Annotated in this window: 91 protein-coding genes; 29 read left to right on the top strand and 62 right to left on the bottom strand. The window is 72.2% G+C overall.

What is annotated here, in order from left to right:
• Positions 1-54: 54 nt before the first annotated feature.
• The 3 genes from MUU72_RS21525 to thyX form a co-directional block, all read right to left on the bottom strand.
• A complete protein-coding gene (locus MUU72_RS21525) occupies positions 55-1,740 on the bottom strand; it encodes a ribonuclease J (protein ID WP_248014978.1) in 1,686 nt (561 codons plus the stop codon).
• 113 nt (positions 1,741-1,853) lie between these two features.
• The gene (gene dapA, locus MUU72_RS21520; RefSeq protein WP_248014977.1) at positions 1,854-2,753 is read right to left on the bottom strand and encodes a 4-hydroxy-tetrahydrodipicolinate synthase; all 900 of its coding nucleotides are present in this window, start codon (positions 2,751-2,753) and stop codon (positions 1,854-1,856) included.
• A 190-nt stretch (positions 2,754-2,943) separates the two neighbouring features.
• Entirely contained in the window at positions 2,944-3,690 is a 747-nt protein-coding gene (gene thyX / locus MUU72_RS21515; RefSeq protein ID WP_248014976.1) for an FAD-dependent thymidylate synthase, read from the bottom strand.
• Positions 3,691-3,920: 230 nt separating this feature from the next.
• Between thyX and MUU72_RS21510 the strand changes: the two genes are divergently transcribed.
• Entirely contained in the window at positions 3,921-4,160 is a 240-nt protein-coding gene (locus MUU72_RS21510; protein WP_248014975.1) for a hypothetical protein, read from the top strand.
• Between the two features lie 116 nt (positions 4,161-4,276).
• Entirely contained in the window at positions 4,277-4,831 is a 555-nt protein-coding gene (locus tag MUU72_RS21505) for an SCO5741 family PH domain-containing membrane protein (protein ID WP_248014974.1), read from the top strand.
• Positions 4,832-4,908: 77 nt separating this feature from the next.
• Here MUU72_RS21505 and MUU72_RS21500 read toward each other — a convergent pair whose 3' ends face one another.
• From MUU72_RS21500 to eccD, 6 genes are all read right to left on the bottom strand, one after another.
• Positions 4,909-5,385: a tetratricopeptide repeat protein gene (locus MUU72_RS21500; RefSeq protein WP_248014973.1), complete on the bottom strand. Its 477-nt coding sequence runs from the start codon at positions 5,383-5,385 to the stop codon at positions 4,909-4,911.
• A gap of 5 nt (positions 5,386-5,390) precedes the next feature.
• The gene (gene dapB, locus MUU72_RS21495; RefSeq protein ID WP_248014972.1) at positions 5,391-6,143 is read right to left on the bottom strand and encodes a 4-hydroxy-tetrahydrodipicolinate reductase; all 753 of its coding nucleotides are present in this window, start codon (positions 6,141-6,143) and stop codon (positions 5,391-5,393) included.
• A 51-nt stretch (positions 6,144-6,194) separates the two neighbouring features.
• Positions 6,195-7,574 (bottom strand): M16 family metallopeptidase, encoded by a 1,380-nt coding sequence (locus MUU72_RS21490; protein WP_248014971.1) that lies wholly within the window; start codon positions 7,572-7,574, stop codon positions 6,195-6,197.
• Positions 7,571-9,790 (bottom strand): polyribonucleotide nucleotidyltransferase, encoded by a 2,220-nt coding sequence (locus tag MUU72_RS21485; protein WP_248014970.1) that lies wholly within the window; start codon positions 9,788-9,790, stop codon positions 7,571-7,573. The genes MUU72_RS21490 and MUU72_RS21485 overlap by 4 nt, the downstream gene beginning before the upstream one ends.
• Positions 9,791-10,085: 295 nt before the next feature.
• Positions 10,086-10,373 (bottom strand): 30S ribosomal protein S15, encoded by a 288-nt coding sequence (gene rpsO / locus MUU72_RS21480; protein WP_030624900.1) that lies wholly within the window; start codon positions 10,371-10,373, stop codon positions 10,086-10,088.
• Between the two features lie 162 nt (positions 10,374-10,535).
• A complete protein-coding gene (gene eccD / locus MUU72_RS21475; RefSeq protein ID WP_248014969.1) occupies positions 10,536-12,002 on the bottom strand; it encodes a type VII secretion integral membrane protein EccD in 1,467 nt (488 codons plus the stop codon).
• A gap of 254 nt (positions 12,003-12,256) precedes the next feature.
• Between eccD and eccCa the strand changes: the two genes are divergently transcribed.
• On the top strand, positions 12,257-16,216 hold the full coding sequence (gene eccCa, locus MUU72_RS21470; protein ID WP_248014968.1) for a type VII secretion protein EccCa: 3,960 nt from the start codon (positions 12,257-12,259) through the stop codon (positions 16,214-16,216).
• Between the two features lie 110 nt (positions 16,217-16,326).
• On the opposite strand, the gene MUU72_RS21465 is transcribed toward eccCa, so the two are convergent.
• Together MUU72_RS21465 and MUU72_RS21460 are read right to left on the bottom strand one after the other, a co-directional pair.
• Positions 16,327-17,187, bottom strand: a complete 861-nt coding sequence (locus MUU72_RS21465; RefSeq protein WP_248014967.1) for a WXG100 family type VII secretion target — start codon at positions 17,185-17,187, stop codon at positions 16,327-16,329.
• The gene (locus tag MUU72_RS21460) at positions 17,184-17,492 is read right to left on the bottom strand and encodes a hypothetical protein (RefSeq protein WP_248014966.1); all 309 of its coding nucleotides are present in this window, start codon (positions 17,490-17,492) and stop codon (positions 17,184-17,186) included. The genes MUU72_RS21465 and MUU72_RS21460 overlap by 4 nt, the downstream gene beginning before the upstream one ends.
• A 239-nt stretch (positions 17,493-17,731) precedes the next feature.
• Here MUU72_RS21460 and MUU72_RS21455 point away from each other — a divergent pair, with 239 nt between their 5' ends.
• The 3 genes from MUU72_RS21455 (at position 17,732) to MUU72_RS35640 (ending at position 22,042) form a co-directional block, all read left to right on the top strand.
• On the top strand, positions 17,732-18,133 hold the full coding sequence (locus tag MUU72_RS21455) for a hypothetical protein (RefSeq protein ID WP_248014965.1): 402 nt from the start codon (positions 17,732-17,734) through the stop codon (positions 18,131-18,133).
• A gap of 667 nt (positions 18,134-18,800) precedes the next feature.
• The gene (locus MUU72_RS21450) at positions 18,801-20,993 is read left to right on the top strand and encodes an ATP-binding protein (protein ID WP_248014964.1); all 2,193 of its coding nucleotides are present in this window, start codon (positions 18,801-18,803) and stop codon (positions 20,991-20,993) included.
• A complete protein-coding gene (locus MUU72_RS35640) occupies positions 20,990-22,042 on the top strand; it encodes an SUKH-4 family immunity protein (RefSeq protein WP_248014963.1) in 1,053 nt (350 codons plus the stop codon). The genes MUU72_RS21450 and MUU72_RS35640 overlap by 4 nt, the downstream gene beginning before the upstream one ends.
• Positions 22,043-22,336: 294 nt before the next feature.
• On the opposite strand, the gene MUU72_RS21440 is transcribed toward MUU72_RS35640, so the two are convergent.
• Entirely contained in the window at positions 22,337-22,726 is a 390-nt protein-coding gene (locus MUU72_RS21440) for a hypothetical protein (protein ID WP_248014962.1), read from the bottom strand.
• Between the two features lie 430 nt (positions 22,727-23,156).
• On the opposite strand from MUU72_RS21440, the gene MUU72_RS21435 reads away from it, so the two are divergent.
• Complete coding sequence (locus MUU72_RS21435) at positions 23,157-23,486, top strand: WXG100 family type VII secretion target (protein ID WP_248014961.1); 330 nt, start codon at positions 23,157-23,159, stop codon at positions 23,484-23,486.
• Positions 23,487-23,631: 145 nt separating this feature from the next.
• Positions 23,632-24,639, top strand: a complete 1,008-nt coding sequence (locus MUU72_RS21430) for a WXG100-like domain-containing protein (protein WP_248014960.1) — start codon at positions 23,632-23,634, stop codon at positions 24,637-24,639.
• 95 nt (positions 24,640-24,734) lie between these two features.
• Here the strand turns inward: MUU72_RS21430 and MUU72_RS21425 are convergent, their stop codons facing one another.
• The 3 genes from MUU72_RS21425 to MUU72_RS21415 all read right to left on the bottom strand — a co-directional run bounded on the left by MUU72_RS21425 (position 24,735) and on the right by MUU72_RS21415 (position 26,602).
• On the bottom strand, positions 24,735-25,094 hold the full coding sequence (locus MUU72_RS21425; RefSeq protein ID WP_248014959.1) for a hypothetical protein: 360 nt from the start codon (positions 25,092-25,094) through the stop codon (positions 24,735-24,737).
• Between the two features lie 13 nt (positions 25,095-25,107).
• Positions 25,108-26,178 (bottom strand): WXG100-like domain-containing protein, encoded by a 1,071-nt coding sequence (locus MUU72_RS21420; RefSeq protein ID WP_443743064.1) that lies wholly within the window; start codon positions 26,176-26,178, stop codon positions 25,108-25,110.
• 79 nt (positions 26,179-26,257) lie between these two features.
• Entirely contained in the window at positions 26,258-26,602 is a 345-nt protein-coding gene (locus tag MUU72_RS21415) for a WXG100 family type VII secretion target (RefSeq protein WP_248014957.1), read from the bottom strand.
• Positions 26,603-26,927: 325 nt separating this feature from the next.
• Here MUU72_RS21415 and MUU72_RS21410 point away from each other — a divergent pair, with 325 nt between their 5' ends.
• Positions 26,928-27,554 carry an RDD family protein gene (locus MUU72_RS21410; protein WP_248014956.1) on the top strand — a complete coding sequence of 209 codons (627 nt, stop codon included), beginning with the start codon at positions 26,928-26,930 and terminating at the stop codon, positions 27,552-27,554.
• Positions 27,555-28,077: 523 nt separating this feature from the next.
• On the opposite strand, the gene MUU72_RS21405 is transcribed toward MUU72_RS21410, so the two are convergent.
• From MUU72_RS21405 to MUU72_RS21375, 7 genes are all read right to left on the bottom strand, one after another.
• Positions 28,078-29,442, bottom strand: coding sequence for a S8 family serine peptidase (locus MUU72_RS21405; protein ID WP_248014955.1), 1,365 nt, complete (start codon positions 29,440-29,442; stop codon positions 28,078-28,080).
• An 88-nt stretch (positions 29,443-29,530) separates the two neighbouring features.
• On the bottom strand, positions 29,531-31,084 hold the full coding sequence (locus MUU72_RS35360) for a hypothetical protein (protein WP_282504393.1): 1,554 nt from the start codon (positions 31,082-31,084) through the stop codon (positions 29,531-29,533).
• A gap of 50 nt (positions 31,085-31,134) precedes the next feature.
• Positions 31,135-31,443 carry a hypothetical protein gene (locus MUU72_RS21395; protein ID WP_248014954.1) on the bottom strand — a complete coding sequence of 103 codons (309 nt, stop codon included), beginning with the start codon at positions 31,441-31,443 and terminating at the stop codon, positions 31,135-31,137.
• Complete coding sequence (locus MUU72_RS21390; protein ID WP_248014953.1) at positions 31,436-32,713, bottom strand: S8 family serine peptidase; 1,278 nt, start codon at positions 32,711-32,713, stop codon at positions 31,436-31,438. Before MUU72_RS21390 ends, MUU72_RS21395 begins: the two co-directional genes overlap by 8 nt.
• Positions 32,714-32,974: 261 nt before the next feature.
• The gene (locus tag MUU72_RS21385; protein ID WP_066982170.1) at positions 32,975-33,268 is read right to left on the bottom strand and encodes a WXG100 family type VII secretion target; all 294 of its coding nucleotides are present in this window, start codon (positions 33,266-33,268) and stop codon (positions 32,975-32,977) included.
• Positions 33,269-33,397: 129 nt separating this feature from the next.
• Complete coding sequence (locus tag MUU72_RS21380) at positions 33,398-33,718, bottom strand: WXG100 family type VII secretion target (protein WP_066982168.1); 321 nt, start codon at positions 33,716-33,718, stop codon at positions 33,398-33,400.
• Between the two features lie 374 nt (positions 33,719-34,092).
• A complete protein-coding gene (locus tag MUU72_RS21375; protein ID WP_248014952.1) occupies positions 34,093-35,757 on the bottom strand; it encodes a type VII secretion protein EccB in 1,665 nt (554 codons plus the stop codon).
• A gap of 331 nt (positions 35,758-36,088) precedes the next feature.
• Between MUU72_RS21375 and eccE the strand changes: the two genes are divergently transcribed.
• The 3 genes from eccE to MUU72_RS21360 all read left to right on the top strand — a co-directional run bounded on the left by eccE (position 36,089) and on the right by MUU72_RS21360 (position 40,958).
• Positions 36,089-37,315 (top strand): type VII secretion protein EccE, encoded by a 1,227-nt coding sequence (gene eccE, locus MUU72_RS21370; RefSeq protein WP_248014951.1) that lies wholly within the window; start codon positions 36,089-36,091, stop codon positions 37,313-37,315.
• The gene (locus tag MUU72_RS21365) at positions 37,315-38,157 is read left to right on the top strand and encodes a hypothetical protein (protein ID WP_248014950.1); all 843 of its coding nucleotides are present in this window, start codon (positions 37,315-37,317) and stop codon (positions 38,155-38,157) included. The genes eccE and MUU72_RS21365 overlap by 1 nt, the downstream gene beginning before the upstream one ends.
• A gap of 311 nt (positions 38,158-38,468) precedes the next feature.
• Positions 38,469-40,958: an SCO5717 family growth-regulating ATPase gene (locus MUU72_RS21360; RefSeq protein ID WP_248014949.1), complete on the top strand. Its 2,490-nt coding sequence runs from the start codon at positions 38,469-38,471 to the stop codon at positions 40,956-40,958.
• Between the two features lie 74 nt (positions 40,959-41,032).
• On the opposite strand, the gene MUU72_RS21355 is transcribed toward MUU72_RS21360, so the two are convergent.
• From MUU72_RS21355 to rimP, 8 genes are all read right to left on the bottom strand, one after another.
• Complete coding sequence (locus MUU72_RS21355) at positions 41,033-41,986, bottom strand: bifunctional riboflavin kinase/FAD synthetase (RefSeq protein WP_248014948.1); 954 nt, start codon at positions 41,984-41,986, stop codon at positions 41,033-41,035.
• Between the two features lie 557 nt (positions 41,987-42,543).
• Positions 42,544-43,470: a tRNA pseudouridine(55) synthase TruB gene (gene truB / locus MUU72_RS21350; RefSeq protein ID WP_248014947.1), complete on the bottom strand. Its 927-nt coding sequence runs from the start codon at positions 43,468-43,470 to the stop codon at positions 42,544-42,546.
• Positions 43,467-43,919: a 30S ribosome-binding factor RbfA gene (rbfA, locus tag MUU72_RS21345; protein WP_248014946.1), complete on the bottom strand. Its 453-nt coding sequence runs from the start codon at positions 43,917-43,919 to the stop codon at positions 43,467-43,469. The genes truB and rbfA overlap by 4 nt, the downstream gene beginning before the upstream one ends.
• A gap of 65 nt (positions 43,920-43,984) precedes the next feature.
• Positions 43,985-44,278 carry a DUF503 domain-containing protein gene (locus MUU72_RS21340; protein WP_248014945.1) on the bottom strand — a complete coding sequence of 98 codons (294 nt, stop codon included), beginning with the start codon at positions 44,276-44,278 and terminating at the stop codon, positions 43,985-43,987.
• A gap of 124 nt (positions 44,279-44,402) precedes the next feature.
• Positions 44,403-47,477 (bottom strand): translation initiation factor IF-2, encoded by a 3,075-nt coding sequence (gene infB, locus MUU72_RS21335; RefSeq protein WP_248014944.1) that lies wholly within the window; start codon positions 47,475-47,477, stop codon positions 44,403-44,405.
• 179 nt (positions 47,478-47,656) lie between these two features.
• On the bottom strand, positions 47,657-47,935 hold the full coding sequence (locus tag MUU72_RS21330) for a YlxR family protein (RefSeq protein ID WP_248014943.1): 279 nt from the start codon (positions 47,933-47,935) through the stop codon (positions 47,657-47,659).
• 128 nt (positions 47,936-48,063) lie between these two features.
• A complete protein-coding gene (gene nusA / locus MUU72_RS21325; RefSeq protein ID WP_248014942.1) occupies positions 48,064-49,056 on the bottom strand; it encodes a transcription termination factor NusA in 993 nt (330 codons plus the stop codon).
• Between the two features lie 2 nt (positions 49,057-49,058).
• A complete protein-coding gene (gene rimP / locus MUU72_RS21320; RefSeq protein WP_248014941.1) occupies positions 49,059-49,592 on the bottom strand; it encodes a ribosome maturation factor RimP in 534 nt (177 codons plus the stop codon).
• 160 nt (positions 49,593-49,752) lie between these two features.
• Between rimP and MUU72_RS21315 the strand changes: the two genes are divergently transcribed.
• The 3 genes from MUU72_RS21315 (at position 49,753) to MUU72_RS21305 (ending at position 51,864) form a co-directional block, all read left to right on the top strand.
• Positions 49,753-50,250, top strand: a complete 498-nt coding sequence (locus tag MUU72_RS21315; RefSeq protein ID WP_248014982.1) for a hypothetical protein — start codon at positions 49,753-49,755, stop codon at positions 50,248-50,250.
• A gap of 160 nt (positions 50,251-50,410) precedes the next feature.
• A complete protein-coding gene (locus MUU72_RS21310) occupies positions 50,411-50,905 on the top strand; it encodes a ferritin-like domain-containing protein (protein WP_248014940.1) in 495 nt (164 codons plus the stop codon).
• Between the two features lie 50 nt (positions 50,906-50,955).
• Complete coding sequence (locus tag MUU72_RS21305) at positions 50,956-51,864, top strand: aminoglycoside phosphotransferase family protein (RefSeq protein WP_248014939.1); 909 nt, start codon at positions 50,956-50,958, stop codon at positions 51,862-51,864.
• Positions 51,865-52,007: 143 nt separating this feature from the next.
• On the opposite strand, the gene MUU72_RS21300 is transcribed toward MUU72_RS21305, so the two are convergent.
• From MUU72_RS21300 to MUU72_RS21255, 10 genes are all read right to left on the bottom strand, one after another.
• Positions 52,008-53,711 carry a proline--tRNA ligase gene (locus tag MUU72_RS21300; RefSeq protein ID WP_248014938.1) on the bottom strand — a complete coding sequence of 568 codons (1,704 nt, stop codon included), beginning with the start codon at positions 53,709-53,711 and terminating at the stop codon, positions 52,008-52,010.
• A gap of 245 nt (positions 53,712-53,956) precedes the next feature.
• Positions 53,957-54,493, bottom strand: coding sequence for a GNAT family N-acetyltransferase (locus MUU72_RS21295; RefSeq protein ID WP_248014937.1), 537 nt, complete (start codon positions 54,491-54,493; stop codon positions 53,957-53,959).
• Between the two features lie 24 nt (positions 54,494-54,517).
• Positions 54,518-55,363 carry a GNAT family N-acetyltransferase gene (locus tag MUU72_RS21290; RefSeq protein WP_248014936.1) on the bottom strand — a complete coding sequence of 282 codons (846 nt, stop codon included), beginning with the start codon at positions 55,361-55,363 and terminating at the stop codon, positions 54,518-54,520.
• A gap of 259 nt (positions 55,364-55,622) precedes the next feature.
• On the bottom strand, positions 55,623-56,780 hold the full coding sequence (gene ispG, locus MUU72_RS21285; protein WP_248014935.1) for a flavodoxin-dependent (E)-4-hydroxy-3-methylbut-2-enyl-diphosphate synthase: 1,158 nt from the start codon (positions 56,778-56,780) through the stop codon (positions 55,623-55,625).
• Positions 56,781-56,949: 169 nt separating this feature from the next.
• A complete protein-coding gene (locus tag MUU72_RS21280) occupies positions 56,950-58,251 on the bottom strand; it encodes a M50 family metallopeptidase (RefSeq protein ID WP_248014934.1) in 1,302 nt (433 codons plus the stop codon).
• On the bottom strand, positions 58,248-59,567 hold the full coding sequence (gene dxr, locus MUU72_RS21275) for a 1-deoxy-D-xylulose-5-phosphate reductoisomerase (protein ID WP_248014933.1): 1,320 nt from the start codon (positions 59,565-59,567) through the stop codon (positions 58,248-58,250). Before dxr ends, MUU72_RS21280 begins: the two co-directional genes overlap by 4 nt.
• A gap of 111 nt (positions 59,568-59,678) precedes the next feature.
• Positions 59,679-61,598 (bottom strand): acyl-CoA dehydrogenase family protein, encoded by a 1,920-nt coding sequence (locus tag MUU72_RS21270; protein ID WP_248014932.1) that lies wholly within the window; start codon positions 61,596-61,598, stop codon positions 59,679-59,681.
• 514 nt (positions 61,599-62,112) lie between these two features.
• Positions 62,113-63,570, bottom strand: a complete 1,458-nt coding sequence (locus MUU72_RS21265; RefSeq protein WP_248014931.1) for an aldehyde dehydrogenase family protein — start codon at positions 63,568-63,570, stop codon at positions 62,113-62,115.
• Positions 63,571-63,749: 179 nt separating this feature from the next.
• On the bottom strand, positions 63,750-65,393 hold the full coding sequence (locus tag MUU72_RS21260) for a PucR family transcriptional regulator (RefSeq protein WP_248014930.1): 1,644 nt from the start codon (positions 65,391-65,393) through the stop codon (positions 63,750-63,752).
• 237 nt (positions 65,394-65,630) lie between these two features.
• Entirely contained in the window at positions 65,631-67,805 is a 2,175-nt protein-coding gene (locus MUU72_RS21255; protein ID WP_248014929.1) for a type IV secretory system conjugative DNA transfer family protein, read from the bottom strand.
• A gap of 254 nt (positions 67,806-68,059) precedes the next feature.
• Here MUU72_RS21255 and gabT point away from each other — a divergent pair, with 254 nt between their 5' ends.
• Positions 68,060-69,409 (top strand): 4-aminobutyrate--2-oxoglutarate transaminase, encoded by a 1,350-nt coding sequence (gabT, locus tag MUU72_RS21250; RefSeq protein ID WP_248014928.1) that lies wholly within the window; start codon positions 68,060-68,062, stop codon positions 69,407-69,409.
• 655 nt (positions 69,410-70,064) lie between these two features.
• The gene (locus MUU72_RS21245) at positions 70,065-70,778 is read left to right on the top strand and encodes a phosphatase PAP2 family protein (protein ID WP_248014927.1); all 714 of its coding nucleotides are present in this window, start codon (positions 70,065-70,067) and stop codon (positions 70,776-70,778) included.
• Between the two features lie 127 nt (positions 70,779-70,905).
• On the opposite strand, the gene MUU72_RS21240 is transcribed toward MUU72_RS21245, so the two are convergent.
• The 7 genes from MUU72_RS21240 to MUU72_RS21210 all read right to left on the bottom strand — a co-directional run bounded on the left by MUU72_RS21240 (position 70,906) and on the right by MUU72_RS21210 (position 78,936).
• Entirely contained in the window at positions 70,906-71,370 is a 465-nt protein-coding gene (locus tag MUU72_RS21240; RefSeq protein ID WP_248014926.1) for a hypothetical protein, read from the bottom strand.
• A 175-nt stretch (positions 71,371-71,545) separates the two neighbouring features.
• Positions 71,546-72,973: an NAD(P)/FAD-dependent oxidoreductase gene (locus tag MUU72_RS21235; RefSeq protein WP_248014925.1), complete on the bottom strand. Its 1,428-nt coding sequence runs from the start codon at positions 72,971-72,973 to the stop codon at positions 71,546-71,548.
• Positions 72,974-72,988: 15 nt separating this feature from the next.
• Positions 72,989-73,876 (bottom strand): ABC transporter permease, encoded by an 888-nt coding sequence (locus tag MUU72_RS21230; protein WP_248014924.1) that lies wholly within the window; start codon positions 73,874-73,876, stop codon positions 72,989-72,991.
• Complete coding sequence (locus MUU72_RS21225; protein WP_248014923.1) at positions 73,876-74,820, bottom strand: ABC transporter permease; 945 nt, start codon at positions 74,818-74,820, stop codon at positions 73,876-73,878. Before MUU72_RS21225 ends, MUU72_RS21230 begins: the two co-directional genes overlap by 1 nt.
• Positions 74,817-75,980, bottom strand: a complete 1,164-nt coding sequence (locus MUU72_RS21220; RefSeq protein WP_248014922.1) for an ABC transporter ATP-binding protein — start codon at positions 75,978-75,980, stop codon at positions 74,817-74,819. Before MUU72_RS21220 ends, MUU72_RS21225 begins: the two co-directional genes overlap by 4 nt.
• A 77-nt stretch (positions 75,981-76,057) precedes the next feature.
• Positions 76,058-77,305: a polyamine ABC transporter substrate-binding protein gene (locus MUU72_RS21215; RefSeq protein ID WP_248014921.1), complete on the bottom strand. Its 1,248-nt coding sequence runs from the start codon at positions 77,303-77,305 to the stop codon at positions 76,058-76,060.
• A gap of 113 nt (positions 77,306-77,418) precedes the next feature.
• On the bottom strand, positions 77,419-78,936 hold the full coding sequence (locus tag MUU72_RS21210) for a gamma-aminobutyraldehyde dehydrogenase (protein ID WP_248014920.1): 1,518 nt from the start codon (positions 78,934-78,936) through the stop codon (positions 77,419-77,421).
• 201 nt (positions 78,937-79,137) lie between these two features.
• Between MUU72_RS21210 and ybiA the strand changes: the two genes are divergently transcribed.
• Both ybiA and MUU72_RS21200 read left to right on the top strand, forming a co-directional pair.
• Positions 79,138-79,800 (top strand): riboflavin biosynthesis intermediates N-glycosidase, encoded by a 663-nt coding sequence (ybiA, locus tag MUU72_RS21205; protein ID WP_248014919.1) that lies wholly within the window; start codon positions 79,138-79,140, stop codon positions 79,798-79,800.
• Positions 79,801-79,854: 54 nt separating this feature from the next.
• Positions 79,855-80,877, top strand: a complete 1,023-nt coding sequence (locus tag MUU72_RS21200) for an adenosine deaminase (protein WP_248014918.1) — start codon at positions 79,855-79,857, stop codon at positions 80,875-80,877.
• 56 nt (positions 80,878-80,933) lie between these two features.
• Here the strand turns inward: MUU72_RS21200 and MUU72_RS21195 are convergent, their stop codons facing one another.
• The 3 genes from MUU72_RS21195 to MUU72_RS21185 form a co-directional block, all read right to left on the bottom strand.
• Positions 80,934-81,497, bottom strand: a complete 564-nt coding sequence (locus tag MUU72_RS21195) for an HXXEE domain-containing protein (protein ID WP_248014917.1) — start codon at positions 81,495-81,497, stop codon at positions 80,934-80,936.
• Between the two features lie 54 nt (positions 81,498-81,551).
• A complete protein-coding gene (locus MUU72_RS21190) occupies positions 81,552-82,733 on the bottom strand; it encodes a polyamine ABC transporter substrate-binding protein (protein ID WP_248014916.1) in 1,182 nt (393 codons plus the stop codon).
• Between the two features lie 133 nt (positions 82,734-82,866).
• A complete protein-coding gene (locus MUU72_RS21185) occupies positions 82,867-84,321 on the bottom strand; it encodes a gamma-aminobutyraldehyde dehydrogenase (protein ID WP_248014915.1) in 1,455 nt (484 codons plus the stop codon).
• 181 nt (positions 84,322-84,502) lie between these two features.
• Here MUU72_RS21185 and MUU72_RS21180 point away from each other — a divergent pair, with 181 nt between their 5' ends.
• From MUU72_RS21180 to MUU72_RS21165, 4 genes are all read left to right on the top strand, one after another.
• Positions 84,503-84,976, top strand: coding sequence for an Lrp/AsnC family transcriptional regulator (locus MUU72_RS21180; RefSeq protein ID WP_016572225.1), 474 nt, complete (start codon positions 84,503-84,505; stop codon positions 84,974-84,976).
• Positions 84,977-84,978: 2 nt separating this feature from the next.
• Positions 84,979-86,340, top strand: a complete 1,362-nt coding sequence (locus MUU72_RS21175; RefSeq protein ID WP_248014914.1) for an aspartate aminotransferase family protein — start codon at positions 84,979-84,981, stop codon at positions 86,338-86,340.
• Positions 86,341-86,558: 218 nt separating this feature from the next.
• Positions 86,559-87,299 carry an ABC transporter ATP-binding protein gene (locus MUU72_RS21170; protein ID WP_248014913.1) on the top strand — a complete coding sequence of 247 codons (741 nt, stop codon included), beginning with the start codon at positions 86,559-86,561 and terminating at the stop codon, positions 87,297-87,299.
• Positions 87,281-88,456: a hypothetical protein gene (locus MUU72_RS21165; RefSeq protein ID WP_248014912.1), complete on the top strand. Its 1,176-nt coding sequence runs from the start codon at positions 87,281-87,283 to the stop codon at positions 88,454-88,456. Before MUU72_RS21170 ends, MUU72_RS21165 begins: the two co-directional genes overlap by 19 nt.
• Positions 88,457-89,311: 855 nt before the next feature.
• Here the strand turns inward: MUU72_RS21165 and MUU72_RS21160 are convergent.
• The gene (locus MUU72_RS21160) at positions 89,312-89,749 is read right to left on the bottom strand and encodes a RidA family protein (RefSeq protein ID WP_248014981.1); all 438 of its coding nucleotides are present in this window, start codon (positions 89,747-89,749) and stop codon (positions 89,312-89,314) included.
• Positions 89,750-89,921: 172 nt separating this feature from the next.
• Between MUU72_RS21160 and MUU72_RS21155 the strand changes: the two genes are divergently transcribed.
• The 3 genes from MUU72_RS21155 (at position 89,922) to MUU72_RS21145 (ending at position 92,978) form a co-directional block, all read left to right on the top strand.
• On the top strand, positions 89,922-90,329 hold the full coding sequence (locus tag MUU72_RS21155) for a MarR family winged helix-turn-helix transcriptional regulator (RefSeq protein WP_248014911.1): 408 nt from the start codon (positions 89,922-89,924) through the stop codon (positions 90,327-90,329).
• A gap of 40 nt (positions 90,330-90,369) precedes the next feature.
• Positions 90,370-91,527 (top strand): LOG family protein, encoded by a 1,158-nt coding sequence (locus tag MUU72_RS21150; RefSeq protein WP_248014980.1) that lies wholly within the window; start codon positions 90,370-90,372, stop codon positions 91,525-91,527.
• A gap of 377 nt (positions 91,528-91,904) precedes the next feature.
• The gene (locus tag MUU72_RS21145) at positions 91,905-92,978 is read left to right on the top strand and encodes a DMT family protein (RefSeq protein ID WP_248014910.1); all 1,074 of its coding nucleotides are present in this window, start codon (positions 91,905-91,907) and stop codon (positions 92,976-92,978) included.
• A gap of 99 nt (positions 92,979-93,077) precedes the next feature.
• On the opposite strand, the gene MUU72_RS21140 is transcribed toward MUU72_RS21145, so the two are convergent.
• Both MUU72_RS21140 and MUU72_RS21135 read right to left on the bottom strand, forming a co-directional pair.
• Positions 93,078-94,226: a glycosyltransferase family 4 protein gene (locus tag MUU72_RS21140; protein WP_248014909.1), complete on the bottom strand. Its 1,149-nt coding sequence runs from the start codon at positions 94,224-94,226 to the stop codon at positions 93,078-93,080.
• A gap of 175 nt (positions 94,227-94,401) precedes the next feature.
• On the bottom strand, positions 94,402-95,715 hold the full coding sequence (locus MUU72_RS21135) for a glycosyltransferase 87 family protein (protein ID WP_248014908.1): 1,314 nt from the start codon (positions 95,713-95,715) through the stop codon (positions 94,402-94,404).
• Between the two features lie 194 nt (positions 95,716-95,909).
• On the opposite strand from MUU72_RS21135, the gene MUU72_RS21130 reads away from it, so the two are divergent.
• Both MUU72_RS21130 and MUU72_RS21125 read left to right on the top strand, forming a co-directional pair.
• Complete coding sequence (locus MUU72_RS21130; RefSeq protein ID WP_248014907.1) at positions 95,910-97,064, top strand: sensor histidine kinase; 1,155 nt, start codon at positions 95,910-95,912, stop codon at positions 97,062-97,064.
• Positions 97,058-97,744, top strand: coding sequence for a response regulator (locus MUU72_RS21125; protein ID WP_248014906.1), 687 nt, complete (start codon positions 97,058-97,060; stop codon positions 97,742-97,744). The genes MUU72_RS21130 and MUU72_RS21125 overlap by 7 nt, the downstream gene beginning before the upstream one ends.
• Positions 97,745-97,796: 52 nt before the next feature.
• On the opposite strand, the gene MUU72_RS21120 is transcribed toward MUU72_RS21125, so the two are convergent.
• The 9 genes from MUU72_RS21120 to rpsB all read right to left on the bottom strand — a co-directional run bounded on the left by MUU72_RS21120 (position 97,797) and on the right by rpsB (position 107,814).
• Positions 97,797-98,867 (bottom strand): ABC transporter ATP-binding protein, encoded by a 1,071-nt coding sequence (locus MUU72_RS21120; RefSeq protein WP_248014905.1) that lies wholly within the window; start codon positions 98,865-98,867, stop codon positions 97,797-97,799.
• Positions 98,868-100,517: an ABC transporter permease gene (locus MUU72_RS21115; RefSeq protein WP_248014979.1), complete on the bottom strand. Its 1,650-nt coding sequence runs from the start codon at positions 100,515-100,517 to the stop codon at positions 98,868-98,870. It abuts the gene before it with no gap.
• Positions 100,518-100,573: 56 nt separating this feature from the next.
• Positions 100,574-101,653, bottom strand: a complete 1,080-nt coding sequence (locus tag MUU72_RS21110; RefSeq protein ID WP_248014904.1) for a thiamine ABC transporter substrate-binding protein — start codon at positions 101,651-101,653, stop codon at positions 100,574-100,576.
• A gap of 257 nt (positions 101,654-101,910) precedes the next feature.
• A complete protein-coding gene (gene rlmN, locus MUU72_RS21105; RefSeq protein ID WP_248014903.1) occupies positions 101,911-103,023 on the bottom strand; it encodes a dual-specificity RNA methyltransferase RlmN in 1,113 nt (370 codons plus the stop codon).
• 168 nt (positions 103,024-103,191) lie between these two features.
• On the bottom strand, positions 103,192-104,343 hold the full coding sequence (locus MUU72_RS21100; protein ID WP_248014902.1) for a phosphatidate cytidylyltransferase: 1,152 nt from the start codon (positions 104,341-104,343) through the stop codon (positions 103,192-103,194).
• A complete protein-coding gene (frr, locus tag MUU72_RS21095) occupies positions 104,343-104,900 on the bottom strand; it encodes a ribosome recycling factor (protein WP_159507848.1) in 558 nt (185 codons plus the stop codon). The genes MUU72_RS21100 and frr overlap by 1 nt, the downstream gene beginning before the upstream one ends.
• A 175-nt stretch (positions 104,901-105,075) precedes the next feature.
• Positions 105,076-105,843, bottom strand: a complete 768-nt coding sequence (gene pyrH / locus MUU72_RS21090) for a UMP kinase (protein ID WP_248014901.1) — start codon at positions 105,841-105,843, stop codon at positions 105,076-105,078.
• 160 nt (positions 105,844-106,003) lie between these two features.
• A complete protein-coding gene (gene tsf, locus MUU72_RS21085) occupies positions 106,004-106,840 on the bottom strand; it encodes a translation elongation factor Ts (protein ID WP_248014900.1) in 837 nt (278 codons plus the stop codon).
• A gap of 107 nt (positions 106,841-106,947) precedes the next feature.
• Positions 106,948-107,814 (bottom strand): 30S ribosomal protein S2, encoded by an 867-nt coding sequence (gene rpsB, locus MUU72_RS21080; protein WP_248014899.1) that lies wholly within the window; start codon positions 107,812-107,814, stop codon positions 106,948-106,950.
• Positions 107,815-108,152: 338 nt separating this feature from the next.
• On the opposite strand from rpsB, the gene MUU72_RS35635 reads away from it, so the two are divergent.
• The gene (locus MUU72_RS35635) at positions 108,153-109,367 is read left to right on the top strand and encodes a murein hydrolase activator EnvC family protein (RefSeq protein ID WP_308403843.1); all 1,215 of its coding nucleotides are present in this window, start codon (positions 108,153-108,155) and stop codon (positions 109,365-109,367) included.
• Positions 109,368-109,449: the final 82 nt, after the last annotated feature.

The following is a 109,449-nucleotide window of genomic DNA, read 5'->3' as shown; positions in this document are numbered from 1 at the left end:
GATGCAAATCCTGGCCCCCCGCTCCTACTTGAGGACCGTCCTACGACCCGTCCGTCAGACCTCGACGACCACGGGCAGGATCATCGGGCGGCGGCGGTAGTTGTCCGACACCCACTTGCCGACCGCGCGGCGGATCAGCTGCTGGAGCTGGTGCGGCTCGGCGATGCCGTCCTGGGCCGCCTTGGCCAGGGCCTCGTCGATCTTCGGGGCGACGCCCACGAACGCCTCGTCGTCGATACCGGAACCGCGGGCGTGGATGTTGGGCCCGCCGACGGTCTTGCCGGTGCTGCTGTCCACGACCACGAAGACCGAGATGATCCCCTCGTCGCCGAGGATGCGGCGGTCCTTGAGGTGGGTCTCGGTGACATCGCCGACCGAGAGGCCGTCGACGTAGACGTAGCCGGCCTGGACCTTGCCGCTGATCCTGGCGATGCCGTCGACCAGGTCGACGACCACGCCGTCCTCGGCGATGACGATGCGATCCTTGGGGATGCCCGTCAAGGCGCCCAGCTCGGCGTTGGCGCGCAGGTGGCGCCATTCGCCGTGCACCGGCATGAGGTTCCGCGGCTTGCAGATGTTGTAGAAGTACAGCAGCTCGCCGGCCGAGGCGTGGCCCGAGACGTGGACCTTGGCGTTGCCCTTGTGGACCACGTTGGCGCCCCAGCGGCTGAGGCCGTTGATCACGCGGTAGACCGCGTTCTCGTTCCCGGGGATGAGGGACGAGGCCAGGATGACCGTGTCGCCCTGGACGATGCGGATCTGGTGGTCGCGGTTGGCCATCCGGGAGAGGGCGGCCATCGGCTCACCCTGCGAGCCGGTGCAGACCAGCACGACCTCGTCGTCCGGGAGGTCGTCGAGGGTCTTGACGTCGACGACCAGGCCAGCGGGGACGTTGAGGTAGCCCAGTTCGCGGGCGATGCCCATGTTGCGGACCATCGAGCGGCCGACGAAGGCGACCCGGCGGCCGTACTCGTGGGCGGCGTCCAGGATCTGCTGGATGCGGTGCACGTGGCTGGCGAAGCTGGCCACGATGATCCGCTTGCGGGCGCTCGCGAAGACCTGCCGGAGCACGTTGGAGATGTCGCGCTCGGGCGGGACGAAGCCCGGGACCTCGGCGTTCGTGGAGTCGGTGAGGAGGAGGTCGATGCCCTCCTCGCCGAGCTTGGCGAACGTCGGGAGGTCGGTCAGCCGGCGGTCCAGCGGGAGCTGGTCCATCTTGAAGTCGCCGGTGTGGACGACCATGCCCGCGGGGGTGCGGACGGCCACCGCGAGGGCGTCCGGGATGGAGTGGTTGACGGCGACGAACTGGCAGTCGAAGGGCCCGAGCCGCTCGCGGTCGCCCTCGGCGACCTCAAGGGTGTACGGGCGGATCCGGTGCTCCTGGAGCTTGGCCTCGATGAGGGCGAGGGTCAGCTTGGAGCCGATCAGCGGGATGTCCGGCTTCTCCCGGAGGAGGAAGGGGACACCTCCGATGTGGTCCTCGTGGCCGTGCGTGAGCACGATGCCGTCGATGTCGTCGAGGCGGTCCCTGATGGACGTGAAGTCCGGGAGGATCAGGTCGATTCCGGGCTGCTCCTCCTCGGGGAAGAGCACTCCGCAGTCGACGATCAGCAACCGGCCGCCGTACTCGAAGACCGTCATGTTGCGGCCGATCTCGCCCAGGCCGCCGAGCGGGGTGACCCGGAGGCCGCCCTCGGGAAGCTTCGGCGGAGCGCCGAGCTCGGGGTGCGGATGACTCAAAAGACTCTCCTCACCATGCGCGCCACGCTGCCGTCGGGGCACGTGGCGCGCATGACATTCGTGCACTTGCTGTGTGGCGGTTGTTGGTCCGTATGCAGTTATGAAGTCTGTGTCTAGAGCTGTACCCCGCCGGCGGCGAGATCGCGCTTGAGCTGCTCGGTCTCCTCGGGGGAGAGCTCGACCAGCGGGAGCCGCAGCGGTCCGGCGGGCAGGCCCTGGAGGCCGAGGGCGGCCTTGGTGGTGATCACGCCCTGGGTGCGGAACATGCCGGTGAAGACCGGCAGCAGCTTCTGGTGGATCTCCGCCGCCTTGGTGACGTCACCGGTGAGGTGGGCGTCGAGCAGGGCGCGCAGCTCGGGGGTGACGACATGGGCGACGACCGAGACGAAGCCGACCGCGCCGACCGAGAGCAGCGGGAGGTTGAGCATGTCATCGCCGCTGTACCAGGCCAGGCCGGAGCGCGCGATGGCCCAGCTGGCGCGGCCGAGGTCGCCCTTGGCGTCCTTGTTGGCCACGATCCGCGGGTGCTCGGCGAGCCGGACCATGGTCTCGGTGTTGATCGGGACGCCGCTGCGGCCGGGGATGTCGTAGAGCATCACGGGCAGGTCGGTGGCGTCCGCGATCGCCGTGAAGTGGCGCAGCAGGCCCTCCTGCGGGGGCTTGCTGTAGTACGGCGTGACGGCGAGCAGGCCGTGCGCGCCGGCGTCCTGGGCGGCGCGGGACAGCTCGACGCTGTGCCGGGTGTCGTTGGTGCCGGCTCCGGCGACGACGAAGGCGCGGTCGCCGACGGCTTCGACCACGGCGCGGACCAGCTGGGCTTTCTCGGCGTCACTGGTGGTCGGGGACTCACCGGTGGTGCCGTTGACGACGATGCCGTCGTTGCCGGCGTCCACCAGGTGGGCGGCGAGCCGCTGCGCGCCGTCGAGGTCGAGAGCGCCATCCGCCGTGAACGGCGTGACCATGGCGGTCAGCACCCGCCCGAAGGGGGTCTGCGGTGTGGAAGTCGGAGCCATGGGTCCCACGCTACTCGTAGGGCGCCGCGGGGTGTGCCTCTGGGGAGCCAAGGATGTGGACTCCGGCACTGCCTGCTCGGGGGTTCAAGCAGTGCCGGGTCCGTTTGTTCAGCGTAGATGAACTTCTCAAAATGCCGCAATCCGGACACTTCGGACGGGTATCCCGGTGTTCCGGGGTCCCTCCGGCGCGCTACGGGGCGATGCGGCCGTTCGCGTTGAAGGCCGCGTAGGTCAGCGGCATGAGCGCGGCCCAGTGGGCCTCCATCTGCTCGCCGACCATCTCGATCTCGCGCTGCGGGAAGGACGGCACCTTCGCCTGCTCGTGCTGGGTGCGCAGGCCGAGGAAGTGCATCAGGGAGCGGGCGTTGCAGGTGGCGTACATCGAGGAGTACAGACCGACGGGGAGGACCGAACGGGCGACCTCGCGGGCCACGCCGGCGGCGAGCATCTCCTGGTACGCGGCGTACGCCTGGCGGTAGGAGTCGGTCATGGCGCGGCCGGTGAGGTCGTGCTGCTCCGGGGTGCCCTCGACGAACTCGTACTTGCCGGGGCGGCCCTGCTGGACCAGCTTGCGGGACGCGCCGGGGACGTAGAAGACCGGGTCCAGCCGGCGGTACCGGCCGGACTCCTCGTTGTACGACCAGCCGACGCGGTGGCGCATGAACTCGCGGAAGACGAAGATCGGCGCACTGATGAAGAAGGTCATGGAGTTGTGCTCGAACGGGCTGCCGTGCCGGTCGCGCATCAGGAAGTTGATCAGGCCCTTCGAGCGCTCCGGGTCCTTCTGGAGCTCTTCCAGGGACTGCTCGCCGGCCGTGGAGACCCGGGCCGCCCACAGCACGTCGCTGTCCGCGGCGCTGTGCTTGACCAGCTCGACCGTCACCTCGCTGCGGAAGCTGACGGGTGCGCTCTCGGCGCTGTCGGGGGTGTGGGTCACCGGCGGTTCCTTCCGTTCGATCCTCGTGCGCGTCCAGCCTACGGCCCGCCACTGACAGGCCGGGAAATGCCAGCTGATGCCGCGTTAGCGACAAAACGGACCCCGGATGCCGCCGCGCGGACGGCGGTTGATATTTTTCACAGAAGTAACGGGAAACGGGCACCAAACGGACGCCTCAACCGTCTCTACCTGTGACAGTGCCCACTTCGAGGTTCCAAGGAGAGCCCCTCATGTTCCGCCGGCGAGAGCCCGTCCCGTTCGCCTTCGTTGCCGAAGCAGACCGGTTCCGCAGCAATGTCACACCCCCGCCGCGCCCGCGTCCCTCGCGCGCGCAGTTCCTCGGCCAGTCCCTGATCACCCTCACCGTGGTGGGCGGCCTGACCGGCGCCCTGCTGTTCGGGCTCCCCGCCCTCCAGCAGGACACCTCCGGCGCGACCGGGGTGCACCAGTCCGAGGCCGCGCACCACTGAGCCGGCGGGCGGAGCGGGCCACCGGGTGGTTCCGCTCCGCCGCTCCCGATAGCCTCACCGCTCACGCTCCCGCCGGCACGCCTTGTGTGCCGGCCAGCCCCGAGTGAGGACCAGCCGTGCCCCTGCCTTTCCTGACGGCCGACCGCGCCCTCCGGGCCGACGGCCGCGCGGATCCGGTGCCCCCGCCCTACGACGGCCCCGACCACTGGCGCCGCCCCTACCGCCCCGGACCGTGGCGCGTGGGGGCGGCGGCGGTGTTTCTGCTGCTCGCGTCGTTCGTGCTGCTCTCGGCGCTGATCATCGCCCTGGCCGGCGCGCCGGCCGGGGCGGCGGTCTGCGCCGCGGCCGGACTGCTGGTGATCGCACTGGCCCTGCGGCTGGTACGGGCCGGGGTGTGGGTCAGCTCCCAGGGGCTGCGCCAGGTGCACCTGCTGCGCACCACCACCCTGCCGTGGTCCGCGGTCGCCGCGGTCCGCACCGTCCAGCAGCCGGTGCGCTGGCTCGGGCTGCCGCGGACGGTGCAGGGCCAGGCGCTGCGCGTCGAGCGGCTGCGGGGCGAGCCGCTGCGGGCCCTGCTGACCGACCACGGCGCGGACTTCCTGGGCCGCCCGGAGGGATTCGAGCGGGCCGCGGACGTCCTGGAGGCGTGGGCGGACGAGTACCGCCCCTGACCCCGCACAACGGCCGCCCGGGCCCGTACGGCTGCTGCTGTACGGGCCCGGGCGGCCGTGTGCTGTTGCGGGGGCGCTCAGCCGGTCCGGGCGGGCCGGCGGTCGCCGGGGACCGGCCGGCCGTCGTGCAGGGCGATGGCGCGCTGCATCGCCTTGCGGGCGCGCGGGGTGTCCCGGGCGTCCCGGTAGGCCACGGCGAGCCGGAACCACGTGCGCCAGTCGCCGGGCGCCTCCTCGGTCTCGGCCTGCCGCCGGGCGAAGACCGCGTCGGCCGCGTCCCGGTCGATCCGGCCGCCGGGGGTGCGGGCGAGGTCGTCGGCCGGCAGGCCGCCCTCCGCCGCCAGTTCGCCGGCGAGCCGGTTCGCGTCGCGGGCGAAGCGGGTGTTGGCCCACAGGAACCAGGCGCCCAGGCACGGCAGGACGAAGGCCACTGCGCCCATGCCCATGGCCGCCGGTTCGCCCGTCAGCAGCAGCAGGACGCCCTCCATCGCCACCACGCCGAAGACCAGCACCAGCACGGTGGCGAGGAAGATGTAGGTGATCTTTCCGCCCATGTCCGTCAGTCCAGATCGAGGAAGTTCTCCAGGCCCACCGTCAGGCCCGGGGTGTCCACCACGCGGCGCACGCCGAGCAGGATGCCCGGCATGAAGCTGCTGTGGTGCAGCGAGTCGTGGCGGATGGTGAGGGTCTCCCCCACCCCGCCGAGCAGCACCTCCTGGTGCGCCAGCAGGCCGCGCAGCCGCACCGAGTGCACCGGGACGCCGGAGACGTCCGCGCCGCGGGCGCCGTCCAGCGCGGTGGTGGTGGCGTCCGGCTGGGGCGGGCAGCCGGCCTGCGCGCGCGCCTGCGCGATCAGCTCGGCGGTGCGGGCGGCGGTGCCGGACGGGGCGTCCGCCTTGTTCGGGTGGTGCAGCTCGACGATCTCGGCGGACTCGAAGAAGCGGGCCGCGGCCTGCGCGAACTTCGTGGTCAGCACCGCGCCGATGGAGAAGTTCGGGGCGATCAGCACACCCGTGCCGGGGGCGTCGTCCAGCCAGGTGCGCAGCTGCGCGAGGCGCTCGTCGGTCCAGCCGGTGGTGCCGACCACGCCGTGGATGCCGTGCCGGAGGCAGAAGCCGAGGTTGTCCATCACCGCGTCGGGCGTGGTGAGTTCGACCGCGACCTGGGCGCCGGACTCCACCAGCGCCTCCAGGGAATCACCCCGGCCCAGGGCCGCGACCAGCTCCATGTCGTCGGCGGCCTCGACGGCCCGTACGGCCTCGGAGCCGATGCGGCCCTTGGCGCCCAGGACGGCCACGCGCAGCTTGCTCATCGTTTTCCGTTCTCTCTCGGTGGTGGGCGGCAGCCCGCTGACGCCGCCGCCTTACGCGACGGCGTCGTCCAGGCGGGCCGCCTGCCGGTCCTTCAGGGGGCCGATGACGGACAGCGAGGGGCGTGCGCCCAGGACATCACGGGCCACCTCGCGGACCTCGTCCGGGGTCACCGCCGATATCCGGGCCAGCATCTCGTCGACCGACATGTGCTCGCCCCAGCACAGCTCGCTCTTGCCGAGCCGGTGCATCAGGGCGCCGGTGTCCTCCAGGCCGAGGACGGTGGAGCCGCGCAGCTGGCCGATGGCCCGGCGGATCTCGTCGTCGGTCAGGCCCTCGGCGGCGACCGTGTCGAGCTCGTCGCGGCAGATCTTCAGGACGTCGTGGACCTGGTTGGGGCGGCAGCCGGCGTAGACGCCGAACAGCCCGCAGTCGGCGAAGCCCGAGGTGAAGGAGTACACGCTGTAGGCCAGGCCGCGCTTCTCGCGGACCTCCTGGAAGAGCCGGGAGCTCATCCCGCCGCCCAGGGCGGTGTTCAGCACGCCCATCGCCCAGCGCCGGTCGTCGGTGCGGGACATCCCCGGGACGCCGAGGACCACGTGGGCCTGCTCGGTCTTGCGGCCGAGCAGATCGACCCGGCCGGCGGTGCGGATGGCGCGGCTGCCGGTGCGCGGGGCGACCGGGACGGCGTCGGACCGGTCCAGTGCGCCGGCCCGCTCGAAGGCCCGGCGGACCAGGCGGACGACCTTGGCGTGGTCGACGTTGCCGGCGGCGGTGACGACCAGGTGGGTGGGGTCGTAGTGCTTCTTGTAGAAGCGGCGGATCCGGGGTGCGGTGAGCGCGTTGACGGTGTCGACGGTGCCCAGGACGGGGCGGCCCAGCGGGGTGTCGCCGAGCATGGTCTGGGCGAACAGGTCGTGCACGCAGTCGCCCGGGTCGTCCTCGGTCATCGCGATCTCTTCGAGGATCACCCCCCGCTCGGCGTCCACGTCCTCGGTGTCGATCAGCGAGCCGGTGAGCATGTCGCAGACCACGTCGATGGCCAGCGGCAGGTCGGCGTCGAGCACCCGCGCGTAGTAGCAGGTGTACTCCTTGGCCGTGAAGGCGTTCATCTCGCCGCCGACGGCGTCGACCGCGGCGGAGATGTCCAGCGCGGAGCGGCGGTCGGTGCCCTTGAAGAGCAGGTGCTCCAGGTAGTGGGTGGCGCCGTTCAGGGATGGGGTCTCGTCGCGGGAGCCCACGTGCGCCCAGATCCCGAAGGTGACGGAGCGGACGGTGGGCAGCGTCTCGGTGACCACGCGCAGTCCGCCGGGGAGCGTGGTGCGGCGGACCGTGCCGGCGCCCGCGGCGCCCTTCAGAAGCGTTTGGGTACGGGCGACGGCCCGCCCCTCCGAGGAGGGGCGGGCCGTCGTCGTGAACGTACGGGACGTCACTTGTCGGAGTCGTCCTTCGTGTCGGCTGCCGTGTCTTCTTCCTCGATGACCGGGATCAGCGAGAGCTTGCCGCGCTGGTCGATCTCGGCGATCTCGACCTGGACCTTGGCGCCGACGCCGAGCACGTCCTCGACGTTCTCCACGCGCTTGCCGCCGGCGAGCTTGCGGATCTGCGAGATGTGCAGCAGGCCGTCCTTGCCCGGGAGCAGGGAGACGAACGCACCGAAGGTGGTGGTCTTGACGACCGTGCCGAGGTAGCGCTCGCCGACCTCGGGCATGGTCGGGTTGGCGATGCCGTTGATCGTGGCGCGGGCGGCCTCGGCGGCCGGGCCGTCGGCGGCACCGATGTAGATGGTGCCGTCGTCCTCGATCGTGATGTCGGCGCCGGTGTCCTCCTGGATCTGGTTGATCATCTTGCCCTTGGGGCCGATGACCTCGCCGATCTTGTCCACCGGGATCTTGACGGTGATGATCCGCGGCGCGTTCGGGGACATCTCGTCGGGGACGTCGATGGCCTCGTTCATCACGTCGAGGATGTGCAGGCGGGCGTCGCGGGCCTGCTTCAGCGCGGCGGCCAGGACCGAGGCGGGGATGCCGTCGAGCTTGGTGTCGAGCTGGAGCGCGGTGACGAACTCCTTGGTGCCGGCGACCTTGAAGTCCATGTCGCCGAAGGCGTCCTCGGCACCGAGGATGTCGGTGAGGGTGACGTAGTGCGTCTCACCGTCGATCTCCTGGGAGATCAGGCCCATCGCGATGCCGGCGACCGGGGCCTTGAGCGGCACACCGGCGTTCATCAGCGACATCGTGGAGGCGCAGACCGAGCCCATGGACGTCGAGCCGTTGGAGCCCAGCGCCTCGGAGACCTGGCGGATCGCGTAGGGGAACTCCTCGCGGGTGGGCAGCACCGGCACGAGCGCACGCTCGGCGAGGGCACCGTGGCCGATCTCGCGGCGCTTGGGGGAGCCGACGCGGCCGGTCTCACCGGTGGAGTACGGCGGGAAGTTGTAGTTGTGCATGTAGCGCTTGCGGGTCACCGGGGAGAGGGTGTCCAGCTGCTGCTCCATGCGGAGCATGTTGAGGGTGGTGACGCCCAGGATCTGGGTCTCGCCGCGCTCGAAGAGCGCCGAGCCGTGGACCCGCGGGATCGCCTCGACCTCGGCGGCGAGCGTGCGGATGTCCGTCACGCCGCGGCCGTCGATGCGCTTCTTCTCCTTGATGACGCGCTCCCGGACCAGGGTCTTGGTCAGCGAGCGGTACGCGGCGGAGATCTCCTTCTCGCGGCCCTCGAACTCCGGCAGGAGCTTCTCGGCGGCCAGCGCCTTGACGCGGTCCAGCTCGGTCTCGCGCTCCTGCTTGCCGGCGATGGTCAGCGCCTGGCCGAGCTCGTCCTTGACGGCCTTGGTGAGGGCCTCCAGGACGTCGTCCTGGTAGTCGAGGAAGATCGGGAACTCACCGGTCGGCTTGGCGGCCTTGGCGGCGAGGTCGGCCTGGGCCTTGCACAGGACCTTGATGAAGGGCTTGGCGGCCTCCAGACCGGCGGCCACGACCTCCTCGGTGGGGGCCTCGGCGCCGCCCTTGACCAGCTGGACGGTCTTCTCGGTGGCCTCGGCCTCGACCATCATGATCGCGACGTCGCCGTCGGGCAGCACCCGGCCGGCCACGACCATGTCGAAGACCGCGTCCTCCAGCTCGGTGTGGGTGGGGAACGCCACCCACTGGCCGTTGATCAGGGCGACGCGGGTGCCGCCGATCGGGCCGGAGAAGGGCAGGCCGGCCAGCTGCGTGGAGCAGGAGGCGGCGTTGATGGCGACCACGTCGTAGAGGTGGTCGGGGTTGAGCGCCATGATCGTCTCGACGATCTGGATCTCGTTCCGCAGGCCCTTCTTGAAGGACGGGCGCAGCGGGCGGTCGATGAGGCGGCAGGTGAGGATGGCGTCCTCGGAGGGGCGGCCCTCACGGCGGAAGAAGGAGCCGGGGATCTTGCCGGCTGCGTACATCCGCTCCTCGACGTCGACGGTCAGCGGGAAGAAGTCCAGCTGGTCCTTCGGCTGCTTGGAGGCGGTGGTGGCCGACAGCACCATGGTGTCGTCGTCCAGGTAGGCCACGGCGGAGCCGGCGGCCTGCTTGGCCAGGCGGCCCGTCTCGAAGCGGATGGTGCGGGTGCCGAAGGAACCGTTGTCGATCACGGCTTCGGCGTAGTGGGTCTCGTTCTCCACCAGGAATATCTCCTCGTCTGCGTCCGCTGCCCGTGTGGCAGGGGACCGTCTTCGGTGGAGCGCCGGTGCGGGCCGGTCTTCGATCGAAGCACCCGGGGTACTGCCGCATGGTGGGGACCATGGGCCGTCCGGGGGCCACTACCGAGGACCGGCGGCCAAAGGGCGCTCTACCGCGTTCGCTTTTGCGATATGGCACCAGACTACAAAGCTTCCGTCCACCGCGCGGCGGTACCGGTGTCCGGTGCGTACGGCAAAGGGAGCGGCCCCCGGTGGGAACCGCTCCCTTTACGCCGTCTTACTTGGCGCCCGCCGCGCCGCGGCGGATGCCCAGCCGCTCCACCAGCTGGCGGAAGCGGGTGATGTCCTTCTTCGCCAGGTACTGCAGCAGGCGGCGGCGCTGGCCGACCAGCAGCAGCAGACCACGGCGGGAGTGGTGGTCGTGCTTGTGGGTCTTGAGGTGCTCGGTCAGGTCCGAGATGCGGCGGGAGAGCAGCGCAACCTGGACCTCGGGGGAGCCGGTGTCACCCTCCTTGGTGGCGAACTCGGCCATGATCTGCTTCTTCGTTGCGGCGTCGAGCGACACGCGTACTCCTCGATGGTTGCGGTCCATGAGCGCCCCTGGTCTGCTTCACAGGGAATCGTCGGATGACTCGAATGGACCGTCACACAGCGTACCAGCTGGCACGGCGGCCCCCGACCGGGTGGTCGGGGGCCGCTCGCCGACGGGCGGGTGCCGGTGGCGCCGTCAGCTGCTGGTCAGGCCGCGCACGGTGCTGTAGACGTCGAGGACCGCCAGGCACAGCGGCACCAGGGACAGCAGGACCAGGCCGTCGAAGATGTCGAAGATCCGGCCCCAGAAGGGGGTGACGCCCTTCTTCGGGACGACCAGGCCGACGCCGACCAGCAGGGCGGCGCCCACCGCGATGCTGCTGGAGAACCAGACGGTGCGGACGTTGAGCGGGCCGGCGTCCTGGAAGCGCTCCAGGGTGACGAAGATGTCCGTCGGCGGGTGCAGCGCGATGCCCAGGATGAGCAGCACGATGGTGAGGATGCCGGCCACGGTCAGGCAGGCGACCTGGGCGGTGTAGTCGAAGAGCCGGGCGCGCAGCATGATCGTGATGCCCGCGGCCATCGCCAGGACCTGGGCCCAGACGTTGTCGGAGAAGCCCAGGACGACACCGGCGGAGCCGACGACCAGGGCGGAGCAGCCGGCGACCAGGCCGAGCAGGAGTTCGTGGCCGCGCTTGGCCTGGTTGCCGATCTTGACGAAGTCGACGGACTCGGTCTCGGAGGAGCCGGACTCCAGGGCGCCCTTGGCGATCTGGTCGGGCGAGCGGTAGCCGATGGGCAGGCGGGCGAAGCGGGCGGAGAGGCCGGGCAGCCAGGCGACCATGGCGATGGAGACCACGGCGGTGACCGCGGCGACCTCGCTCGGCGCGGCGTCGGTGAGGATCGCGGCGAAGACCGCGAGGGTGCCGATGGCGGACAGGAAGGCGGCCGCGACGAAGGGGGCGTCACCGCGCGGCAGCAGGACCACCAGCAGCACCGAGGCGATCAGGACCGTCACGCAGCCGACGAGCAGGTGGAGCCGGCCCGGGCCCGCGCCCGGGTCGACGGGGAAGATGCCGGAGCCCGCGATGAGCAGGTGCGGCAGGGACGCCAGGCCCAGCGCGATGGAGGAGGCGTGGTCGTCGTAGACCCGGGCGCGGACGCCGGCCAGGGCGACCAGCACCACGCCGACGACGCCGGCGATGATGCCGGGGAGGCGGTGCATGTCGCGGTCGACGGGGTTCGAGAACCACAGGGCGAACGCCATCATCACCAGCAGCAGCACACCGGCGCTCAGGCCGACGACGCGCATCAGGTCGTCGCTCCAGCGGCTGCGGTTCTGCTTGACCGCGGAGGCGATGGCGTCCGAGACGTCGTCGAAGACCGGCAGCGGCAGCGATTCGGCGAACGGCTTGAGCAGCAGCAGGTCGCCGTCGAGGATCTGCTGCTGGGCGAGCGACTGGCCGGCGTCGAGGACCGTGCCGTCGCGGCGTACGAGGTGATAACCGGTCGGGGCGCCCTCGGCCTGGGACTGCCCGGAGAGCCGCAGGATCTCCGGGTAGATATCGACGAGTGCCACGTCCTCCGGCAGCGCCACGTCGATCCGTGCATCCGGCGCGGCGACCGTGACCCGGCAGAAGCCGGTGCCAGTGCTCGTGCTCACCTGGCGGTTCCCCCTATCCGTTGGGCGTTTTGTCGCGGCGCGCTCCCTATATAGAGGGCAGTCCTCACCGGGCTGTGGCGCGCTCGCGGGGCGTCAGCGTACCGTCCGATCGGGGCCCTGCCCCACCCACCCCTTGACTTGACGCGTAACAGTAGGATCAACGCCTGCGTCGGGCCAAGGACTTGGCTCGGGGGACCGTCGAATCCAACGGGGGCGGTCCGAGACTGCGAGATGCATGAAGGACTGATGCCTCGGTGAGCGTTGTCATCGTCAAGCGCCCGCCCCGCGCGCTACCACCTGAAGTCCCCTCGGAGGAGGTGGTACTTGAGGCGCCTCCGGAGCTGCCCCGCGAGGGCGAGCCGGAGAACCTGCTGATGACCTTCATGCCCATGATGGGCATGGCCTCGTCGGCAGGCTTCCTCTTCATGGGGAACCAGCCGTTCATGAAGATCATGGGCGGTTTCATGGTGGCCTCCACACTGGCGATGGCGATCATGCAGATCGTCAAGGCCCGCCAGGGTCCGTCCGGACAGATGGTGCAGGAGCGCCAGGACTACCTCAAGTACCTTGCGCAGAAGCGGAAAGAGGTGCGGCGCACCGCCCGGCGGCAGCGTGACGCGCAACTGTTCACCCATCCCGACCCCAGCCAGCTGTGGTCCATCGTGGCCGAGGGCAAACGGGTGTGGGAACGCCGGGCGAACGACCCGGACTTCGCCCAGGTGCGCCTGGGGCTGGGCCCCCAGCAGCTGGCCACCCCGCTGCGGGCGCCGGAGACCGCTCCGGTCGACGAGCTGGAGCCGCTGACCGCGCACGCGATGAAGGAGTTCCTCGACAAGCACGGCCACCTGGAGAACCTCCCGCTGGCGGTGTCGCTGCGCGCCTTCTACCACCTGACGGTCTCCGGCGACCCGGACACCGTCTACGGCACCTCGCGGTCCATCCTCGCCCAGCTGTGCACCCTGCACTCCCCCGAGGACCTGGTCGTGGCGGTCGTCGCCGCGCCGGGTGCGCAGGCCGAGTGGGAGTGGACCAAGTGGCTGCCGCAGGTCCAGGACAAGACCACCGACGGCGCCGGCACCCGCCGGCTGGTGGTCGGCGACCTCGGTGAGATCGAGGAGCTGCTCGCCGACGAGCTGGAGGGGCGCGGGCGGTTCAACCCGCAGGGCCCGCCGGTGACCGACACCCCGCACGTGGTCATCGTGCTGGACGGCGGCGAGGTCCCGATGGACTCGGTGATCGCCGGCGCCGAGGGCCTCCAGGGCGTCACCATCCTGGAGATCGTGCCGGGCGACCTGGACGAGATCCGCGGCGGGCTGGCCGTGCAGGTGTGGCCGGGCAAGCTGGTGCTGGAGTCGGCGAGCGGCGCGGTCTACCACGGGGTGTGCGACACCCTGTCGATCGCCGAGGCGGAGGCGCTGGCCCGTCAGCTGGCCCCGCTGCGCGCCGGTTCGGGTGCCGACGGTGAGGAACCGCTGCTGTCCGCGCTGGACTTCACCGACCTGCTCAACATCGGCGACGCCGGCACGCTGGACGTCTCCAAGACCTGGCGGCCCCGGACGCTGGCCGAGCGGCTGCGGGTGCCGATCGGTGTCGACCGCGACGGCCAGCCGGTCATGCTGGACATCAAGGAAGCCTCGCAGCAGGGCATGGGCCCGCACGGCCTGTGTGTCGGTGCGACCGGTTCCGGTAAGTCCGAGGTGCTGCGCACCCTGGTGCTCGCGCTCGCGGTGACCCACTCCTCGGAGACCCTCAACTTCATCCTCGCCGACTTCAAGGGTGGCGCCACCTTCACGGGTATGGCGGACATGCCGCACGTCGCGGCGGTCATCACCAACCTCGGTGAGGACGTCACGCTGATCGACCGCATGCGCGACTCGATCACCGGTGAACTCCAGCGCCGCCAGGAGCTGCTGCGCTCGGCGGGCAACTACGCCAACATCACCGACTACGAGAAGGCGCGGGCCGCCGGCGCTCCGCTGGACCCGCTGCCGTCGCTGGTGATGATCATCGACGAGTTCTCCGAGCTGCTCGCCGCCAAGCCCGACTTCATCGAGATGTTCATCCAGATCGGCCGTATCGGCCGTTCGATGGGTGTGCACATGCTCCTCGCCTCGCAGCGTCTGGAAGAGGGCAAGCTGCGCGGTCTGGACACCTTCCTCTCCTACCGGCTCGGTCTGCGGACCTTCTCCGCCGCCGAGTCGCGGACCGCGATCGGTGTGCCCGACGCCTACCACCTGCCCAACGTCCCCGGTTCCGGCATCCTGAAGTACGACACCGAGACGATGGTGCAGTTCAAGGCCGCGTACGTGTCCGGCACCTACCGCGGTCCGGGCGGCGGCGGCCGCGCCGGCGGCGGGGGCGGCCGGGCCAACCGGCTCCCGGTGCCGTTCACCGCCGCCCCGGTCATCGAGCAGATCATCGAGGACCCGACGCCGCTGGAGCCGGACGCGCCGGAGATCGACGACGCGCTGGCCGACACCGTCCTGGACGTGATGGTCCAGCGGATGCAGGGCCAGGGCCCGCCGGCGCACCAGGTGTGGCTGCCGCCGCTGGAGGAGCCGCCCACGGTCAACCAGCTGCTGCCGGCCCTGGCGGTCACCCCCGAGCGGGGCGTGCACGCGCCGGAGTACACCGCGCTGGGCAAGCTCGTGGTGCCGGTCGCGCTGGTGGACAAGCCGTTCGAGCAGCGGCGCGACGTGATGTACCTGGACTTCTCCGCCGGTGCCGGTCACGGTCTGGTCGTCGGTGGTCCGCAGACCGGTAAGTCCACGCTGATGCGGTCGATGATGGCGGCGTTCGCGCTCACCCACACCCCGGCCGAGGTGCAGTTCTACTGCCTCGACTTCGGTGGCGGCGGCATGCTGACCATGGAGGGCCTGCCGCACGTCGGCGGGGTCGCCTCGCGTCTGGACGCGGAGAAGGTCCGCCGTACGGTCGCCGAGGTCGTCGGCATCCTCAACCAGCGCGAGGAGTTCTTCCGCGCCAACAACATCGACTCCATCTCGACGTACCGCCAGCGGCGGGCGGCGGGCACCTTCCCCGACGAGAAGTGGGGCGACGTCTTCCTGATCATCGATGGCTGGGCGACGTTCAAGACCGACTACGAGCAGCTCGACCCGGTGATCCTGGACATCGCCGCCCGGGGTCTGGGCTTCGGTGTCCACCTGGTCATCGGCGCGGCCCGCTACACCGAGGTCCGGCCGGCCCTGCGCGACCAGCTCCTCAACCGCGTGGAGCTGCGCCTGGGCGACCCGATGGAGTCGGAGTTCGACCGCAAGCGCGCGGAGAACGTCCCGATGGGCAAGCCGGGCCGCGGTCTGTCCCCGGAGAAGCTCGACTTCCTGGCGGCGCTGCCGCGCGTGGACGGGATGAGCGACCCGGAGACCCTCAGCGACGGCATCGCCAACCTGGTGCAGACGGTCAGCGAGCACTGGCAGGGCGAGCCCGCCCCCAAGGTGCGGATGCTGCCGACCATGCTGCACGCCTCGGACCTGCCGCGGGGCGGCGACTACCCCGAGCACGGCATCGCGATCGGTGTCGACGAGACCACGCTGTCCCCGGCGTTCATCGACTTCGAGACCGACCCGCTGCTGGTCATCTACGGTGAGAGCGAGTCCGGCAAGTCGTCGCTGCTGCGCCTGCTGGCCAAGCAGATCGCCGAGCGGTACCCGTCCGACAAGGCGCTGATGGTGGTCTCCGACTACCGGCGCGCGCTGCTCGGCGAGATCCCCGAGTCGCACATGTACAAGTACTGTGCCGCGGGGCCGCAGCTCCAGGAGGTCATCAGCGGGCTGGCCGGTTCGCTGGGCCGGCGCATGCCGGGGCCGGACGTCACGCCGGAGCAGCTGCGCAACCGCAGCTGGTACGACCTGCCGGACGCGTTCGTGATCGTCGACGACTACGACCTGGTGGCGACCAGCAGCGGCAACCCGCTCCAGCCGCTGCTGGAGTACCTGCCGTTCGCCCGCGACCTGGGTCTGCGCCTGATCCTGGCGCGCAGCTCCTCGGGTGCCGGCCGGTCGTCGTTCGAGCCGGTGATGCAGCGCGCCAAGGAACTCGGCGCGCAGGGCCTGATCCTCTCCGCGGACCCGGCCGAGGGTCCGCTGATGGGCAACATCAAGGGCCAGCAGCTGACGCCCGGACGTGGCATGTTCATCACCCGCAAGCGCGGTGCGCAGCTCGTCCAGACGGGCTTCCTGCCGCTGGGCGGGTAGCGGCCGCGGACAGCGCAACGGCGGTGGGGCGTCCCTCCTGGGAGGGGCGCCCCACCGCCGTCGTGTCCGGGCGCCGGGTGCGGCCGCGTACGGCCGGGCGCCGGGCGGGGTCAGCCGAAGGCGCCGTGCTGGGTGACGTCCGGGCCCGCCGGGGCGGTGCCGGACTGCTCGTCGGTGCCGGGCCGCGCCGCGTTCCGGCCGGGGCCCTGGCCCGCGCCCTTGGCGGCGTCCTTGCCCGCGCCCTTGCCGGCTTCCTCGGCCGCGGACCGCTCGCCGGCCTTGGCACCGGCCGGCTCCGCGGCCGGCTCGGGGCCGTCCGCCGTCCCGGACGCCCCCTTCCGCTCGGCGGCCTTCTGCCCGGCGGCGGCCTTCGCCTCCCGCTCGTCCGCCGCGCGCTGCGCCTCGGCCGGGTTCGTCCGGACGCCCTTGGCGATGCCCGCGCCACCGGGCGTCGCGGCCTCGCCGTCCCGGGGCGGTCCGAACGGGTCGGGCCCGTGCGCGGCCGTGGAGGACTCCCACTGGTGCCGCAGCTGCGGCACCTGGCTCTGGCCGCCCCCGCCGCCGCGCCCGCGCCGGCCGAACGAGCCGCCGAGGGCGTTGGCGAGCTGCCCCAGCGCCATGAAGCCGTAGGCCATCTCGGGGCCGGACGAGGTCTGCTGCGCGGGCGGCGCGGCGTGCCCGGAGGAGGATTCGTGGTCCCCGCCGCCGGTGCCCGGGTGTGCCGCGCCGGCCGCGCCGTCCAGGTCGGCCGCGGCCAGCTCGAAGGCCGGCAGGGATTCGTCCACCGTCCGCTTCAGCTGGTGCCACTCGGCGGCGAACGCCTCGCCGGCCGGACCGTGCCAGTCGGCCGCTGCGGCGGTGCCGACGTGCCGGTCCAGGTCGCGGACCATGCCGTCCAGATGCTTGCCCATCTCCCGCCAGCCGGCCGCCGCCTCGTGCAGCGCGTGGGGATTGCGCCGTGGTTCGGTCACTTGACGCTCCGCATCATCTCGGCGAGCTCGTCCTCGGCCGCCTGGGTGTTGGCGACGGTCTCCTTGATGCCGCCGCCGACCTCGGCGAGCCGCTGCTGGAGCTGGGTGAGCGCGCGCTCGGCCTGCTCGAACAGCTCGCGGTAGGGCCGGGCCGCCTCGTCGCTGCCGAAACCGTCCCTGAGCGCGTCGGCGTCCGCGCGCCGTCTGAATGCGCTCAGCTGCCGGCTCAGTTCTTCCGCTCGTATCTCGAAGGTCGTACCGAGCTTGTGCAGCGCCTCGGTACTGAGCCGGACTTCATCGGACATCATTTCTCCCCGAATTGAATGACAGCGACCTGCTGAACATCGCCTCAGGTCTAGCACACCCGCAATAGCCCCGAAGCCCCCCGCGAAGCGGCTTCCGCGCGGAGCGGAGAAGGGACGCGGAGCAATATGCAGCAATACCGACAACCCCGCCTTGACGACCCGTTCGCACTCGTCATTAGACTCAAGGACGCCGGTGCAGCACGCGCGGTTGCTGTGCCACCACGTACAAGGGGGCAGACATGAGCGATGAGCGGCAGATCCAGGACGAGGACCTGATGGACGTCGCCCAGGATCACGAGCAGGCGCACCGCCTGCGCAAGGCACTGAAGGTGCTCGCGGACAACCCCAATGTGGGCGGCAAGCTCCAGGAGATGGCCAAGGAGGTGCTCTCCGGCCGGATGGGCATGAAGGAGGCCATCGAGACGCCCGGTTACCTGGACGCCCTCGGCGACCGGATCTCCCAGATCCGGCGGGCGGCCGAGGACCAGACGATGGCCGAGCGCGAGGAGTCCCGCGCGAAGTTCGCCGAGTGGCAGAAGAAGCAGGAGGAAGAGGCGGACCGCGAGCGCGCCGAGCGCGACGGCCCGAGCCTCAACCTCGTCACCGGCCCGCGCCGCGGCGGCAACCGCGGCCACCGCTGACCCGCCGGCGGGCGCCCGTCCGCCACGGCGACCGATCCGCTCTCCCCAGGCCGTACGGCCGGTCCGGGAGGGCGGATCGTCGCGTTTCCGGCTCCGGCGGCGGCCCCCGCACGGCCGGAACCACCCGGCCCGGCCCGGCATATGGCCATTCCTGATCTTTCACCGTCCGCCTCCGGTCGGCATCCTGTGAAGAATCCGGAGAAAGGTCGGGGAGGCCGGGCGCCGGAGAAGTACGGCGAAGTACGGGTATCTGCGGGGAAGCGCTGAGAAAATGCGCGGAAGTACCCGGAAATACCAGGAAAATACCGGGGCATGGCGCGGGAGCGGGGATCGGCGGCAGAACGGCCGTGGGGGCCATAAGGGCCGCGAGCCCCGGCCGCACGGTGATGACGCCACCACAGTGACTCCCGTGAAGGGGGATAAAGCAGAGAAAGCGGGATGTGCCGCCGCGTGCGCAGACCGGCAACCCGACCCGGCAAGGGTGGAATCGGGTCATGCGGTACGGCCCGGACTGCGCCCGCCCCCGCCCGGGGCCGCCGTGTGTGCCAGTTCCGGAACAGCCGCCCCTCGGCCATCCCGTGCACTGCGCCCGGAACATAGGATCTACCCCGTACAGGCACGATCCACGGGAGTGGAGGGCGGGTTTGATGTGGGGGACGACGAAGTCATGAGCGCCGCGGACGAAGCAGCCGGCGCGGCGCCCGGATACGCGCCGCATCCGTACATCGGCGGCCGCACCGCCGTCCTCAGCGCACTCGCCGCCTGGCGCATGCGGTGGCCCGGCGCACCCCGCGTCATCGTGGTCACCGGCAGCCCGGGCAGCGGCCGTTCGCGGCTGGTCGCGGGCTTCCTGATGCTGTGCGACCCGGATTACCGCAAGCGCCTGCCGCTGGACGACCTGGACCCGGCGACGGTCCCGCCGGACCTCCCGGCCCCGGCCGTCCCGGACCCCCGGGGCCGGACGGCCGCGCAGGTGCTGTGGATGCTCGCCGACCACCTCGGGCTGGCCGCCGGGCGCGCCTCGGACGTCTTCCCCGCGCTCGCCGCGCTGGACGAGCCGGTGGCGGTCGTCGTCCCGGACGTCGACCTGGCCGGCCCGGTACGGGCCACGAACGAGCCGGCGCGCCTGGTCCGCGAGGTGCTGGTGCCGCTGGCCGCGACCCCGACGGTCCACCTGCTGGCCGAGGCCCCCCGGGAGCTCGCCGCCGAACTGGCCGGTGCGCTGCCGCGCGGCCAGGTCCAGGTGATCGACCTCGACGCGCCCGAGTGGGCCGACCCGGAGGGCCTGGTCCTCCAGGCCGAGACGGCGCTCACCCCGGAGGCGGGCGCCCCCGACCTCCCGTTCACCACCGACCCGGCCGCCCGCCGGGCGCTCGCGCAGGCCCTGGCCCGCCGCGCGAACGGCAGCCGGCTCACCGTCCGGCTGGCCGTCCAGTCGCTGTTCACGCACCCGGAGGGCTTCGACCCGGCGGACGAGGACCGGCTGCCGGCCACCGTCGGCGACGTCCTCGACCTGCACGCGCACCGCCTGGGCGCCGATCCGCAGACGCTGCGGCAGCTGCTGGCTCCGCTGGCGTTCGCGGAGGGCGACGGTCTCCCGGTGCAGCTCTGGCGCCCGCTGGCCGACGCCGTCGCGGGCCGCGACATGAGCCAGGTCCTGGCCGAGGGCATGCTGCTCGCCGCTCCCTTCATCGAGCCGGTGGAGACCTCCGAGGACGAGGGCGGGGGCGGCCGCGGGGACGGCTCCGGTGACCCGGCCGGCGCCGGGACCGCCCGCACCCTGATCCGCCTGGCGCACCCGGCGCTGGCCGCCGAGATCCGCGCCGCCGTGCCGGACGCCCGGAACGTCCAGACCCGGATCGCCATGGCGCTGCTGGAGGCGGTCCCGCAGCAGGACTGGTCCCGCGCCGACCCCTACGTCCGCGACCACCTCGCCGGGCACACCCTCGACGCCGGGCTGCTCCCCCAACTCCTCACCGACCCGGGCCTGTTCATCCACGCCGACCCGGTCGCGCTGCGCACCGCCGTCGAGGCCGTGCCGCTCGACCAGCTGGGCGCGCCGGCCCGGACGTACCTGCGCACCGCGCCCCTGTTCACCCGCTCCGAGGCCCCGGCCGAGGTCCGGGCCGCGCTCCTGGAGGCCGCGTTCGTCGAGGACGGGCTCCAGCCGTACGCGGAGGCGGTGCACGGGCTGGGCCTGGACCTGCCGTGGCGCACCCTGTGGAGCCTGCCGCTGCCGGGGGTGCTCTCGGTGACGACGGGCCTCCTGGCGGCCCCGGACGCCGCTGATCCGGCCCAGGCCCAGCCCGCGGGCCCCACCGGCCCGGCGCCGTCCGGCGGCGCCCCCCGCCCGGTCGCCGCCCTGATCGTCCCGGCCGGAACGCCCGGCTCCCGCCCCCTCCCCCCGGTGGAGCCGACCCCGCCCCCCGGGGCGGACGGCGCACCGGCGGACGGGACGGAGCCCCGGGCCGGCCGGCCCGCCCCCGCCTTCCTCCTGCACGACCTGCTCCGCCCCGGGTACGTCGACGCCGACCCGGCGCACGTGCGGCGCCCGTCGGAGGAGGAGCGGGCGGCCTCCCCGTACGCGTTCAGCCGGGGCGCCGACTACCTGCGGGTGTGGGCCCGGGAGAGCGGTGAGGTGGTGACCGCGCTGATCTCGGACTCCCCGTTCCGCGACGCGGACCTCTCCCCCGAGGGCATCCTCCTCACCGCCACCGAACGCGGTGTGACGGCCCGTCAGATCCTGGCGCCGGCCCCCGCGCCCGCCCCGTCACCGGCCGCCGAGGCCGCCGTTCCCGCCCAGTCCACCGGCCCCGCGCCCGCCACCGCCGCCCACGGCCCCGAAGGAGACCACTCGTGAACACCCAGGCGCAGGCCGGCCCCGCCGCCGCCCAGCAGCCGGTCGCCGGCCCCGGCAACACCGCCGTGGCGACGTACGCGGATCCGTCCACCGGCGAGGACACCAGCCTCGCCAAGGTGTCCCGACCCGGTTTCCCGCCCGCCGAGTACCAGCTCTACGAGGAGCTGCGGCGGCTGGGCGTGGACGGCGCCGCGGTGCGCGCGGTCCACACCGACCTGCGGCCGGCGATGCTGCCCGGCGGCTACACCGGCGACTTCGTCCTGCGGGCGTTCCCCAACGCCGCGTTCTCCTGCACCGCGGAGTACGGCATGCGCCCCGAGGAGCGCGCTGCGGGCATCGCCGGGCTGCTGCGGCACATCGAGGCCATGCACCGGCTCGCGGGCCGCCAGGCGCCGCCCCAGCCGCACCGCACGCCCGTTCCGCAGGCCGTCGCCCCCGCGCCGGCGCTGTCCGGCGCGGAGCTGGGCGCGCACCTCGCCGAGGTCTTCGGGCCCGACGCGGTACGCCGCGCCGACGCCGGGGCGCTCGCCGCGACCGCGCTCCCCGAGGACACCCGGGCCACCCTGGCCGAGGCCGGACTCCCCGCGCACGTCCCGTACTTCTTCACCGCCGACGACGCCGCCAACCCGCCGGCCGGCGGCCTGTACGCCGACGTCGCCACCCACCTCAGGGCAGTCGGCACGGACGCCCAGCCGCAGATCCTGGACATCCTCGGCGGCTACGTCCGGCTGGGCACCGACGGCCTGTACACCGTCGCCGTCCAGTGCACCGCCCCGGAGGACGACCCGAGCCAGCTCGGCACCCTCTGGGCCGTCCAGCCCGGCACCGGCGGCGCCCGCTTCGTCAACCGCTCCGCCGCCGCCTTCGCGCGCTCCCTGGCGTTCCTGACCACCACCCGGCAGCGTCTGGCCACCCAGGACCCGTACGCCGCCGGCGCCACCCTCGCCGCCTTCCAGGAACACCTCGTCGCCCTGGACCCGTGGTCCCTCGACAACCCGGACAACTGGTGGTCCCTCATCACCGAACAGATGTGGCAGGGGCTGTTCTGAGCCCACCGGCCGTCCCGGGCCCACCGGGAGCGCCCCGTGACGGCGGGGAGGCGCCGGCTCCCCGCCCCGCCCCGCGGCAGCGGCCGGGCGGCACCCGTGTCCGTACGGCACCCGGCCCGTCGCGGCGCCCCTCCGGCCGCCGCCCCGTCAGAAACGCCCTGATCCTCCTGCCGCATCCGTGCGGTGGACATCGTCGCCGGCTCGGTCAACACGGGGTCGGCGGTGTTCCGTGCCGTGCTCCGAGGTACGCGACCGTGCCGGTGAACCGGTCCTGGCGCCGCCGCGGCCCGGCCCTCAGGGCAGCAGCCAGTCGGCGGCGATCGCGGCGGCGAGGCCCGCACCGAGCAGCCAGGAGCCCAGCCGGGTACGCCCGTTCCGGCTCAGCTCGATGACGATCCCGCACAGCACGAGCGCCGCGCCGTACACCCCGACCACGAGCACCGAGTGGCGCGACGCCAGGCGGATCACCAGCACGACCGCCACCGCGGCCATCAGCACCGACGCCAGGACGACCCGCAGGCGGCGCGCCTGGCGCGGTGTCAGCCCGGCACGGTCCTCCTCCTCGGCCGGCTCCGCCTCGTCCCCCGCCGGCCCGGCCGGCGCTTCCCCCTCGTCTTCGGGAACTGGCTCACCGGGCCGCTCGCCCCCGGGCTCGTTCCGCGCTGCACTCCCCGCTGCGTCCATGAGCGGAAATGCTACGGGAGCCCGCCGTCGCGCCCACCGCCCGGCCCCGCCGCCAGGGAAATCCCCTCCCGCACCGCTGACCTGAAGTCGGCCGCATTTTGGCGCCGAACGTCGTTGACGCCACCCGCCCCCATCCCTGAACGTGGATTCCGGGAATGCGGCCCCGCCCGAGCCGGCCTCCACACCGCCTTCGCCGCATTCCCCCCTTTCCCTCACTTCCGCCATTCCGCGAAGCGTCGCAAACGCCACCAAGCGCGCGACCCACCCAAAACCCCCGAATTCCCATAAGTGTTGAGCCGCCCACGGAAGCCCCTCGCCGCCCCGGCTCCCGCCTTGACACGTCCACACTCGGACCGCCTAACCTGTGACCGGTTAGGCGTGGCGCACGATCACCCACACGCCGTGAATACTGCGAAATACGGGGGCGATGATGGCAGGCAAGGAATTCGACGTCGATCCGGGCGTTCTCGCGACGCAGGGCGACGCCTTCACCCACATCGGCAGCGACTTCAGCAAGGCGTCCAAGAAGCTCCAGGACGACCTCGAAGGGCTCGGCAGCCCCTGGGAGAACTGCGACTTCGGCGACGCCTTCGACACGATCTACACCCCGATCCGGGACGGCATGTTCAAGTCGATGGACTCCCTCGGCGAACGCCTCCAGGGCATCGGTGACAAGCTCCAGGGAATGGCGCGGTCGTACACCGAGTCGGACGAGCAGGGCATCCACGTCATCAGCGCGGTCGGCCGTCCGCAGATCTGACTGACGGCTTCCGCGGTCGCGCGGCGGCCGGGCACGGCGGCCCCCGAGGCCGGCCGCCTTTCCGCACCTCAGCCGCCCCCGCCTTTCCCCTCCCCACCTCTCCACCCACTCCGCATTCGGTCACACCCGCACGGGGGCGAACACTGTGTCATTGCAGCTGCCAGGTGAGCTTGTCTGGATCCTGAACCTGCTGGGCTACGACTGGCCCGACGCCGACGAGGACAAGCTGCACGAATGTGCCACGGCCTGGCGCACTTTCGCGCAGTCGGTCGAACAGACCCAGTCCCAGGGAACGTCGGCAGCCAATCAGGTTCTCTCCGCCAACTCCGGCGAGGCCGTTGAGGGCTTTTCCCACGAATGGGGCGAGTTCAACGGCTCCGGCGGCAGCGGCGACAACTACCTCCGCGACGCCGCAGCGGCGGCCGAGGTCATCGCCGTCGCCTTCGACGCGGCGGCCATCGCCGTACTGGCCGGCAAAATCGCGGTCATCGCACAACTCGTCATCCTGGCCGCGGAAATCATCGCGGCCCAGGCCGCCGCGCCGTTCACCTTCGGTCTCTCGGAAATCGGTGCGGCCGGCGCCACGCAGGCGACCCGCGTGATCGTCCGCCAGATCCTCGCCAAAATCAGGCAGGAGGTCATGCAGGCGGCCACCAAGGCCATGGAACACGCCACCATGGACGCCATCAAGAAGATGGCGAAGAAGGCGGTGTCCAAGGAAGCCCGCCAGATGGCGATGGACTACGCCAAGAAGACGGTCAAGGACACGGTCAAGGACACCGTCAAGGAAAAGGTCGTCGACGCGGCCAAGGAGAAGGCCACCGAGGCCGGCACGGAGATGGCGCAGAACATCGCCGAGCAGAGCATCGAAACCCACTTCGGCGAGCGCGACGGCATCAAGTTCAGCGAGACCGCGGACATCGGCAAGGAAAAGGCCGGCGAATACGTCGACGGCCTGAAAGAGGGCGTCGACGACCTCACCAGCCCGAAGACGTACATCGACCACGCCCGGGACGACCTCACCGACCGGGGCCTGGACCAGGCGCAGAAGCACGTCGACCAGCGCACCGGCGGCGCCGCGACCCGCCACCAGGAGGTCACCGACGGCGCCAAGGACACCGTCCGCGAACAGGTCCGCTCCGTCTTCGGCTGAGTCCCGCGCCACCCCGCGACCCGCGCGGTCGCCCTCCGCCGACGCGACGGGCGGCACCGGACATCCGGTGCCGCCCGTCGCTCACTCCGCGCGGATCAGGACCGCGGCGACCGGCCGGCCGGGCCGTCCCCGCTCCTCGGCGCCTCGTCCGGGTCGTACTGCCGGACCTCCTGGCGCTGTTGCGGCGACATCGTCCGCCACTGCTCCCGGAGCGGGGCCAGCCCCTCACTCAGTGCCCGGTGCCCCGCGGGATCGTCCAGGACGTCCTTGAGCTGGAGCCGCCCGCTGAGCATCTTCTTCGCCAAGTCCCGCAGCGCCTCGGGGGCGTTGGGATTGTCCCGCACCGCACGCAAGGTCTTCGTACGGTGTTCGTTCTGCTCTTCGGTGAGGTCCTGCTCCTCAAGGGGATGGTCGCGCTCACCGAGAGCGTCCGGGTGGGAATGGTGGTCGCGCATACGTGAATTCCTCTCAGCCGAAGGTCGAACGGGCCCGGTCCTCCTCGGCCCTGCCGGAGGCAGTGCTCGGAGCGGGCGGCGGGGTCGGACGGGGATGAGCACCACCGGAACCCGAGCCGGAACCGGAGCCCGAACCCGAACCCGCCCCGGACGCGCCCGATTCCGCACTCCCCTCCCCCGCCGGCTCCTTCTCCTTCGTACCGGTCTCATAGACGGACTGGACCCCGCCGAGCTGCTCCAGCCCACCCTCGGCTATCTGCTGGGCGCCACCGGCGAAATCGCCGTGCGCCAGCTTCCCGACGCCCTGCGCCTGGTGGTACATCCCCATGGCCACCTTGCCGGCACCGTCGGCCTGGAATCCGTACTCGCCCTTCTCGTCCTTCGTGATGGTGCCGGCGACCGGCTTGAGCGCCGGATTGACCGCGGCCACCCCCAGATCGGTCCAGTTGACGCCGTCCTGCTTGCCTTGGTAAATGGCCTTGCCCTGATTGAAGGCTTCCTTGCCGACCGACTGCGCCGTCTCCTTCCCGATGTTCACGAGAAGTTCCTTGACGGAAAGGACTTCGCGCTTCGCCAGGGACTCGGTGACCTTCGCGGTGATCTTCTCCGCGGCCTCTGTCAGGGCCCGCTTGACGAGCGCCCGGATCATCACGACGCGGCCGGCCAGTGCCGCCTCGGAGGCGCCCAGGGTGACCGGAGCCGATGCCTGCGCGATGGCGAATTCGATGGCGAGGTCGATGAGCTGGACGATGACGTAGATCTTCAGCGCCACCACGATGATGGCGCAGGTCTCCAGCAGGGCCGCCAGGATCTCGGCGGCACCCGACAGCGCTTCGAGGTATCCGAAGGCGACGAGCCCGTCCTTCGTGAAGCGGTCCCACGCCTTGTCGAACCCGTCGATCGCCTCACCGGAGTTGGCCCCGCGCACCGTATTGGCCGCGGAATCGCCCTCGTTCTGGGTCTGCTGGACGGTCTGCGCGAAGTTGCGCCAGGCCGTTGCCGCCTCCAGCATCTTGTCTTCGTCGAGATTGGGCCATTCGAAACCCAGCAGGTCCAGAACCCAGTCGACTTCTGACGGCAGCATGATGGACACGATGTACTCCCCCTGAAAAACACCTGGTGATATTCGCCCGGCCCCGGCCGCGGCGATGAGCCCCGGAGGGCTAGACCTGCCCCTGCCCCTCGACCGCGACCCGGGAGAGTACGGTGACCTGCTCCAGCTCCGCGGCCTCGTAGTCCTTGGCGATCGCGTTGAGCTTGGTGCCGATGTCGCCCAGGGCGTCCTGGAGGTGGGGCAGCGCCATCATGATGACCTTGCTGACCGGCTTGTACCCCTTGAGGAGCTGCTCGACGATTTTCACACTGTCGTCGCCCCAGCCCTCTTCGCACTCGGTGACGGTGCTCTTGAACTTTTCGGCCGCGCCACCAAAATTATGCGCGATGTCCGAGAAGTTCTTTCCCTGCTCTTTCAGCACATTCGGGTCGATCTCGTACCCGGAACCTGCCACGGAGTCCCCCTACCTGCTAGCTCCACGTCGCATGAATCACCAATAAGCTTACCGAAGCGCCGAGTTCGCCTTCCCATCGCGGCACCGAAAACCCCATCGCGACCAGAGACCGACACAACTCCCCCAGGACCCACGCCACACCGTGCTCCGAGGCCGTCTTGTCCGGTCGTCGCACCGCGCCCACCGCACCGCACCGCCCCAAGAAACCTCGCACACGCAATGGACTCCCTTCGGCAAGAACCGGACGGAATGCTTCCCTCCCGTCAACCAGCCGAAAATTCACACCCGCTGACGCCCGGCCCCGCGCCGTGTAAGGATCCTTGCCATGCCAGGCCAAGAATTCCCTCCCCAGCCCTATCCCCCGTACAACCAGCAGCCCCCGTACCCTTCCCAGCAGCAGCCTTATCCGTATCAGCAGCCACCGCCGCCTCAAGGCCAGCCCGGGTACCAGTCGCCCTATCAGCAACCGCCCGCTCCGTACCCCTACCAGCCGACTCCACCCCAGGCGCCGGCTCCCCACGTTCCCGAAGCCGTCAGTGCATTCCATCGCTTCGGCGCATCCGCGATCGACACCGTACTTGCCGCAGCCGTCGGCTACCTCGGCTTCCGCTTCACCGGCAACCCCCGGCAGGGAGTAATCACCGCGCTCATCGCCGCGTTCGGATTCTCCTTCGTCAACCACGTCCTCCTGACCCGCGTTGCCCGCGCGAGCATCGGCAAGCTCCTCACCCGGACCCGCGTGGCCCTTTCGCGTGACGGCGGCTGCCCCCGCCTGCCCCGGCTGTTCCGCCGCTGGCTGGCCGGCTACCTCTTCCTCGCCTACGCGTACATCACCGACTGGTTCCGCAGGATCGGCCGCCCCGACAGGTCGGACCTCCGAATGCCCGACCAGCCCAAGGACTTCTGCGGCATCCGCCTCGTACGCTCCGACGCCCTACCCCCCACCAGCTGATCCGGCCGCTCCCCGATCTCACCCGATCTCACCCGGATGGGCGACCCCAGCTACGACGAGCCCGTCTGCGACATCCGTTACGAATCCGATGGCCCGGGCTGAAGCTCAGCCGCTCCGCCCTACATTTCCCGGGTCTCACTGCCAGCAGCTCGGCCGCCCTCCCTCAGAGGAGACAGCGCCCCGAATACCTCGGCCCGGCGGCAGCCGCCTCACCCGCGGCTCGCCCCTTCCCAGGCGAAAGCGAAGAGAAGAGGGGAGGTAGCCGCCCCCGCGAAGACAATCAGCCCCAGCACGCGAAATCGCTCTGAGCTGTGACCGCTGAGACCTTCTCTCCCCTCACCTTGTCGCCGAGTCAGCGACGCCGGCTCCAAAATCCCGCGCCCCCGTCACGTCGCCACATATCCACCGCCCCCGCACGCAGCATCCGCATACCGCTCACACCAAAACGCCTCCACCACATGGCTGGGGCCCGCAGCCTGAAAGCTGCGGGCCCCAGCCCCTATGTCACTGCGTTTTGTTCAGCCTACCGGCCGGGCGGCTGCGTGGGCGGCGCCGGCGGGTATGCCCCGGGCGCCCCGGGCTGCTGCTGATACGGCCCCTGCGGTCCCTGCGGATTCGGCACGAACCCACCCGGCCCGCCAGGCCCACCCGGCCCACCGAAGCCACCGGGCGGCGGCCCGTTCCGTCGGTTCTTCTTCTTGGCCACCAGGACGATGACCACGACGATGGCGAGAAGAGCAACGCCGACCACCGCAATAAGGATGATGAAGGGCGCGCTCAGACCCTTCTGACTACTGATCTTCGGTCCGGTGGCGTTGTTACCCGCCGCGCTGGAAGGGTCGGACGACGTGCCCCCACTCAGCGCGGGGAATGGGCCGTCTTTCGGACCCGCCGGAACGTTCTTGGTCAGGGCGCTGTAGGGCTTGATGAAGCCGTAGCCGTAGTGCGGGTCCGGAAGTTTCAGATTGGGCTTGTCCTCCGGGATGCCAGCCGTCTTGATCATGCGGTTGGCGATCTGGCCGGCGCTCAGATTAGGGAACTTTGCGCGCAGAAGGGCTGCGGTAGCCGAGACATAGGCGGTGGAGTCGGACGTGCCATTCGCCAAGCGGTACTTACCATTAACGTCCACCACAGAGCTAGCAGACCTGATGTGCACGCCCGGGGCAATCAGCTTGACGTGGGACCCGTAGTTGGACTTGTTCCAGACGTAACCGTGGTCGTCCACGGACCCGACCGCCAGAACGCCTGGGGCAGCTGCTGGTACACGAGGAGTACTAACGCCATCATTCCCCGTTCCGGCAACCAGGAGAACATCACGCATGCGCGCATAGTCGACGGCACGCTTTTCATCAGGCGTAAGTTCCAAGCCGCCGTTGACGAACGACATGTTCACAACCTTCGCGCCTTGGTCGACTGCGTACCTCAGCGCGCCTGCGAAATCGCCTCCTCCTTCCCCTAGCTCAGAAGGATTCCCATTCGCAGCCGGAATAGCAACGGGCAAAATTTTTGCATCCGGCGCCAGCCCCTTGACGCCGTCAGCTCCGCCCGCACCGTGCCCATGGCCCGCAATTATCGAAGCCATCGCCGTGCCGTGGTCTGCATCGTCCCCAGTCCCTTGGTCCGCAGGACCACTACCGGTAATGAAGTTCTTACCAGGGAGGACATTACCGACAAGGTCTGGATGGCTACCATCCACAGGAGTGTCGAGAACTGCGACAGTGACGCCCTTCCCTGTCGAAATTTTCCAGATTGACTCAGCGTCGAATTTCTGCAGCGGCCACTGGTCGTTTCTGATCTGGTCTGCCGAAGCAACCGGCGCGGTGCCGAAGAGCAGTGCTCCCGCCACTACCGCGCCGCCCACCGCACGCAGCGTCCGCGTGAAGCTCATGCCATTACACCTTCCTCACAGAACTGGGGCCCGCAGCCCGTGAGCTGCGGGCCCCAAGCGTGTCTGCCGATTGCTTGTCCGGCCGGTCCTACTCGATGACCCGGGGAGCCACATTACGCTCCGGAGTCCAGGTTTCCTCGTCTTCCACGAGGTAATCGGGACGGTTGCCGTTCTGTCCCTTGCCCTCGCCCTTGCCGCCGTGGGCACCGTGGGCGCCGCCCATCATGCCTGCCGGGCGGCGTCCGCCGCTGGAGTTGCTGCCGGCCGCGGAGCCGCCGCGGCTACGGTGCAGACCGGAACCGCCCTGAGCCCCGCCACTGGCTTTACCACCGGACGAGCCGATGATGCCGCCCTTCTGGCGCGCCTGAGCACCGCCGGTGCCGACACCGGGCCGCCCACCCGCGCCGCCCTTGCCCGCACCGCCCGCGTGCGCACCGCCCATGCCGGGCATGCCCGGACGGCCGGCACGAGCGCCACCGGTGCCGGGGGCTCCCGCACCGCCGGGCCCGCTCTTCACTCCGCCCGGTCCGCCGCTCGCGCTCTTCAAGCCTCCCGGGCCACCGGTCCCGCCCTTCACACCGCCAGGCCCGCGGACGGGCATACCCCCGCCAGGAATCCCCGGCACGCCGTGGAGGCCACCACCTCCTGGGCCGCCGCCGCTGGGGACATTGATGCCAGGGCCACCGCCAGGACCACCACCGGGGACCTTGAGCCCACCGGGGCCGCCGGGACCACCGGTCTGGAGGCCGTCCAGGCCGGTCGTCACATCCGGCATCTTGGGCTTGATCGAACCCATTCCGCCGCTGATGCCCGGCGTGTTCGGCATCTTGGGTGCCTCGGGCATCTTGGGAGCGGGGGTGGCCTTCATACCGCGGGTGGGGAGCTTGACGCCGCCACCACCACCGCCGCCCAGTCCGCTGCCGCCAGGCCCCATGGGCATGGGCATGGGGCCCAAAGCAGCACCATCCGAAGGGTCCCTGTGGTCGGGGATCCTGTCGTCGACCATGTTGCGGCCCGGGGGCTTCAGCCCCGAAGCCCGCACCACATAAGCCGTCCCCAGATTCTCCATCGCCACCGCGGCTTCGAGCCGCTTCTTCTGGTGGCCGGAGAGGTTGTCCTTGTTCGCGTCGAGGACTCCCTGGGTGCTCACGCCGTCTTCCCTGAGCACCTTGTTCAGGTCGTCGTCGTCGATCTGGTCCGACCAGGGCATCTCGCCCCAGACGTCATCGCTCCAGTTCCAGCCGTCGTCGATCGGCTTGACCTTGTCGATGGCCTTCTGGAGGTCCTGGGCCGTCATCCCCATGACCTGCGCGGTGTGGGAGGCGTACGGAGCCCCGGCGCTGAAGTTCTGGCTGATCTCCTGGGCGCGCTTGGCGAACTTCTCCGCCGTGTCGCCGTGCCAGGACTCCAGCACCTTCTTCACGGCGTCTTCGAAGCGCTTCTGGATACCGCCGCCGCCGTCGCCCGGACCGACCAGCTGGTCGTGCAGGTCCTGCCAGTGCTGCGCGACGTCCCGGACGAGCTGGACGTTGGCGCCGTCCAGCATGCCCTTGAGGCCGTCAAGGTCGTGCTCGTTGAATTTGGTTGTGAACGTCTCCCAGGTGTTGCCACCCGTGGGAGCGCTGGCCGCGTCTCCACCCATCAGTGGACCCCCTTCTCCTCACCTACCGGTCAACCGGCTTGTTACCAGCGTCACTTCATCGTGTTGTTGTGCTCGGCGTCCGCGTAGGCGTCCTTCGTCTGCTTGGACTTCTTGCCGAAATCGTCGATCAGGCCCTCGATCTTGTCGACGATCTGGGTCTGGATGAAGTCCTTCATGTCGTTGTGGGCCTTGTGCATCTTGTCGCGCTCGGAGAAGCCCTTCCCCAGCGCGCTGTCCGGCAGGTACGTCTGGTTCTTCGCCTTGTCCTTCGGACCGCCCATGTCCTTCAGGACCTGGTTCAGTTCCTTGACGAGCTGATCGAGTGCGTCGAGATCGACGCCGTATTCCTTGCTAGCCATGCTTGGCCTCCCCGTGTGGTGTCAGTCCGGTCTTGCGGCGCCAGTCGCGCAGGGCGACCGAGGAGCCCACGACCGCGGCGACGGCCAGGAGTCCGCCGCCGACGATGTAGAGAGCGATGCGGGCGCGGCGCTCCTCGGTGGTTTCGCCGAGGGTGGCGACGGCCGGCAGGATGTTGGAGCCGTCGGCCACGCCGGACGGCTTGTCCGGCACGGGCGGCGCGAGGGGCCGGGTGTCGTCGTTCAGCGCGGCGACCGGGTTGACGACGCCCCAGCCGATGTTGTTGTCGCGGCCCCGGCGGACCCGGTCGGCGGTCTGCTCCAGGTGCCAGATGATCTGCTGCGGCCCCCACGCCTGCTTGTCGTGCCGGTGCTTGGCGATCAGCAGGGCCGCGGCGCCGGTGGCGTACGGGGCGGAGAAGCTGGTGCCCTGGTCGACGCAGTTGCCGCCGAGCGGGACGGTGGAGACCATGTCGACGCCGGGGGCGGCGATGCCGACGAACGAGCCGGCCTGCGAGAAGGGCGCGCGCTCGTTGTTGCGGTCGGACGCGGCGACGGCCAGGACGTTGTCGAACTCCTCGCTGAACGCGGCCGGGTAGATGTTCTTCTCCTCGCCGCTGGCGCCGCTGTTGCCCGCCGAGGCGACGATCAGGATGTTGCTGTCCTGGGCCCGCTTGACGGCCGCCTTGAGCGTGGGCAGCCGGTCCTCGGACGCCGCCGTGCCCTGCGAGATGTTGATGACGTCGACCTTCGCGGCGACCGCGTCGTCGATCGCCTTGGCGAGGGTGTCGGCGGTGCCGGCCTTCTCGTCGCTGGTCTGCTGGAACGGGATGACCTTGGCCTTGGGGGCGATGCCGTAGAAGCCGGAACTCGCCACGCGGCGCGCGGCGATGATGCCGGCGACCTTGGTGCCGTGCCCGACCCGGTCCTGGGTGGGCTTGCCGCTGACGTACGACTTGCCGGGGCCCTCGATGGCGTCCTGGAGCTGCTTGTTGCCCGCGTCGATGCCGGTGTCGATGACGGCGACCCGGATGCCCTCGCCCTGGCCGCTCGCCCACATCTGGTTGGTCAGCAGCCGCTGGAGGGACCAGGGGGTCTCTTTGATGTCGTCGGTGCCGAACTTGCACTCGCCGCTCTGCAGCGGGGTGTTGTCGTCCGCGACCGCCGGTGCGGCCGCGGCGGTCGACAGGCCGACGATGCAGGCCGCCGTGACCAGTGCACCCGTCGCGCGGCGGCGGTGCCCGGCTCGTAGACCAATGGCGCGAGATCCCACGGGTTGTCTGCTCTCCGTAGCGGGTTGGGATGGGGCGTGCGGCGCGGCGAGGGGGGTGGGAGGGGTGGCGATGGCGGAGCCGCGTGCGGGGGTGGGGGCCGGGGTAGGCGGAGGGAGGAGGGACAGGAGGGGCGGGGCGGGCGGACGGCAGAAGGGCGAGCGCACTGGTGCAGCGCGCTCGCCCTCATTGACCACTGTGCGAGCCGTCGGGGGCTGCTCAGCCGTGTGCCGTCGTGCCTTGCGTCCTCGCGGGGTGCGAGGTCAGCCGCCCCAGATGCTGGCGTTCTTGTGCTCGGTGCTCTGGTAGTTCTGCGCGGCGGTGTCCAGCGCCTTGGCGATGGCCTCCAGCGTCTGCTGGAGGTGCGCGGCGCGCTGGTCCCACTCGCGCTGGCGGGCCTGGTAGCCCTCCTGCGCGGCACCTTCCCAGCTCGCGGCGATCTTCTTGACGCCGGCCTCGAGGTCGTCGAGCTGCTGGCGGATGTTGTTGGCGGTCTGACGCACGTCGGAACTTGCCTGGCTGATCGTCTGGAAATTGACGAGGATCTGGCCGGACATGGGGTCTCCTCAGGAGTTGGTGCTGCCTAGTCGATTCACGTGCCGGGCGGGCGGACCGGACACCGGAAGGGGTCGGCCGGCCGGGCCGCGGCGGGTGGGCGGATGCGCCGGGTCAGTGGCGCGGCCCCATCATCCGAACGGGGAGGCCTGAGCGGTGACGTGCGAGATCGACTGAGCCTGCTCCTCCTCGGAGGAGGTGTAGTTCTGCGTGGTCTGGTCGATCGCTTCCTTGATCTCGGCCAGCAGCTGGTTGATCCGGTTGCCGTCCTCGTTCACCTGCGACTGGAGCTGGTGGTACGAGGAGGCCGCCTGGCCCTTCCACCCCGAGGTGATGGTGTCGACGACCGTCTGCAGACGCTGGATCTCGCCCTGGATCGCCTGGTTGACCGAGTCGATTTTGCCGCTGAACGCGACCATCTCCTCGTGCGTGGTTGTGAACTGACCAGCCATGGTCAACGTCCCCCATGAGACTTGTACGTCGGCCGCGCGGCACCGGCGAGGCTGTGCGCGGGTGGCATCTCCTGCTGACGCCTCCTGCCACATTACCTACTCCACACGCCTGTTCCCAACAGGGGGAGCGCGGTTGTGACGGGATCACAACATTGTCAACTGGGCGGCGGGAAAACGACGTTCGGCGGAAGGGGGCCAAGGCGGCGATTTCGGTCGGGCGGCGGGGGCCCGGGGCGTGCCGCCGCATTCCGCTTCCGTGCGCGGCGCGGCCGCGCCGGCCCCCGTCGACGAGGGTACCCGGCGCGGCCGCGGGCGCCGCTCCCGAGGGGCCACGAGCACCCCGGGGGCGGCCCTTCGGCACGCCTGCGGCCGCGTCAGGACGCCTGCGGCTGCTTGGCGCTGCTGACGTCCAGGGACGGGCCGGCGGAGAGCAGCTTGGACCACGCCTCGGGGAGCAGCGGCGGGTGGGCCTCGCCGTAGCCGAGGTGGACCTGCGCCTGGTCCAGCTCCTGCTTGTCGCTGCCGGCCTTGTTGGCGGAGTCGTTGTTGCGCGGGACCGAGTAGCGCAGGCCGGTGTCGGTGACCAGGAAGAGGCTGCCGGACGTCGCGCTGGGGGTGGCCGCCTGCTGGTAGAGCAGGCCGCTGCCGGGGGTGACGTAGGCGTTGGAGCCCGGCGCGATCTTGGCCGGATAGTCCTTGCCGACCCAGGTGGACATGTCCGGGATGCCGTTGGGGAAGCCGAGCTTGTCGACGCCCGGGTACTTGGTGTTGGTGCCCTTGTAGACGCTACAGGAGACGCCGTCCTTGGTGGGCGTGGTCAGCCCGCCGGTCTGCGAGCCGTGCGCGAAGTCGTTGGCCGGGGTGACCATCTCCTTGGGCCACGGGTTGTCCAGGTCGGTGTTCCAGACCTTGCCGTAGAAGGTGACCGGGTGGTTGGTGGCGTCCAGCTTGGGGCTCACGCTGCCGGTGGCGGCGTTCACCGGCTGGAGCGCCTTGCCGGGGGTGCCGGTCACCGCCGAGGCGTTGGGGCCCTGCTCCAGGAGGTTGGCCACGAAGTTGCTGACCGCTTCGACGCCGTCCTTGAGGACCACGTACTTGGCGCCGCCGTCGACCCGGAGGATCGAGCCGACCTTGCGCGCCTCGGCGGGGATGGCCGGGTTGGAGACCGGGGCACCGGCGTCGTTGATCTTCGGCATGCTGATCGCGTACGGGCTCTTGATCAGCGTGTTCATGAACTCCGCCGAGACCTTCTGCGGTTCGGCCTGGGTGCCGAAGATGATCCGGCGCAGGGCACGGTCGGCCTCGGTGTCGGTGTGCTTGGTGCCGCTCCTGGCCTCCGCGACGGCCGTCGCCTCGTCGGCGATCATCTGGAACGCGAACCCGCTCTGGTCCACCAGCCACTTCACGCCGTCGGGGTCCTCGACGTACAGCGCCTGGTGGAGGTCGAGCTTGCCCTGCTTGGGGTCGTCGATCCGGTCCCGGTCCTTGCCGGCGAGGACGAACACCGCCTGCTGCGACTTGCTGTTCTCTCCGCTGCCGGGGCGGTCGCACACGGCCCAGGTCTTCGGCTTGTCGACGTCGGAGGGGCTGGGCAGCCGGTCGGGGGCGTACGGAATGCCGATCGCGGCGCCGTGCGGAAGCTTTCCGTCCAGCTCCGCTTCCTTGACCTTGACGACCTGGAACTTCTTGGGGTCCAGAAGGAGTTTGGCGGACGCCAGATTCAGGATCGGGTGCAGCAGCTTCTGCTTTTTGCCATTGGCGTCGGCGCTTTCGAGAACGACATAGCGGGTGGTGGATTCATCCCCGACGAGGACATTTGCCCCCACGGTGTCCCATCCCGCCGGAGCGACCGGCTTGAGAATGCCGCAGGCGCCGAACCCCACGAGCATCACGACCCCCATCACCACGCTGGGCAACACGGCCTTCAGGGGCTTGGGGGCGCTTTCGATCGAGCCGTTCGGCAGCGGCTTCAGAAATGCCGCATTCGTACGCTTTCGAGCAAACGAATACGCATTCAGCTCGTCCCGACGTGATGCCATTGTTGCTTTCTCTCCCCGCCTGTTGGATCCACATCGACCGCCCCCGGCACTCACGCCGTAGCGCCCTCTACTATGCCGTGTATCGATCGAGCCGTACGGTACGGGTGCCACCTTCCGACGCACCAGTGTCAGCGGCGGCCGATACGCCCAGAGGCACACCACCAGTAGAGGAGCAGGCCGGGGGATGTCCAGCGCCACCAGGGCTCGACGCCGCAACGGGCGGCAACAGCAGCAACAGCCTTCCGCCGCACCGCAATCCGACGGAAGCGCGGGCCGGAACGGTACAGCTCCGGGCAGCGGAGGACAGGGCGGCCGGGCCGCGGCCGGACCGGTGTCGCCGCGGCTGCGCCACCAGGCCGGGACCATCGGCGGCGTCCGCGTCCAGCAGCTGGCCCTCATCGAACTCGCCGCGGCACTGGTGCTGGTGGGCCTCGCGGCGCACAACGCGGTGGTGCTGAGCGTGGCCGCGGTGGTGGCGGTCGTCCTGGTCGTCTTCGCACTCGGCCGCCGCCGCCGGATCCCGCTGCCCGAGTGGATCACCACCGTGCGCGCGATGAACCGCCGCGGCAAGACCGCCGGCGAGAACCTCGCCGCCACCCAGGGCGTCGACCCCGCCTTCGCCCCGGTGGTGGAGTGCGACCCGGCCCTGCGCACCTACGAGTACACCGACGCCGACCAGCGCCCGGTCGGCTTCGTCGGCGACGGCACCTTCCTGACCGCCATCGTGCAGGTCGACGCCCGCGACGAGCCGCTGCGGCCGCAGCGCGGCAGCCACATGGTGCCGCTGGAGCTGCTGCACACCGCGCTGGACGTGGAGGACATCCACCTGGAGTCGGTGCAGTTCGTCCAGTACACCCAGCCCGCCCCGGCGCCGCACCTGCCCGAGCAGGCCGTCGCGGCCCGCTCCTACGCGCCGCTCCAGGCCCAGTCGCAGACCCCCGCGGTGCAGCTGTCCTGGATCGCGCTGAAGCTCGACCCGGAGCTGTGCGCGGAGGCCATCGAGGCGCGCGGCGGCGGTATGGGCGGCGCCCAGCGCTCCCTGCTGCGCGCCGCCGACCAGCTCGTCAGCCGGCTCACCGCACGCGGCGTGCGGGCCCGGGTGCTCGACGAGCGCGAGGTGGTGGCCGCGGTCGGCACCGCGGTGTGCGTCAGCCCGCGGGCCGCGAACGGCGCGATGGGCCGGGACGGCCGGGCCGCCCGCCGCACCCAGGAGACCACCCGCGCGATGCGCTGCGACGACCGCTGGCACAGCACGTACTGGATCGGCCGCTGGCCCCAACTCGGCCCGGGCGGCGCCCCGTTGGCCGCCATCATCCAGCTGCTCACCAGCACCCGGGCGATGGCCAGCACCTTCGCGCTGACCGCCACGCACGGCGGCGGCCGGCTGCCGGCCATCTCCGGCTACGTCCGGCTGTCCACCCGCAGCGACAACGAACTCTCCGCCGCGCAGAGCGAGTTGGAGCGGCGATCCGGCTCGGTCAAGGTCGGGCTGGTGCGGCTCGACCGCGAGCAGCTGCCCGGCCTGCTGGCCACGCTTCCCCTCGGAGGTACCCGCTGATGGGCACTCCCACCTACCAGCCCCGCGTCAACGTCAGCAGCGACGGCTGGCGCACCCCGACCAACACCGGCGTCTCCGGCGGCCGGCTCTCCCACCAGCCGCGCCCCGACGAGCAGCAGGCCGCCCCCACCGGGCCGAAGCCGCGCCCCGGTTTCGGCCTGCGCGGCCCGCGCCGCAACCCGCACGTGCTGACCGCCGAATCGCTGGCCGCGCTGACCCTGCCGGTCGGCGACGACGGCGTGATCATCGGCATCGACCCGCAGAACCAGCCCGCGGTGCTGAGCCTGCTGCGCCCCGCGCCGATGGAGATCGCGCTGGTCGGCAGCATGTGGATGGCGCAGGTGCTGGCGCTGCGCACGGTCGCCACCGGTGCCCGGGTCGCCGTCGAGACCGCCCGCCCGCCGGCCTGGGGCCAGATGGCGCAGGCGGCCGGCGGCGGGCAGCAGTGCGTCTCGGTCTTCGACGTGCGCCAGATCGCCCCGCAGGGGCCGTCGGTTTCCAGCCCCGTCCTGGTCGTCCGCGACATGGGCGCCCGCCCGCCGCGCAACCAGCTCGCGCCGAGCCCCTGGCAGACCGTGCTGACCGTGCTGCCGTTCCTCGGGCCGCGGTCGCCGCAGATGCTCGGCCGGGTGGACCTGGTCGGCCTCCAGCGGCTCTCGCCGGAGGAGGCCGAGGTGGTGACGAGGATCATGCGGCTGCCGGAGAACGTCGGGGCGGTGCTGCCGACGCTGAGCGACAACGCGATGCTGTGGTGCCGGCGGGACGGCGGCCACCAGTTCGTCATGACCCAGCCCACCGAGGCGGAGACCAACCTGCTGGGCGGCCCGCGCCGGATGGACTGATTCCGCGCGACCGGCCGCACTCGCCGCCGGCACGGCTACGGGCGCATCCACGGATGCGCCCGTAGCCGTGCCGGGCGGGCTCGAAGACGACATGGCATCGACTGCCGTTATGGGCCAACTGTTGATTAGGCTGTGGGGAGAGCCGCAGGAGCACATCACACCGGCAGTGCACGACGGCAGTCGATACGGGGATGGAGACAAGCAGTGGTGGCGCAACCCCGGGTGGCGTGCTCCGACTTCCGTTACATCCGATCGATCCGCCTGTATCCGGTCCTGCCGTTCAGGTGCGTTGCAGTAGACCAGGAGGCACAGTGAAAGACCAGGAGGCTTTCCGCCCGGACGGGAACGATCCTGACGACGACCAGTCCGAGTTCGACCTGACCGGCGAGTTCAAGATCGATTTCGCGGCTCCGGCCTGGTACGGCAGCAACGACACCAGCGGTGGTGCGGGCACCGCGGCCCCCTCCGCGACGCCGGCCGCCGGCGCGCAGGGCGCCGCCCCGCCACCGACCGGCCAGCCGCTGTCCGGCCCCGCCCAGGGCGCTCCCGTCCCCGGCCTCCCGCAGCAGGGGGCGGCCGGCCCGGCCGCGCCTCCCGGGTTCCCGACGCTGCGCCCGCACGACGGGGGCGGCGACGTCCCGGCTGACGGCCCGTCGGCCCCGGCCGACACCGCGGCCGCCAACGTCCGTTCCGGCACCGGTCCGGACCCGTCGGCCTCCCTGTGGGACGACGACGAGGACACGGAACCGGCGGCGCCCGAACCGCAGTCCGCCCCTGCCCCGCAACCGGAAGCGGCCCCTCAGGCATCCCAGGCGCCACAGACCGCTCAGGCGCCGCAGGCTCCCCAGGCCCCCGACGCCGCGGCACAGGCCGCCGCGGCCCAGCAGGCCGCCCAGCAGGCCGCCGCCGCCCAGCAGGCCGCTCAGGCCCAGTCCCAGCCGCAGCAGCCCCAGCAGCCCGCCCCGCAGGCCCAGCAGCAGCCGCCCGCCGTGCAACAGCAGCCGGTGCCCCAGCAGGGCGTCGCCCCGCAGGGCATGCCGCCCCAGCAGGGGGCACCGCAGGCCATGCCGGCCCAGGGTGCGCCCTGGGCCGGTGCGGACGGCCAGGCGGTGCCCGCCCAGGGCCAGCCGCAGCAGGGCGGACTGCCGCCGCTGCCGCCGGAGTTCCAGCCCGCCGACCCGCGCATGGCCCAGGCCCAGGCGCAGGCCGGCCAGCAGCCGCCGGCCGCGCCCCAGCAGGGCATGCCGCAGCCCCAGCAGGGCGGCTATCCGCAGCAGGCCGCGCCCCAGCCCCAGCAGGCCGGTTACCCGCAGGTCCAGCAGCCGCAGGCGCAGCAGCCGCAGCAGGGCGGCTACGGCTACCCGCAGCCCGCCTACGGCTACCCCCAGCAGGCCCAGCAGCAGCCCCAGCAGCCCGCGTACGGCTATCCGCAGCAGGGCTACCCCCAGCAGCAGGCCCCGGCCCAGGGCCAGCAGCCCCAGCCCGGGTACCCGCAGCAGGGCCAGCAGCAGGTCCCCGGCCAGCAGTTCGGCGACCCCAACGCGGCGGCGAACTACGCCCAGTACTCCCAGCCGGGCCAGCAGCAGCCGCAGCGGGCCACCCCGGGCGCGCCGCTCGGTTACAGCGCCGCGGTCGAGCTGACCTCGGACCGCCTGCTGCGCAACCAGCCCAAGAAGCGCAAGCCGGGCGCGAACGCCCAGCCGTCGAAGTTCAAGCTGGGCGCGAAGAAGGAGCTGGAGGAGCGCCAGCGCAAGCTGGAGCTGATCCGCACACCGGTGCTGTCCTGCTACCGCATCGCGGTGATCAGCCTCAAGGGCGGTGTCGGCAAGACCACCACCACGACCGCGCTGGGCGCCACCCTGGCGTCCGAGCGGCAGGACAAGATCCTGGCGATCGACGCCAACCCCGACGCCGGCACGCTCGGCCGCCGGGTGCGCCGCGAGACCGGTGCCACCATCCGCGACCTGGTGCAGGCGATCCCGCACCTGCACAGCTACATGGACATCCGGCGGTTCACCTCGCAGGCCCCCTCGGGCCTGGAGATCCTCGCCAACGACGTCGACCCGGCGGTCTCCACGACGTTCAACGACGAGGACTACCGGCGGGCGATCGACATCCTCGGCAAGCAGTACCCGATCATCCTCACCGACTCGGGTACGGGTCTCCTCTACAGCGCGATGCGCGGCGTCCTGGACCTCGCCGACCAGTTGATCATCATCTCCACCCCGTCGGTGGACGGTGCCAGCAGCGCCAGCACCACCCTGGACTGGCTCTCCGCGCACGGCTACGCCGACCTGGTCCAGCGCGGCATCACGGTCATCTCCGGGGTCCGCGAGACCGGCAAGATGATCAAGATCGAGGACATCGTGTCGCACTTCGAGACCCGCTGCCGCGGTGTCGTCGTGGTGCCGTTCGACGAGCACCTCGCGGCCGGTGCCGAGGTCGACCTCGACATGATGCGGCCCAAGACCCGCGAGGCGTACTTCAACCTCTCCGCCCTGGTCGCCGAGGACTTCGCGCGCCAGCAGCAGGCCCAGGGGATGTACGCGCAGGCGCAGCAGGTCCAGCAGCAGCCGATGACCGGCGACCCGTACGCGCAGCAGCAGGCGCAGTACGCCCAGCAGCAGCCGCAGCAGCAGGTGCCGCAGCAGGGCCAGCCCCCGGCCGGCTACCCGCCGCAGCAGGGCGGTTGGCAGCAGCAGCCCGCCGCGCAGCCGCCGGCCGGCTGGCAGCAGCAGCCCGCTCCGGACGCGCCGCTGCCGGAGCACGGCGGCTGGACGCAGCAGCCCCCGCCGCAGTGAGCGGGGGGTGAACGAAGGGGCGGGGCCCGGCAGTTGACTGCCGGGCCCCGCCCCTTGCGTACGCCGCCGCCGCGTTACGCGCCGCCGGACTCCGCGATCAGCCCGCGGGCCTGCTTCACGTCGATCGCCATCCGCTCCAGCAGCGCGTCCAGCGTGTCGAACTTCTCCTGCCCGCGGATGTAGGCCAGGAAGTCCACCGCGACGTGCAGCCCGTACAGGTCGAGCCCGACCCGGTCGATGGCGTACGCCTCGACGGTGCGCACCTTGCCGTCGAACTGCGGGTTGGTGCCGACCGAGACCGCCGCCGGCATCGCCTCGCCCGCGACGTGCAGCAGGCCCGCGTAGACCCCGTCGGCCGGGATCGCGGTGTGCGGCAGCGTCTCCACGTTGGCGGTGGGGAAGCCCAGTTCGCGGCCGCGCTGGGCGCCGCGGACCACCACGCCCTCGACCCGGTGCGGCCGCCCCAGGACCTCGCGGGCGCCGGCCACATCGCCCTCCGCCACCAGCCGGCGGACCAGCGTGGAGGAGAACGGCTCGCCGCCGCCCGCGCTGCCGCGCTCGAAGAGGTCGATGACCTCGACCGTGTAGTCGTAGGTCCGGCCCAGTTCGGCGAGGGTCTCGACGGTGCCCTTGGCGCGGTGGCCGAAGCGGAAGTTCGGGCCCTCGACGACGAGCTGCGCGTGCAGCTTGTCCACCAGCACCTTGACCACGAAGTCGGCGGGTGCCAGCTGCGAGAACTCCTTGGTGAACGGGAGGATCAGCACCGCGTCCACGCCCAGTTCGGCCATCAGCTCGGCGCGGCGGTGGTGCGGGGCCAGCAGCGGCGGGTGGGTGCCGGGGCGGACCACCTCGCTCGGGTGCGGGTCGAAGGTGACGACCACGGCCGGAACCCCCAGCTCGCGGGCGCGGGCCACCGCCCGGCCGATGATCAATTGGTGGCCGCGGTGCACTCCGTCGTACGAGCCGATGGTGACGACGCTGCGTCCCCAACCCTCGGGGATGTCCTCCAAGCCACGCCAGCGCTGCACTGTGCCCGCTCCTCGCCCGAACTCTTGTCCGTCCTCTGCGCCACTTCGGCATGACGCAGGTCTAAGACTGCCATGCCGGGGGCGGAGCTTCGCGCGAAGGGGGGCCTGCCCGCTGTTGCATCGGACACCCTGCGGCAGCACCCGGCCACCGGCCCGTTCCCCGGGCCGCCGGACGCGGCCGGCAGCGCCCCGCCCGGCCGGCGACCGCGCCACCACGTTCCGCTCCGGAACGCACGCACCGCGGCCGTCAACTCTCGCCGGGCGGACGGCACTTGGGGCAACCGCCCGCTGCGCCCGGAAGCCCCGCCGGCGCGGCGCGCCCGCCAACGCTTCCGCCGGCACCCCCGCACACCTCCCCCGCGCCGCCCGCCCGCCCACGAAAAGCGACGACCGCGCACCCGCAGTGAGCACCAGAACAGGCGGTGACGGCGAACGCGCCCCCGCCCGCGCCCCCAGGCACTCCGCACGCCTACCCGAAGGGGTGAATCCCGCCCGCATACGACAGCGCGGGCCGGGCGGACGGCACGCCAAGCGCCCGTCCGGCCGGCCCGCGCTCCCTAGGCGAAGACCGCCAGGCTCTTGGCCCGGCCGCCCTGGTTCTCCACCAGGGCCAGGAACGTCCCGTCCGGCCCGAAGGCCGCCACCGGCCCGTCGGCCTCGAAGTGCGGCATCGGGATCCGCGCGCCGTTCAGCAGCAGCCGGGCCTGCGCCTCGGGGACGTCCCAGCGGGTGAACGCGGCGTCCGCGGCGTCCCCGAGCGGCATGACCGGCAGACCGCCGCTCTCCGGGTCGTCGACGGCCGCCTGGAGCTGCTCCAGGGTCTGCGCCCGGTCGAGCTTGTACGGCCCGACGCGGGTGCGTCGCAGCGCCGTCAGATGGCCGCCGACACCGAGCCCGGCACCGAGGTCGCGGGCGAGCGCCCGGATGTAGGTGCCGGAGGAGCAGACCACGGAGACCAGCAGATCGGTCACCGGGGTGCCGTCCTCGGCCGCCGTCTCGTGCACCGAGTGGACGGCGAACGAGGAGACGGTGACCGGCCGGGCCGGGATCTCCACGTCCTCGCCGTCCAGCACCCGCTTGTACGAGCGCTTGCCGTCGATCTTGATGGCGCTGACCTTGGACGGCACTTGCATGATCGCGCCGGAGAGCTTGGCGACCCCGGCGTCGATCTCCTCGCGGGCGATGCCGTGCGCCGCGGTGGACGCGGTGATCTCGCCCTCGGCGTCGTCGGTGACCGTGGTCTGGCCCAGCCGGACCGTCCCGACGTACTCCTTCTCCGTCAGCGCGAGGTGCCCCAGCAGCTTGGTCGCCCGCTCCAGGCCGAGGACCAGGACCCCGGTCGCCATCGGGTCCAGGGTGCCGGCGTGCCCGACCCGGCGGGTCCGGGCCATCCCGCGCATCTTCGCCACGACGTCGTGCGACGTGAAACCGGACGGCTTGTCGACGATGACCAGACCGCCCGGCTTGGTGCTCTGCCGCTTCATTCTGCCGCTGCGTCCTCGTCGTCCTCGCCGCCCGGCTTGCGGTACGGGTCCGCCTCACCGGCGTACTTCGCGCCCGAGGACGCCTGGCGCACCTGGGCGTCCGAGGCCCGGGCCCGGTCGAGCAGGTCCTCGATCGTCCGGGCGTTCTCCGGCAGGGCGTCCGCGACGAACGTCAGCGTCGGCGTGAACTTGGTGCCGGCCGCCGCACCGACCGCGGAGCGGAGCACGCCCTTGGCGCTCTCCAGCCCGGCGGCGGCGCTGGCCCGGTCCTCGTCGTCGCCGTAGACCGTGTAGAAGACCGTCGCCTCCCGCAGGTCGCCGGTGACCCGGGTGTCGGTGATGGTCACATGCGTGCCGAGCCGCGGGTCCTTGATTCCGCGCTGCAGCTTCTGGGCGACCACCTCCCGGATGAGGTCCGCCAGCTTCTTCGCCCGCGCATTGTCGGCCACTGGTCCGTCTCCTTCTTGTCTTCCACAATTGTGCTTCCACCGGCGACGAGCCGCCCGGTCGCGGGTCAGTCGTCGTCGCCGTGCAGCCGCCGGCGTACGGACAGCAGCTCCACTTCGGGCCGTGCGGCGACCAGGCGCTCGCAGCGGTCCAGGATTTCGGTGAGATGTCCGGCGTCCCCGGATACCACCGCCAGGCCGATCCGGGCCCTGCGGTACAGATCCTGGTCCCCCACCTCGGCGACGCTCACCGCGAACTTGCGGTGCAGCTCGGCCACGAGGGGGCGGACGACGGAGCGCTTCTCCTTCAGCGACCGTACGTCGCCGAGAAGCAGGTCGAAGGACAGCGTCCCTACGTACATGCACGACGGGTCAAGCCACCCGCGGGGCCTTGGGGTGCAGGGGTCATTTCGAACCGTACACGCAACGGCCGGGGCCGATCGACGGAAATATTCTCCGCCGACCGGCCCCGGACGGTGCTGCGCGTCAGCCGCGCGGCTTCTCCCGCATCTCGTAGGTCGCGATGACGTCGTCGACCTTGATGTCGTTGAAGTTGCCGAGGTTGATACCGCCCTCGAAGCCCTCGCGGATCTCGGTGACGTCGTCCTTGAAGCGGCGCAGGCCCTCGATGGTGAGGTTCTCCGCGATGACCTTGCCGTCGCGGAGCAGGCGGGCCTTGGTGTTCCGCCGGACCTCGCCGGACCGGATGAGCACACCGGCGATGTTGCCCAGCTTGGACGACTTGAAGACCTCGCGGATCTCCGCCGTACCGAGCTCGACCTCCTCGTACTCCGGCTTGAGCATGCCCTTGAGGGCCGCCTCGATCTCCTCGATCGCCTGGTAGATGACCGAGTAGTACCGGACGTCGACGCCCTCGCGCTCGGCGCGCTGGGTGGCGCGGCCCTCGGCGCGGACGTTGAAGCCGATGACGATCGCGTCGGAGCCGGTCGCCAGGTCGATGTCGGTCTCGGTGACCGCACCGACGCCGCGGTGCAGCACCCGGATGTCGACCTCCTCGCCGACGTCGAGCTGGAGCAGCGAGGACTCCAGGGCCTCGACCGAACCGGACGCGTCGCCCTTGATGATGAGGTTGAGCTGCTGGACCTCGCCCGCCTTGAGCACCTTGTCCAGGTCCTCCAGGGAGACCCGGCGGGTGCGCTTGGCGAACGCGGCGTTGCGCTCGCGGGCCGCGCGCTTCTCGGCGATCTGGCGAGCCGTGCGGTCCTCGTCGACGACCAGGAAGTTGTCGCCGGCGCCCGGGACGTTGGTCAGACCCAGGACCAGGACGGGGGTCGACGGACCCGCTTCCTCGACGTTGTTGCCCTTGTCGTCGAACATCGCGCGGACCCGGCCGTAGGCGTCGCCGGCGACCATCGTGTCGCCGACGCGCAGGGTGCCGCGCTGGACGAGGACGGTGGCCACGGCGCCGCGGCCGCGGTCGAGGTGCGCCTCGATCGCGAGACCCTGGGCGTCCTGCTCGGCGTTGGCCCGCAGGTCGAGCGCCGCGTCGGCGGTCAGGACGACCGCCTCCAGCAGCTCGTCGATGTGCAGACCCTGCTTGGCGGAGATGTCGACGAACATGGTGTCGCCGCCGTACTCCTCGGCCACCAGGCCGTACTCGGTCAGCTGACCGCGCACCTTGGTCGGGTCGGCGCCCTCGACGTCGATCTTGTTGACCGCGACCACGATCGGCACGTCGGCCGCCTTGGCGTGGTTCAGCGCCTCGATCGTCTGCGGCATCACACCGTCGTTGGCCGCCACCACGAGGATCGCGATGTCGGTCGACTTCGCACCACGGGCACGCATGGCGGTGAACGCCTCGTGACCCGGGGTGTCGATGAAGGTGATGCGGCGCTCTTCGTCGTTGACCTCGGTCGCGACCTGGTAGGCACCGATGTGCTGGGTGATGCCGCCGGCCTCGCCCGCGACCACGTTGGTCTTGCGGATCGCGTCCAGCAGGCGGGTCTTACCGTGGTCGACGTGACCCATGACGGTCACCACCGGCGGACGGGAGACCAGCATCTCCTCGCCGCCCTCGTTCTCGCCGAACTCGATGTCGAAGGACTCGAGCAGCTCGCGGTCCTCCTCCTCCGGGCTGACGATCTCGACGACGTAGTTCATCTCGTCGGCGAGCAGTTGCAGCGTCTCGTCGGAGACGGACTGCGTCGCGGTGACCATCTCGCCCAGGTTCAGCATGACCTGCACCAGGGACGCCGGGTTGGCGTTGATCTTCTCCGCGAAGTCGGTCAGCGAGGCACCGCGCGAGAGGCGAACGATCTGGCCGTTGCCCCGCGGCAGCATGATGCCGCCGACCGAGGGCGCCTGCATCGCCTCGTACTCCTGGCGGCGCTGCCGCTTCGACTTGCGGCCGCGGCGCGCCGGACCGCCGGGACGGCCGAAGGCACCCTGCGTGCCGCCACGGCCACCGGGACCGCCCGGACGGCCGCCGAAGCCGGGACGACCGCCGAAGCCGCCGCCGGCACCACCGGGACCGCCGCCACCGGGACGACCGGCGAAACCGCCGCCGCCACCACCGGGACGACCGCCACCGCCACCGGGACGGCCGGCGAAGCCGCCGCCACCGGGACGACCGCCGCCGCCACCGGGACGGCCGGCGCCGCCCGGACGGCCGCCGCCGGGACCCGGACGCGGGCCGGCGGCCGGACGCTGCGGCATCATGCCCGGGTTCGGGCGGTTACCGCCGCCGGGACGCGGGCCGGCGCCACCGCCGGGCGCGGCACCCTGCGGACGCGGCATGGAACCGGGGGTCGGACGCGGACCGCCCTGGCCCTGCGGACGCGGACCGGCCTGGCCGCCGCCCTGCGGGCGCGGACCGGGCTGGCCGGGACGCGGGGCGCCACCGGGCCGCGGGGCCTGCGGACGGGCCATGCCCGTGGAGCCACCGGAGGTGAAGGGGTTGTTGCCCGGACGGGGACCGGCCGGACGGGGGGCGCCGGGACGCGGGGCCTGGCCACCGGGGCGCGGGGCGCGCTGGCCCTGGCCGGGGGCCTGGCGGCCGCCGGGGCGCGGGCCGGGCGTGGCACCCGGGCGGGGGCCCTGCTGCGCGGCGGGCGCCGGCGCGGACGGCGGGGCCTGGAACTCCGGCTGCGCGGGCGCGGCCGGAGCGGGCTTGGGCGCCGCGGGGCGCGCCGGGGTGGGGCGCGGACCCGGGGTGGGGCCCGCGGCGGGCTTGGGGGCCGCCGGCGCCGCGGGGGCGGCGGGGGCCTCGGGGGCGGCCGGGGCCGCGGGGCCCGGCTTGGGGGCGCCCGGCTTCGGGGCAGCCGGACGGTCCCCCGCGGCGCGGGAGGTGCCGCCGGCCTGCGCCGGAGAGGGCGCGGACGGCTTCGCGGGGGCCGACTTGCGCGGCGCCGCGGGCTTGCCGGCGGAACGGCCACCGCCGCTGCCCGCCTGGAATGCGTCGGTCAGCTTGCGAACAACCGGCGCCTCGATCGTCGAGGACGCCGAACGGACGAATTCACCAAGTTCTTGGAGCTTGGCCATGACGACCTTGCTCTCCACACCGAACTCCTTGGCGAGTTCGTAAACCCGGACCTTAGCCACTTCGCTCCTTCTAGGTCCGGGTGTCCACCGGACCGTCGCTACTTCATGGGCGTACTCATCGCGTACTCATCGAGTGCTCATCGCAATCTCGACCTACTTCCGACTCGCGAGGTACCTGACCGCACGGTTTTCCGTGCGCTGTGCGTTGTCGTGCCGTGCGCTGTTGCCATGGCGGCTGCTCACTCCGCGCCCCCTTCGAGGAACCGGCGCAACTCCGCCGTCTCGAACGGGCCGCGGCCCCGGTAGGCCCGGGGAAACGCCCGGCGGCGAACCGCCAGGTCGAGGCAGACCAGTGTCCGGTGCACATAAGCACCCCGGCCGGGCAGCGTACCGCGAGGATCGGGGACACACTCGCCCTCGATCTCCACGATGCGCAGCAAATCGCCCTTGGCCGCTCGCTCCCGGCAACCCAGACATGTGCGCTCAGGGCATGCGCGGGCATGCGTCCGGCCAGACACTGCTTAAGTCTACCTCCCCACGGGCGCTCCACCCCGATGGGGTAAAGACCGAGCCGTGTTCAAGAATTCCCCGCGGGGCGCCGCGGCACCACTTGTTTTCGGCCGCTGCGCCCCGCGTACCGGTCGTCTCAGCCCTGCGCGGGTGCGTGCTCGGTGTCCGGGCGGATGTCGATCCGCCAGCCGGTGAGCCGCGCCGCGAGCCGGGCGTTCTGGCCTTCCTTGCCGATGGCCAGTGACAGCTGGTAGTCGGGGACGGTGACCCGCGCGGAGCGCGCGTTCAGGTCCACCACCTCGACCTTGTTGACCCGGGCCGGCGACAGCGCGTTCGCCACCAGCTCGGCCGGGTCGTCCGACCAGTCCACGATGTCGATCTTCTCGCCGTTCAGCTCGGCCATCACGGCCCGGACCCGTCCGCCCATCGGGCCGATGCAGGCGCCCTTGGCGTTCAGCCCGGACCGGGTCGAGCGCACCGCGATCTTCGTCCGGTGGCCGGCCTCCCGCGCGATGGCGGCGATCTCCACCGACCCGTCCGCGATCTCCGGCACCTCCATGGCGAAGAGCTTCTTCACCAGATTGGGGTGGGTGCGCGACAGGGTGACCGACGGCCCCCGGACGCCCTTGACGACCCGGACGACGTACGACCGCAGCCGGGTGCCGTGCTTGTACTCCTCGCCGGGGACCTGCTCCTGCACCGGCAGGATGGCCTCCAGCTTGCCGATGTCGACCAGGACGTTCTTGGGGTCCTTGCCCTGCTGGACGACGCCGGTGACGACATCGCCCTCGCGTCCGGCGTACTCGCCGAACGTGATCTCCTCCTCGGCGTCCCGCAGCCGTTGCAGGATGACCTGCTTGGCGGTGGTCGCCGCGATCCGCCCGAAGCCGGACGGGGTGTCGTCGAACTCGCGCGGCTCGGCACCCTCCTCCAGGTCCTCGGGGTCCTCCTTCGCCCACACCGTCACGTGCCCGGTGCTGCGGTCCAGCTCCACCCGCGCCCGGCGGCGGCTGCCCTCGGTGCGGTGGTACGCGATGAGGAGGGCCGACTCGATCGCCTCGACCAGCAGGTCGAACGAGATCTCCTTCTCCCGCACCAGACCCCGCAGGGCACTCATGTCGATGTCCACGGCTACGCCTCCTCCTTGTTCTCGTCGGTCTTCTCGCCCTGCGGCGCCCCGCCCTTGGCCGGGCGGGGGTTGAACTCCAGCTCGATGCGCGCCTTGGCGATCTCGTCGAACGCGACCCGGCGGGCGGTCGGCTTGCGGCCCTTGACGCCCGGCACTTCGAGGTCCAGGCCGGTGTCGTCCATGGCGGTGATCCGCGCCACCAGGTCGCCGCCCTCGTGGAGGCGGGCCTTGATCAGGCGGCCGACGGCGCGGCGGTAGTGCCGCGGCTCGGTCAGCGGCCGGTCGGCGCCGGGCGAGGACACCTCGAGGGTGTACGGGGCGCCGCCCATCACATCGGATTCGTCCAGCACCTCGGACGCCTCGCGGCTCAGCTCGGCGCACTCGTCCAGCTGGACGCCCTCGTCGGAATCGACCACGATCCTCAGCACCCGGCTCCGGCCGGCGGGTGTCACCTCGATCTCTTCCAGATCCAGGTCTCGCGCGGCGACGAGCGGTTCAAGCAGTCCGCGCAGCCTCTCGCTCTGGGTGGTGCTCATCCGGGTGACTCCTCGGCCGCGTGTGCTGTTGTGGTTAGGTCGCGTGTCGGGTCAAAGCCTATCGGTTCCGGCGGGGTACTGACGATTCGGCGGGTGGGCACGGATACGCTCGCCTGCGGTGATCACGACGGAAGACCCCGGGAAGTGCAACGTGCCGAAAGTGGCGCTCACACGCAGAACGACCCTGCTGGCCGGCGCCGCCCTGGGAGGCGCGGCCCTGCTCGCCGGATGCGCCGACGACAGCGCCGGGCCCGCCCCGGAGTCGGCCGAGCAGTCGGCGGCCGCACAGCGGACCCGGGCCCGCGCCGCCCGTGACAGCCGCGCGCTGCTGGCCCGCTACGACGCGACCCTCGCCGCCCACCCGGGCCTGGGCGCCCGTCTGCGCCCGCTCCGCACCGAAGTGGCCCGCCACGCCGAGGCGTTCACCGCCCCCGCGCCCTCCGCGTCCCCCTCCCCCGGCCGCGCACCGGCCCCCGTGGCCCCCCGCGTGCCCGCCGGTGAACAGGCCGCCCGCACCGCCCTCGCCGACGCGGAGCGCACCCTCGCCGACGCCCGCACCACCGCCCTGCGCACCGCGCCCCCCGAACTCGCCCGCCTCCTCGCCTCGGTCGCCGCCGCCGGAGCCGCCCACGCCTACCTCCTGACGGCCCCCGGGTGAGCGAACGCCCCCTGGCCGCGCGCGGGGACGCGAACACCCGCGCCGAGGACCGGGCCCGGGGGCGGCCCTTCCCCTTCCGTCCCCGCCACCGCCGCGTACGGCGCCCGGCGGAGCGGCGCCACACCGAAACCCCCACGCACGACAACCAGAAAGAGGCGGGATGACGACGACGGCACGCCCCCACCCCGACCACTCCGAACTCACCGCCGTTCAGGCGGCGTTGGCGGCCGAGCACGCGGCGGTGTACGGGTACGGCGTGGTCGGGGGGCGCATCGGGGCCGGGCGGCGCAAGGAGGCGCAGGGGGCGTACGACGCGCACCGGGCGCGCCGGGACGCGCTGCGGCGGACCGTACGGGACCTGGGCGGCACCCCGCAGGCCGCCGCGGCCGCGTACGCGCTGCCGTTCCCGGTGCCGGACGCGGCCGCCGCGGTGCGGCTGGCCGCGGAGCTGGAGGACCGGGTGGCGGCCGTCTACGCCGACCTCGTGCGGGCCGCCGGCGGCGCGCGCCGCACCGAGGCGGCGGCCGCGCTGCGGGAGGCGGCGGTGCGGGCGGTGCGCTGGCGGGGCAGCGGCGTAGCCTTCCCTGGGCTCGTGGAACGGGCCGCGGCGCCCGCTCCGCCGGGTGCCGCGGGACCTGATTCCGACGCGCTGTGAACGACCGGCCGCAGCCGCGGCCACTCCCCCACGAAAAGGACAGCTCAGGCATGGCAACGGCACCCATCGAACCGCCGCACCGACTGCGACGTGCACTCGGCGGCGATCGGGAGGGGCCCGCCGGGGCCTGGCTGGCCGCGCTCCCCGCGCTGGTCCGGGAACGGCTGGACGCCTGGGAACTGACGCTGGAGCGGGTGCACGAACCGGGCGGCCGCAGCTGCCTGGTGGCGTTCGTCCGGCAGGCGGACGGGACGCCGGCGGCGCTGAAGTTCCCGGTGCCGGGGCGGGCCGCGGCGCTGGAGGCGGCGGCCCTGCGGGCCTGGAACGGCTGGGGCGCGGTGCGGCTGCTGCGGGCCGACGAGGCCGGCGGTGCGCTGCTGCTGGAGCGGTTGCAGGGTGCCGTGTCGCTGCGGTCGCTGCCGGAGGCCCGGGCGCTGCTGGAGGCGGCCGGCACGGTGCGGCGGCTGTGGGTGGCGCCGCCGGAGGGGCATCCGTTCGCGTCGGTGGCGGAGCGGACCGCGGAGGACGAGGCGGCGCTGCGGGCGGCCGCCGGCCGGGCGGGCGCCGGGCCGCTGGTGGACGAGGCGCTGGAGTTGGGGCGGTCGCTGCCGGCCGGGGCGGCGGAGGAGTACCTGCTGCACGGGGCGTTCCGGCAGGGGAAGGTACTGGCCGGGGAGCGGGTGCCGTGGCTGGCGGTGGGCCCGTCGCCGCTGGTCGGTGAGCGGGCGTACGACCTGGCGCGGCTGGTGCTGGACCGGTTCGAGGACCTGCTGGCCGGGTCGGGGGCGGCCGCGGCGGCCCGGCGGCGGGTGGCGAAGCTGGCCGACTCCCTGGAGCTGGACCGGGAGCGGCTGCGCGGCTGGACGCTGTACCGCGCGGTGCGCGGGGGCGTGCGCGAGGCGGTGGCGGGCGACCGGCGGCGCGGGGAGGCGCTGCTGGAGTTCGCCGCGGCGGTCTAGGGGTGTCCGTGAAGTCCCGTCCGGCGCCCGGCCGCCCTCCGGGCGAACGACGCGACTTCACGGCCACCCCCTAGCGGGCCGGCGGCGGACGGCGGAACGGGCCGGCCGGGGCGGGGTGCCCCGGCCGGCCCGTTCGCCGGTTGTCAGGCGCCCAGGCGGGCGACGGCCTCGGCGACCGTCAGTTCCTCGCGCTCGCCGGTGCGGCGGTCCTTGACCTCGACGACGCCCTCGCCGGCGCGGCGGCCGGCCACGACGATGGTGGGCACGCCGATCAGCTCGGCGTCGGTGAACTTCACGCCGGGCGAGACGCCGGGCCGGTCGTCGACCAGGACGCGCAGGCCGGCGTCGGCGAGCTGCTCGGAGATCTCCAGGGCGAGTTCGGTCTGCTTGGCCTTGCCGGCCGCGACGACGTGGACGTCGGCGGGCGCGACCTCGCGGGGCCAGCACAGGCCCTGCTCGTCGGCGTGCTGCTCGGCCAGGGCGGCGACCGCGCGGGAGACGCCGATGCCGTACGAGCCCATGGTCACCCGGACCGGCTTGCCGTTCTGGCCGAGCACGTCGAGCTGGAAGGCGTCGGCGTACTTGCGGCCGAGCTGGAAGATGTGGCCGATCTCGATGGCGCGGTCCAGCTTGAGGCCGGTGCCGCAGTTCGGGCAGGGGTCGCCCTCCTGGACGACGACCACGTCGACGTACGCGTCGACCTCGAAGTCGCGGCCGGCGACGACGTTCCTGGCGTGCACGCCGTCCTTGTTGGCGCCGGTGATCCAGGCGGTGCCGGGGGCGACGCGCGGGTCGGCGAGGTAGGTGACCTCGTCCAGGCCCTGCGGGCCGACGTAGCCGCGGACCAGGTCGTCGCGGCCGACGAAGTCCTCGGCGGTGACCAGCTCGACGGCGGCGGGGGCGAAGTGCGCCTCGACCTTGCCCATGTCGACCTCGCGGTCGCCCGGGACGCCCACCGCGACGATCTCGCCGTCCACCTTGACCAGGAGGTTCTTCAGCGTCGCGGAGGCCGGGACGCCGAGGTGCGCGGCGAGGGTCTCGATGGTCGGGGTGTCCGGCGTGGGGATCTCCTCGGCCGCGGGGACGCCGGCGGCGTCCACCGGCGTCAGGGCGTAGGTGATCGCCTCGGTGTTGGCGGCGTAGTCGCAGGCCGGGCAGTCGGCGAAGGTGTCCTCGCCGGCCGCGGCGGGGGCCAGGAACTCCTCGGACTTGGAGCCGCCCATGGCGCCGGCGGTGGCCGCGCAGATGCGGTAGTCGAGGCCGAGGCGCGCGAAGATCCGCTGATAAGCGGCGCGGTGCAGCGCGTAGGACTCGGCCAGGCCCTCGTCGGCGAGGTCGAAGGAGTAGGAGTCCTTCATCTGGAACTCGCGGCCGCGCAGGATGCCGGCGCGCGGGCGGGCCTCGTCGCGGTACTTGGTCTGGATCTGGTACAGCACCACCGGCAGGTCCTTGTAGGACGTGCACTGGTCCTTCACCAGCTGGGTGAAGATCTCCTCGTGGGTGGGGCCGAGGAGGTAGTCGCCGCCCCTGCGGTCCTGGAGGCGGAAGAGCTCGGCGCCGTACTCGTCCCAGCGGCCGGTCGCCTCGTACGGCTCCTTCGGCAGCAGGGCGGGCAGCAGGACCTCCTGGCCGCCGATGGCGTCCATCTCCTCGCGCACGATCCGCTCGACGTTGGCGAGGACCTTCTTGCCGAGGGGCAGCCAGGACCAGACACCGGCCGCGGTGCGGCGCACGTAGCCGGCGCGCACCAGCAGCTTGTGGCTGAGCACCTCGGCGTCGGCCGGGTCGTCGCGCAGTGTCTTGACCATCAAGCGGGACATGCGCTGGACCTGTGCGGCGTGGGCCATGGGAGTTTCTCCTGCGTAAGAAAAGTGACTCCCTGGAGGTTAGCCGTACGGGGGTGGCGGGCGAAAATGCGTATCGCTCCGCGTGGGGGCCACCCACGATGCCGGGTGCCGCGCCGTGGGGGGGTTGCGCCTTCGGCGGGGGCCGCTGCGCGGGGCTTTCGGGGCGCGGGGACGGGGTTGCGGGGTGGGGGTTCGCGTGGGTGGTGCGGTTGCGGTTTCCGGAGGTGGCTGGTTTCCGGTGGGGGTCAGGGGCGTTTCAGGGGGAGGGGGGCGCCCATGACGGCGTACGGGGTGGGGGCGCTGGGGAAGAGGACGCGGCGGGCGAGGTCCTCGTAGCCCAGGGAGTGGTAGAGGGCGCGGGCGGGGCTGTCGGTGTCGATGGCGGAGAGGATGCTGCGGGGTTCGGCGGCCTCGTCGGTGATCCGGGTGATCAGGGCGCGGCCGATGCCGCGGTTCTGGTGCGCCGGGTGGACGTGGAGTTCGGTGATGACGAAGGAGTCGTCGAGCCAGTGGTCCAGGCCCTGGCAGCGGAGGTAGGGCTCGACGACGGTGGACCACCAGTGGGTGCGGTCGTTGGGCATGCCGTAGACGAAGCCGACGAGGCGGCCGCCGGGGGTGGTGGCGCCGAGGGCCCGGGCGCCGGGGCAGCCGAGGTGGCGGAGCACGATGTGGCGGCGCACGGCGATCTCGTCGTCGGTGAGGCCGAAGGCCAGGGCTTGCACGGCGAGCGCGTCGTCCACGCGGGCAGCGAGATCCAGGGGGCCGACCGCGACGTCATCCATGTTCGGAGCGTACAAGGCGGCGGCTCAGAACAGTACGCTCATGAATGCGCCGACTTCCTCGAAGCCGACCCTGCGGTAGGCCGCGCGGGCGGCCGTGTTGTAGTCGTTGACGTAGAGGCTGACGACCGGGGCGACGTCGCGGAGGGCGTAGCGGAGCACGGCGGCCATACCGGTCTCGGAGAGGCCCCGGCCGCGGTGCGCGGGGTCGACCCAGACGCCCTGGATCTGGCAGGCGAGCGGGGTGGCCGCGCCGATCTCGGCCTTGAAGATCACCTTGCCGTCCTCGATGCGGGCGAAGGAGCGGCCGGCGCCGACGAGTTCGGCGACGCGTGCCTGGTAGAGCAGGCCGCCGTCGCCGGCGAGCGGGGAGATGCCGACCTCTTCGGTGAACATGGCGACGCAGGCCGGCATGATCAGGTCCAGTTCGTCCTTGCGGATGCGGCGGACGCGGGGGTCGGGGGCGATCTCGGCCGACGGGCCGCGGGTGACCATCAGGGGCTGGTGGGCGCGGATCTCGCGGGCCGGGCCCCAGTGCGGCTCCAGCAGGGACCACAGGGCGGCGGTGGGGCCGGCCGGGCCGACGATGGAGGAGCAGCGGCGGCCCTGGCGGCGGGCGCGTTCGGCGAAGCCGCGGACGGCTTCGGGGGTGGCGCAGACGGGGACGAGGTTGGCGCCGGCGTAACAGAGGGATTCCAGCCGGCCGTCGGCGTACCAGCCCCACATCTCGCCGCCGAGCCGCCAGGGGTCGAGGCCGGCGACCTGGACGCGGGCGGCGACGAAGGCGTTGGCGACCGGTTCGCGGTCCAGGACCGCGAGGGCCTCGTCGAGCTCTCCCGGATCGAGGACCTTGAGGGTGGTGGTCGTCAGCACGTGTCGGAATGCCTCACCGTTGCGGGGCCTGGGAGGCCGGGCGGTAGCGGGTCCTGGCACTGTACCTCCACCGGCCCGGAGCTACCCGGGGGCGGGGGGCGGCCGGCAGCGGACGGCGGGGCCGGGCGGGAATTCCGCCCGGCCCCGCCACGTTGTGGCCCCGCAGGGGGCGCCGCCGCCCCTTACGGGATCCGTTCGCCCGGCCCCTAGGGAGATCCGTTCGCCCCGCCCTGAGGGATCGGCGTCGCGCCCCGGTGGGTCAGCCGGCCGCGGTGACGACGGGTTCGCCGGAGGCGATGCCGTCGGCCTCCATCTGGGCGGCGATCTTCATGGCCTCTTCGATGAGGGTCTCGACGATCTTCGACTCGGGGACGGTCTTGATGACCTCGCCCTTGACGAAGATCTGGCCCTTGCCGTTGCCGGAGGCGACACCGAGGTCGGCCTCGCGGGCCTCGCCGGGGCCGTTGACGACGCAGCCCATGACGGCGACGCGGAGCGGCACCTCCATGCCCTCCAGGCCGGCGGTGACCTCGTCGGCGAGCTTGTAGACGTCGACCTGGGCGCGGCCGCAGGAGGGGCAGGAGACGATCTCCAGGCGGCGCGGGCGGAGGTTGAGCGACTCCAGGATCTGGATGCCGACCTTGACCTCCTCGACGGGCGGCGCGGAGAGCGAGACCCGGATGGTGTCGCCGATGCCCTCGCTGAGCAGGGCGCCGAAGGCGACCGCCGACTTGATCGTGCCCTGGAACGCCGGGCCGGCCTCGGTCACGCCGAGGTGGAGGGGGTAGTCGCAGGCGGCGGCAAGCCGGCGGTAGGCGTTGACCATCACGACCGGGTCGTTGTGCTTGACCGAGATCTTGATGTCCCGGAAGCCGTGCTCCTCGAAGAGGGACGCCTCCCACAGGGCGGACTCGACCAGCGCCTCGGGGGTGGCCTTGCCGTACTTCTGGAGCAGCCGCCGGTCCAGGGAGCCGGCGTTGACGCCGATCCGGATCGGGGTGCCGGCGTCGGAGGCCGCCTTGGCGATCTCCTTGACCTTGTCGTCGAACTGCTTGATGTTGCCCGGGTTCACGCGGACCGCGGCGCAGCCGGCGTCGATCGCGGCGAAGACGTACTTGGGCTGGAAGTGGATGTCCGCGATGACCGGGATCTGCGACTTCCTGGCGATCACCGGCAGCGCGTCGGCGTCGTCCTGGGTCGGGCAGGCGACGCGGACGATCTGGCAGCCGGCGGCGGTCAGCTCGGCGATCTGCTGGAGGGTGGCGCCGATGTCGGACGTCCGGGTGGTCGTCATCGACTGCACCGAGACCGGTGCGTCTCCGCCCACGGCGACCGAACCGACCTGGATCTTGCGGCTGACCCGGCGGTCGGCGAGCTTGGTCGGTACGTCCGGCATTCCCAGTGCGATGGCAGTCATCTGGCGAGCAACCCCAAGGTGATGGATCAAGGCCCGGATTCGGCGGGCTTCCGGTCATCGAGACTACGGCACCCGCCTCGCCCGAGGCACATCGAACCCTTGCGCCCCCCTGAAGGAGGCGGCCGGGCACGCCCATACGGGGCAGCGCGCCCGGCCGGTCCTGCGCGGATCAGGTCAGCTTGACCGGGTTCACCACGTCGGCGACCAGTACCAGCAGGGTGAAGCAGATGAAGATCCCGGCGACGACGTAGGCGACCGGCATCAGCTTGGCGACGTCGAAGGGGCCGGGGTCGGGGCGCCGGACGACCCGGGCGAAGGCGCGCCGCAGCGACTCCCACAGGGCGCCGGCGATGTGGCCGCCATCCAGCGGGAGCAGCGGCAGCATGTTGAACAGGAACAGCGAGAGGTTGAAGCCGGCGACCAGGAAGAGCATGGTCGCCACCCGCTGCTCCGGCGGGATGTGCAGGGAGAACACCTCGCCGCCGACCCGGGCCGCGCCGACCACGCCCATCGGGGAGTCCTGCTTGCGCTCGGCGCCGTTGAAGGCCGCGTTCCACAGGTCGGGGATCTTGGCGGGAACGTTTATCAGCGACTGGACGCCCTGCTGGACCATGTTGCCCATGCGGTCGACGGACTGGCCGAAGGTCTGCTTGACGACGCCGCTGGCCGGGGTGAAGCCGAGGAAGCCGGCGGTGACGTACTGGCCGGGGACGTAGCCGCCGTGGCCGTCGGTCCTGGCGACCTTGTTCTCGATGAGGTCGGCGTGCAGGGTGACCTTGGTGCCGTCGCGTTCGACGAGGAGGGTGGCGGGTCCGGTGGTGCGGCGGATCTGCTCCTGGAGGGTGTTCCAGTCGGGGACGGCCCGGCCGTCGAACGCCACGATCTTGTCGCCGGCGCGCAGGCCGGCCGCCTTGGCCGGGGAGTCCTTGGCGCCGGCCGGGCACTTGTCGGTCTTGGCGGAGGCCGCGATGACGCAGTCGGAGACCGAGCTGACCTGGGTGGTCTGGGTGTTGATGCCGAAGCCCATCAGCACGCTCATGAAGATCGCCACGGCCAGGACGAGGTTCATGAACGGCCCGGCGAACATCACGATGACGCGCTTCCAGGGCTTGCGGGTGTAGAAGAGCCGGTGCTCGTCGCCGGGCTGGAGCTCTTCGAAGGCCGCCTCGCGGGCGTCCTCGATCATGCCGCGGAACGGCGAGGTGGAGCGGGCCTGGAGCTTGCCGTCGTCACCGGGCGGGAACATGCCGATCATGCGGATGTAGCCGCCGAGCGGGATCGCCTTGATGCCGTACTCGGTGTCGCCCTTCCTGCGGGAGAAGATCGTCGGTCCGAAGCCCACCATGTACTGGGGTACGCGGATGCCGAACATCTTGGCCGTGGTGAGGTGGCCGAGTTCGTGCCAGGCGATGGAGAACAGCAGGCCGACGACGAAGACGACTATGCCGAGAAGGGTCATCCAGGTCGTCATGCGCGGGCCTCCGACGGTGTGCGGGCCGCCGCGGCGGCCAGTTCGCGGGCGCGGGCGCGCGCCCAGGTCTCGGCCTCCAGGACGTCCGCCACGGTCAGGGAGGTTCCGCCGCCGGGGTGCGGTCCGTCGGCGTTGTGCGTCATCACCACTCCGGATGCCAGCCCTTCGTCGACCACTGCGGCGACCGTATCCACAATCCCTGTGAACGGCAGCCCGCCCGCCAGGAACGCCGCGACGCACTCCTCGTTGGCGGCGTTGAAGACGGCCGGGGCGGTGCCGCCGAGGTCGCCGACCCGGCAGGCCAGCGGGACGGAGGGGAAGGCGTCCTCGTCGAGGGGGAAGAAGTCCCAGCTCCGGGCGGTGCTCCAGTCGACGCCGGGGGCGGCGGCGGGGACCCGCTCGGGCCAGCCGAGACCCAGGGAGATGGGCATGCACATGTCGGGCGGGCTGACCTGGGCGAGGGTGGAGCCGTCGGTGAACTCCACCATCGAGTGGACGTAGGACTGCGGGTGGACGACGACCTCGATGCGGTCGAAGGGGACGTCGAAGAGCAGGTGCGCCTCGATGACCTCCAGGCCCTTGTTGACCAGGGTGGCGGAGTTGATGGTGACGACCGGGCCCATCGACCAGGTGGGGTGGGCGAGCGCCTGCTCGGGGGTGACCCCGGCGAGTTCGGCCCGGGTGCGGCCGCGGAACGGGCCGCCGGAGGCGGTGACCACCAGCTTGCCGACCTCGGCGCGGGTGCCGCCGGCCAGGGCCTGGAAGAGCGCGGAGTGCTCGGAGTCGACGGGGATGATCTGGCCGGGCCGGGCGAGGGCCTTGACCAGGGGGCCGCCGACGATCAGCGATTCCTTGTTGGCCAGGGCGAGCACCCGGCCGGCCTTGAGGGCGGCGAGGGTGGGGGCCAGGCCGATGGAGCCGGTGATGCCGTTGAGGACGGTGTGGCAGGGGAAGGCGGCCAGTTCGGTGGCCGCGTCGGGGCCGGCCAGGATCTCCGGCAGCGGCTCCCCCGCGCCGTAGCGCGCGGCGAGCGCCTCGCGGAGCGCGGGCACCGCCGCCTCGCGCGAGACCGCGACGGCGGTCACCCGCAGCCGGTGCGCCTGCTCGGCGAGGAGGCCGACCCGGCCGCCGGCCGCGGCGAGCGCGGTGACCCGGAAGCGGCCGGGGTTGCGCAGCACGATGTCGATGGCCTGGGTGCCGATCGATCCGGTCGAGCCGAGGATCACGATCTCCCGGGGGCCGGCCGGGTCACCAAAGGCGGAGCCGCCGGTGGTCGGCTCGAAGCGCAGGTGCGGGTGGGCGAGGGTGTCCGTCATGCGGTCCATTGTGGCCGGTCGGCGGGGCGGGGCGGCCACCGAGGGCCGCGGCGCCCCGTACGGGCGACGGGCGGGGTGCCCGTACGGGGCGCGGCGGGGACGCCCAGGGGTTCACCGGAAGGGGCGGCGGGCGTTGTCCTTGGTGCTCCGGCCGGGGGCGGCGTCGGCGATCCAGGGGCCGTCGCCGCTGGGGTCGACGACGCCCTCCTCCAGCCAGGTGTAGTTACCGCCGAGGACGCCGGAGACGACCTTGCGGTCCAGTTCGTCGGTGTTGGTCCACAGCCGGTGGAACAGTTCCTCGACGCGGATCCGGGCCTGGCGGCAGAAGGCGTCGGCGAGCTGGTACGCCTCCCGGCCGTGGCCGCCGGTCAGCCGCAGGTGCTCGGCCCGGACGCAGGCCGCGCTCATCGCGAACAGCTCGGCGCCGATGTCGACGATCCGGCCGAGGAAGCCCTGCTTGGTCTCCATCTTCCCCTGCCAGCGGGACATCGCGTAGAAGGTGGACCGGGCGAGCTTGCGGGAGGTCCGCTCGACGTACCGCAGGTGGCCCGCGAGGTCGCCGAACTCCTGGTAGGTGCGCGGGAGCTGGCCGGGCCCGGCGACGAGTTTGGGCAGCCAGCGGGCGTAGAAGCCGCCGGCCTTGGCGGCCGCCCGGCCCTTGTCGGCGAGGGTCTTGTCGGGGTCGATCAGGTCGCCGGCGACGGAGAGGTGGGCGTCGACCGCCTCGCGGGCGATCAGCAGGTGCATGATCTCGGTGGAGCCCTCGAAGATGCGGTTGATGCGCATGTCGCGGAGCATCTGCTCGGCGGGAACGGGGCGTTCGCCGCGGGCGGCGAGCGAGTCGGCGGTCTCGAAGCCGCGGCCGCCGCGGATCTGGACCAGTTCGTCGGCCATCCGCCAGCCCATCTCGGAGCCGTAGAGCTTGGCGAGGGCGGCCTCGATGCGGATGTCGTTGCGGTCCTCGTCGGCCATCTGGGAGGCGAGGTCGACGACCGCCTCCAGGGCGAAGGTGGTGGCGGCGATGAAGGAGATCTTGGCGCCGACCGCCTCGTGCCGGGCGATCGGGCGGCCCCACTGCTCGCGGACGCCGGACCACTCGCGGGCGATCTTCAGGCACCACTTTCCGGTGCCGGCGCACATCGCCGGCAGCGAGAGCCGGCCGGTGTTGAGGGTGGTCAGGGCGATCTTCAGGCCGGCGCCCTCGGGGCCGATGCGGTTCGCGGCCGGGACGCGCACCCGGTGGAAGCGGGTGACGCCGTTCTCCAGGCCGCGCAGGCCCATGAAGGCGTTGCGGTTCTCGACGGTGATGCCGGGCGCGTCGGCCTCGACGACGAAGGCGGTGATACCGCCCTTGCGGCCCTCGGAGGCGGGCACCCGGGCCATCACGACCAGCAGGTCGGCGACCACGCCGTTGGTGGTCCACAGCTTCACGCCGTCCAGCACGTAGGCGTCGCCGTCGCGTACGGCGGTGGTGGCCAGCCGGGCCGGGTCGGAACCGACGTCGGGCTCGGTGAGCAGGAAGGCGGAGATGTCGGTGCGGGCCAGCCGCGGCAGGAAGGTCTCCTTCTGCTCCTGGGTGCCGAAGAGCTTCAGCGGCTGCGGTACGCCGATCGACTGGTGCGCGGAGAGCAGTGCGCCGATCGCCGGGCTGGCCGAGCCGGCCAGGGCCAGGGCGCGGTTGTAGTAGACCTGGGTGAGGCCGAGGCCGCCGTACTTGGGGTCGATCTTCATGCCGAGGGCGCCCAGTTCCTTCAGGCCGCGGACGGTCTCGTCCGGGATGCGGCCCTCCCGTTCGATGCGGGCGCCGTCGATCTCGTTCTCGCAGAACTCCCGCAGGGTGGCCAGGAACTTCTCGCCGCGCCGGACGTCCTCGACGTCAGGGGTGGGGTGCGGATGGATGAGGTCGAGCCGGAAGCGCCCCAGGAACAGCTCCTTGGCGAAGCTGGGCTTGTGCCAGTCCTGTTCGCGGGCCGCCTCGGCGACCTGGCGCGCTTCGCGCTCGGAGACGTTGCGGATGGACGGAGCGGTCATCGGGAGCTCACCTCGCCGCGATCGGGAGTTCTGCCGGCGGGCCGGTCGGCCGCCGGGCAGTGCTACTTGTGAGAGTTACCCGATCTGCACCGGTTGCACCAGCGGAAGCCGGCCGCCCCGGGCCCGGTCCGGGGCGGGCGCACGGGGGCCGGAACCCCGCCTTCCGGGGGGTGCGGCATACCGCGCTGGTTGTACGCCGGGCGCGGCGGCACCCCCAGCGGCACGGCCCCGCATCCGCCTCGGTCAGGAGGAACCGGGGCGGAGCGGGGCCGTAGCGTCGTAGGACCCGGACCGTCGGGGGGCGGCCCGGGGGGAACGGGGGTGGAACGGGGGACGCGGCGCGCTCCGGAAACAGGGTGCCGGAGCGCGCCGCGTCGGGGCCGGCGCCGGGGGGTGCGCCGGCCGGGACCTGGCGGGCGGTACGGCCCAAGGGATGGCCGTCGCTGTCCACCGGACCAGGCCGGTTCGGGGTGCGGGGCGGGCCGGGTGGCCGGCCCGCCGGATTCGCGGGGGCTTACAGGTCCAGTCCGGTGAGGACCAGCACCCGCTCGTAGGTGTAGTCGTCCATGGCGAAGCGGACGCCCTCGCGGCCGACGCCGGACTGCTTGACGCCGCCGTAGGGCATCTGGTCGGCGCGGAAGGACGGCACGTCGCCGATCACCACGCCGCCGACCTCCAGCGCGCGGTGGGCGCGGAAGGCGGTCTTGGCGTCGTGCGTGAACACGCCGGCCTGGAGGCCGAACTTGGAGTCGTTGACGGCCGCGAACGCCGCGTCGACGCCGTCGACCTTCTGGAGGGTCAGGACCGGGCCGAAGACCTCCTCGGTGGCCAGGACGGCACCGGCCGGCACGTCCTCCAGGACGGTCGGGGCGTACGAGGCGCCGTCGCGCTTGCCGCCGGTCAGGAGCTTGGCGCCGCGCTCGACGGCGTCGTCCACCCAGGACTCCACGCGCTTGGCGGCGTCCTCGCTGACCAGCGGGCCGACCTCGGTGGCCTCGTCCGACGGGTCGCCGGTGACCTGGGCCTCGACCCGCTCGACGACCTTGGCCACCAGGCGGTCGTAGACCGAGGCGTCGGCGATGACCCGCTGCACCGAGATGCAGGACTGGCCGCCCTGGTAGTTGGCGAAGGTGGCGATGCGCTGCGCGGCCCAGTCCAGGTCCTGCTCGGAGGACCAGTCGGGCAGGACGACGGCCGCGCCGTTGCCGCCCAGCTCCAGGGTGCAGTGCTTGCGCGGCACCGAGTCGAGGATGGCGTAGCCGACCTTGTCGGAGCCGGTGAAGGAGATGACCGGCAGCCGCTCGTCCTGGACGAGGGCCTCCATGCGGTCGTTGGGGACCGGGAGGATCGACCAGGAGCCGGCGGGCAGGCCGGCGCCGGCCAGCAGCTCGCCGATGACCAGGCCGGAGAGCGGGGTGGCCGGGGCGGGCTTGAGGATGATCGGCACGCCGGCGGCGATGGCCGGGGCGATCTTGTGGGCGCAGAGGTTCAGCGGGAAGTTGAACGGGGCGATGCCCAGGACCGTGCCGCGCGGGAAGCGGCGGGTCAGCGCGAGCCGGCCGGCGCCGCCCGCGTCGGTGTCCAGGCGCTGCGCCTCGCCGGCGTTGAAGCGGCGGGCCTCCTCGGCCGCGAAGCGGAAGACCGAGACGGCCCGGCCGACCTCGCCGCGCGCCCACTTCATGGGCTTGCCGTTCTCCGCGGAGATCAGCCGGGCGATCTCCTCGGTGCGCTCCACCAGGCCGCGCACCACGTGGTCCAGGGCGGCCGCCCGCACGTGGGCGGGGGTCGCGGCCAGTTCGTCCTGGACCGCGACGGAGGCGGCGACGGCCTCCTCGACCTGGGCCTCGGTGGGAACGCTCACCGTGCCGACGAGACGTCCGTCCCAGGGGGAGGTGACATCGAAGGTGGCCTCGCCGGTGGCCTCACGGCCGGCGAGCCAGAAGGCGGTGGGGGCTGCAGCAGTGTTCGGCACAGTGGATCCCGGCCCTTCAGTGGTGGTGGGTGGTGCGCGCGCAGCTCAGGGAGCGGCTTGGCGTTTCTCTCCGCCCACCGTAGGGGTGCGGCGGCCTCCTGGCGCTTGTCCGAAGCGGCGTAATCCGCGAGGGCGCCTCTCCGCGGTGGAGTCCGCCGGATCCCGTCCGGGGCCCGCGGTCACTCCCCCGGCTGCGCCGAGGTGGCCTTCAGGGCCAGCCACAGCTCCATCCGCACGTCCGGGTCGTCCAGCGAGCGGCCGAGGATCTCCTCCACCCGCCGCATGCGGTAGCGCAGGGTGTGGCGGTGCACGCCGAGGTCGGCGGCGGCCGCGTCCCACTGGCCGTGCCGGGCCAGCCAGGCGCGCAGGGACGCCACCAGGTCGCCGCGGCCGGTGGCGTCGTGCTCGCGCAGGGCGCGCAGCAGCCCGTCGGCGAAGGCCCGCACCGCGTCGTCGGCGAGCAGCGGCAGCACCGAGCCGGCCGCGACGTCCTCGTGCTCGACCAGGGCGCGGCCGCGGCGGCGGGCGACGGACAGGGCCTGTTCGGCCTGGCGGTAGGCGTGCGCGGCGGCCATCGGGCCGGTGGGCGCGGAGAGGCCGACGGCCAGCTGCTCGGCGTCCCGGGCGGTGCCGTTGCGGGCGGTCCGGCCGCGGGTGCGGGGCCGGTCGGCGGCGCGGGCCTCGGCGGCGGCGGCGAACGCGGCGCAGGACCGGGCGGCCGCCCCGCCGTCGGCGACCAGCACGATCAGGCGGCCGCCGTCGGGGACGGCGAGCACCGCCTCGCCGGTGCGGGCGGCGGCGGACTCCAGGGTGTCGGCGAGCGCGTCCAGGACGGGGGCGGTGCCGGCGGCCGGCGCGGACGGCTGGTCGTCGGCGGGCACCGGTTCGGCCACCAGCACCCGGAACGGGGCGTCCAGCAGCCCGCCGTAGAGTCGGCCGGCGACCGCGCGGGCGTGGTCCGGCTCGCCGGCCAGCAGCATCTTCAGCACCGCGTCGCCCAGCCGCTGCTCGGCGTCCTGGAGGGCGCGGGACCGCTCGGTGGTCAGGGTCAGCAGGGCGACCGCGGAGTGCACCGCGTACCGCTCGGCGGTGCCCAGGGGCGCGCCGGTGCCGACGGCGAGGACGCCGCGGGCCCGGCGCCCGGTGCCCAGCGACTGGAGTTCCACCCGGTCGTCGCCGTCGGTGTCGCTGACGACGGAGCTGGCGGGCGCGGGCCGTTCGCGCAGCCGCGCGACGTCCTCGGTGAGGCGGGCGGCGCGGCGCGCGGCCCATTCGGGGGCGGCCGCCACCACCGCGCCGGAGGCGTCGTAGAGCGCGGCCCAGCCGTCCAGGTGCGCGGCGAGCCGGGCCAGCAGTTCGCTCGGCCCCTCGGCGCCGAGCGCCGCCCGGGTCAGCTCGCGCTGCGCCTCGAAGCCGGCGGTCACCGCGCGGTACTGGTCGGCCGCGACGGCCGCCGAGACGGCCTTGCTGATCGCGATGAACGGCGTCCGGCGCGGCACGCCGAGCAGCGGCAGGTGGTGCCTGCGGGCCGCCTCGACCAGCGCCTGGGGCGCCTCCTCGTAGTTCACCCCGACGGCGAAGCCCAGCCCCACGACCCCGGCCCCGGCGACCCGCCGCACGTAGCGGTCCGCGGTCTCGGGGTCCTCGGCGTCCAGTTTCAGCGCGGTGATCAGCAGCAGCTCCCCGCCCTCCATGTACGGGACCGGGTCGGTCAGCTCGCTGGCGTGCGCCCAGCGCACCGGGACGTCCAGCCGGTCCTCGCCCGCGAGCACGGTCAGCTTGAGCGCGGTGTGGTTGACCAGGGAGGCGAGGGTGTGCGGCATGGGACCTTCGGATGGCTGCGGCGGGCGGGCGCGGGGCGCGACCGGCGGCGCCGGCCCTGCTGCCGGCTCCCGCCGGGCTTCCGCCGTCGTCCGCGCCGCCCGGGTGAACGGCTGGCGAGTACGCCGTCCCGTATGAACGGCTGTTCTCGATTCTGCCTCAGCGGACGGTTTCCCGAACACCTCCCACCGCAACGGCCCTGCCGGACGCCGCCGCCCCCGGCGACCGGCAGGGCCCCGTCAGGCGCGCAGGTCGATCAGGACGGGCGGGGCGTGCTCGCCCTCGACGGTGGTGACGGAGAGGACGGCGTGGCCGGCGGGGAGCGCGTTGGCCAGGTCGGAGGCGGACCAGCGCTCGCGTTCGACGGTGCGGACGGTGATGGCCTTGGAGGTGGCGGCCTTGCCGGTGACCAGCTGGCGGACCAGGTGGAACGCCTTCATGCCCGCACCGTGCGCGATGATCTGCCGGTCCGTCACGTCGCGGGTCTCCACCCACTCCTTCCCCCACACCTCGGCGAACGGCGCCCCGTCCCAGGGCGTGACGCCCGCGAACGCCATCCGGCAGCCGACCGAGCCCAGCAGCGCACTGCGCAGCGACTCGGGGACGTCGTCCAGGGAGCGCAGGGTCAGCACCGCCCCGGCGTTGGCCGAGCGCAGCCGCTGGAGGCCGCGCAGCGCCTCCGCGGTGATGGTGTGCGCGGCCTCGTCGAGGACCAGGCAGGCGAACAGCGACCGGTCGGACCGGGCCACCGCGCACTCGGTGAACTGCGCCAGGACCAGCCGGGCCAGGATCCGGGACGCCTCGGCGTGCCCGCGTTCCGGAAGCTCGATCCGGACCCGCAGGGGGTGGTCCAGGGAGCGCAGCGAGACCTGGCGGGTGGCGCCGGTGGGGTCGAAGAAGGCGGCGAAGGCGGGACGGTCGAGCAGCGCGATCCGGTCCGCGAGCAGCAGGCCGACGTCGCCGGGGCGCTCGGCCTGGCGGGCGCGGGCGTCGAGTTCGCGCAGCAGGGTGTGGTCGCCGGCGGCTTCCAGCGCGGCCCGCAGCGCGGCCACCGCGCCCGGCGCGCCGTCCAGCAGTTCGCGCAGCTCACCCACGGCCGGGAAGCGGCCGTGGGCGGCGCGGAAGGGGCCGAGCAGCTGAGCCAGGGCGGTCGCGGCGCGCCGGCTGTCGCCGCCGGGGAGCTGCGCGGCGAGGTCGCCGACCAGGGCCTCGGCGAGGATGCCGGCGGCCTCGTCGGGGTCGGTGGTGCCGCCGTAGAGGTCGAGGTCGCACTCCGGGTCCGGGCGGCCGATCCGGACCACCACGTCGAACGCGTCGTCCCCGCCGAGCGCGGCGCCGGCCGGTCCGACCGCGATCACCGCGCACTGCCCGGCCAGTGCCTGGAGGCACATCGCCTCGACGACCGGGCGGACGAGCCGGGTGGTCTTCCCGCTCCCGGCGGGCCCGACGGCGAGCAGCGAGGTGCCCAGCACCCGCGGCTCCAGGGCGCAGCCGCTGCCCCGGTGCCGGTAGGGGTTGCGGGGGTGGTCCGCGGCGGTGCCGATCCGGACCTGGTGGGCGAGCAGGTCGTGCGGGGCGGTGCGGCGGGCCAGGTCGCGCTGGCCGGAGGGGTGGGCGCAGGCCGCGGCGCCGTGCCGCAGGACGGCGTCGGTGAACGACGCCAGGGAGTGCGCCCCGGAGCGCACCGAGGCCCAGGCGCGCCGGATGCGGGCCACGTCCACGTCGTTCATCGCGCCGGCGCGGGCCTCCGCGGTGAGCCGGTCGGCGGCGTCCGGGGCGCCGTGCGCGCGGAGTTCGGGCCACTGGGCGGGGTCGGCGCCCGGTTCCGGCCGGGCAGCGGGGGCCCGGTCCCGCGCGCGGCGCAGCGGGCCCAGGACCCGGCGGGCCAGCTCGGGCCAGCGGCCGAGGCGGCCGAAGAAGAGGGCGATGCCGAGGATCCACAGCCCGTAGTAGGCGTTGCTGAGGATCAAGTACGCCGTGTGGTCCCCGGGCGTCCGCGCCGCGGCCCAGGAATCCGGGCGCAGCAGCTGGAGCGGCCAGTACCAGTACGGGCCCAGATACCCGTTCCACAGCAGCGACCACAGCAGCCACCCGCACAGGAACGAGATCACCGCTCCGCTGATCAGCTGCCGCAGGGGGACCCGTTCGGGCTCCTTCTCGGCGCGCGGCCGGTGCCCGTACGTCCAGATGCCGGGCGCGGCGGCCGGGCGGGGCGTGCGCAGCCAGGTCAGCAACGGCGGCTGGGACCCGGCCGGGGCGGTGGCCGGCGGGGCGGGCGGTACGGCCGGCGGCGCGGTGGGCCGCGGCGGGGCGGACGGCGCCGCCGGGCGCGGCACGGCGGGATCGGGGCGCCGCTCCCCGGACGGCGGCGGTGCGGCGGTGTGCTGTGCGTCCTGCGTGCCCTCGGTGTCCATCGGGTGCCCCTTGTCCCCCTTGAGACGTGGCCTGCCGCGTCGGTTCGCCGGCCTGTCGTTGTCATGCCCGCGCTGGCGCGCCGAGCCGGGCGTGCCGCCGCTCAATTTACTGGCCGCGCGCCCTGGCTATGTCCGGTGCGGACAACGCAACACGCGCACTTCTCCCGAACGGAACATGCCAGACCCGCCCCACCGCCCCTAACCTGCGAGAACAAGACCTCTGTACGTCCGTGTTCCACCCCCAGGAGACTGTCATGACCGAACTGTCCGGAGGACCCGCCCTCCCCCAGGAGCGTCGCGTCGTCACCGCGATCCCCGGCCCCAAGTCCCAGGAGCTGTGGGCGCGCAAGCAGGAGACCGTGGCCGCCGGCGTCGGCGCGGTGCTGCCCGTCTTCGTCAAGCGCGCGGGCGGCGGGGTCCTGGAGGACGTGGACGGGAACTCGCTGATCGACTTCGGTTCCGGTATCGCGGTGACCTCGGTCGGCAACAGCGCGGAGGCGGTCGTCCGCCGGGCCGCCGCGCAGCTCGCGGACTTCACCCACACCTGTGCGATGGTCACGCCGTACGAGCCGTACGTGGAGGTCTGCGAGGCGCTGGCCGAGCTGACGCCGGGCGACCACCAGAAGAAGTCGGCGCTGTTCAACTCGGGCGCGGAGGCGGTCGAGAACGCCGTCAAGATCGCCCGCGCGTACACCAAGCGCCAGGCGGTCGTCGTGTTCGACCACGGCTACCACGGCCGGACGAACCTCACGATGGCGCTGACCGCGAAGAACATGCCGTACAAGCACGGCTTCGGCCCGTTCGCGCCCGAGGTCTACCGCGTGCCGCTGGCCTACCCCTACCGCTGGCTGACCGGCCCGGAGAACTGCGCGGAGGAGGCCGCCGAGCAGGTCATCACGCAGATCACCAAGCAGATCGGCGCGGAGAACGTCGCGGCGATCATCATCGAGCCGGTGCTCGGTGAGGGCGGCTTCATCGAGCCGGCCAAGGGCTTCCTGCCGGCCATCGTGAACTTCGCGAAGGAGAACGGCATCGTCTTCGTCGCGGACGAGATCCAGTCCGGCTTCTGCCGCACCGGCCAGTGGTTCGCGTGCGAGGACGAGGGCATCGTGCCCGACCTGATCACCACCGCCAAGGGCATCGCCGGCGGTCTGCCGCTGGCGGCCGTGACCGGCCGCGCCGAGATCATGGACGCCGCGCACGCGGGCGGCCTGGGCGGCACCTACGGCGGCAACCCGGTGGCCTGCGCCGCCGCGCTCGGCTCCATCGAGACCATGCGCGAGCTGGACCTGAACGCCAAGGCCAAGCGCATCGAGGAGGTCATGAAGGGCCGCCTGTCCGCGATGCAGGAGAAGTTCGACATCATCGGCGAGGTCCGCGGCCGCGGCGCGATGATCGCGATCGAGCTGGTCAAGTCCGGCTCCAAGGACCCGAACCCGGAGGCCACCGGGGCGCTCGCCAAGGCGTGCCACCAGGAGGGCCTGCTGGTGCTGACCACCGGCACGTTCGGCAACGTGCTGCGCTTCCTGCCGCCGCTGGTCATCGGCGAGGACCTGCTCAACGAGGGCCTGGACATCCTGGAGGCGGCCTTCGGCCGGCTCTGAGCCGGCGGACGCGGACCGGTCGCGGACCGGACGGCGGGCGCGGCCCGGGCACGGTGAACAGCCGTGCCCGGGCCGCGCCCGTTTCCGCGCCCGGTTACGGGTTCGGGCGCCGCGGCCGGGGGGCGTGAAGAAGATGTGCGGGGGCAATGGCGGGCGCGTGATGCGGCTTTCGGGGCGCGCCGCCGGTGCCGTACCGTTTCGGCAGATGAGAGAAACACCCGCCCGCAGGGGACTGCGGGCGGCGCCCGGTCGGCGCCTGCCCGGCTTCGACCCGGCCGTGCCCTCGCGCACACCACCGGGGCCCCTGGCACGCGAGTCCCCGGGAATCCTCACCGATCGGATGTCCGCCCGCCCCAGACCCCCCGGGGCGCGCGGCACACCGGTCCCTCGGCCGCTCCGGAACTACCCCCCTGTTCCGGAGCGGCCGCCCTTTTCCGCCCGCCGCGCCGGCTTCCCGGACCTCGGCGGACTTCCCGGGCACCGGCGGTGCGCGAGCGGCCGGCGGGCGCGTTTGTGCGGTGGCCGAGCGGGGTGATGAGGTGGCTGCGGCCGTGGGACAGTGGGTGCCGCCGCGGGCCGTCAGATGAAGGCCGGGAGGAGCTGCGGGCCGCGGACTGCGGGCGCGGATCCGGGGAGTGCGGGGCGAGGTGGGGACGTGAGCGGCGGAGGGTGGCGCCGGCGGTGGTACGCGGGGGTGGCACTGACCGGTGCGCTGCTCTTCGCACTGGTGACGTGGCAGGTGGCGGCGCACGGGGCGGTGCGCGCGGCCGATGAGCGGCTGGGGCGCGAGGTGGTGGCCAGTGCCGTGCCCGGGGCGCTCGCCCAGTTCTTCGCGGACCTCGGCAACACGGTGGTGGCGCTGCCGGTGCTGCTGGCCGCGGCGGGGTGGACGCTGTGGCGGACGCGGCGCGGCACGGGCCGCCGGTGGCTGCCGCCGCTCGCCGCGCTGGGCGCCCTCGCCGCCGTGCCCGCGCTGGTCGTCCCGTTCAAGGTGTGGCTGGACCGGCCGGGGCCGGCCCGGATGGCCGGTGTGCACGAGGGGTTCTACCCCTCGGGGCACGGGGCGACGGCGGCCGTGGCGTACGGGCTGGTGGCACTGCTGCTGGTGCGGGCGCGTACGACGCCGCGGGCCGGGCGGCCGGCGGCGGGAACCGGTGGGCGGCAGCGCCCCGCCGGCGGGCTGGGTGCGCGGGTGGCCGCGGTGGCGGCCGGGCTGCTCAACGCGGGCGTCGGGCTGGGGCTGGTGCGGCAGGGCTACCACTGGCCGCTGGATGTCCTCGGCTCCTGGTGCCTGGCCGCGGTCCTGCTGCCGGTGTGGTGCGCGGTGTGCGACCGGTGGGGTACGGGAGGGGAGCCGCAACGAACCTGACGGGGTGTCAGGAAATGAGTGGGGGCGCGCCCGGCAGAGCGTCAGAAGCTGCGGGAGCAGCGCCTGACGTTCCGGCCCGCACGGCCCCGGACCGGGTGACCCGGGCCGGGCACCCCGGTCCGCCCCGTCACCGCCCCCGCCCCGTCCGCCGGGCGCCGGCCGCCACCGCTGCGTGCAGCGCCCGTTCCAGGGCCGCCGGGTCGGTGAGGGTGCCCGAGCCGTCCGGCGGGACCAGCCAGCGCACTCCGCCGGTGGCCCGGCCGGGGTACGGCACCACGATCCAGGTGCCGGGGCCCGCGGCACGCACGCCGGTGCCCAGCCAGTGCGCGGCGGTGCCGGGCGGGACGAGGAAACCCGTCCGGGCGTCCCGGAAGTCCGACAGCACCGGCCCGGGCGGGCCCTCGCCGCGGGCCAGCACCGCCAGCGCCGGACGGCCCAGGGCCCCCTCGGTGATCAGGACGTCCCAGCGGCGGCCGGCCTCCAGCAGCGCCACCCCGAGCGGGTTGCGCTCCCAGGCGCGGCGGCAGGCCGCCGGGTCCGGTGCGGCAAAGGCGAGCCAGTCCACCGGGTCGTGCGCTCCCGTGGCGGTCATCTCTTCCCTCCCTCTCCCGGCCCGGGCGGGCCGTGTCTGCCAGGGGAGAAGGGGGTGCGGCCGGATCCTTACACGGGTCGGCGGGGGATTTTCCGCACACCGGCAGCCGGCGGACGCGCGGGGCGGGCGGCCGCGCGGGCCGCCCGCCCCTCAAAGGCGCCTGACGTTCCGGCCGTCAGCTGTCGAAGCCCAGGCCCACCTTGTCCATGGCCTTCAGCCACAGGTTGCGGCGGCCGCCGTTCTCGTCGGCGCGGGTCATCGACCACTGGGTGATGCCGATGCCCAGCGACCGGACCGGCTCGGGCGGGAACGGCAGCGGCTTGCTGCGCACCATCTCCAGCTCGGTCCGCTCGGTGCGCTCCCCGGCCAGCAGGTCCAGCATCACCTCGGCGCCGAAGCGGGTGGCGCCGACGCCGAGCCCGGTGTAGCCGAGCGCGTAGGCGGCCCGGCCGCCGTGCGCGGTGCCGAAGAAGGCGGAGAAGCGGGAGCAGGTGTCGATCGCGCCGCCCCAGGTGTGGGTGAAGCGGATCCCCGCCAGCTGCGGAAAGCAGGTGAAGAAGTGCCCGGCGAGCTTGCGGTAGGTCTCCGGGTGCTGGTCGTACTCGGCGCGGACGCCGCCGCCGTAGCGGTAGATGATGTCGTAGCCGCCCCACAGGATGCGGTGGTCGGCGGTGATCCGGAAGTAGTGGAAGTGGTTGGCGCTGTCGCTCAGGCCCGGCCGGTTCTTCCAGCCGACGGCGGCGAGTTGCTCGGCGCTGAGCGGCTCGGTCATCAGCGCGTAGTCGTAGACCGGCGCGATGAACGGGCGGACCCGCTTGACCAGCGACGGGAAGGCGTTGGTGGCCAGCGCCGCGTGCTGGGCGAAGACCCGGCCGTAGGGGGTGCGGACGGCGATGCCGGCCCCCCGCGAGGACAGCTGGGTGCCGGGGGTGTGCTCGTAGACGCGCACGCCCAGGGAGCGGCAGGCGCGCTTGAGGCCCCAGGCGAGCTTGGCCGGGTGGACCATGGCGACGCCGGTGCGGTCCCACAGGCCGGCGAGGAAGGTGGGCGAGTCGACCTCCGCGCGCACCGCGTCGCGGTCGAGGAACTCCGGGCCGGCCAGGCCCAGCCGCGCGGCCTCCTCGGCCGTCTCGCGGAGCTCGGCGACCTGGTGCGGGGCGGTGGCCACGTCGATCTCGCCGGTGCGCTCGAAGTCGCAGTCGATGCCGTAGCGGGCGACCGCGTCCTCGATGGCGTCGAGGTTGCGGGCGCCCAGCTCCTCCAGCCTGGCCAGTTCGCCGGGCCAGCGGGCCAGGCCGTTGCCCAGTCCGTGGGTCAGGGAGGCGGCGCAGAAGCCGCCGTTGCGGCCGGAGGCGGCCCAGCCGACCTCCTGGCCCTCGATGAGGACGACATCGCGCTGCGGGTCGCGCTCCTTGGCCAGCAGCGCGGTCCACAGTCCGGAGTAGCCGCCGCCGACGACCAGCAGATCGCAGTGCTCGTCGCCGACGAGGGCGGGCTCGGCGGCCGGCCGGGCCGGGTCCTCCAGCCAGAACGGCGTGGGGGCGGCGTCGGCCAGCGCGTGGACGGGGGTGGCCCCCGAGGTCTTCATGGCAGCTCGTGCCATGGTTCTCAGCTCCTCTTAGCTGCGTTTGCGGCGCTTGCCGGCCAGCTGGCCGACGAGCACGCAGAGGACGGCGACCAGGAACATCGCCGTACCGATGACATTGATCTGAACGGGTGTGCCCCGCTGTGCCGATCCCCAGACGAACATGGGGAAGGTCACGGTGGAGCCGGCGTTGAAGTTGGTGATGATGAAGTCGTCGAAGGAGAGCGCGAAGGAGAGCAGGGCGCCGGCCGCGATGCCGGGTGCGGCGATCGGCAGGGTGATCCGCAGGAAGGTCTGCACGGGGGTGGCGTAGAGGTCCTGGGCGGCCTGTTCCAGCCGCGGGTCCATGCTCATCACGCGGGCCTTGACGGCGGTGACGACGAAGCTCAGGCAGAACATGATGTGCGCGATGAGGATCGTCCAGAAGCCGAACTGGATGCCCATGTTGAGGAAGAGGGTGGCCAGGGAGGCGGCCATGACGACCTCGGGCATCGCCATCGGCAGGAAGATCAGGGTGTTGACGGACGCGCGGGCGCGGAAGCGGTAGCGGGCCAGCGCGAACGCGATCATGGTGCCGAGGGCGGTCGCGCCGACGGTCGCCCAGACGGCTATCTCCAGGCTCAGCGCCAGCGAGCCGCACATGTCGGCGACGCCGCACGGGTCGGTCCAGGCGTCGGTGGAGAAGCGCGTCCACTGGTAGTTGAAGCGCCCGTTGGGCTTGTTGAAGGAGAAGACCATCACCACGGCGTTCGGCAGGATGAGGTAGGCCAGGGTGGCCAGTCCCGCCAGGGTGACGAGGTTGCGGCGCAGCCAGCGCAGCCCCTTGCCGGGGGTGCGCCGGGGCGCGGGCGCGGGGGCCGGGGCCGCCGCGGGGGCCGCCGCCGCGGCCGGGTCCTTCGCGGGGGTGTCGGTTGCCGCCATCAGACCAGGTCCTCCGTCCCGGACTTGCGGATGTAGAGCGTGACCATGGCGAGGATGGCCGCCATGAGGATGAAGGAGAGCGCGGCGGCGGTCGGGTAGTCCAGGACCCGCAGGAACTGCGACTGGATGACGTTGCCGATCATCTTCTGGTCGGTGGAGCCCAGCAGTTCGGCGTTGATGTAGTCGCCGGCGGCCGGGATGAAGGTCAGCAGGGTGCCGGCGACGACGCCGGGCATGGACAGCGGGAAGGTGACCCGGCGGAAGGTGGTGACCGGCCGGGCGTAGAGGTCGCCGGCGGCCTCGTGCAGCCGCGGGTCGATGCGCTCCAGCGAGGTGTAGAGCGGCAGGACCATGAACGGCAGGAAGTTGTAGGTCAGACCGCAGACCACCGCCAGCGGGGTGGCCAGCACCCGGTGCCCCTCGGTGATGCCCAGCGCGCTGGTGACGTCCAGGACGTGCAGCGCGTTGAGCGCGCCGACCACCGGGCCGCCGTCGGCCAGGATCGTCTTCCAGGCCAGCGTGCGGATCAGGAAGCTGGTGAAGAACGGGGCGATGACCAGGATCATCAGGACGTTCCGCCACCGCCCCGCCTTCAGCGCGATGAGGTACGCCAGCGGGTAGCCGAGCAGCAGGCACAGCACGGTGGCGACCGCCGCGTAGGCCACCGAGCGGACGAACTGCGGCCAGTACTCGGCCAGCGCGTCCCAGTAGGTGGCGAGGTGCCAGGTGACCTTGAAGCCGTCTTCGAGGGAGCCGGTCTGGAGGGAGGTGGACGCCTGGTAGACCAGCGGCGCGGCGAAGAAGACGACCAGCCAGAGGATGCCGGGCAGCAGCAGCCAGTAGGGGATCAGCCGCTTGCGGGCCGGGGTCTTCCGCAGCGGGGGCGCCGCGGGCTCGGTCCGCGGCTGCGGCCCCGGTGGCGCGGGGGTGGCGGTGGCGGTCATGCGGCCTCCTCGCCGAGGTCCGCGCCGGCGGAGATGTCCTGTCCGGCGTCGAGACCGAAGGTGTGCTCGGGCTTCCAGTGCGCGACGGTCTCGGCGCCGGGCACCAGGCGGCCGTCGCGCCCGATGTTCTGCTCGTAGACGGAGAGTTCGCCGACGCCGGGGACGTCGATGACGTACTGGGTGGAGACGCCGATGAAGCTGGCGTCCTTGACCCGGCCGGTGAGGCGGTTGTGGCCGGCGGGGACCTCCCCGGCGTCGTCGGCGTGCGCCAGGGCGACCTTCTCGGGGCGGACGCCGGCCAGGACCTGCCCGCCCGCGCGGGCGGCGGTGCGGCAGCGGCGGGCGGGCAGCCGCAGGGTGGCGCCGCCGGCGGCCAGCAGCAGGTCCTCGCCGCCGGCCTCGGTGACCTCGGCCGCGATGAGGTTGGAGGTGCCCAGGAAGTTGGCGACGAAGGTGGTGGCGGGGTTCTCGTACAACTCGGCGGGGGCGCCAAGTTGTTCGACCCGGCCGCCGTTCATCACGGCCACGGTGTCGGCCATCGTCATGGCCTCCTCCTGGTCGTGGGTGACGTGCACGAAGGTGATGCCGACCTCGGTCTGGATGCGCTTGAGCTCCAGCTGCATCTGGCGGCGCAGCTTGAGGTCGAGGGCGCCCAGCGGCTCGTCCAGCAGCAGCACCTCGGGGTGGTTGATCAGCGCCCGGGCGACCGCGACCCGCTGCTGCTGGCCGCCGGAGAGCTGCTGCGGCTTGCGGCGGGCCATCGGGCCGAGTTCGACCAGGTCGAGCATCTCCTCGACCTGGGGGGCGACGGACTTGATGCCGCGCCGGCGCAGGCCGAAGGCGACGTTCTCGAAGATGTCCAGGTGCGGGAAGAGCGCGTAGTTCTGGAAGACGGTGTTGACCTGGCGCTTGTACGGCGGCAGGGCGGTGACGTCGCGGCCGGCGAGTTCGACGGTGCCGGTGGTGGGCTCCTCCAGGCCGGCGATCATGCGCAGGGTGGTGGTCTTGCCGCAGCCCGAGGCGCCCAGCAGCGCGAAGAAGGAGCCGGCGGGGATGGTGAGGTCGAGCGGGTGGACGGCGGTGAAGGAACCGTAGGTCTTGCTGATCCCGCGGAGGCGGACGTCGCCGCCGCTGCTTTCGGGGGTCTCGGTCTGGGTCATAGGGGTCGTCCCGTGGGTCGGTGGGCGAAACGGCTCGGGCGGGCCCGGTGTGCGGGCCGGGCGCCGCCGGGACCGGCTCAGACGCCGGTGAGGTCGGAGAACTTCTGGTTGAACACCCGGTTCTCCTCGGGGGTCAGCGCGCGGAAGGAGTGCGACCGGGCCGTCATCTCCCGGTCGGGGAGGATCAGCGGGTTGGCCGCCAGCTCCTTGTCGATCTTCGCGAGTTCCTCGCGGACGCCGTCGACGGGGCAGGCGTAGTTGATGGACGCGGCGAGCCGGGCCGCGACCGCCGGCTCGTAGAAGTAGTCGATGAGCCGTTCGGCGTTCTCCTTGTGGCGGGCCTTGGCGGGCACCATCAGGTTGTCGGTGGACGTCATGTAGCCGGCCCGGGGGACGGCGTAGCGGATGTCGGGGTTGTCGCTCTGGAGCTGGACGATGTCGCCGGCCCAGGCGACGCACGCGGCGAGGTCGCCCTTGTCCAGGTCGGTGGTGTAGTCGTTGCCGGTGAAACGGCGGATCTGCCGGGTGTCGACGCCCTTCTGGAGCCGGGCGAGGGCGGCGTCGAAGTCGTCGGCGGTGACGTCCTCGGGCCGCTTGCCCATGTCGAGCAGGGTCAGCCCGACGGTGTCGCGCATCTCGGAGAGGAAACCGACCCGCCCGGTGAGCCGCGGGTCCTCCAGCAGCTGGCCGACGGAGTCGACGGTCCGGCCGCCGGTGGCGCGGATGTTGTACGCGATGACGGCGGGGATGCCCTGCCAGACGTAGGAGTGCCGGCGGCCGGGGTCCCAGGCCGGGTTGCGGTATGCGGGGGCGAGGTGGGCGCGGGCGTGCGGCAGCCGGGCGGCGTCGAGCGGCTGGATCCAGCCGAGGGAGATCATCCGCGCGCACATCCAGTCGGTGAGCACGATCAGGTCGCGGCCGGTGTCCTGCCCGTTGGCGAGCTGGCCCTGGACCTTGCCGAAGAACTCGTCGTTGTCGTTGATGTCCTCGGTGTACGTCACGGTGATGCCGGTGCGGCGCCGGAAGGCGTCCAGCGTCGGGTGGCGCCGGCCGTCGTCGCTGACGTCCATGTACTCGGCCCAGTTGGAGAAGTGCAGGCGCTGCTCGGCCGCCGAGTGGTCCACCGTCAGGGCCGCGTCGGTGCGTCCGGCGGGGGCGATCCCGCAGGCCGTCAGGGCGGCCCCGCCGCCGGCCGCGGCCGCCAGGACGCCGGCGGCGCGCAGCAGCGTGCGGCGGGTCATGGCGAGCCGGCCGCTGGTCAGGCTGCGGCGCACGGCGGTGAGCTCGGCCGGGGACAGGGGGGCGGGCTGCTCGTGGTGCTCCATGCGCGGTGGCCTTTCAAGGGGTGGTGCCCGGCGCGCGGCCGGTGGTGGCGGGGTGCGCGGCCCCGGCCGCGGGCGGTGCGGCGCCCGCGGCCGGGGTGTCCGGGGGACGCCGGTCAGCCGCGGTCGCCGAAGACGGTCCGGTGCCAGTCCTTCCTGGCCACCCCGGTGTTGTCGTACATCACGTGCTTGACCTGCGTGTACTCCTCGAAGGAGTAGGCCGACATGTCCTTGCCGAAGCCGGACGCCTTGGCGCCGCCGTGCGGCATCTCGCTGATGATCGGGATGTGGTCGTTGACCCACACGCAGCCGGCGTTGATCTCCCGGACCGCCCGGCCGGTGCGGTAGACGTCCCGGCTCCAGGCGGAGGCGGCCAGCCCGTAGGGGGTGTCGTTGGCGAGCGCCAGGCCCTCGTCGTCGCTGTCGAAGGGCAGCACGGCCAGGACCGGGCCGAAGATCTCCGCCTGGACGATCTCGCTGTCCTGCGCGGCGCCGGCGATCAGGGTGGGGCGGTAGTAGGCGCCCTTGGCCAGGTCGCCGCCGGGTGCCTCGCCGCCGGTGACGACGGTGGCGTAGCCGCGGGCGCGCTCCACGAAGCCGGCCACCCGGTCCCGCTGGGCGTGCGAGATCAGCGGGCCGAGGTCGGTGGCGGGGTCGAACGGGTCGCCCAGCCGCACGGTCGCCATCAGGTCCGCCACGCCGCTGACGAACGCGTCGTACAGCGGCCGCTGGACGTAGGCGCGGGTGGCGGCGGTGCAGTCCTGGCCGGTGTTGATCAGGGCGCCGGCGACCGCGCCGTGCACGGCGGCCTCCAGGTCGGCGTCGTCGAAGACCACGAACGGGGCCTTGCCGCCGAGCTCCAGGTGGATCCGCTTGACGGTGCCGGTGGCGAGCTCGGCGACCCGCTTGCCGACGGCGGTGGAGCCGGTGAAGGAGGTCATCGCCACGTCCGGGTGGCCCACCAGGTGCTCACCGGCGTCCCGGCCCGCCCCGGAGACGATGTTGAGCACCCCGTCGGGGAGTCCGGCGCGCTGCGCGGCGCGGGCGAACAGCAGCGAGGTGAGCGGGGTGATCTCGGCGGGCTTCAGCACGATGGTGTTGCCCGCGGCGACGGCCGGCAGCACCTTCCACGCGGCCATCTGGAGCGGGTAGTTCCAGGGGGCGATGGAGCCGACCACGCCGAGGGGTTCGCGGCGGATCATCGAGGTGTGGTCGCCGCTGTATTCCCCGGCCGCCCGGCCCTCCAGATGGCGGGCGGCACCGGCGAAGAACGCGGCGTTGTCGATCGTCCCCGGCACATCGAACCCGGTGCTGAGCTTGACCGGTTTTCCGCAGTTCAGGGATTCCGCGTAGGCGAGGTCCTCGGCGTCCTCGGCGAGCGCCGCGGCGAAGCGGTGCAGGGTGTCCGAGCGTTCGGCGGGGGTGGCCCGCGCCCAGTCGGGAAAGGCCCGCGCTGCGGCCGCCACGGCGTCGTCCACATCGCCGGTACCTGCGAGGTCGTACCGCAGAACGGTGTCGCCGGTGGCCGGGTCGACGACGTCCTGGCCACGGCCTGAGGTGCCGGTCCGCAGACTTCCGGCGATGAATTGCGCGCCCTCGGCGAATCGCTCGGTGACATCGAATCGCTGGTCCATGGTGCTCTCCTCCGCCGGCGCCGGGGCCGCTCAGCGGCACTGCCAGGCGTAGCTGTGTCCGGAATCGATGGCCGATCTTGACAGAGGGCAAGGCGACCAACAAGTGATTCCGTTGTTGCCTTTTGGTTACGCGACGAATTCTGCGAATTCGGTGGCGAAAAACCCCGACACGTTGTCGGTGCCCGCTGGCAGAATCCCGGCATGATGCACGACAGCCCGGGCCAGGCCCCGGTGAGCACCGACGAGCGCCCGGCGGACGGTCCGCGCTCGGTCGCGGAGCTGTGCGCGCTGACCGCCGCCGGTGAGCGCGTGGAGTACGTCCACTTCTGGGGGCATCGTCCGCCCCGCGGCGGCGGCCTGGGGACGAGCTGTTTCAGCCAGTGGTGGCCCTCCCCCTTCACCGTCGGCGGGGTCCGCTACGCCACCGCCGAGCACTGGATGATGGCCGGCAAGGCCCGCCTCTTCGGCGACGCGGAGGCCGAGCGCCGGGCGCTCGCCGCCGGCCACCCCCAGGAGGCCAAGGAAGCCGGGCGGACCGTCCGCGGCTTCGACGAGGAGGTGTGGGCCCGCCACCGCTCCGGCCTCGTCGTCGAGGGCAGCCGGCACAAGTTCGGCCAGGACCCCGCGCTGCGGAGCTTCCTGCTGGGCACCGGCTCCCGCGTGCTGGTGGAGGCGAGTCCGGTGGACCGGATCTGGGGCATCGGGCTGGCCGCCGACGACGACCGCGCCGCCGACCCGGCCCGCTGGCGCGGTCTGAACCTCCTCGGTTTCGCCCTCATGGCGGCCCGGCAGCTGCTGGCCGCGGAGGAGGGCCCGGGGCAGGCCACCGCCCCGCCGGCCGCCCGCCGCTCCCGCCTACGATGACCGGAGCGCACCGGACCGCACCGCCCGCCGCGCCCCACCACCCAGGAGGAATTGTTGTCCGACCTCGACGCCTTCATCGCGGGTCTGCCCAAGGCGGAGCTGCACGTCCACCACGTCGGCTCGGCCTCCCCGCGGATCGTCGCCGAACTCGCCGCCCGGCACCCGGACTCGGCCGTGCCCACCGACCCCGAGGCGCTCGCCGACTACTTCACCTTCCGCGACTTCGCGCACTTCATCGAGGTCTACCTCTCCGTCGTGGACCTGATCCGCGACGCCGAGGACGTCCGGCTGCTGACGTACGAGGTCGCCCGCGACATGGCCCGCCAGCAGATCCGCTACGCCGAGCTGACCGTCACGCCGTTCAGCTCGACCCGCCGCGGCATTCCGGACGCCGCCTTCGTCGAGGCCATCGAGGACGCCCGCAAGGCCGCCGAGTCCGAGCTGGGCGTGGTGCTGCGCTGGTGCTTCGACATCCCCGGTGAGGCGGGCCTGGAGTCCGCCGAGGAGACCGCCCGGATCGCCTGCGACCTCCAGCCGGAGGGGCTGGTCTCGTTCGGCCTGGGCGGGCCGGAGATCGGCGTGCCGCGGCCGCAGTTCAAGCCGTACTTCGACCGGGCGCTGGCCATCGGGCTGCACTCCGTCCCGCACGCCGGCGAGACCACCGGCCCCGGCACGATCTGGGACGCGCTGACCGAGCTGCGCGCCGAGCGGATCGGCCACGGCACCAGCGCCGTCAAGGACCCGGCGCTGCTGGCCCACCTCGCCGAGCACCGCATCCCGCTGGAGGTCTGCCCGACCTCCAACATCGCCACCCGGGCGGTCCGCACCCTGGAGGAGCACCCGGTCCGGGAGATGGTCGAGGCCGGTGTGCTGGTCACGATCAACAGCGACGACCCCCCGATGTTCGGCACCGACCTGAACACCGAGTACGCCGTCGCCGCCCGCCTGCTGGGCCTGGACGCCGCCGGCGTGGCCGCCCTCGCCAGGAACGCGGTCACCGCCTCCTTCATGGACGACACCGCCAAGGCCCGTCTGGCGTCCGAGATCGACGCCTACGCGGCCAACTGGCGCGGCTGACCGCCGGCCCGGCCGGGCGGGCGCGGCACGGGGCCGCCGCCCGCCCGCCGCGGCCCTCAGCCCCTGGTCAGCCGCCGCGCCACGGTGTGCGCGACGACGGTGGCGCCCGCCGCCGCGGCCACACCGCACAGCACCCCGCGCGGGCCGGCCGGCCGCAGCACCCCGGCCCGCCGCAGCCTCCCGCGCGCCCAGAGCGAGAACGGGATGACCAGGACCGGCGAGGTGGCCGAGCCCGGGGTCCAGCCGCGGACGGCGGCGGCCTGGGCGAGGTGCAGCAGTCCGTGCAGCCCGAAGCCGTCCAGCGTCGCCTGGAAGAACGCCGACCGGCCGCCGGTGCGGTAGCCGCGGGCCGCGGCCCCGGCGACGATGACGGCCATCACCGCCACCGCCGCGGTGAACTCCCGCTCGGTGGCGCCCGCCAGCGCCCGCCACACCCGCTCGGGCACCTGCGGGAACCGCTCGCGCAGCTCCGGTACGTGCTCCCGCGCCCAGCGCGGCCCGAAGAGCACCTCCTCGGTGTCGTGGAGTGCCCAGGCGGCGAACAGCCCCAGCGTGACGGCGGGCGGGACCCGGGGCGGCAGTTGCGGCTCCCCGGCCGGGGAGCGTCTTCCGTTCGGCATGACTGTGCAGTCTGGCAGCCGGGGCGGCGCCCCCGCGCACCGCCCCGGCGGGGCCTACAGCCCCACGATCCCGTTCCACGCCTTCGCGAACTCGGTCCGCTCCTTCGCCGTGATGTCCCGGGCGATCGCCAGCCGCTTGCGCATCGCCGCGTCCGGGAAGATCAGCGGGTCCTCGGCCAGCTCCGCGCGCTCCTTGTCCTTGGACGAGGCGAGCACCTCGCGCGCCGCCGGCACCGGGCAGACGTAGTTGACCCACGCGGTCAGCTCCGCCGCGACCTCCGGCTGGTAGTAGTAGTCGATCAGCCGCTCGGCGTTCCGCTTGTGGGCCGCGAGGTTGGGGATCATCATGCTCTCCGCCCACAGCTCGGCGCCCTCCTCGGGCACCACGAACTCGATGTCGGGGTTGTCCGCCTTGAGCTGGATCACGTCGCCGGAGTACGCCTGCGCGGCGAGGACGTCGCCGGAGTCCAGGTCCTTGATGTAGTCGTTGCCGGTGAACCGGCGGATCTGGCCCTTGCGCACCAGGCCGCTGACCTGGTCGATCATCCGGTGGAAGTCGTCGGCGGTCCAGCGGGTGATGTCCACGCCGTTGCCCTGGAGCAGCATGGCGAATGCCTCGTCCAGCCCGGACAGCAGGGTGACCCGGCCGCGCAGGTCGTCCTTCCACAGGTCGGAGGTGTGGCGGATCTCCCGGCCGAGCTTCCTGCGGTTGTAGGCGATGCCGGTGATGCCGGACTGCCAGGGCACGGAGTGCGTGCGGCCGGGGTCGAAGTGCGGGGAGCGCAGCTGCGGGTCGAGGTACCGGGCGACGTTCGGCTGGGCGGCGCGGTCCATCGTCTCGACCCAGCCGAGCCGGACGTAGCGGGCGCACATCCAGTCGCTGATGACGACCAGGTCCCGGCCGGTGGGCTGGTGGTTCATCAGCGCGGGGCTGATCTTCCCGAAGAACTCGTCGTTGTCGTTGATCTCCTCGGTGTACGTCACGGAGATCCCGGTCCGCTTTTCGAACGCGTCCAGGGTGGGGCGGCGCTGCGGGTCGCGGTCGTCCACGTCGATGTAGAGCGGCCAGTTGGCGAAGACCAGGGAGCGGTCCTCGGCGGAGCGGTCGGGGGCCAGACGGTCGGCGGCGTCCACGTACGCCGCCGGCACCCCGCATCCGGTGAGGGCGGCCAGCGCCCCGGTCACACCGATTCCGCCCATGCCCCGAAGCAGCGAACGCCGCGAAAGATCAGCCATGGCGAGCACTCTCACGTGCCGCGGGCGGAGGCGGCAAGAGACAGAGCGTCAATTGCCGGGCCTCCGCCCGCGACGGTGTGTCGAGCGTTCCGTGCCGCCCGACGGTGGGGTCCCCCGGTGCGGACCGGCCGGCTCAGCCGTCCAGCGAGGTCATCACGTGCTTGATGCGGGTGTAGTCGTCGAAGCCGTAGGCGGAGAGGTCCTTGCCGTAGCCGGACTTCTTGAAGCCGCCGTGCGGCATCTCGGCGACCAGCGGGATGTGGGTGTTGATCCACACGCAGCCGAAGTCCAGGGACTTGGACAGCCGCATCGCGCGGGCGTGGTCCTTGGTCCACACCGAGGAGGCGAGGGCGTACTCGACGCCGTTGGCCCACTCGACGGCCTGCTTCTCGTCGGTGAAGGACTGGACGGTGATGACCGGGCCGAAGACCTCGTTCTGCACGATCTCGTCGTCCTGCTTCAGCCCCGAGACGACGGTCGGGGCGAAGAAGTAGCCCTTCTCACCGACCTGTTCGCCGCCGGCCTCGATCTTGGCGTGCGCGGGCAGCCGCTCGATGAAGCCCTTGACCTGCGCCAGCTGGTTGGCGTTGTTCAGCGGGCCGTAGAGGACGTCCTCGTCGTCGATCGCGCCGGTCTTGGTCTCCGAGGCGGCCTTGGCGAGCGCGGCGACGAACTCGTCGTGGATGGACTCCTGGACGAGCACGCGGGTGGCGGCGGTGCAGTCCTGGCCGGCGTTGAAGTAGCCGGCGGTGGCGATGTCCTCGACGGCCTTGGCGATGTCGGTGTCCTCGAAGACCACGACCGGGGCCTTGCCGCCGAGCTCCAGGTGGACCCGCTTGAGGTCCTTGGAGGCGGACTCGGCGACCTGCATGCCGGCGCGCACCGAGCCGGTGATCGACGCCATCGCCGGGACCTTGTGCTCGACCATCAGGCGGCCGGTCTCCCGGTCGCCGCAGACGACGTTGAACACCCCGCGCGGGTGGCCCAGTTCGTCCAGGACGCTGCCGATGATGTCGGCGATCAGCACCGTGGAGGCGGGGGTGGTGTCGGAGGGCTTGAGGACGACGGTGTTGCCCGCGGCGAGCGCCGGGGCGAACTTCCATACGGCCATCATCATCGGGTAGTTCCACGGCGCGACCTGGGCGCAGACGCCCACCGGCTCGCGGCGGATGATCGAGGTGAAGCCGTCCATGTACTCGCCGGCCGCGCGGCCCTCCAGCATCCGGGCGGCACCCGCGAAGAAGCGGATCTGGTCCACCATCGGCGGGATCTCCTCGGAGCGGACCAGGGCGATCGGCTTGCCGCAGTTCTCGGACTCGGCGGCGATCAGCTCCTCGGCACGCTCCTCGAAGCGGTCGGCGATCTTGAGCAGGACCTTCTGGCGCTCGGCCGGGACCAGGTCGCGCCAGACGGGGAAGGCGGCCTCGGCCGCGGCCATGGCCGCGTCCACGTCCGCGGGACCGGACAGAGGGGCAGTGGCGTACGCCTCACCCGTCGCCGGGTTGACCACCTCCGTGGTCCGCCCGTCGGCGGCGTCCCGGAACTCCCCGTCGATGTAGTTGCGCAGACGACGCAGTGCGGTGGTCACTGTGCGCCCCCTTCAGTTTCGGATGTACCGGTGGTTGGGATCCCACACTAGCCGCGATACCCACGTTTTCAACACACCCACACCGTTCGAACAACGGAATCAGTGAAATCTCCCTCGATCAACAACTGATTTCATCGAATCGGGGTTGCCATACCGTCGAACCTCGTGCACAGTGAGGGACGTGGCCACTCGTGACAGAAACGGCACTCCGTCGATCGACTCCGTCTCCCTGGCGATCATCGAGCAGCTCCAGGAGGACGGGCGCCGTCCGTACGCCGCGATCGGCAAGGCCGTCGGCCTGTCCGAGGCGGCGGTACGCCAGCGCGTACAGAAGCTGCTCGACCAAGGCGTGATGCAGATCGTCGCGGTCACCGACCCCCTCACGGTCGGTTTCCGCCGGCAGGCAATGGTCGGCATCAACGTCGAGGGTGACCTCGACCCCGTGGCCGACGCCCTGACGACCATGGAAGAAGTCGAGTACGTCGTCATGACGGCAGGTTCCTTCGATCTCCTCATCGAGATCGTCTGCGAGGACGACGACCACCTTCTGCAAATGATCAACAAGCGGATCCGCACGCTTCCCGGCGTCCGATCCACCGAGAGCTTCGTGTACCTCAAGCTCCGGAAGCAGACCTACACCTGGGGAACGAGATAGCAATGAGCGCCGACCTCTCCAAGACGGCGTACGACCACCTGTGGATGCACTTCACCCGCATGTCGTCGTACGAGAACGCCCCCGTGCCCACGATCGTGCGCGGTGAGGGCACCAACATCTACGACGACAAGGGCAAGCGCTACATCGACGGCCTCGCCGGCCTCTTCGTGGTCAACGCCGGCCACGGCCGCGTGGAGCTCGCCGAGACCGCCTACAAGCAGGCCCAGGAACTGGCCTTCTTCCCCGTGTGGTCCTACGCCCACCCCAAGGCCGTGGAGCTGGCCGAGCGCCTGGCGCACTACGCGCCGGGCGACCTCAACAAGGTCTTCTTCACCACCGGTGGCGGCGAGGCCGTCGAAACCGCCTGGAAGCTCGCCAAGCAGTACTTCAAGCTCCAGGGCAAGCACACCAAGTACAAGGTGATATCCCGCGCGGTGGCCTACCACGGCACCCCGCAGGGCGCCCTGTCGATCACCGGCCTGCCCGGCCTGAAGGCCCCCTTCGAGCCGCTGGTCCCCGGCGCGCACAAGGTGCCGAACACCAACATCTACCGCGCCCCGATCCACGGCGACGACCCCGAGGCGTTCGGCCGCTGGGCCGCCGACCAGATCGAGCAGCAGATCCTCTTCGAGGGCCCGGAGACCGTCGCCGCGGTCTTCCTGGAGCCGGTGCAGAACGCCGGCGGCTGCTTCCCGCCGCCCCCCGGCTACTTCCAGCGGGTCCGCGAGATCTGCGACCAGTACGACGTGCTGCTCGTCTCCGACGAGACCATCTGCGCCTTCGGCCGCCTGGGCACCATGTTCGCCTGTGACAAGTTCGACTACATCCCGGACATGATCACCTGCGCCAAGGGCATGACCTCGGGCTACTCCCCGATCGGCGCCTGCATCGTCTCCGACCGCCTCGCCGAGCCGTTCTACAAGGGCGACAACACCTTCCTGCACGGCTACACCTTCGGCGGCCACCCGGTCTCCTCGGCCGTGGCGCTGGCGAACTTCGACATCTTCGAGCGCGAGGGCCTCAACCAGCACGTGCTGGACAACGAGGGCGACTTCCTCAGCACCCTGCAGCGGCTGCACGACCTGCCGATCGTCGGCGACGTCCGCGGCAACGGCTTCTTCTACGGCATCGAGCTCGTCAAGGACAAGGCCACCAAGGAGTCCTTCAACGACGAGGAGACCGAGCGCGTCCTCTACGGCTTCCTCTCGAAGGCGCTGTACGACAACGGCCTCTACTGCCGCGCCGACGACCGTGGCGACCCGGTCATCCAGCTGGCCCCGCCGCTGATCGCGGACCAGCCGGTCTTCGACGAGATCGAGCAGATCCTGCGCTCCGTCCTCACCGAGGCGTGGACCAAGCTCTGATCCTCGCGTCGCCTCCCGGCGCCCTGAGCAACAACTGAATACCCTCCCCCAACGGCCCGGATTCGCTCACCCTCACCCAGAGGAGTGAATCTGGGCCGTTGTGGCTGCCGAGCCACAAATGACCGGGGACGCGATTCCTTACCGTGCTGGTGACCGATACCCTCCGTGGTCGTTCCCCCGGCCGGGGGAACGGCAGCGAACAAGCGAGAGGTGTGCAGATGGTGGCCCCGCCTGACAACGACGTTCTCCGGGCCCGCGGCCTGCACCACATGCACGGCGCCACCGCCGCCCTCACCGGGGTCTCCCTCGGCGTCCGCGAGGGCGAGATCCTCGCCGTCACCGGCCCCCGCGGCAGCGGTAAGACCACCCTTCTGAAGTGCCTTTCCGGCCAGCTCGTCCCCACCGAGGGCGAGGTGTGGTTCCGCGACGCCGCCGTCCACACCCTCTCCTCCCCCAGCCGCGAACGGCTGCGTCTGGACCGGTTCGGCTGGATCGACACCGAACCCCACCTCGTCCCCGAACTCACCGCCTGGGAGAACGCCGCCCTCCCCCTCCTGCTCCGCGGCACCGGCCACCGCGCCGCCAAGCACACCGCCCACGAGTGGCTCGAACGCCTCGACGTCGGCATGTGCGCCCGCCACCGGCCCGCCCGCCTCGACCAGTCCCAGCGGCAGCGCGTCGCCGTCGCCCGCGCCCTGGCCACCACCCCGCAGGTGCTCTTCGCCGACGAACCGACCGCCCCCCTGCACACCGCCGACGGCACCCAGGTGCTGCGCACCCTGACCACCGCGGCCCGCTCGCACCGCATCACGGTGATCCTGGCCACCTACGACCCCCAGGTCGCCGCGCTCGCCGACCGCACCATCGCGCTCCTCGACGGCCGCCGCTCGGGCGCCACCCCCGAGACCGCCGACGCCCCCGACGAGGAAAGCAGGGAAGCGTGCTCGCTCTCCGTCTAGCCCGTGGCGCTCACCCCCTCGTCCTGCTGCGCCGCCTCCTTGTCGCCGCCGCCGCGGCCGGCACCGGCTTCCTGGTCCTCGCCGCCCTGGGCCACGCCGCCGCCCACCCGGCCACGACCGGCGCCTCCCTGGCCCGGCTCCTGTGGTGCGCCGTTCCGCTCGCGGCCACCGCCCAGCTCGCCGTCTCGGTGGCCCGTACGGACCCTGCGGCCCGCCTCCAGCGCGGGATGAACGCCGCCGGCCTGGGCCCCGTCCGGCTCACTCTGCTCGCCGCGGCCTCCACCGCACTCTCCTGCGCCCTCGGCGCCCTCCTCTCGCTCATCGCCTTCTTCGCGCTCCGCGGCGACCTCGGCGGTGCCGCGGAGGCCGCCGGCTCCCGCCGCGTCGAGCCCGGCCTGCTCGGCGCCGGCCACCCGGTCCCGCTGCTCGGCGCCCTCCTGCTGCTGTCCCTCGTCCCGCTGACCGCCGCGGCGGCCACCGCCATCGCCCTGCGCCCCCGTACCGAACCGGGCGTCGTCGAGCCCCCCGCCCCGGCCGCCCGGACGGCCCCCACCGGCCTGCCGTGGGGCGTCGCCCTGACCGCCGCGGGCCTGGCCATCGAGTCCTACACCTCTCCCGCCCCCGGCGCCCACGGCGGACTGCCGCCGCTGCCCGGCAGGCTGATCGGCAGCCCTCCCGGCGTCCTGGCCGGCTGGGCCCTCGCCGCCTTCGGCCTCGCCCTGGCCGGCCCCGGCCTGGTGTACCTGTCGGGCCAGCTGCTGTGCACGGGCCGCCCCGGTGCCCTGCGGCTGCTGTCCGGCCGCGTCCTCCAGGAGGAGGCCCGCCGCCTGGGCCGCCCGCTCGGTGTCCTGTGCGCCGTCGCCTCGGCCGCCTACGCCGCCGTCACGGTGTACGAGGCCGCCCCCGCCCGGCCCCCGGGCCCGTTCACCGCGGTCGGTACGGCCGTCGTCCTGGCCTGCGTCACCGTCAGCGCCCTCACCGCCACCGCCGAATCGCGGGCCGCCCGCGCCCGCACCACGGCCGCCCTGCGCCGCCTCGGCGCCACCGCCTCCGTCCTCCACCGCGCCACCGCCCTCCGCACCCTCGCCCTCCTCCTCGTCCTGGGCCCCCTCACCTGGACCGTCGCGGAAATGGCGACGCTTCCCCTGGTGCAGTAGCGGCGGGCAGGGCGCGGGCGGGTGACGGTGTGGGGGTGGCGGACGGCTGGGGTGGCGGGTGCCTGGGGTGAGCGGGTGGCTGGATGACGGGCGCCTGGGTGGGGCGGGTGATTGGCCTCGGTGCGGTGGGTGTTGTCAGCGATTGAGGGGGGCGGCGATGTGGTGTCGGCGCCGAGGGGCTTGGTGAGCTCCTTTCTTGGCTTGTCTCGCTCGGCTTTGCTTGTTTGGCGGTGCCGGTGGCGTCCGGTCGGCGGGGCGTCGAGTTGGCTGGTTGGGGCGGGCCGCGTGTCCGGGTGGACGTGGAGGGTTCTGGGCGGGTCTGTGAGTGGTGGGGGCGGTTGCGGGTCGGTGTCGGTGGGCTTGGGGTGACGGGGGGCTGGGCTCCTGGGGTCGGCGGCGGCTGGGGTATGCGGGCGTGGGTTCCGGGAGGGTCGTCGGCGCGCGTCGGAACGTAAGGGGCGGCGGAAGGGTGCAGGGCGTGCCGTGGAGTGGCGGGAACTCCGGGGGCAGCCAGGCGTGTTGGACCGGCGGACGGGGTGGCGAACTGCGGCGGGGCGGGTGTCGACGACAGGCTGCGCGAGCCGAGGCGGGATGAGGTGGGGTGGGGTGAGGTGGGGTGGGGTGGCGCGGCGGCCCGTTCGGGTGCCCGGGCAGCAGCGTTGGCCGACTCGGCGGCGTTGGCTGGTGTAAGGACGTTGACGGGCCGGTGACCGGTGGCGGCTGGTTGGTGACGCCGAGGCCGGGCGGGTTTCACTGCTGAGGCCGAGGCCGGGCGACTCGCGCCGGGCGGAGGCCGGGTGGCGTTGGCGACGCGACCCTGTACGGACGGGCCGACGGCCGGCCCGGGAGCGCGGGTCAGCGGGCCAGGGCGGTGACTTCGACCTCTATTCGCCACTCCGGCTGAGCCAGTGACGAGACTTCGAGCAGGGTGTCCGCCGGGTAGGGCTGCGACAGGAACTCCTCGCGCAGGGTGATGACATGGGGGAGGGCGGCAGCCATGTCCGTGACGAAGATGCCGACCTTCACCACGTCCGCCAGGGACGCCCCCGCCTCGGCCAGCACCCGCTCCACATTCCGGAACGCCTGGCGGCCCTGGGCCGAGAAGTCGTCGGAGACGGTCCGCCCCCGCTCGTCGATTCCCGCCTGACCGGACACGTGGATCAGCCCGCCCGCCTTGATGGCCTGAGAGATCCTGTACGGCTCGTACCAATCCGGCGTGGTCGCGATCCGCTGAATCCCCCGCACACCCCCGGCCTCCTCCGCAACGGCCTCGACAACACCCGGCGTCGACATCACGCTTCCCCCTTCGCAGTCCATGTCCATGCATCTCTTGCATGCACATACATAAGTTTCAGGCGCATGTAGGCTGCTGTCAAGAGCTCAGCGAAAACACTGCGAAAGGCGCCGGAGACGCCGGAGTCGACCGGCGGCGGAAGCGACAGAAGCGACGGAGAAGCGGACGACGATGGACGCGGAGCACTGGGACCGGTTCGGGGCACTGCACACCCGTGTCGAGCAGGAATTGGCGAAGGCCCTGCAGCAGCACCACCGGCTCGGCCTCTCCGAGTACCGCGCGCTGGCCCGGCTGGCCGAGGCGGAGGACGGCGAACTGCGGATGCAGGAGCTCGCCGATCTGATCGGGCTGAATCAGAGTTCGGTCAGCCGGCTGGCCTCCCGGCTGGAGTCGTCCGGCCTGACCCGGCGCGACCTCTGCCCCGACGACCGGCGGGGTGTCTACAGCGTCATCACCGACGAGGGCCGCGAAGTTCAGGGCAGGGCACGCCCGACGTACGACGCCGCACTGCGCACCGCACTCGACTCCGCCGCCGAAGACGGCCTCCTCGGACCGCTGATCAACTCCTTGCGGATCTGACGTGCGGACATGCTGTGCGGGCATGCTGACGCACATGGGTATGCAACCGCACACACAGCCTCCGCTGTCCCGCGTCCCCCGCGAGCGCGGCCATGAGATCACCTCGCTCGCCGAGTTCGACCGGGTCGCCGCGACCGGCAGCCTCTCCGGGTACCACCTCCAGTCCCTCGATCTCTCGGACCGTACGTTCGCGCTGCTCAGCACGGAGACCGTGGACTCCGTCTTCCTCGGCTGCGTGATGGAACCGGACGCCGCCGCCAAGGTGCGCGCCGGAGGCGCACTGGTCTTCCCTCCGGTGCCCGGCCTGCCGTTCGACCCGTACCGCGGCGCGCTCTACGCGCCGGACGAGCTCTACTCCGGGCTGTTCGACGCCGGTTACGACGCCACTCCGGACGCCCGGGCCTACCGCTGGTACCAGGAGACCAAGGCGACCGGTGACGTGGTCGCCGGGATGTTGCGCAGCATCCACGACGACACCGTCTCGGACGCCCTGGACGCCCATCTCGCCGGCGCACGCGTCGTCGGGGTGCTGGGTGGGCACGTCATGGAACGCGGGTCGGCCGCCTACGCGGGCGCTGCCAGGCTCGGGCGCCGCCTCAGCCGTGAGGGCCTGACCGTGGCGACCGGGGGCGGCCCCGGCGCGATGGAGGCGGCGAACCTCGGCGCGTACACCGCCCCCTTCGAGGACGCCGCGCTCGACACGGCACTCGAACTCCTCGCCGGGACGCCGCACACCGGCCCCTCGGTCACCCGGTGGGCCCGCGCGGCTTTCGAGGTGCTGCGCAGTCGGCCGGGCGGCGGCCCGTCCGTGGCCATGCCCACGTGGTTCTACGGTCACGAACCGCCGAACGCCTTCGCCTCCCACATCGCGAAGTACTTCGTCAACGCACTGCGGGAGGAAGGCTTGCTGGCGCGGTCGAACGCCGGGCTGGTGTTTCTCCCGGGTGCGGCGGGGACGGTCCAGGAGGTCTTCGACGCCGCCACCCTGAACTACTACCGGACGTGCGGTGGACCGACCCCGATGGTGCTGGTGGACCGCCGGCACTGGACCTCCGAGCTGCCGGCCTGGCCCCTGCTCCAGACCCTCTCGGCAGGCCGTCCGATGGCGTCCCGGATCGCTCTGGTCGATTCGGTCGACGAGGTCCCGGAGGCACTGACCCGCCTGGCGGCCGAGACCGCATCCGCCGAGGGGCGCTGAACACAGCGGCGGCCCTTGCGGCCCGTGGGACGGACGACCCCGCCGAGGGCCGGCGGTGGGAGGGCGGTGCCGGGGGTGTGGGGTGCCGGCGGCGCGGGGGGGGCGACGCCGCGCGATGAGGCCCTTTCCGGCCCCGTGCCTCGGCGTCCCGCAGGGAAAGGAATTGGCCCCGTCGACCTGCCGTCCGGCTCCGGGAGCCGGTCGGATTCCCGCTCGCCCACCACCAAGGCCAGGCCCGCCCCGCCCTGGTCTCGCCCCGACCCCTTTCTCCTGGCTGCAAAAGATCTTTTTGCCCCGCGAGGCAACTCCCCTCCCGAAATGCACGTCTGCCAATCCAGGTAATGAACGGGTAATGCGGCGCGCGAACGGAGCTCTCGGTGATCATCGGCCTTCTGACGGCCGTGGCGGCATCCGCCTGCTACGGCACGGGATCGGTCCTGCAGGCGGTGGGTTCGCGGAAGTCCGCCCGCCGGGAGGCGGCCAAGGCTTCCTCCAGCGGCGTCACCCAGCACGGCGGCCCCAGCCTGTCCTCGACCGCGAAGGCCGCCGTGACGTGGGAATTCATGGTCGGCACCGGGCTGGACTTCATAGGCTTCGCGCTGGGCGCGCTGGCCGCACGGTTGCTGCCCCTGTTCCTCTCCCAGACCGTGATCAGCGCGAACCTCGTGATCACCGCCGTCCTGAGCATCAAGCTCCTCAACATCCGTCTGACCCGGCCCGAGTGGGCCTCCATCGCCGTCGTCTGCTCGGCGCTGGTCCTGCTGGCCACCGCCGCCGGACCGGAAGGCAGCGGCCATACGCCCCTCAGCACCCATTGGTGGCTGCTGATCGCCTCGATCGTGATCATCGGCGGCGGCACCCTGATCGTGCGCCTGCTCGGCGGGCGGGCCGCGATCCTGGCGGGTCTGCTCTCCGGTCTGGGCTTCGGCGCGCTCGGTGTCGGCGTGCGGGTACTGAACGGTGTGGACCCGTTCCATCTGCCGTCCCTCCTCGGCGATCCGGCGCTGTACGCGATCCTGGTGGCGGGCGTGGGCGGGATGTATCTCCACACCGTGGCCCTGCAGATCGGTTCGGTGAACGGCGCCACCGCAGCGCTGGTGGTGGGCGAAACCGTGGTGCCGGGCATCCTCGGGGTGCTGTGGCTGGGTGACTCCTCTCGTCCTGGGTTCGCGTGGGTGGCGATCCTCGGCTTCGTGGTCGCAGTGGCCGGGGCCGTCGCCGTCGCCTGGTTCGGCGAGCCGGACTCCGACCCGGACGCCGCATCCGACTCCAGCGGCAGCTCCGACCCGGTGGCCGTATCCGACCCGGCCGACTCGGCGAACTCACCGAACTCGCCGAACCCGTCGGCATCGGCGGCCCCTACGGCCCCGTCGGAATCGGCACGCGGCGCCGGTTCACGCACCGGTGCCGCTTCCTCCGCCGGGGAGGCCACACGTCGGGCCGGGGTGTGAGGAAGGCGTAGCGGCGGAGGCGAGCACCGGGGCGCCGACTGGCTGTCGGCGCCGCCTCGCCCCGTGCTCCCGTCCCGGGGCGAGGTGCGGCATCCCCTCTCAGCCCCGTGCGCTGTCCCTCCCCGCCAGCAGCCGCGCGAGTTTCTCGTAGGAACGGTCCCAGCCCCACTCCGCTGCCACCCAGGCGCGGCCCTTCTCCCCCATCTCCCGTGCTGCGTCCCGGTCGATGAGCATGGCGGTGAGCCGCTCGGCGACGGCGTCGGGACTTTGTCCGTCCACCACGTGGCCCGTCTGGCCGTCCTGGACCGCGGCGGGAGCACCTCCCGAGTCCCCGGCGAGCACGGGGAGACCTGCCGCCGCCGCTTCCAGGAACACGATGCCCAGCCCCTCGACCTCCAGCCCGCACCGCCGGGTCCGGCACGGCATCGCGAAGACATCGGCCGCGGCATAGAACGGCGGCAGGGCCTGGTGTGCGTGGGCGCCCGCGAAGACCACGGCGTCCTCCACGGCTTCCGCATCGACGAGTCGGCGCAGGCGCTCCTCATCTGGTCCGCCGCCGACCAGCAGCAGGGTGGCTTCGGGTATCCATCGGCGGACCCGTGGCAGCGCGCGGATCAGCGTGTCCTGTCCCTTCCTGGGGACGAGGCGGGCCGCGCAGAGGATCACCCGGCGACCGGTCAGGCCGTAGCGGTCACGCACCGGACGTCCGTCCAGCCCTGGCCGGAAGGCGGCGGTGTCGACCCCCGGGGCGAGGCGGACCATGCGGCCCGCCGCAGCAGGCCCGAGGGCCGCCGCTATCGGCCCCCGGGTGCTCGCCCCCAGATAGGTCACAGCGTCCGTCAGGGCACCGATTCTCCGGAGCAGCAGGCGCGCACCGGGCGTGCGTGCCCACCAGATCTCGTGTCCGTGGGTGGTGGCCACCGTCCTGGCCACGCCTGCTTCCTTCCGCAACCGTCCGGCCATCAGGCCGAGCGGGGCGGCAGCACCGAACCAGACGCTGTCGCACGCGTACCGGCGGGCGAGGTCGACGGCGCGGGAGGCGGTCCGCGGTGTGGGCAGCAACATCCGGGCCGGGTCGCGGATCACCGGGTAGGGCAGAGCGGCATCGTGGTCCGCCGCGCCCGGCTCCGACGAGGTGTAGACAACCACATCGTCCCGCGGGAACCGGCTCGCCATGGCGTGGACGAAGGTCTCGATGCCGCCCTGGCGCGGCGGGAAGTCATTGGTGACGATCAGTGTGCGGCTCACGGTGCCGCCTCCCTTCTCGCGTGGTGGCCCGGCCTCCTCAGTTCAGAGCCCGGCTGTTTCGATGCGAAGTCCACTCGTCCGGAGACGGACCCGTCCGGACTCGGCTGCTCGCGGACCGCTCGTTTCGGGTCGGTCCCGTCCGCGACGTGGAGCGGGTCGCTGGAGACAGGGTTGGTCAACGAGCGCCCTGCGCCGAACGGTTGGCGCCTAGGGACGGGGCGACGGTTGGCGATCCGGTCGTTGCCGGTGAGACCAGGCGGGGCCAGGCCCACAGGACCAGGGGGTAGACGAGGTAGCCGAATCGGGTGGCCGGCATCAGTGCCATGGCCAGCGCGAGGCCGAGCGCCAGGCGGCCTGCCGCGGCATGGAGCGTCCGGGGCGGACGGAGCACCAGTGACACGGCGACCCCGATGGCGGCGACCGCCAGCAGCACGATGGCGACCAGCGTGCCGCCGGGGACGTAAGCCGCCAGGAGCCGTCCGGGGAGCGGGCTTTCGGCGGGTGAGACCGTCGTCGCCAGCCCCAGCGGAAACGCCAGGACGTTCTCGGTGAAGGCTTCCGGTGCCGTGACCAAGAAGGGCAGCACCACCGTCGAAGCCGTCAGCGTCGTCACGATGCCGCAGGTGAGGGCCTTGCGCCGGCCGTAGCGGGCGGCCATCAGGGCGATGGCGACGGGTACCGCGGGCCAGGCGGTCCATTTCAACGCCGCAGCGGCACCCAGCAGCAAGCCCGCGCGCCCTGCCTTGCCCCGTCCGGCCATGGCCAGGGCCCAGCACATCAGGCCGATCACGGGGAGGTCGATCCCTCCGACGGCCAGCGGCAGAGCCACCAGCGGACAGGCCGCGAGCCAGAGCAGAACGGGCAGGGTGCCGCGGTGGAACGTCGCTCCCTGCGCGCGTTGGTCATGCGGCTCGCGCGCTGTGCCGCGGAGGAGTGCGGCCACGGCGCCGGCCATGGCCAGAAGGAAGGCGGCTGCCATCCACCAGCGGGCGTCCGTGAGCGGCCCGGCGCCGAATATCGCGTGCGGGAGGCCGAAGACCGCCATGCCGGGCAGGTAGGGGTTGTAGTCGGCGACGGTGATGGGATCGCCGAGGTAGGGGCTTCCGGAATGGAGCAGCAGGCCGCCTGCGCGCTCGACGACCGAGACTTCGAGCTGCGCTCTGCCGTTCAGGATGAGCAGGACGAGGGGCGCAACGACCGCACCCGCGACGGCCGGCACCACGGGAAGCCGCGCGGTACTGGCGGGGGCGCGTGGTGTGCGTCGTCCCCGTACACGGAGCGCGGCGGCCACGGCCGCGCAGCCGTAGCCGAGCGCGGCGAGGAGGCCCCATGTGCGGTGCGGGGGGAGGGTGGTGAAGAGCGCGAGGCCGAGCGCGGCGAGCGCGCACGCGCCCCATCCCCAGACCTCTCTTCTGCCGCGGCGGCGCTCTTCGTCCGCCGGCCGCCCGGGCACGCGAGAGGGCAGCGAGTACCGCTTTTCGATCGCCAACTTCCTTGCTCTGCAAGCCCGTTGAGTAACCATGCCACTCCCTTCCTCGTCGTGATCACGAGGCTATGGACGGCGGGATCGCGGAGCGTCAAACGAGCAACCGAACTTCGGCGTCAACCCGTGGCATGACATGGAGGCGCGGGATCAACCCGTGCGGCGACGCGGCAGTCGCCGGGAGCCGAAAAGATAACGACATGAGCACTTCTCTCCGGCAGCGACTGCGCGCATGGGTCGCGTCGCCGTCGTATCCCTGGGCCACCGGCGGGGCGCTCACGGCGTTCGCCGCCGTGGAGCTGGTGGCGGTGCCGCGGCACTCGATCGTGATCGCGCTCAGCGTTCTGCTGTCCGCGGCGGCACTGGCGTGGCGCCGTGCGCAGCCGGCCTCCGCGGCTGTCTCGGTCGCGGCGGTCCTGTTGAGCTTCGCGGCGGGGACGGACCTCTATATCGCGGCCGCCGCAAGCGGGCTGCTGGCGTGCTACACGCTCGGACGCCACCGCGTGACGCATCCGGCGCTGCTCGTCGGCGGCGGTTCGGCCCTGTCTCTCGCGGTGAACGTCTGGCACATGGCGGCATGGCACCCCCGGACGTATTCCGCCGATCTGCTCGCCGAGTGGTTCGTGCTGACCGTGGCGATTCTGGCCGCGGTGTCGATGGGGGACGCGGTACGCGCGCGCGAGGAGACCCAGCGCGAGCGGGTGGCCGCTCAGGCACGATTGCTCGCGATGGAGCGGCGGCAGGCCGCCGAGGCCGAACGGGCCGCCATAGCCCGGGAGTTGCACGATGTGGTGTCGCACTCGGTGTCGGTGATCGCGGTGCAGGCGGAGAGCGCCACCTACACCACGCCGGGCCTGTCGCCGCAGGCCCGCGAGCGGTTCCAGGAGATCGCCGCATCCGCCCGGGCGTCGATGGCGGAGCTGCGCCGGCTGCTCGGAGTGCTGCGGACGGACCCCGATCACCGCACCGGTACGGCGCCCCAGCCGACCCTGGACGCCCTGGACGATCTGATAGCGCAGCACCGTTCGGTGGGCGGCGAGGTGGAGCTGCGGATCCGCGGCGACCGGGTCGAACTGCCCACGTCCTGGGAGCTGTCCGCGTACCGCATCGTGCAGGAGGGCCTGACCAATGTGCGCCGTCACGCCCCGGGCGCCCACGTGGTGGTGGAGATCGGCTATCAGCCCGACCGGCTGGCGGTGCGGATCGCGGACGACGGGCCCGGCCCGCCGGGTGTGGTCCACTCCGGCCATGGCCTGGCCGGTATGCAGGAGCGGGCGGCGCTGCTCGGCGGGAAGCTCACCGCCGGCCGCGGCCCGGACGGCGGCTTTCTCGTAGAGGCGGAAATCCCGTGGTGATCAGAGCAATCGTGGCCGACGACCAGGCCATCGTCCGTACCGGATTCGTCAATCTCCTCGGTACCCAGGAGGACATCGAGGTGGTCGGCGAGGCCGAGGACGGTGTCCAGGCGGTCCGGATCGCCGCGGAGCAGCGCCCCGATCTGGCGTTGCTGGACATCCGGATGCCGCACAAGAACGGCATCGAGGCCGCCCGTGAGATCACCCTGGCGTCCGGCGGTGCCACCAAGGCACTGATGCTGACCACGTTCGGGCTCGACGAGTACGTGTATGACGCGCTCGCCGCCGGGGCCAGTGGCTTTCTGCTGAAGGACACGACGTTTCCCGAACTCCTGCACGCGGTGCGGGTCGTGGCGGAGGGCAATGCGCTGCTGGCGCCGGAGCTGACCAAGCGGCTGATCGCGGAGTTCGTCAAACAGCGCGCGGCCCCGGCTCCCGTGAGCAAGGTCGACGAGCTGACCAGCCGGGAGGTGGAGGTGCTGGTGCACATCGCCCAGGGGTTGTCCAACACGGAGATCGCCGCCCGGCTGACGATCACCGATCACACCGTCAAGACCCACATCAACCGGCTGTTCACCAAGATGGGCCTCCGGGACCGCGCCCAGGCGGTGATCCTCGCCTACGAACTGGGCCTGGTCGTCCCGCAGGGCCGGCGGCCCGACCCTCCCCCGCGCCGCTAGCGGCGCCCGACTACAGGAGCGCACCATGGCACACCCGCATCGCGCCGCACGGTTACTCCGCCGCGGCGTCCAGCACCACCACGTCCTCCACGGCGAAGGAGATCCCCACCCGGGCACCGGTCTCCGGCGCCTCGTGCAGGGGGCACGCCGCCTCGATCTGCGGCCCGTCCGCCGGCTGGAGCAGCAGCGCGACATGCGTACCGCGGAAGGTGCGGGCCGCAACGGTGCAGGGCAGCCCGTCCGCGGCGGCGGTCAGCCGGACGCCGGCCGGCCGCACGAGCAGCCGGCACGGACCGCCCGGGGTGCCGTCCGGCACCGGCACCTTGCCCCACGGCGTGGCCGCGACCCCGGCCTGCACGGACGCCTCGACCACGTTGTCGAAACCGAGGAAGCGCGCGACGAACGCGGTGGCGGGCCGCTGCCAGACCTCCAGCGGGGTGCCGCTCTGCGCGATCCGGCCGTCGCGCATCACCACGACCCGGTCGGCCAGCGCGAACGCCTCGCCCTGGTCGTGGGTGACCGCCAGCACCGTCGTCCCCAACTCCCGGAAGAGCCGCCGCAGTTCGACGACGAGGCGTTCACGCAGGCCCCGGTCCAGCTGGCCGAGCGGCTCGTCCAGCATCAGCAGCCGCGGCCGGGGAGCGAGTGCCCGGGCCAGCGCGACCCGCTGCTGTTCGCCGCCGGACAGCGAGGCCACCGCCCTGCGCTGGGCCCCGGGCAGCCCGACGAGGTCCAGGAGTTCGGCGACGGTGCGCTCCTGCTCGGTACGGGAGGAGCGCCGCATCCGCAGCCCGAAGGCCACGTTGCCGGCGACATCGCGCTGCGGGAAGAGCTGGTGGTCCTGGAACATCAACCCGACCCCGCGCCGATGCGGCGGCACGCCCGTCTGGTCGCGGCCCGCCAGCCGCACCGTTCCCGCGTCGGTGGGCTGGAGCCCGGCGACGGCCCGCAGCAGGGTGGACTTTCCGCTGCCGCTGGGCCCCAGGACGCAGACGATCTCGTGCGGGGCGACCTCCAGGTCCACGCCGTCGAGCGCGGGGCGTGCGCCGGGGGTGCCGAAGCGGACGGTGACGCCGTCCAGCCGGAGCATTTCCGAAGCCGCGGTCCCGGCCTGTGCCGTCATCTAGAACTCCCCGGAGTGGTCGGTGCGGATGCGTTCCAGGACCAGCAGGGCGCCCGCGCACACCACCATCAGGAGGGTGGACAGGGCCATCGCCTGGCCGTAGTTGAGCTCCCCGGCTCGGCCCAGCAGCCGTGCCACGGCGACCGGCAGGGTCGGCTGGTCGGGCCGGGCGATGAAGACCGTGGCGCCGAATTCGCCGAGCGATACGGCGAAGGCGAAACCGGCCGCGATGAGCAGGGCCCGGCGCACCAACGGCAGGTCCACCTCGCGCCAGACCCGCCAGGGCGAGGCGCCGAGGACGGCCGCCGCCTCCCGCAGCCGGCTGTCGACCGCCCGCAGCACGGGCAGCATCGTGCGGACCACGAACGGCACACCGACCAGGGCCTGGGCGAGCGGTACGAGCCACCAGGAGGACCGCAGATCCAGCGGCGGCCGGTCGAGGGCGATGAGGAAGCCGAAGCCGACGGTCACGGCGGAGACGCCGAGCGGGAGCATCAGCAGCCCGTCGAAGCCGCGCACCAGCCGGGTGACCAGCGGCGTCCGCCCGGACGGGCCCGGTTCCGGCCGGGAGCGGGTCAGCGCGGCGGCGGCCAGTCCACCGATGAGCAGGGCGATCGCCGTGGCCGCGGCCCCGTAGGCAAGGGAGTTCCACAGGGCGTCGAGGGGGGCGACGGCGAAGGTGCTGTCGGCGGCCGCGGCGGAGCTCAGCGTCGTGTAGAAGGTCAGCCCGTAGCCGTCGGGCCCGGCGAAGGACCGCTCGACGAGGACGGCGAGCGGCAGGACGAGCAGGACGGCGATGACGGCGAGCGTGCCCCACAGCAGGGCCCACTGGCCGCGGCCCCGCGGCCGGCGGGCGGTGCGGGAGGCGTCGACGAGCCGCAGGGTGGCTTCGCGGCGCCGCACGGTCCAGGCATGCACCACCAGCAGCACCAGCACCGCGGCGAACTGGATCAGGGTCAGGACGGCGGCGGTCGGCAGGTCCAGGAAGTCGGCGGTCTGCCGGTAGATCTCCACCTCCAGCGTGGAGAAGGTCGGCCCGCCCAGGATCTGCACGACACCGAAGGAGGTGAAGGTGAAGAGGAACACCATCAGCGCGGCGGCGGCGACGGCCGGCCCGAGGGCGGGCAGCGTCACCGTCCGCCAGGCCGCGAACCGTCCGGCGCCCAGCACCCGGGCCGCCTCTTCCTGGCGGGGGTCGAGCTGGGCCCAGAGCCCGCCGACGGTGCGGACGACGACGGCGTAGTTGAAGAAGACATGTGCCAGCAGGATCGCCCACACCGAGGTGTCCAGCCGTACACCCCAGAGGGTGTCGAGCAGTCCGCCCCGCCCGACCAGTGCCAGGAAGGCGGAGCCGGCAACGACGGTGGGCAGGACGAACGGCACCGCCACCACCGCCCGCAGCAGCTGCTTGCCGGGGAAGTCGAAGCGCGCGAAGACGTAGGCGCCGGGCAGCGCCACCAGCAGCGTCAGCGCCGTCGACGCGGCCGCCTGCCACACGGTGAACCACAGCACGTGGAGCACGTCCGGGTCGCTCAGGACGGTGCCGAAGCGGCCGAGCTGCCACTGGCCGCCGTCGTTCAGCCCACGCCCGACGATCATCGCGACGGGATAGGCGAAGAACACCGCGAAGAAGGCGAGCGGCACGGCCATCAGGCCCAGCCGCACCGCCGTTCCGCGCGCGGTCCGCCTCCCGGTGCGGCCGGGGGCTACTTCAGAACGAGCGAGGACCACTGCTTGATCCACTGTTCACGGTTCTTGGCGATCGTGTCCGGTGCCAGGGTCGCCGGCTTGTCGACCGTCGCGCCGTAACGGGTGAACAGCTCCGGCTCCTTGGCGTCCTTACGGGCCGGGTTGACGAACATCTGGAGCGGCATGTCCTCCTGGAACTGCTTCGAGAGGAGGAAGTCGAGCAGGGCCTTGCCGCCCTTCTCGTTCTTGGCGCCCTTGAGCAGACCGCCGAATTCGATCTGCCGGAAGCAGGTGCCGGTGGCCACGCCGGTCGGGGCTTCGGCGGGTGCGGGCTTCTTGCCCATCACCTCGGCGGGCGGGCTGGAGGCGTAGGAGACCACCAGCGGCTTGTCGCCCTTTCCCTTGCCGGCCGCGGAGCCCGAGAAGCGCTCGTTGTACGCCTGCTCCCAGCCGTCGACGACCTCGACGCCGTTGGCCTTGAGCTTCTTCCAGTAGTCCTGCCAGCCGGCCTCGCCGTGGGCGGCGATGGTGCCGAGCTGGAAGGCGAGCCCCGGGGAGGAGGTCGCGGAGTTCTCCGTGACGAGCAGGCCCTTGTACTGCGGCTTGAGCAGGTCGTCGAAGGTCTGCGGCGGGGCGAGCTTGTGCTGGGTGAAGTAGGCGCGGTCGTAGTTGACGCAGATGTCGCCGTAGTCGACAGGAGTGACCCGGTGGGCGTCCCGGTCGAGCTGGAGGCCGGCGGGGACGCTGTCCAGACCCTTGGCCTGGTAGGGGGTGAAGATGTTGGCGTTCAGGCCGCGCGAGAGCAGGGTGTTGTCGATGCCGAAGAAGACGTCGCCCTGCGGGTTGTCCTTGGACAGGATCGCCTGATTGACGGCCTGGCCGGCGTCCCCGCCCCGCAGCACCTTGACCTTGTAGCCGCTCTCCTTCTCGAAGGCGGCGAGGACGGACTTGGAGGCGTTGAACGAGTCATGGGTGACCAGCGTGACGGTCTTGGCGTCCGCGCTGCCGCCGGTGCCCGAGCCGCCGCAGCCGGCGAGCGCGGTCATACCGGCCGCGGCGGCGAGCGCTGCCGCGGTGATCCTGCTGGTGGTGCTCACTGATTTCCTCCTGGCTGGCCAGGAAGAGACGCGGCCCCGCCCGGTGTCCGCTGCGTTCGCCATCGGTGACGTACGGCAACGGACGGTGGGCAGGGCGCAACAGCATGAGTGACGACCGAACTTCCTACCCGGAATGACCCGGGCGAGGTTCAAGGGTCTGCGGGCGCCGTAGGGCTACGACGTGTCCGCACTCTCAGCGCTGTGGCGCTCCCCTGTCGGAATGTGCATTTGTTCGACGACACCGTACCAGCGGGCGGTCAGCGTTCCGAGGCCGCGAGCTGCCCGCAGGCGCCGTCGATCTCCTGGCCGCGGGTGTCCCGGACGGTGACGGGCACCCCGTGCGCCTCGATGGCACGGACGAACGCCAGCTCGTCCTCGGGCCGCGAGGCGGTCCACTTGGAACCCGGCGTCGGATTGAGCGGAATGAGGTTGACATGGACCCGCTTGCCCTTGAGGAGGCGTCCCAGCAGGTCACCGCGCCATGCCTGGTCGTTGATGTCGCGGATCAGCGCGTACTCGATGGAGACCCGGCGGCCGGACTTCTCGGCGTACTCCCACGCCGCGTCCAGCACCTCGCGGACCTTCCAGCGGGTGTTGACGGGCACGAGCGTGTCGCGCAGTTCGTCGTCGGGCGCGTGCAGCGACACCGCGAGCCGGCACTTGAAGCCCTCGTCGGCGAACCGCAGCATCGCCGGCACCAGCCCGACGGTGGAGACGGTGATGCCGCGCTGGGAGAGGCCCACACCGTCCGGCTCGGGGTCGGTCAGCCGCCGGATGGCGCCGACCACCCGGTTGTAGTTGGCGAGCGGCTCGCCCATGCCCATGAAGACGATGTTGGACAGCCGCGCCGGGCCACCGGGCACCTCGCCGTCGCGCAGCGCCCGCATCCCGTCCACGATCTGGTGCACGATCTCGGCGGTGGAGAGGTTCCGGTCCAGACCCGCCTGCCCGGTCGCGCAGAACGGGCAGTTCATCCCGCAGCCGGCCTGCGAGGAGATGCACATCGTGACCCGGTCCGGGTAGCGCATCAGGACGGACTCGACGAGGGTGCCGTCGTGCAGCCGCCAGAGCGTCTTGCGGGTGGTGTCGTCATCGCACGAGATGTGCCGCACCACCGTCATCAGGTCCGGGAGCAGCTCCGTGGCCAGCTTCTGCCGCGCCGCAGCGGGAATGTCGGTCCACTCCGCCGGGTCGTGCGCGTAGCGGGCGAAGTAGTGCTGCGACAGCTGCTTGGCGCGGAACGGCTTCTCGCCGATCGCGGCCACCGCCTCGCGGCGCTCGGCCGGGCTGAGGTCGGCGAGGTGGCGCGGAGGCTTCTTGGCGCCGCGGGGGGCGACAAACGTCAGTTCTCCCGGGGCCGGGCGTGCCATGGGCGGAAACTCCTCTGTACGACGAGGCCGGGCGGCTGCTGCCGGCCCGGAGCCAGGGGGCGGACGGCGCCGCAGCCTGGTGCCCTCACGGATCACCCCCGCGGTCGCGGGGGCGGAAAGGGCGCGCCATCAGAGAGCGGCGCGCCCTTCAAGGGTAACGGGCGGCGCTCAGCCCGACCCCACGAAGATCACGAACAGCAGCCAGACCACGGGCGCGGTCGGCAGGAGGGAGTCCAGCCGGTCCATGATGCCGCCGTGGCCCGGCAGCAGGGTGCCCATGTCCTTGATGCCCAGGTCCCGCTTGATCATGGATTCGCCGAGGTCGCCGAGGGTCGCGCTGGCCGCGACCGCGAGGCCCAGCAGCAGCCCCTGCCACCATGCGCCGCCCTTGATCAGGAACTCCATGCACAGCGCGCCCGCCACCATGGCGAAGAGCACCGCGCCGACCAGCCCCTCGCGGGTCTTTCCGGGGCTGATCCGCGGCGCCAGCTTCTTCTTCCCGAAGCGCCAGCCGACCGCGTAGGCCCCGGTGTCGCTGACCACCGTCAGCAGCAGGAACGTCACCACCCGCTCCGGCCCGTCGTCGGCGGCCGCCAGCATCAGCGCCACGAACGTCGCCAGGAAGGGCACGTAGAACGCCGCGAAGACCGCGGCGGTGACGTCCCGCAGATAGTTCCGGGGGTCCTCGGTCATCCGCCAGACCAGGACGGCGAGCGCGGTGAGCGCCATCGCCACCCAGGCCCCTTCGGCGCCGCGCACATAACCGGCGACGACCATGGCGGTGCCGCCGACCGCGAGCGGGACCAGCGGCACCCGGATGTCCTTGCGCTCCGCCAGCCGGGAGGTCAGCTCCCACAGGCCCACGACGACGGCGATCGCTATCACGCCGATGAACACCGGCTTGTAGACGAAGAGCGACGCGAGGATGACCACGCCGAGGCCGGCGCCGACCCCTATCGCGGCGCGCAGATTGCGCCCCGCGCTCTTCTTCTGCGGTTTCTCTGGGCCGCTGTCGGACCCGGGGAGCGAGGTGGGCATGGGCTCCTGCGGCCTGTCGTCGCGGAACAGGGGGCCGCTCAGCCGAGCAGCCCCCCGGTCGTCCGGGTCTTTCCGGTCGTTCCGGATGTCCGGATGGTCGTCCTGGTGTCCGCCCGGCTCGGGCACGATGGGCATGGGCCGAGTCTGCGCCGCACCGCCCCGGTCGTGCACGGGACCCGCCGGGGCGGGAGGCGCCGCCCCGCGCAGCGAGGCGGCCGGTCCGTGGTCGGGCGGTCCCCAGCGGCCGGTGCCGGGCGGGGTCCCCCAGGATGACTCGTTCATCAGACCTCTAGGAGCTCGGATTCCTTGTGCTTGAGGAGCTCGTCCACCTGCGCGACGTACTTCGCGGTGACGTCGTCGAGCTCCTTCTCGGCGCGGCGCACCTCGTCCTCGCCGGACTCCTTGTCCTTGACGAGCTTGTCGAGGGCCTCCTTGGCCTTCCGCCGCACGCTGCGGATCGAGATCTTGGAGTCCTCGGCCTTGTTCTTGGCGACCTTGATGAACTCGCGGCGGCGCTCCTCGGTGAGCTCCGGGAAGGTCACACGGATGATGTTGCCGTCGTTGCTCGGGTTGACTCCGAGGTCCGAGTCACGGATCGCCTGCTCGATGTTGCGCAGCGCGCTCTTGTCGAACGGGGTCACCACGGCCATCCGGGGTTCCGGGACCGAGAACGACGCCAGCTGGTTGATGGGCGTCATGGCACCGTAGTAGTCCGCCACGATCTTGTTGAACATCGCCGGGTGCGCACGCCCGGTGCGGATCGCGGCGAAGTCCTCCTTGGCGACCACGACGGCCTTCTCCATCTTCTCCTCGGCTTCGAGGAGGATCTCTTCGATCACCACTTGCTCCTGGTCTTTTCGGTAAGAAGCAGAGCCTCGCCCCTGCCGCGCGTCTTCTCCTGCACGGTGTCCGACCGGCAGGCGGTTGTCCATCCCCGTACCGAGGTCTTCCCACGGCCGGGGGTTGCCGCCCGTACGGGCCGACGCCCCTACGGAATCACGGCAGTTGGGGCCGTCAGGCCCGGGTGTTCTGATCGCTGACGAGCGTGCCGATCTTCTCACCCTTCACCGCACGCGCGATGTTCCCCTCGGCGAGCAGTTCGAACACGAGGATCGGAAGCTTGTTGTCCCGGCACAGCGTGATGGCGGTGGCGTCGGCGACCTTCAGGTCGCGGGTGATGACCTCGCCGTATTCGAGGGCGTCGAACTTGACCGCGTCCGGGTTCTTCTTGGGGTCGGAGTCGTAGACGCCGTCCACCCCGTTCTTGCCCATCAGCATGGCCTCGGCGTCGATCTCCAGGGCCCGCTGGGCGGCGGTGGTGTCGGTGGAGAAGTACGGCATGCCCATACCGGCGCCGAAGATGACGACCCGGCCCTTCTCCAGGTGGCGCACCGCGCGCAGCGGGATGTACGGCTCGGCGACCTGGCCCATGGTGATGGCCGTCTGGACGCGGGAGTCGATGCCTTCCTTCTCCAGGAAGTCCTGGAGGGCCAGGCAGTTCATGACCGTTCCGAGCATGCCCATGTAGTCGGAGCGTGCCCGGTCCATGCCGCGCTGCTGGAGCTCTGCACCGCGGAAGAAATTGCCGCCGCCGATCACGACGGCGATCTCATAGCCTTCCCGGACCACCGCGCCGATCTCGCGGGCGATCGCGTGCACGACATCGGGGTCGACACCCAGTCCGCCGCCACCGGCGAATGCCTCACCCGACAGCTTCAGAAGGAAGCGCCTGCCGCCTTTACCGGCTTTGTGTGTGTCCGCGCCGTCGGCACCGTGATTCATTGAGCTCTCCTCGTGCACATACGAAGAAGGCCATTGCCGTGGGTCTGGTCAGATCCCTGTCCGGCAATGGCCTCCTCGTCACATCTGCGGCCGGCCGTTGAGCGGCCGACTGCGTACGACCCTAGCGGGGCCGCAGGTCATTCGCTGCCTCGCGGCAGGCTCAGATGCCGACCTTGATACGCGCGAAGCGCTTCAGGGTGACACCGGCCTCCTGGAGGACCTTCTCGACCGACTTCTTGTTGTCGAGCGCGTACGGCTGGCCGAGCAGCGTCGCGTCCTTGAAGAAGCCGTTGAGGCGGCCCTCGACGATCTTCGGCAGAGCGGCCTCGGGCTTGCCCTCGGCGCGGGTGGTCTCCTCGGCGACGCGACGCTCGGCCTCGACGACCTCGGCCGGCACGTCCTCCTTGGAGAGGTACTTCGGGGCGAACGCGGCGATGTGCTGCGCGATGCCCTTGGCGACCTCGGCGTTGTCCTTGTCGAGCTCGACGAGGACACCGATCTGCGGCGGCAGGTCGGGCATCGTGCGGTGCATGTACACCGTCACGTAACCGTCGGAGAACTGCGCGAAGCGGTCCAGGACGATCTTCTCACCGAGGTTGGCGTTGGCCTCGTCGACGTACGCCTGAACGGTCTTGCCGGCCTCGATCTCGGAGGCGAGCAGGGCCTCGATGTCGGCCGGGTTGGTCTTGGCGACGTGCGCGGCCAGGGCGTTGGCGACGGAGAGGAACTTCTCGCCCTTGGCGACGAAGTCGGTCTCGCACTTCAGCTCGAGGATCAGGCCAGAGGTGTTGTCGTCGGCGATCACCGAAACGACCGCGCCGTTCTCGGCCGAGCGGCCCTCGCGCTTGGCGACGCCCTTCTGACCCTTGACGCGCAGGACCTCGACGGCCTTCTCGACGTTGCCCTCGGCCTCTTCCAGGGCCTTCTTGCAGTCCATCATGCCGGCGCCGGTGAGCTCGCGGAGCTTCTTGACGTCAGCGGCGGTGTAGTTCGCCATGGTCTGTGAATCTCTTCTCGGAATCGCGAAAGTCGAAAGATCTACGGGTGGACGGCGGGGGCGGCGCTTGTGGCACCTTCCCCCGCCGTCACCAACCGGTCTTGAGGTCAGCCCTGCTCGGCCGGCTTCTCGGCCTCGGCAGCCGGGGCCTCGGCAGCCGGGGCCTCGGCCTTGGCGGACTCGTCGTCGGCCTTCTTGTCGCCTTCGAGCAGGTCGCGCTCCCACTCGGCCAGCGGCTCGGCGGCAGCCTTGTCGCCGGGCTTCTGGTCGCCGGTGGCGGCACCGGAGCGGGCGATCAGGCCCTCGGCGACGGCGTCGGCGATGACGCGGGTGAGCAGGGTGACGGAGCGGATCGCGTCGTCGTTGCCCGGGATCTTGTAGTCGACCTCGTCCGGGTCGCAGTTGGTGTCGAGGATCGCGACGACCGGGATGTTGAGCTTGCGCGCCTCACCGACGGCGATGTGCTCCTTCTTGGTGTCCACGATCCAGACGGCGCTGGGCACCTTCTGCATCTCGCGGATACCACCGAGGGTCTTCTCCAGCTTGGCCTTCTCGCGGGAGAGGACCAGGAGCTCCTTCTTGGTGAGGCCGGAGGCGGCCACGTCCTCGAAGTCGATCTGCTCGAGCTCCTTCAGGCGCTGCAGGCGCTTGTAGACGGTCGAGAAGTTGGTCAGCATGCCGCCGAGCCAGCGCTGGTTCACGTAGGGCATGCCCACGCGGGTCGCCTGCTCGGCAATGGCCTCCTGGGCCTGCTTCTTCGTGCCGACGAACATGACCGAGCCGCCGTGGGCGACGGTCTCCTTGACGAACTCGTAGGCGCGGTCGATGTACGACAGCGACTGGAGCAGGTCGATGATGTAGATGCCGTTGCGCTCGGTGAAGATGAAACGCTTCATCTTCGGGTTCCAGCGGCGGGTCTGGTGCCCGAAGTGGACGCCGCTCTCCAGCAGCTCCCGCATCGTGACGACGGCCATGGCCGTACTCCTTGTGTTCTCGGTTCCACCACGGCCGGCCGGCCGTGATGCCTGACGCCCCGACGCGCCTGCCAGGGGAGGCACCGGGTGGAACCTTCCGAGGACCGAGGAGCGCGGCCGACGTGCTGCCCGAACGGGACTGCTGCACTGGTGGCGGGGCGTGCGAAGTCGACCCGGTGACCCGGATCGCCATCAGAAGTGTACGGGACGGGCGATGCACCGGGCGACACGCACCATTTCGCGCCTTCACGAGTGACGCCGTTATCCACAAGACGCCCGTCCTCCACAGCTTTTGACCAAGATCCCCGCGCCCGCCGGAGATCCGCCATGGTCGATGCATGCGACGACACCACAGCCCGCGACGACACCACCACCCCCAGCACCGGCGCCCCCTCGGCGCCCCCCGACCGCGCCTCCACCAGCACCTACGAGAACGCCGGCCCGCTTCCCGGGCACGGGACGCACCGGCGCTGGCGCGGCATCTGGGGGTGCCGGGGGCAGGTCCTGCGTCGGCTCCGGGGCCGGGATCGGGGCCGGGCCCGGGGCCGGGGTCGGGGTCGAGGTCCGCCGGGGCTCTGCGCTCTTGGAGCCGTTGCCGGCACAGGTTGCGGCCCCGGCTGGTGGCCTGCTCGGTGCTGGTCGCGTGCGTATCGGGGATGGCGGGCACGGCCTCGCCCGGGACCGGTACCGCGGGGCCCAGGAACGGGACGGCTGCTCCATGGGCCGAGGTGGCGATGACCGCCGGGACGGCGGATCCGGGAAGCGACCGCTCCTGGCCGGTGGACGGCCCCGCCGGGATACGCCCCACGGTGTTACGCGGCTGGGAACCGCCCCCAGCCCCCTGGGCCGCAGGCCACCGCGGCGTGGACCTGGCGTCCTCCGACGGCGCGATCGTCAAGGCCGCCGCACCAGGACGGATCACATTCGCCGGAACGGTAGCCGGCCGCGGCGTCCTCACCCTGGAGATCACCGGCTCGGGCCGGCCGCCCCTGCACACCACGTACGAACCGGTCCGCGCCACCGTACGCAAGGGCCAGCAGGTCACCGCTGGCCAACCGGTCGCTGTGCTGGAAGGCGGCCCGTACCACTGCCGCGCCCCGTGCCTCCACTGGGGCCTGCGCCGCGGTACGACGTACCTGGATCCGCTCTCGCTGCTACCCCCGGCCGCACTGGGTAACGGCCCCTCGCGGCTCCTCCCGGTCTTCGGCATCCCTGAGCCCAAGGCCGCCCCGGAACCTGGACCCGAACGGCCAGCTCGTGAGCGGCCGACACCTGCGGCTCACCGGGGCACGGAGGCGCCGACGGACGTCAACGGGGCGACACTCACCGGCGCACTCGCCCTCGGCTGCACCGCGCTCTGGGCCATCGGCCGGCTCCGGGGCGGGGCCGGGGGCGCGGGGTGGGCCTTTCGCCGGACCAGCCGTAGACGGCGTTCCGGACAGCAGCGGGAGCCGCACGGTGAGGGGCCGGTGGCTCGGAAGAAGGAGGGCGAAAACAGGGAGGTGCTGAGCAGGCCGAAGGGCGCTGCGGGGTGGGGAGCAGGGAGCGCGTGAACAGGGCCGCGCACCGGCAGAGACCAGCGACGCAGTAGCGGCGCCGAGTCGTGCCGGGGTGGTGGGGTGCGCTACGGGCGGG

The organism is Streptomyces rhizoryzae, assembly GCF_023155275.1.
In the GTDB taxonomy this organism is placed as follows: Bacteria; Actinomycetota; Actinomycetes; order Streptomycetales; family Streptomycetaceae; genus Streptomyces; species Streptomyces rhizoryzae.
Note: the sequence above shows the minus strand (reverse complement) of the source record. Positions and strands in the feature narration are given on the sequence as shown.

Excerpts from the sequence above, each read along its gene's own strand:
- dapA (WP_248014977.1), bottom strand. The coding sequence starts at position 2,753 with ATGGCTCCGACTTCCACACCGCAGACCCCCTTCGGGCGGGTGCTGACC.
- MUU72_RS21510 (WP_248014975.1), top strand. The coding sequence starts at position 3,921 with ATGTTCCGCCGGCGAGAGCCCGTCCCGTTCGCCTTCGTTGCCGAAGCA.
- MUU72_RS21500 (WP_248014973.1), bottom strand. The coding sequence starts at position 5,385 with ATGGGCGGAAAGATCACCTACATCTTCCTCGCCACCGTGCTGGTGCTG.
- dapB (WP_248014972.1), bottom strand. The coding sequence starts at position 6,143 with ATGAGCAAGCTGCGCGTGGCCGTCCTGGGCGCCAAGGGCCGCATCGGC.
- MUU72_RS21460 (WP_248014966.1), bottom strand. The coding sequence starts at position 17,492 with ATGTCCGATGAAGTCCGGCTCAGTACCGAGGCGCTGCACAAGCTCGGT.
- MUU72_RS21455 (WP_248014965.1), top strand. The coding sequence starts at position 17,732 with ATGAGCGATGAGCGGCAGATCCAGGACGAGGACCTGATGGACGTCGCC.
- MUU72_RS21450 (WP_248014964.1), top strand. The coding sequence starts at position 18,801 with ATGAGCGCCGCGGACGAAGCAGCCGGCGCGGCGCCCGGATACGCGCCG.
- MUU72_RS21440 (WP_248014962.1), bottom strand. The coding sequence starts at position 22,726 with ATGGACGCAGCGGGGAGTGCAGCGCGGAACGAGCCCGGGGGCGAGCGG.
- MUU72_RS21435 (WP_248014961.1), top strand. The coding sequence starts at position 23,157 with ATGGCAGGCAAGGAATTCGACGTCGATCCGGGCGTTCTCGCGACGCAG.
- MUU72_RS21425 (WP_248014959.1), bottom strand. The coding sequence starts at position 25,094 with ATGCGCGACCACCATTCCCACCCGGACGCTCTCGGTGAGCGCGACCAT.
- MUU72_RS21420 (WP_443743064.1), bottom strand. The coding sequence starts at position 26,178 with ATGCTGCCGTCAGAAGTCGACTGGGTTCTGGACCTGCTGGGTTTCGAA.
- MUU72_RS21410 (WP_248014956.1), top strand. The coding sequence starts at position 26,928 with ATGCCAGGCCAAGAATTCCCTCCCCAGCCCTATCCCCCGTACAACCAG.
- MUU72_RS21405 (WP_248014955.1), bottom strand. The coding sequence starts at position 29,442 with ATGAGCTTCACGCGGACGCTGCGTGCGGTGGGCGGCGCGGTAGTGGCG.
- MUU72_RS35360 (WP_282504393.1), bottom strand. The coding sequence starts at position 31,084 with ATGGGTGGAGACGCGGCCAGCGCTCCCACGGGTGGCAACACCTGGGAG.
- MUU72_RS21395 (WP_248014954.1), bottom strand. The coding sequence starts at position 31,443 with ATGGCTAGCAAGGAATACGGCGTCGATCTCGACGCACTCGATCAGCTC.
- MUU72_RS21385 (WP_066982170.1), bottom strand. The coding sequence starts at position 33,268 with ATGTCCGGCCAGATCCTCGTCAATTTCCAGACGATCAGCCAGGCAAGT.
- MUU72_RS21380 (WP_066982168.1), bottom strand. The coding sequence starts at position 33,718 with ATGGCTGGTCAGTTCACAACCACGCACGAGGAGATGGTCGCGTTCAGC.
- MUU72_RS21375 (WP_248014952.1), bottom strand. The coding sequence starts at position 35,757 with ATGGCATCACGTCGGGACGAGCTGAATGCGTATTCGTTTGCTCGAAAG.
- MUU72_RS21365 (WP_248014950.1), top strand. The coding sequence starts at position 37,315 with ATGGGCACTCCCACCTACCAGCCCCGCGTCAACGTCAGCAGCGACGGC.
- truB (WP_248014947.1), bottom strand. The coding sequence starts at position 43,470 with ATGAAGCGGCAGAGCACCAAGCCGGGCGGTCTGGTCATCGTCGACAAG.
- MUU72_RS21340 (WP_248014945.1), bottom strand. The coding sequence starts at position 44,278 with ATGTACGTAGGGACGCTGTCCTTCGACCTGCTTCTCGGCGACGTACGG.
- rimP (WP_248014941.1), bottom strand. The coding sequence starts at position 49,592 with ATGAGCACCACCCAGAGCGAGAGGCTGCGCGGACTGCTTGAACCGCTC.
- MUU72_RS21310 (WP_248014940.1), top strand. The coding sequence starts at position 50,411 with ATGACGACGACGGCACGCCCCCACCCCGACCACTCCGAACTCACCGCC.
- MUU72_RS21305 (WP_248014939.1), top strand. The coding sequence starts at position 50,956 with ATGGCAACGGCACCCATCGAACCGCCGCACCGACTGCGACGTGCACTC.
- MUU72_RS21300 (WP_248014938.1), bottom strand. The coding sequence starts at position 53,711 with ATGGCCCACGCCGCACAGGTCCAGCGCATGTCCCGCTTGATGGTCAAG.
- MUU72_RS21295 (WP_248014937.1), bottom strand. The coding sequence starts at position 54,493 with ATGGATGACGTCGCGGTCGGCCCCCTGGATCTCGCTGCCCGCGTGGAC.
- ispG (WP_248014935.1), bottom strand. The coding sequence starts at position 56,780 with ATGACTGCCATCGCACTGGGAATGCCGGACGTACCGACCAAGCTCGCC.
- MUU72_RS21280 (WP_248014934.1), bottom strand. The coding sequence starts at position 58,251 with ATGACGACCTGGATGACCCTTCTCGGCATAGTCGTCTTCGTCGTCGGC.
- dxr (WP_248014933.1), bottom strand. The coding sequence starts at position 59,567 with ATGACGGACACCCTCGCCCACCCGCACCTGCGCTTCGAGCCGACCACC.
- MUU72_RS21270 (WP_248014932.1), bottom strand. The coding sequence starts at position 61,598 with ATGACCGCTCCGTCCATCCGCAACGTCTCCGAGCGCGAAGCGCGCCAG.
- MUU72_RS21260 (WP_248014930.1), bottom strand. The coding sequence starts at position 65,393 with ATGCCGCACACCCTCGCCTCCCTGGTCAACCACACCGCGCTCAAGCTG.
- MUU72_RS21255 (WP_248014929.1), bottom strand. The coding sequence starts at position 67,805 with ATGGACACCGAGGGCACGCAGGACGCACAGCACACCGCCGCACCGCCG.
- gabT (WP_248014928.1), top strand. The coding sequence starts at position 68,060 with ATGACCGAACTGTCCGGAGGACCCGCCCTCCCCCAGGAGCGTCGCGTC.
- MUU72_RS21240 (WP_248014926.1), bottom strand. The coding sequence starts at position 71,370 with ATGACCGCCACGGGAGCGCACGACCCGGTGGACTGGCTCGCCTTTGCC.
- MUU72_RS21235 (WP_248014925.1), bottom strand. The coding sequence starts at position 72,973 with ATGGCACGAGCTGCCATGAAGACCTCGGGGGCCACCCCCGTCCACGCG.
- MUU72_RS21230 (WP_248014924.1), bottom strand. The coding sequence starts at position 73,876 with ATGGCGGCAACCGACACCCCCGCGAAGGACCCGGCCGCGGCGGCGGCC.
- MUU72_RS21225 (WP_248014923.1), bottom strand. The coding sequence starts at position 74,820 with ATGACCGCCACCGCCACCCCCGCGCCACCGGGGCCGCAGCCGCGGACC.
- MUU72_RS21220 (WP_248014922.1), bottom strand. The coding sequence starts at position 75,980 with ATGACCCAGACCGAGACCCCCGAAAGCAGCGGCGGCGACGTCCGCCTC.
- MUU72_RS21215 (WP_248014921.1), bottom strand. The coding sequence starts at position 77,305 with ATGGAGCACCACGAGCAGCCCGCCCCCCTGTCCCCGGCCGAGCTCACC.
- MUU72_RS21210 (WP_248014920.1), bottom strand. The coding sequence starts at position 78,936 with ATGGACCAGCGATTCGATGTCACCGAGCGATTCGCCGAGGGCGCGCAA.
- ybiA (WP_248014919.1), top strand. The coding sequence starts at position 79,138 with ATGATGCACGACAGCCCGGGCCAGGCCCCGGTGAGCACCGACGAGCGC.
- MUU72_RS21195 (WP_248014917.1), bottom strand. The coding sequence starts at position 81,497 with ATGCCGAACGGAAGACGCTCCCCGGCCGGGGAGCCGCAACTGCCGCCC.
- MUU72_RS21190 (WP_248014916.1), bottom strand. The coding sequence starts at position 82,733 with ATGGCTGATCTTTCGCGGCGTTCGCTGCTTCGGGGCATGGGCGGAATC.
- MUU72_RS21175 (WP_248014914.1), top strand. The coding sequence starts at position 84,979 with ATGAGCGCCGACCTCTCCAAGACGGCGTACGACCACCTGTGGATGCAC.
- MUU72_RS21170 (WP_248014913.1), top strand. The coding sequence starts at position 86,559 with ATGGTGGCCCCGCCTGACAACGACGTTCTCCGGGCCCGCGGCCTGCAC.
- MUU72_RS21160 (WP_248014981.1), bottom strand. The coding sequence starts at position 89,749 with ATGTCGACGCCGGGTGTTGTCGAGGCCGTTGCGGAGGAGGCCGGGGGT.
- MUU72_RS21155 (WP_248014911.1), top strand. The coding sequence starts at position 89,922 with ATGGACGCGGAGCACTGGGACCGGTTCGGGGCACTGCACACCCGTGTC.
- MUU72_RS21150 (WP_248014980.1), top strand. The coding sequence starts at position 90,370 with ATGCAACCGCACACACAGCCTCCGCTGTCCCGCGTCCCCCGCGAGCGC.
- MUU72_RS21130 (WP_248014907.1), top strand. The coding sequence starts at position 95,910 with ATGAGCACTTCTCTCCGGCAGCGACTGCGCGCATGGGTCGCGTCGCCG.
- MUU72_RS21120 (WP_248014905.1), bottom strand. The coding sequence starts at position 98,867 with ATGACGGCACAGGCCGGGACCGCGGCTTCGGAAATGCTCCGGCTGGAC.
- MUU72_RS21115 (WP_248014979.1), bottom strand. The coding sequence starts at position 100,517 with ATGGCCGTGCCGCTCGCCTTCTTCGCGGTGTTCTTCGCCTATCCCGTC.
- rlmN (WP_248014903.1), bottom strand. The coding sequence starts at position 103,023 with ATGGCACGCCCGGCCCCGGGAGAACTGACGTTTGTCGCCCCCCGCGGC.
- MUU72_RS21100 (WP_248014902.1), bottom strand. The coding sequence starts at position 104,343 with ATGAACGAGTCATCCTGGGGGACCCCGCCCGGCACCGGCCGCTGGGGA.
- pyrH (WP_248014901.1), bottom strand. The coding sequence starts at position 105,843 with ATGAATCACGGTGCCGACGGCGCGGACACACACAAAGCCGGTAAAGGC.
- tsf (WP_248014900.1), bottom strand. The coding sequence starts at position 106,840 with ATGGCGAACTACACCGCCGCTGACGTCAAGAAGCTCCGCGAGCTCACC.
- rpsB (WP_248014899.1), bottom strand. The coding sequence starts at position 107,814 with ATGGCCGTCGTCACGATGCGGGAGCTGCTGGAGAGCGGCGTCCACTTC.
- MUU72_RS35635 (WP_308403843.1), top strand. The coding sequence starts at position 108,153 with ATGCGACGACACCACAGCCCGCGACGACACCACCACCCCCAGCACCGG.